113 protein-coding genes, 1 tRNA gene and 1 riboswitch (1 of these 115 only partly in view) are annotated in these 112317 nt (G+C 60.3%); of the genes, 61 read left to right on the top strand and 53 right to left on the bottom strand.

Annotated features, from left to right (window positions below; genetic code table 11):
• Nucleotides 1-256, bottom strand: partial view of an LPS export ABC transporter permease LptG gene (gene lptG, locus GVK95_RS18705; RefSeq protein ID WP_159952215.1) — the 5' end (the start) only. It extends 827 nt beyond the left edge of the window; only the first 256 of its 1083 coding nucleotides appear in the window; the start codon lies at nt 254-256; the stop codon falls past the left edge of the window.
• Entirely contained in the window at nt 253-1428 is a 1176-nt protein-coding gene (locus GVK95_RS18700) for an LptF/LptG family permease (protein WP_159952214.1), read from the bottom strand. The genes lptG and GVK95_RS18700 overlap by 4 nt, the downstream gene beginning before the upstream one ends.
• 286 nt (nt 1429-1714) lie before the next feature.
• Between GVK95_RS18700 and GVK95_RS18695 the strand changes: the two genes are divergently transcribed.
• Complete coding sequence (locus GVK95_RS18695) at nt 1715-3214, top strand: leucyl aminopeptidase (protein ID WP_159952213.1); 1500 nt, start codon at nt 1715-1717, stop codon at nt 3212-3214.
• Nucleotides 3215-3234: 20 nt separating this feature from the next.
• Entirely contained in the window at nt 3235-3684 is a 450-nt protein-coding gene (locus tag GVK95_RS18690) for a DNA polymerase III subunit chi (RefSeq protein ID WP_007608980.1), read from the top strand.
• A gap of 70 nt (nt 3685-3754) precedes the next feature.
• On the opposite strand, the gene GVK95_RS18685 is transcribed toward GVK95_RS18690, so the two are convergent.
• Together GVK95_RS18685 and GVK95_RS18680 are read right to left on the bottom strand one after the other, a co-directional pair.
• Nucleotides 3755-5644, bottom strand: coding sequence for an ABC-F family ATP-binding cassette domain-containing protein (locus GVK95_RS18685; RefSeq protein ID WP_159952212.1), 1890 nt, complete (start codon nt 5642-5644; stop codon nt 3755-3757).
• Nucleotides 5645-5699: 55 nt separating this feature from the next.
• Nucleotides 5700-6752, bottom strand: coding sequence for a diguanylate cyclase (locus GVK95_RS18680; protein WP_159952211.1), 1053 nt, complete (start codon nt 6750-6752; stop codon nt 5700-5702).
• A 281-nt stretch (nt 6753-7033) separates the two neighbouring features.
• On the opposite strand from GVK95_RS18680, the gene GVK95_RS18675 reads away from it, so the two are divergent.
• Both GVK95_RS18675 and GVK95_RS18670 read left to right on the top strand, forming a co-directional pair.
• Nucleotides 7034-7333, top strand: a complete 300-nt coding sequence (locus GVK95_RS18675) for a hypothetical protein (RefSeq protein ID WP_159952210.1) — start codon at nt 7034-7036, stop codon at nt 7331-7333.
• Nucleotides 7334-7335: 2 nt separating this feature from the next.
• Complete coding sequence (locus GVK95_RS18670; protein WP_159952209.1) at nt 7336-8925, top strand: methyl-accepting chemotaxis protein; 1590 nt, start codon at nt 7336-7338, stop codon at nt 8923-8925.
• A 69-nt stretch (nt 8926-8994) separates the two neighbouring features.
• Here GVK95_RS18670 and GVK95_RS18665 read toward each other — a convergent pair whose 3' ends face one another.
• The gene (locus GVK95_RS18665; RefSeq protein WP_159952208.1) at nt 8995-9501 is read right to left on the bottom strand and encodes a DinB family protein; all 507 of its coding nucleotides are present in this window, start codon (nt 9499-9501) and stop codon (nt 8995-8997) included.
• A 144-nt stretch (nt 9502-9645) separates the two neighbouring features.
• Between GVK95_RS18665 and GVK95_RS18660 the strand changes: the two genes are divergently transcribed.
• Together GVK95_RS18660 and ndk are read left to right on the top strand one after the other, a co-directional pair.
• Entirely contained in the window at nt 9646-10329 is a 684-nt protein-coding gene (locus tag GVK95_RS18660) for a glutathione S-transferase family protein (protein ID WP_159952207.1), read from the top strand.
• A 141-nt stretch (nt 10330-10470) separates the two neighbouring features.
• A complete protein-coding gene (ndk, locus tag GVK95_RS18655; RefSeq protein WP_159952206.1) occupies nt 10471-10893 on the top strand; it encodes a nucleoside-diphosphate kinase in 423 nt (140 codons plus the stop codon).
• 94 nt (nt 10894-10987) lie between these two features.
• Here the strand turns inward: ndk and GVK95_RS18650 are convergent, their stop codons facing one another.
• Nucleotides 10988-11524 (bottom strand): hypothetical protein, encoded by a 537-nt coding sequence (locus tag GVK95_RS18650; RefSeq protein WP_159952205.1) that lies wholly within the window; start codon nt 11522-11524, stop codon nt 10988-10990.
• Nucleotides 11521-12069 (bottom strand): CGNR zinc finger domain-containing protein, encoded by a 549-nt coding sequence (locus GVK95_RS18645; RefSeq protein WP_159952204.1) that lies wholly within the window; start codon nt 12067-12069, stop codon nt 11521-11523. The genes GVK95_RS18650 and GVK95_RS18645 overlap by 4 nt, the downstream gene beginning before the upstream one ends.
• 59 nt (nt 12070-12128) lie before the next feature.
• On the opposite strand from GVK95_RS18645, the gene GVK95_RS18640 reads away from it, so the two are divergent.
• Entirely contained in the window at nt 12129-13025 is an 897-nt protein-coding gene (locus GVK95_RS18640; RefSeq protein WP_159952291.1) for a branched-chain amino acid ABC transporter permease, read from the top strand.
• On the opposite strand, the gene GVK95_RS18635 is transcribed toward GVK95_RS18640, so the two are convergent.
• The 5 genes from GVK95_RS18635 to GVK95_RS18615 all read right to left on the bottom strand — a co-directional run bounded on the left by GVK95_RS18635 (nt 13015) and on the right by GVK95_RS18615 (nt 17267).
• A complete protein-coding gene (locus GVK95_RS18635; protein WP_159952203.1) occupies nt 13015-13518 on the bottom strand; it encodes a molybdenum cofactor biosynthesis protein MoaE in 504 nt (167 codons plus the stop codon). The genes GVK95_RS18640 and GVK95_RS18635 overlap by 11 nt on opposite strands.
• A gap of 1 nt (nt 13519) precedes the next feature.
• Nucleotides 13520-13774 (bottom strand): molybdopterin converting factor subunit 1, encoded by a 255-nt coding sequence (moaD, locus tag GVK95_RS18630; RefSeq protein WP_159952202.1) that lies wholly within the window; start codon nt 13772-13774, stop codon nt 13520-13522.
• A gap of 1 nt (nt 13775) precedes the next feature.
• Complete coding sequence (gene pgsA, locus GVK95_RS18625) at nt 13776-14357, bottom strand: CDP-diacylglycerol--glycerol-3-phosphate 3-phosphatidyltransferase (protein WP_159952201.1); 582 nt, start codon at nt 14355-14357, stop codon at nt 13776-13778.
• Between the two features lie 118 nt (nt 14358-14475).
• On the bottom strand, nt 14476-16503 hold the full coding sequence (gene uvrC, locus GVK95_RS18620; RefSeq protein ID WP_159952200.1) for an excinuclease ABC subunit UvrC: 2028 nt from the start codon (nt 16501-16503) through the stop codon (nt 14476-14478).
• Nucleotides 16500-17267, bottom strand: a complete 768-nt coding sequence (locus GVK95_RS18615; protein ID WP_159952199.1) for an SDR family oxidoreductase — start codon at nt 17265-17267, stop codon at nt 16500-16502. Before GVK95_RS18615 ends, uvrC begins: the two co-directional genes overlap by 4 nt.
• A gap of 382 nt (nt 17268-17649) precedes the next feature.
• On the opposite strand from GVK95_RS18615, the gene GVK95_RS18610 reads away from it, so the two are divergent.
• A complete protein-coding gene (locus GVK95_RS18610; protein WP_244618818.1) occupies nt 17650-18282 on the top strand; it encodes an outer membrane protein in 633 nt (210 codons plus the stop codon).
• A 99-nt stretch (nt 18283-18381) separates the two neighbouring features.
• Here GVK95_RS18610 and GVK95_RS18605 read toward each other — a convergent pair whose 3' ends face one another.
• Genes GVK95_RS18605 through GVK95_RS18595 form a run of 3 tightly spaced genes read right to left on the bottom strand, consistent with a single transcriptional unit; the run spans nt 18382 to nt 20654 of the window.
• Nucleotides 18382-18978 (bottom strand): glutathione S-transferase N-terminal domain-containing protein, encoded by a 597-nt coding sequence (locus GVK95_RS18605; RefSeq protein ID WP_159952197.1) that lies wholly within the window; start codon nt 18976-18978, stop codon nt 18382-18384.
• A gap of 27 nt (nt 18979-19005) precedes the next feature.
• Nucleotides 19006-19764, bottom strand: a complete 759-nt coding sequence (locus GVK95_RS18600) for a ribonuclease T2 (protein WP_159952196.1) — start codon at nt 19762-19764, stop codon at nt 19006-19008.
• Between the two features lie 26 nt (nt 19765-19790).
• Nucleotides 19791-20654: a 23S rRNA (adenine(2030)-N(6))-methyltransferase RlmJ gene (locus GVK95_RS18595; RefSeq protein WP_159952195.1), complete on the bottom strand. Its 864-nt coding sequence runs from the start codon at nt 20652-20654 to the stop codon at nt 19791-19793.
• A gap of 75 nt (nt 20655-20729) precedes the next feature.
• Here GVK95_RS18595 and GVK95_RS18590 point away from each other — a divergent pair, with 75 nt between their 5' ends.
• Together GVK95_RS18590 and GVK95_RS18585 are read left to right on the top strand one after the other, a co-directional pair.
• Nucleotides 20730-22844, top strand: a complete 2115-nt coding sequence (locus tag GVK95_RS18590) for a molybdopterin oxidoreductase family protein (RefSeq protein WP_244618816.1) — start codon at nt 20730-20732, stop codon at nt 22842-22844.
• Nucleotides 22845-22890: 46 nt separating this feature from the next.
• The gene (locus GVK95_RS18585; RefSeq protein ID WP_159952193.1) at nt 22891-23490 is read left to right on the top strand and encodes an NUDIX domain-containing protein; all 600 of its coding nucleotides are present in this window, start codon (nt 22891-22893) and stop codon (nt 23488-23490) included.
• A gap of 16 nt (nt 23491-23506) precedes the next feature.
• On the opposite strand, the gene GVK95_RS18580 is transcribed toward GVK95_RS18585, so the two are convergent.
• Nucleotides 23507-24469, bottom strand: a complete 963-nt coding sequence (locus tag GVK95_RS18580) for an omptin family outer membrane protease (RefSeq protein ID WP_159952192.1) — start codon at nt 24467-24469, stop codon at nt 23507-23509.
• Between the two features lie 161 nt (nt 24470-24630).
• Here GVK95_RS18580 and blh point away from each other — a divergent pair, with 161 nt between their 5' ends.
• Genes blh through GVK95_RS18555 form a run of 5 tightly spaced genes read left to right on the top strand, consistent with a single transcriptional unit; the run spans nt 24631 to nt 27890 of the window.
• Nucleotides 24631-25926: a bifunctional sulfur transferase/dioxygenase Blh gene (gene blh / locus GVK95_RS18575; RefSeq protein ID WP_159952191.1), complete on the top strand. Its 1296-nt coding sequence runs from the start codon at nt 24631-24633 to the stop codon at nt 25924-25926.
• 29 nt (nt 25927-25955) lie between these two features.
• The gene (gene bigR, locus GVK95_RS18570; RefSeq protein ID WP_159952190.1) at nt 25956-26264 is read left to right on the top strand and encodes a sulfite-sensing transcriptional repressor BigR; all 309 of its coding nucleotides are present in this window, start codon (nt 25956-25958) and stop codon (nt 26262-26264) included.
• Between the two features lie 8 nt (nt 26265-26272).
• Entirely contained in the window at nt 26273-26680 is a 408-nt protein-coding gene (locus GVK95_RS18565; protein ID WP_159952290.1) for a YeeE/YedE family protein, read from the top strand.
• On the top strand, nt 26677-27111 hold the full coding sequence (locus GVK95_RS18560) for a YeeE/YedE family protein (RefSeq protein WP_159952189.1): 435 nt from the start codon (nt 26677-26679) through the stop codon (nt 27109-27111). Before GVK95_RS18565 ends, GVK95_RS18560 begins: the two co-directional genes overlap by 4 nt.
• The gene (locus GVK95_RS18555) at nt 27108-27890 is read left to right on the top strand and encodes a sulfite exporter TauE/SafE family protein (protein WP_159952188.1); all 783 of its coding nucleotides are present in this window, start codon (nt 27108-27110) and stop codon (nt 27888-27890) included. The genes GVK95_RS18560 and GVK95_RS18555 overlap by 4 nt, the downstream gene beginning before the upstream one ends.
• Before the next feature lie 3 nt (nt 27891-27893).
• On the opposite strand, the gene purN is transcribed toward GVK95_RS18555, so the two are convergent.
• Both purN and purM read right to left on the bottom strand, forming a co-directional pair.
• The gene (gene purN, locus GVK95_RS18550; RefSeq protein WP_159952187.1) at nt 27894-28550 is read right to left on the bottom strand and encodes a phosphoribosylglycinamide formyltransferase; all 657 of its coding nucleotides are present in this window, start codon (nt 28548-28550) and stop codon (nt 27894-27896) included.
• Nucleotides 28547-29620, bottom strand: coding sequence for a phosphoribosylformylglycinamidine cyclo-ligase (gene purM / locus GVK95_RS18545; protein WP_159952186.1), 1074 nt, complete (start codon nt 29618-29620; stop codon nt 28547-28549). Before purM ends, purN begins: the two co-directional genes overlap by 4 nt.
• Before the next feature lie 235 nt (nt 29621-29855).
• On the opposite strand from purM, the gene GVK95_RS18540 reads away from it, so the two are divergent.
• From GVK95_RS18540 to GVK95_RS18520, 5 genes are all read left to right on the top strand, one after another.
• The gene (locus GVK95_RS18540; protein WP_159952185.1) at nt 29856-31001 is read left to right on the top strand and encodes an AI-2E family transporter; all 1146 of its coding nucleotides are present in this window, start codon (nt 29856-29858) and stop codon (nt 30999-31001) included.
• Nucleotides 31002-31715, top strand: coding sequence for a DnaA regulatory inactivator HdaA (gene hdaA / locus GVK95_RS18535; RefSeq protein WP_159952184.1), 714 nt, complete (start codon nt 31002-31004; stop codon nt 31713-31715).
• 64 nt (nt 31716-31779) lie between these two features.
• A complete protein-coding gene (locus GVK95_RS18530; RefSeq protein ID WP_159952183.1) occupies nt 31780-33972 on the top strand; it encodes an RNA degradosome polyphosphate kinase in 2193 nt (730 codons plus the stop codon).
• A gap of 12 nt (nt 33973-33984) precedes the next feature.
• On the top strand, nt 33985-35505 hold the full coding sequence (gene ppx / locus GVK95_RS18525; protein WP_159952182.1) for an exopolyphosphatase: 1521 nt from the start codon (nt 33985-33987) through the stop codon (nt 35503-35505).
• A gap of 132 nt (nt 35506-35637) precedes the next feature.
• Nucleotides 35638-36111 (top strand): VOC family protein, encoded by a 474-nt coding sequence (locus GVK95_RS18520; RefSeq protein WP_159952289.1) that lies wholly within the window; start codon nt 35638-35640, stop codon nt 36109-36111.
• Between the two features lie 103 nt (nt 36112-36214).
• Here GVK95_RS18520 and GVK95_RS18515 read toward each other — a convergent pair whose 3' ends face one another.
• Together GVK95_RS18515 and GVK95_RS18510 are read right to left on the bottom strand one after the other, a co-directional pair.
• On the bottom strand, nt 36215-37573 hold the full coding sequence (locus GVK95_RS18515) for an esterase-like activity of phytase family protein (protein ID WP_159952181.1): 1359 nt from the start codon (nt 37571-37573) through the stop codon (nt 36215-36217).
• Nucleotides 37574-37654: 81 nt separating this feature from the next.
• A complete protein-coding gene (locus GVK95_RS18510) occupies nt 37655-38557 on the bottom strand; it encodes an AraC family transcriptional regulator (RefSeq protein WP_244618815.1) in 903 nt (300 codons plus the stop codon).
• On the opposite strand from GVK95_RS18510, the gene GVK95_RS18505 reads away from it, so the two are divergent.
• Nucleotides 38556-38963, top strand: a complete 408-nt coding sequence (locus tag GVK95_RS18505) for a DUF2000 family protein (protein WP_159952180.1) — start codon at nt 38556-38558, stop codon at nt 38961-38963. The genes GVK95_RS18510 and GVK95_RS18505 overlap by 2 nt on opposite strands.
• Before the next feature lie 4 nt (nt 38964-38967).
• Here GVK95_RS18505 and GVK95_RS18500 read toward each other — a convergent pair whose 3' ends face one another.
• The 8 genes from GVK95_RS18500 to GVK95_RS18465 all read right to left on the bottom strand — a co-directional run bounded on the left by GVK95_RS18500 (nt 38968) and on the right by GVK95_RS18465 (nt 48029).
• Nucleotides 38968-40656: an aconitase X gene (locus GVK95_RS18500; protein ID WP_159952179.1), complete on the bottom strand. Its 1689-nt coding sequence runs from the start codon at nt 40654-40656 to the stop codon at nt 38968-38970.
• Complete coding sequence (locus GVK95_RS18495; protein ID WP_159952178.1) at nt 40653-41666, bottom strand: DUF2891 domain-containing protein; 1014 nt, start codon at nt 41664-41666, stop codon at nt 40653-40655. Before GVK95_RS18495 ends, GVK95_RS18500 begins: the two co-directional genes overlap by 4 nt.
• A gap of 3 nt (nt 41667-41669) precedes the next feature.
• On the bottom strand, nt 41670-42641 hold the full coding sequence (locus GVK95_RS18490) for a small ribosomal subunit Rsm22 family protein (protein ID WP_159952177.1): 972 nt from the start codon (nt 42639-42641) through the stop codon (nt 41670-41672).
• Between the two features lie 7 nt (nt 42642-42648).
• On the bottom strand, nt 42649-43131 hold the full coding sequence (locus GVK95_RS18485) for a GNAT family N-acetyltransferase (protein WP_159952176.1): 483 nt from the start codon (nt 43129-43131) through the stop codon (nt 42649-42651).
• Nucleotides 43132-43134: 3 nt separating this feature from the next.
• Nucleotides 43135-44280 carry a ribonuclease D gene (rnd, locus tag GVK95_RS18480; protein ID WP_159952175.1) on the bottom strand — a complete coding sequence of 382 codons (1146 nt, stop codon included), beginning with the start codon at nt 44278-44280 and terminating at the stop codon, nt 43135-43137.
• 117 nt (nt 44281-44397) lie between these two features.
• The gene (locus GVK95_RS18475) at nt 44398-45297 is read right to left on the bottom strand and encodes an MBL fold metallo-hydrolase (protein ID WP_159952174.1); all 900 of its coding nucleotides are present in this window, start codon (nt 45295-45297) and stop codon (nt 44398-44400) included.
• Between the two features lie 4 nt (nt 45298-45301).
• Nucleotides 45302-46708 carry a multicopper oxidase family protein gene (locus GVK95_RS18470; protein WP_159952173.1) on the bottom strand — a complete coding sequence of 469 codons (1407 nt, stop codon included), beginning with the start codon at nt 46706-46708 and terminating at the stop codon, nt 45302-45304.
• Nucleotides 46709-46793: 85 nt separating this feature from the next.
• Nucleotides 46794-48029 (bottom strand): MFS transporter, encoded by a 1236-nt coding sequence (locus GVK95_RS18465; RefSeq protein WP_159952172.1) that lies wholly within the window; start codon nt 48027-48029, stop codon nt 46794-46796.
• A 297-nt stretch (nt 48030-48326) separates the two neighbouring features.
• Here GVK95_RS18465 and aspS point away from each other — a divergent pair, with 297 nt between their 5' ends.
• Nucleotides 48327-50117 carry an aspartate--tRNA ligase gene (gene aspS / locus GVK95_RS18460; RefSeq protein ID WP_159952171.1) on the top strand — a complete coding sequence of 597 codons (1791 nt, stop codon included), beginning with the start codon at nt 48327-48329 and terminating at the stop codon, nt 50115-50117.
• Nucleotides 50118-50250: 133 nt separating this feature from the next.
• Here aspS and GVK95_RS18455 read toward each other — a convergent pair whose 3' ends face one another.
• The gene (locus GVK95_RS18455) at nt 50251-51444 is read right to left on the bottom strand and encodes a hypothetical protein (RefSeq protein WP_200844321.1); all 1194 of its coding nucleotides are present in this window, start codon (nt 51442-51444) and stop codon (nt 50251-50253) included.
• Between the two features lie 208 nt (nt 51445-51652).
• Here GVK95_RS18455 and parC point away from each other — a divergent pair, with 208 nt between their 5' ends.
• Nucleotides 51653-53929 (top strand): DNA topoisomerase IV subunit A, encoded by a 2277-nt coding sequence (parC, locus tag GVK95_RS18450; protein ID WP_159952169.1) that lies wholly within the window; start codon nt 51653-51655, stop codon nt 53927-53929.
• A gap of 87 nt (nt 53930-54016) precedes the next feature.
• Here the strand turns inward: parC and GVK95_RS18445 are convergent, their stop codons facing one another.
• A complete protein-coding gene (locus GVK95_RS18445; protein WP_244618814.1) occupies nt 54017-55999 on the bottom strand; it encodes an EAL domain-containing protein in 1983 nt (660 codons plus the stop codon).
• A 328-nt stretch (nt 56000-56327) separates the two neighbouring features.
• Here GVK95_RS18445 and GVK95_RS18440 point away from each other — a divergent pair, with 328 nt between their 5' ends.
• On the top strand, nt 56328-57371 hold the full coding sequence (locus GVK95_RS18440; RefSeq protein ID WP_159952167.1) for a class I SAM-dependent methyltransferase: 1044 nt from the start codon (nt 56328-56330) through the stop codon (nt 57369-57371).
• A gap of 86 nt (nt 57372-57457) precedes the next feature.
• Here GVK95_RS18440 and GVK95_RS18435 read toward each other — a convergent pair whose 3' ends face one another.
• The 3 genes from GVK95_RS18435 to hemB all read right to left on the bottom strand — a co-directional run bounded on the left by GVK95_RS18435 (nt 57458) and on the right by hemB (nt 59889).
• The gene (locus GVK95_RS18435; RefSeq protein WP_159952166.1) at nt 57458-58219 is read right to left on the bottom strand and encodes an arginyltransferase; all 762 of its coding nucleotides are present in this window, start codon (nt 58217-58219) and stop codon (nt 57458-57460) included.
• 124 nt (nt 58220-58343) lie between these two features.
• A complete protein-coding gene (locus tag GVK95_RS18430; RefSeq protein WP_159952165.1) occupies nt 58344-58802 on the bottom strand; it encodes an RDD family protein in 459 nt (152 codons plus the stop codon).
• A gap of 70 nt (nt 58803-58872) precedes the next feature.
• Nucleotides 58873-59889, bottom strand: a complete 1017-nt coding sequence (gene hemB, locus GVK95_RS18425; protein ID WP_159952164.1) for a porphobilinogen synthase — start codon at nt 59887-59889, stop codon at nt 58873-58875.
• A gap of 227 nt (nt 59890-60116) precedes the next feature.
• On the opposite strand from hemB, the gene GVK95_RS18420 reads away from it, so the two are divergent.
• The 6 genes from GVK95_RS18420 to ribD all read left to right on the top strand — a co-directional run bounded on the left by GVK95_RS18420 (nt 60117) and on the right by ribD (nt 65881).
• Nucleotides 60117-60554 carry a DUF6163 family protein gene (locus GVK95_RS18420; protein WP_037075665.1) on the top strand — a complete coding sequence of 146 codons (438 nt, stop codon included), beginning with the start codon at nt 60117-60119 and terminating at the stop codon, nt 60552-60554.
• 132 nt (nt 60555-60686) lie between these two features.
• Complete coding sequence (locus GVK95_RS18415) at nt 60687-61196, top strand: MarR family winged helix-turn-helix transcriptional regulator (protein ID WP_159952163.1); 510 nt, start codon at nt 60687-60689, stop codon at nt 61194-61196.
• A 299-nt stretch (nt 61197-61495) separates the two neighbouring features.
• Nucleotides 61496-62821, top strand: coding sequence for a L,D-transpeptidase family protein (locus GVK95_RS18410; RefSeq protein ID WP_159952162.1), 1326 nt, complete (start codon nt 61496-61498; stop codon nt 62819-62821).
• 191 nt (nt 62822-63012) lie between these two features.
• A complete protein-coding gene (gene glyA, locus GVK95_RS18405; RefSeq protein ID WP_159952161.1) occupies nt 63013-64302 on the top strand; it encodes a serine hydroxymethyltransferase in 1290 nt (429 codons plus the stop codon).
• A 12-nt stretch (nt 64303-64314) separates the two neighbouring features.
• Nucleotides 64315-64791 carry a transcriptional regulator NrdR gene (gene nrdR / locus GVK95_RS18400; RefSeq protein ID WP_007608880.1) on the top strand — a complete coding sequence of 159 codons (477 nt, stop codon included), beginning with the start codon at nt 64315-64317 and terminating at the stop codon, nt 64789-64791.
• 4 nt (nt 64792-64795) lie between these two features.
• Nucleotides 64796-65881, top strand: coding sequence for a bifunctional diaminohydroxyphosphoribosylaminopyrimidine deaminase/5-amino-6-(5-phosphoribosylamino)uracil reductase RibD (gene ribD, locus GVK95_RS18395; protein ID WP_159952160.1), 1086 nt, complete (start codon nt 64796-64798; stop codon nt 65879-65881).
• 245 nt (nt 65882-66126) lie between these two features.
• Here the strand turns inward: ribD and GVK95_RS18390 are convergent, their stop codons facing one another.
• The gene (locus GVK95_RS18390; RefSeq protein WP_159952159.1) at nt 66127-66489 is read right to left on the bottom strand and encodes a hypothetical protein; all 363 of its coding nucleotides are present in this window, start codon (nt 66487-66489) and stop codon (nt 66127-66129) included.
• Between the two features lie 327 nt (nt 66490-66816).
• Here GVK95_RS18390 and ribH point away from each other — a divergent pair, with 327 nt between their 5' ends.
• The 4 genes from ribH (at nt 66817) to GVK95_RS18370 (ending at nt 71290) form a co-directional block, all read left to right on the top strand.
• Nucleotides 66817-67275: a 6,7-dimethyl-8-ribityllumazine synthase gene (ribH, locus tag GVK95_RS18385; protein WP_159952158.1), complete on the top strand. Its 459-nt coding sequence runs from the start codon at nt 66817-66819 to the stop codon at nt 67273-67275.
• Nucleotides 67276-67278: 3 nt separating this feature from the next.
• On the top strand, nt 67279-67758 hold the full coding sequence (gene nusB, locus GVK95_RS18380) for a transcription antitermination factor NusB (protein ID WP_007608870.1): 480 nt from the start codon (nt 67279-67281) through the stop codon (nt 67756-67758).
• Nucleotides 67759-67771: 13 nt separating this feature from the next.
• A complete protein-coding gene (locus tag GVK95_RS18375; RefSeq protein WP_159952157.1) occupies nt 67772-68998 on the top strand; it encodes an MFS transporter in 1227 nt (408 codons plus the stop codon).
• 153 nt (nt 68999-69151) lie between these two features.
• Nucleotides 69152-71290 (top strand): sodium-translocating pyrophosphatase, encoded by a 2139-nt coding sequence (locus GVK95_RS18370; RefSeq protein ID WP_159952156.1) that lies wholly within the window; start codon nt 69152-69154, stop codon nt 71288-71290.
• Nucleotides 71291-71366: 76 nt separating this feature from the next.
• Here GVK95_RS18370 and GVK95_RS18365 read toward each other — a convergent pair whose 3' ends face one another.
• Nucleotides 71367-71873, bottom strand: coding sequence for an outer membrane protein assembly factor BamE (locus GVK95_RS18365; protein WP_007600013.1), 507 nt, complete (start codon nt 71871-71873; stop codon nt 71367-71369).
• A gap of 260 nt (nt 71874-72133) precedes the next feature.
• Between GVK95_RS18365 and GVK95_RS18360 the strand changes: the two genes are divergently transcribed.
• The 9 genes from GVK95_RS18360 (at nt 72134) to GVK95_RS18320 (ending at nt 78358) form a co-directional block, all read left to right on the top strand.
• Nucleotides 72134-72691: a ubiquinol-cytochrome C chaperone family protein gene (locus tag GVK95_RS18360; protein WP_159952287.1), complete on the top strand. Its 558-nt coding sequence runs from the start codon at nt 72134-72136 to the stop codon at nt 72689-72691.
• 1 nt (nt 72692) lies between these two features.
• Nucleotides 72693-73253, top strand: coding sequence for a DUF177 domain-containing protein (locus GVK95_RS18355; RefSeq protein WP_007600011.1), 561 nt, complete (start codon nt 72693-72695; stop codon nt 73251-73253).
• Nucleotides 73254-73353: 100 nt separating this feature from the next.
• Nucleotides 73354-74400: a phosphate acyltransferase PlsX gene (gene plsX / locus GVK95_RS18350; protein WP_159952155.1), complete on the top strand. Its 1047-nt coding sequence runs from the start codon at nt 73354-73356 to the stop codon at nt 74398-74400.
• A gap of 19 nt (nt 74401-74419) precedes the next feature.
• Nucleotides 74420-75391 carry a beta-ketoacyl-ACP synthase III gene (locus GVK95_RS18345; RefSeq protein WP_159952154.1) on the top strand — a complete coding sequence of 324 codons (972 nt, stop codon included), beginning with the start codon at nt 74420-74422 and terminating at the stop codon, nt 75389-75391.
• 104 nt (nt 75392-75495) lie between these two features.
• A complete protein-coding gene (locus tag GVK95_RS18340) occupies nt 75496-75834 on the top strand; it encodes an integration host factor subunit alpha (protein WP_007600004.1) in 339 nt (112 codons plus the stop codon).
• Nucleotides 75835-75958: 124 nt separating this feature from the next.
• Nucleotides 75959-76495 (top strand): MerR family transcriptional regulator, encoded by a 537-nt coding sequence (locus tag GVK95_RS18335; protein WP_159952286.1) that lies wholly within the window; start codon nt 75959-75961, stop codon nt 76493-76495.
• Nucleotides 76496-76592: 97 nt separating this feature from the next.
• Nucleotides 76593-76988: a hypothetical protein gene (locus GVK95_RS18330; protein ID WP_159952153.1), complete on the top strand. Its 396-nt coding sequence runs from the start codon at nt 76593-76595 to the stop codon at nt 76986-76988.
• 114 nt (nt 76989-77102) lie between these two features.
• Nucleotides 77103-77179, top strand: a tRNA-Pro gene (locus GVK95_RS18325).
• A gap of 153 nt (nt 77180-77332) precedes the next feature.
• Nucleotides 77333-78358 carry a PHB depolymerase family esterase gene (locus GVK95_RS18320; protein ID WP_159952152.1) on the top strand — a complete coding sequence of 342 codons (1026 nt, stop codon included), beginning with the start codon at nt 77333-77335 and terminating at the stop codon, nt 78356-78358.
• Between the two features lie 15 nt (nt 78359-78373).
• Here GVK95_RS18320 and GVK95_RS25065 read toward each other — a convergent pair whose 3' ends face one another.
• The 6 genes from GVK95_RS25065 to GVK95_RS18295 all read right to left on the bottom strand — a co-directional run bounded on the left by GVK95_RS25065 (nt 78374) and on the right by GVK95_RS18295 (nt 83601).
• Nucleotides 78374-78523, bottom strand: coding sequence for a hypothetical protein (locus GVK95_RS25065; protein WP_007598321.1), 150 nt, complete (start codon nt 78521-78523; stop codon nt 78374-78376).
• 71 nt (nt 78524-78594) lie between these two features.
• Nucleotides 78595-78891: a hypothetical protein gene (locus GVK95_RS18315; protein ID WP_159952151.1), complete on the bottom strand. Its 297-nt coding sequence runs from the start codon at nt 78889-78891 to the stop codon at nt 78595-78597.
• A gap of 69 nt (nt 78892-78960) precedes the next feature.
• On the bottom strand, nt 78961-80205 hold the full coding sequence (locus GVK95_RS18310; RefSeq protein WP_159952150.1) for an O-antigen ligase family protein: 1245 nt from the start codon (nt 80203-80205) through the stop codon (nt 78961-78963).
• Complete coding sequence (locus GVK95_RS18305; protein ID WP_159952149.1) at nt 80202-81761, bottom strand: undecaprenyl-phosphate glucose phosphotransferase; 1560 nt, start codon at nt 81759-81761, stop codon at nt 80202-80204. Before GVK95_RS18305 ends, GVK95_RS18310 begins: the two co-directional genes overlap by 4 nt.
• A gap of 118 nt (nt 81762-81879) precedes the next feature.
• Nucleotides 81880-83022, bottom strand: a complete 1143-nt coding sequence (locus GVK95_RS18300; RefSeq protein WP_159952148.1) for a glycosyltransferase family 4 protein — start codon at nt 83020-83022, stop codon at nt 81880-81882.
• A gap of 3 nt (nt 83023-83025) precedes the next feature.
• A complete protein-coding gene (locus tag GVK95_RS18295; protein ID WP_159952147.1) occupies nt 83026-83601 on the bottom strand; it encodes a polysaccharide biosynthesis/export family protein in 576 nt (191 codons plus the stop codon).
• A 187-nt stretch (nt 83602-83788) separates the two neighbouring features.
• Here GVK95_RS18295 and GVK95_RS18290 point away from each other — a divergent pair, with 187 nt between their 5' ends.
• The gene (locus GVK95_RS18290) at nt 83789-86011 is read left to right on the top strand and encodes an exopolysaccharide transport family protein (protein ID WP_159952146.1); all 2223 of its coding nucleotides are present in this window, start codon (nt 83789-83791) and stop codon (nt 86009-86011) included.
• Between the two features lie 12 nt (nt 86012-86023).
• Here GVK95_RS18290 and GVK95_RS18285 read toward each other — a convergent pair whose 3' ends face one another.
• Complete coding sequence (locus tag GVK95_RS18285) at nt 86024-87220, bottom strand: GNAT family N-acetyltransferase (protein WP_244618813.1); 1197 nt, start codon at nt 87218-87220, stop codon at nt 86024-86026.
• 188 nt (nt 87221-87408) lie between these two features.
• The gene (locus GVK95_RS18280; RefSeq protein ID WP_159952145.1) at nt 87409-87618 is read right to left on the bottom strand and encodes a DUF2842 domain-containing protein; all 210 of its coding nucleotides are present in this window, start codon (nt 87616-87618) and stop codon (nt 87409-87411) included.
• Nucleotides 87619-87766: 148 nt separating this feature from the next.
• On the opposite strand from GVK95_RS18280, the gene GVK95_RS18275 reads away from it, so the two are divergent.
• Nucleotides 87767-88870 (top strand): COX15/CtaA family protein, encoded by a 1104-nt coding sequence (locus GVK95_RS18275; protein WP_159952144.1) that lies wholly within the window; start codon nt 87767-87769, stop codon nt 88868-88870.
• Between the two features lie 142 nt (nt 88871-89012).
• Here GVK95_RS18275 and argC read toward each other — a convergent pair whose 3' ends face one another.
• From argC to rplM, 4 genes are all read right to left on the bottom strand, one after another.
• On the bottom strand, nt 89013-89945 hold the full coding sequence (gene argC / locus GVK95_RS18270; protein WP_159952143.1) for an N-acetyl-gamma-glutamyl-phosphate reductase: 933 nt from the start codon (nt 89943-89945) through the stop codon (nt 89013-89015).
• 71 nt (nt 89946-90016) lie between these two features.
• Nucleotides 90017-90970, bottom strand: coding sequence for an agmatinase (gene speB, locus GVK95_RS18265; protein WP_159952142.1), 954 nt, complete (start codon nt 90968-90970; stop codon nt 90017-90019).
• A 160-nt stretch (nt 90971-91130) separates the two neighbouring features.
• Nucleotides 91131-91595, bottom strand: coding sequence for a 30S ribosomal protein S9 (gene rpsI, locus GVK95_RS18260; protein WP_112242644.1), 465 nt, complete (start codon nt 91593-91595; stop codon nt 91131-91133).
• A 2-nt stretch (nt 91596-91597) separates the two neighbouring features.
• The gene (rplM, locus tag GVK95_RS18255; RefSeq protein ID WP_113140971.1) at nt 91598-92062 is read right to left on the bottom strand and encodes a 50S ribosomal protein L13; all 465 of its coding nucleotides are present in this window, start codon (nt 92060-92062) and stop codon (nt 91598-91600) included.
• A gap of 83 nt (nt 92063-92145) precedes the next feature.
• Between rplM and GVK95_RS18250 the strand changes: the two genes are divergently transcribed.
• The 3 genes from GVK95_RS18250 to GVK95_RS18240 all read left to right on the top strand — a co-directional run bounded on the left by GVK95_RS18250 (nt 92146) and on the right by GVK95_RS18240 (nt 93618).
• A complete protein-coding gene (locus tag GVK95_RS18250) occupies nt 92146-92475 on the top strand; it encodes a hypothetical protein (protein ID WP_159952141.1) in 330 nt (109 codons plus the stop codon).
• A gap of 117 nt (nt 92476-92592) precedes the next feature.
• Complete coding sequence (locus tag GVK95_RS18245) at nt 92593-93024, top strand: VOC family protein (RefSeq protein WP_159952140.1); 432 nt, start codon at nt 92593-92595, stop codon at nt 93022-93024.
• A gap of 117 nt (nt 93025-93141) precedes the next feature.
• Nucleotides 93142-93618, top strand: coding sequence for a CoA-binding protein (locus GVK95_RS18240; protein ID WP_159952139.1), 477 nt, complete (start codon nt 93142-93144; stop codon nt 93616-93618).
• A gap of 20 nt (nt 93619-93638) precedes the next feature.
• Here GVK95_RS18240 and GVK95_RS18235 read toward each other — a convergent pair whose 3' ends face one another.
• A complete protein-coding gene (locus GVK95_RS18235) occupies nt 93639-93974 on the bottom strand; it encodes a hypothetical protein (protein WP_159952138.1) in 336 nt (111 codons plus the stop codon).
• 147 nt (nt 93975-94121) lie between these two features.
• Here GVK95_RS18235 and GVK95_RS18230 point away from each other — a divergent pair, with 147 nt between their 5' ends.
• Nucleotides 94122-94553, top strand: a complete 432-nt coding sequence (locus GVK95_RS18230) for a CoA-binding protein (protein WP_159952137.1) — start codon at nt 94122-94124, stop codon at nt 94551-94553.
• Nucleotides 94554-94557: 4 nt separating this feature from the next.
• On the opposite strand, the gene GVK95_RS18225 is transcribed toward GVK95_RS18230, so the two are convergent.
• Nucleotides 94558-94989 (bottom strand): DUF6455 family protein, encoded by a 432-nt coding sequence (locus tag GVK95_RS18225; protein WP_159952136.1) that lies wholly within the window; start codon nt 94987-94989, stop codon nt 94558-94560.
• 167 nt (nt 94990-95156) lie between these two features.
• On the opposite strand from GVK95_RS18225, the gene GVK95_RS18220 reads away from it, so the two are divergent.
• From GVK95_RS18220 to GVK95_RS18210, 3 genes are all read left to right on the top strand, one after another.
• Nucleotides 95157-96443, top strand: coding sequence for an O-acetylhomoserine aminocarboxypropyltransferase (locus GVK95_RS18220; RefSeq protein ID WP_159952135.1), 1287 nt, complete (start codon nt 95157-95159; stop codon nt 96441-96443).
• 63 nt (nt 96444-96506) lie between these two features.
• A complete protein-coding gene (locus tag GVK95_RS18215) occupies nt 96507-96851 on the top strand; it encodes a cupin domain-containing protein (RefSeq protein ID WP_159952134.1) in 345 nt (114 codons plus the stop codon).
• A 91-nt stretch (nt 96852-96942) separates the two neighbouring features.
• On the top strand, nt 96943-97179 hold the full coding sequence (locus GVK95_RS18210) for a hypothetical protein (protein WP_244618812.1): 237 nt from the start codon (nt 96943-96945) through the stop codon (nt 97177-97179).
• 21 nt (nt 97180-97200) lie between these two features.
• On the opposite strand, the gene GVK95_RS18205 is transcribed toward GVK95_RS18210, so the two are convergent.
• On the bottom strand, nt 97201-97662 hold the full coding sequence (locus GVK95_RS18205; RefSeq protein ID WP_159952133.1) for a MarR family winged helix-turn-helix transcriptional regulator: 462 nt from the start codon (nt 97660-97662) through the stop codon (nt 97201-97203).
• A gap of 182 nt (nt 97663-97844) precedes the next feature.
• Between GVK95_RS18205 and GVK95_RS18200 the strand changes: the two genes are divergently transcribed.
• The 3 genes from GVK95_RS18200 (at nt 97845) to GVK95_RS18190 (ending at nt 100474) form a co-directional block, all read left to right on the top strand.
• Entirely contained in the window at nt 97845-98654 is an 810-nt protein-coding gene (locus tag GVK95_RS18200; RefSeq protein ID WP_159952132.1) for an SDR family oxidoreductase, read from the top strand.
• Nucleotides 98655-98710: 56 nt separating this feature from the next.
• Nucleotides 98711-99109 (top strand): MarR family transcriptional regulator, encoded by a 399-nt coding sequence (locus tag GVK95_RS18195; protein WP_159952131.1) that lies wholly within the window; start codon nt 98711-98713, stop codon nt 99107-99109.
• A 66-nt stretch (nt 99110-99175) separates the two neighbouring features.
• Complete coding sequence (locus GVK95_RS18190) at nt 99176-100474, top strand: MFS transporter (RefSeq protein WP_159952130.1); 1299 nt, start codon at nt 99176-99178, stop codon at nt 100472-100474.
• Nucleotides 100475-100551: 77 nt separating this feature from the next.
• Here the strand turns inward: GVK95_RS18190 and GVK95_RS18185 are convergent, their stop codons facing one another.
• Nucleotides 100552-101211, bottom strand: coding sequence for a glutathione S-transferase family protein (locus GVK95_RS18185; RefSeq protein ID WP_159952129.1), 660 nt, complete (start codon nt 101209-101211; stop codon nt 100552-100554).
• A 123-nt stretch (nt 101212-101334) separates the two neighbouring features.
• Here GVK95_RS18185 and GVK95_RS18180 point away from each other — a divergent pair, with 123 nt between their 5' ends.
• Nucleotides 101335-102324, top strand: coding sequence for a YafY family protein (locus GVK95_RS18180; protein WP_159952128.1), 990 nt, complete (start codon nt 101335-101337; stop codon nt 102322-102324).
• Between the two features lie 6 nt (nt 102325-102330).
• On the opposite strand, the gene GVK95_RS18175 is transcribed toward GVK95_RS18180, so the two are convergent.
• Entirely contained in the window at nt 102331-103575 is a 1245-nt protein-coding gene (locus GVK95_RS18175) for a cytochrome P450 (RefSeq protein WP_159952127.1), read from the bottom strand.
• Nucleotides 103576-103629: 54 nt separating this feature from the next.
• Nucleotides 103630-104874, bottom strand: a complete 1245-nt coding sequence (locus GVK95_RS18170) for a GGDEF domain-containing protein (protein ID WP_159952126.1) — start codon at nt 104872-104874, stop codon at nt 103630-103632.
• Between the two features lie 361 nt (nt 104875-105235).
• Here GVK95_RS18170 and clpP point away from each other — a divergent pair, with 361 nt between their 5' ends.
• From clpP to GVK95_RS18145, 5 genes are all read left to right on the top strand, one after another.
• A complete protein-coding gene (clpP, locus tag GVK95_RS18165) occupies nt 105236-105871 on the top strand; it encodes an ATP-dependent Clp endopeptidase proteolytic subunit ClpP (protein ID WP_159952125.1) in 636 nt (211 codons plus the stop codon).
• A gap of 290 nt (nt 105872-106161) precedes the next feature.
• On the top strand, nt 106162-107439 hold the full coding sequence (gene clpX / locus GVK95_RS18160; RefSeq protein WP_113140982.1) for an ATP-dependent Clp protease ATP-binding subunit ClpX: 1278 nt from the start codon (nt 106162-106164) through the stop codon (nt 107437-107439).
• Nucleotides 107440-107878: 439 nt separating this feature from the next.
• Nucleotides 107879-110296, top strand: coding sequence for an endopeptidase La (gene lon, locus GVK95_RS18155; protein ID WP_159952124.1), 2418 nt, complete (start codon nt 107879-107881; stop codon nt 110294-110296).
• A 205-nt stretch (nt 110297-110501) separates the two neighbouring features.
• Entirely contained in the window at nt 110502-110777 is a 276-nt protein-coding gene (gene hupB, locus GVK95_RS18150; protein ID WP_007606160.1) for a DNA-binding protein HupB, read from the top strand.
• Between the two features lie 138 nt (nt 110778-110915).
• A riboswitch (FMN riboswitch) is annotated at nt 110916-111076 on the top strand.
• 131 nt (nt 111077-111207) lie between these two features.
• Nucleotides 111208-112107 (top strand): DMT family transporter, encoded by a 900-nt coding sequence (locus tag GVK95_RS18145; protein WP_159952123.1) that lies wholly within the window; start codon nt 111208-111210, stop codon nt 112105-112107.
• The last annotated feature ends 210 nt before the right edge of the window (nt 112108-112317 follow it).

The following is a 112317-nucleotide window of genomic DNA, read 5'->3' as shown; positions in this document are numbered from 1 at the left end:
ACTTGCGATTCAAAGCAATCAGGGTCGTCATGCCGACAAACAGACCAATGAACGGAACGGTCTGCTGGATGATCAGCGGCAGCCGCAATGCGGTCAACAGCAGCGTGCCGGTCACGGAAGCGCCGGGCAGAGAGCCGAAGCGCCCCGACGATTCGGTAAAGTCGATCAGAAATACGAGCGACATGACGCCGACAAAGAACCAGAAGGCCGTCATCATGTAGCGGCGGAAGAAGTAGCGGCCGAGTGTCCGGATCATGCCGCACCTCCGGCGCTGGAGCCTTCATCCTGCGGCGTCAGTTTGCGCAGCCGCGCCTGAAGGCGTGTCAGCGCATTGGCAATCGGCCTGGGCAGGCTCAGGCGTTTGCCGCTGTAGAGCGCCCAGGCCGACAGGAGAATTGCCGACAGCGGCACCATGTAGATCAATGGGGTGGTGGCGCTCGCCTGTTCGGCCAGGGAAACCGTATAGTTGGACAGCCAGAAGAGGCCAAGCGTCAGAAGCAGCGAGGCGGCCATCGGATGCAGTCGTGCCTCACGATGCGACCGGGCGTCGCCACAAATGACGAGCGAGATCAACGCAAACGCCAGGGGAAACAGCCAGACACTCATGCGTCGATGAAGCTCGGCATGGTATTTCCCGGGGCGTTCTTTGTACTGCGGATCATTGGGGTCGGGATTGAGGAGGAAGGCGAGGGTCCGGTCGCCGGAATTCAAGCGCGCCTGTCCCCGATTGCTCGAAAGCTCGGAGAGGTCGAACGAGTAGGAATCGAAGCGGATGACAGTGACGTTGCCTTCCACGGTCTTGCGCTGAACCTCGCCGTCGCGCATCAGCAACGCCTGGCCGTTTTCTTCCACCGCCCCCTCGCGCGCATAGTAGATGAAGGCGGATGCCGGGTCGCGGGAATCGGCGACCAGAAGCCCCTTCAGGATACGCCCCTGACGCTCGGAGATCTGGATATAGAGCCCTTCATCCAGCCGGCGGAAGGATTTCTCCTCGATCACGGTGGACAGCAGGTCGGCATAGGCGGCTGCGATCATCTCGCGCACATTGACGCGCATTTTCGGCTCGACGAAATTGATCATCGCGAAGGAAAATACGCTGAGAACGACCGCCATGGTAATGATCGGCCGCAGGATGGTTCCACGCGCCGCACCTGCCGCATCGATGACCGCAAGTTCTGAATCATTGTTCATCGCCGTCAGCGTCTGCGTGATACCGATCACCAGCGCAAACGGCAGGACGGCGGACACGATCGTCGGCAGGATCAGCGTCGCAAGCGTCATGAACGATCCGACGGATTGACCGCTGTCTGTCACCAGATTGATGCGCGCCAGGACCTGAGTCGTCCAAATGATCGCCAGCACCGGCAGCAAGGCGGTGAGGAACATCTGCACGACACGTCGCAGGATATAGAGTTCAAGAAGCTTCATGCGGTTTCCTGAAGACGAACCGGGAGGCCCGTCTGCGATTTAGGAGCTTGTCTCTACGACGCTTGCGGCCATTTGGCGACCGCGAACAGGATTTTTTCCCCCTTCATGTTCCGTTTTTTTTAAACAGCGTGATTTCCACGACGCAGTGCCTGTGGAATGCGCCGTTCCCGACGCAAGATCAGACGGGGATACAGCCACTTACGGTTAGGCCTGCCCTTGCCTTCGCGGCCGAAAAGGCGATGATCGGGGCACATCTATCAGCCCTATCCAGGCCAGGGGAATTACCATGTCTGCAAAGCTCACAATCACCTTCACCAAGTCTCAGGCCGTCAGCGATGGCGCTGCAATCTTGCTCAAGACTGTGGAGGCCGACATGCCGGCCGGTGTCGCGGACGCAGATCCCGCCAGCGTGTATGCGCGCGCCGCCAAGGTCGGAAAATTTACCGGAAAGTCCATGGCGACACTCGATATTGTCACGCCGCACGGTTCCGAAGCCGACCGGCTGGTCGTGATCGGTCTCGGCAAAGCCGAAGCGCTGACCGCACATGACTGGCTTCGCGCCGGCGGTGTCGCGACAGCGGCGCTGAAGGGCGCAGAAAAAGTCACGGTCTATCTTGATGTGCCAGGTCTTGCGGTCTCGCCGAAGGCCGCTGCCGATTTCGCCCTGGGCATGCTGCTGCGCGCCTACAAATTCGACAACTACAAGACCACCAAGAAGGCTGATGACGACGACGGCAAGACCAATGAGAAGACCATCAACGTCACTATCGTCACGACTGATGCCGCTGCCGCGAAGAAGGCGTTCGCCGAGGCCGAAGCCGTCGCCGAGGGCGTCGTTCTGGCCCGTGACCTGGTCAATGAGCCTGCGAATATTCTCGGCCCGCTGGAGTTTGCCGCAAAGGCAAAAGAACTCGAAAAGCTCGGCGTCGAGATCGAGATCCTGACCGAAAAGGAAATGAAGAAGCTCGGCATGGGCGCGCTGCTCGGCGTTGCCCAAGGCTCCGTCCGTCCGCCGCGCCTTGTCATCATGAAGTGGAACGGCGGCAAGGCCAAGGACAAGCCGATCGCGTTTATCGGCAAGGGCGTCGTCTTCGATACCGGCGGCATCTCGATCAAGCCCGCCGGTGGCATGGAAGACATGAAGGGCGACATGGGCGGTGCAGCGGCCGTGACCGGCCTGATGCACACGCTCGCCGCGCGTAAGGCGAAAGCCAATGTCATCGGCATCATCGGGCTTGTCGAAAACATGCCCGACGGCAATGCGCAGCGTCCGGGCGACATCGTCACCTCGATGTCGGGCCAGACGATCGAGGTCATCAACACCGATGCCGAAGGCCGTCTCGTTCTCGGCGATGCACTCTGGTATTGCAACGAGCGCTTCGCTCCGGAATTCATGATCAACCTGGCGACGCTCACCGGCGCTATCCTTGTGGCGCTCGGCAATCTCCATGCCGGCCTGTTCTGCAATGACGACGAACTTGCGGAAAACCTCCTGTCGGCCGGTCTCGCGACCAAGGAGCGCCTGTGGCGCATGCCGCTCGGCAAGGACTATGACAAGTTGATCGATTCGAAGTTCGCCGACATGAAGAACACCGGCGGCCGTCATGCAGGTTCGATCACCGCCGCTCAGTTCCTCAAGCGCTTCGTCAAGGATACGCCATGGGCGCATCTCGACATTGCCGGCACGGCCATGGGCTCGCCTTCGGACGAGATCAACCAGTCCTGGGGCTCCGGTTTCGGCGTGCGCCTGCTCGACGAGCTGGTTCGCGCCAGCTACGAAGCCTGATATCGCAAGGGGCGGGGCTTTTGGCAGAAATACTCTTTTATCACCTGACTGAATCAAAGCTGGAGGATGCTCTTCCGCCGCTGCTGGAGAAAAGCATCGAGCGCGGCTGGAGGGTCACGGTCCAGACCAGCGATGAGGATCTGCGTGATGCGCTCGATCAGCATTTGTGGGTCTACCGGGAAGACAGCTTCCTGCCGCATGGCACCGATGACGGAGAAGCACCGGACAGCCAGCCGATCCTGCTGACCGTGCTTCCCGACAATATCAACAACGCGACCGTGCGCTTCATGATCGACGGTGCCGAGCCGCCGCCGGTCCTCGACTATGACCGTGTCGTGTTTGTCTTCGACGGTTATGACCAGCCGCAGCTGGAGGCGGCGCGTGGCCAGTGGAAGCGCCTCAAGGGCGAGGGGCACGCACTGACCTATTGGCAGCAGACGACGGAAGGCCGCTGGGAAAAGAAGGCCTGAGGCCATTCGTCTTCATCGCAGTTCCGGGCCTTGATCCCAAGCGTGGAGAGAGACATTGGCGAGCCGGCAATCAGCCGGCCATGCCGTCCTCGTATTCGGCGGACAGTTCCAGCCATTGTTCTTCGGCAGCCGACAGCTTGGCCGCGGCCTCGCCACGCTGCTTGGCCTTTTCGGCGGCCTTGGCGGGTGCCTTTTCGTAGAGCACGGGATCCGCAAGCTCTGCATCAAGCGCCTGAATCAACGTCTCCAGTTTCTTCGTTATAGACTCGATTTCATTGATCTTTTTCTTCAAAGGCGCGAGGCTGGCGCGCCTGTCAGCGGCGGCCTTGCGCTGCTCTGCCTTGTTGACCTGCTCGGCTCCGGCGTCCGCCTTTTCCTTCTCGGCAGACTTCTTGCCGGACGAGACGATCAGGCTGCGATACTCTTCCATGTCGCCGTCGAAACTGGTGACGGTCCCGTTGTTGACCAGCCACAGCCGGTCGACCGTCGCCTCGATCAGGTGGCGATCGTGGCTGATCAGGATGACCGCGCCCTCGTAGTCGTTCAGCGCTTCGATCAGCGCCTTGCGGCTGTCGATGTCGAGATGGTTGGTCGGCTCGTCGAGGATCAAGAGGTTGGGCGCATGGAACGCCGCAAGCCCCATCAGCAGCCGCGCCTTTTCTCCACCGGACAGGTCCTTGGCGGGAGTCGCCATCTTTTCCGTTAGCAGGCCCATCTGCGCAACGCGGGCGCGAACCTTGGCTTCCGGTTCGGTCGGCATAAGCCGCCGGACATGCTCAACCGGGGTCTGGTCCGGGATCAGGTCGTCCAGCTGGTGTTGGGCGAAGAAGCCGATCTTCAGCGACGGGGCGAGCTTCAGTTCGCCGGCCTGGGCCTGAAGTCGTCCGGAGATGAACTTGGCGAAGGTCGACTTGCCGTTGCCGTTCGAGCCGAGCAGCGCGATGCGGTCGTCATTGTCGATGCGCAGGTTGATGTTCTTCAGGATCGGCTTGCCCGGCTCATAGCCGACCACGCCGCCTGCAATGGCGATGATCGGCGAGGCCGGTTGCTTTTCCGGCGCCGGGAAGTTGATCGGCTGGACGTGATCCTCGATCACGGCGGCGACCGTGCCCATGCGTTCCAGTGCCTTGACGCGGCTCTGCGCCTGCTTGGCCTTTGTCGCCTTGGCCTTGAACCGGTCGATGAAGCTCTGCAGGTGCTTGCGCGCCGCATCGTTTTTCACCTTGGCCTTGGTCTGCAATTCGTCGTTTTCGGCCTTCTGCCGCTCGAACTGATCATAGCCGCCGCGATAGAAAGTCAGCTTCTTCTGATCGAGATGCACGATGGAATTGACCGCCGTGTTCAACAGGTCGCGGTCATGGCTGATGATGATGACGGTGTGCGGATAGCGTCGCACATAATCTTCCAGCCACATCGAACCTTCGAGGTCGAGATAGTTGGTCGGCTCGTCGAGCAGCAGTAGGTCCGGTTCGGAAAACAGCACGCCTGCAAGCGCGACGCGCATCCGCCAGCCGCCGGAAAAGGACGAAGCCGGGCGCTGCTGCGCCTCATGATCGAAGCCGAGGCCCGACAGGATCGTGGCGGCACGGGCTTCCGCCGAATGCGCGCCGATATCGGCAAGCCGCGTCTGGATTTCGGCGATCCGGTGCGCATCCGTCGCATGTTCGGCTTCCGCCAGTAGGGCGGCCCGTTCCTTGTCGGCGGACAAGACGATCGAGATCAGCGATTCTTCCGTGCCCGGCGCTTCCTGCGCCACCTGGCCGATGCGGGCATTTCGCGGGATCGAGATATTGCCGGTCTCGGCCGACAGGTCGCCGGTAATGATTTTGAACAGCGTCGATTTTCCAGCGCCGTTCTTGCCGACAAGTCCGGCCTTGGTGCCCGCAGGCAAGGATACGGTGGCATGGTCGATGAGCAGGCGCCCGGCGATGCGGGCAGAGATGTCGTTGATCGTGATCATGGCCGCGTTTTGGCCGATGTTTCGGCCAAAGGCAAGCGGGCCTAACGATCTGCGGTCAGGCGACCTGTCGACCGGACGGACGGTGGCCGATGATCGGCTGGCGTGGATTGGTGCGGGCCATCTGCACGGCCGTCTCCGCCAGCGCCAGCAATTGCAGCCCGTCCTGTGTGTCTGTGCTCAGGGCATGGCCGATTGCCAGTGCGAGCCCGCCAGCGTCATTGTTGTTTTCAGTGGCGAAAACCAGGTTGTTTTCGGCCGCGCTATGGAGCCGCTCGGCAATGACATGGGTGTCATCCGCGCTGACATCGGTGAACAGGAAGGCAAAGGTGCCGATCTCGATGCGGGCGACATAGTCATGTTTCTTGATCGTCTTGCGGAAGATCGTTGCGAGCTTTTTGATCAGCTTGGTGGCGGCCTCTACGCCATATTGGTGCTGGATGTCGGCAAGATCGGGAACCTCGATCAGGATCAGGGCTGCGCCGTTGCCGTCCGCAGCATAGACACCGTCAAGCTGCTGCAGGAAGGCAATCCTGTTCGGCAGGCCGGTCAGACGGTCGCGCAGAGCCAGTCCCTTGGCCGCGCGTGCCACCCGGTCGGCCTGCGTCAGCACGTCGATGCCCGCTGCGATGTCATTGGCCAGCAGCGTTTCCGCCTGCACCATCTGGCTTGCGACCGATGACAACAGGTCGAGCTCGTTCAACAATTGCTCGATGCCCTGGTTCAGGTCTTCCTGGATCGCTTGTGCGACCGTCTCCACAGATCGGGCGAAACTGCGCTTCTGCGTCAGGCCAAGCGTGATCTGGTCCTTGATCCGCGAAAGAGTTGTCAGCGCTTCGGCGTGAAGACGTTCAGCCTGCACGCCACAATGGCCGGCTAGTCGATGCTTGAGGCCAAGCTGGTCGAGGTTAAGTTGGCTTGGCTGCGCGCCAAGCGCCGCTAGCTCGCGTGCAAGTTCAGGGTTTAGACCGCTGAAGGCTTCGTGGACGAGTTCGAAATTTCTGGGCAATCCGGCAATGCCATGGCGAGCCATGAAGGACGCGATCTTCGCCAATGGATCACCCGCCGTTCCACTGGAATGCGCATGCCCCTGCTGGTTTACCCCTTCCATGATCCGCCAATCCCTCATCAAAAGACCCGTTTGCATATTAGAGGCCTACCGGATTCCCCTTTGTGAAAAGGTTAAGCGCGGCCAGAACACGGAAAACGCGGTTAACTCATTCTTTTTGCTGCTTGCGGTTGCGCCGACCTGATTAAATATCAGTCATTCGTGTTATCTTTAAATAAAAATTAGCCAACTGCCGACTAAGTTGGTGCTCATCGAAAACTCAACATCCGATGCCCTGGCCGCGCGTTGCCGAAGCACAGTGCCGGAAAGGAAAACGGTCAGACGTGCTTTCGGCCAGACTAGCGATCATCGGCTACTTCTCCTTTGCCTCACTGCTTCTGATCGGCGTCATCGCGCGCCCGACGGGATCCTTCGTCGTGGTTGTGACCAACCCGGCGCTTCAGGCAGCAGGCAATATGGCGGTGGTCGCGGGAGCGGGCGGTCAGTTCGTCTGGTCGGGTCGATATTCCTGGATATCGGTGGTGCAATCGGACGCACCGGATTTCGCATCGCGCTTGTTCAAGGCGGGCGCAATTCTGGTTCTCAATCATGATCTGGCAGTGGGCTGCCTTGAGGGACAATAGAAATGAAAGAGTTGCAGAAACTTCGTCAAATCGCATCGGTCGGCATCTTCGCCCTGCTTTGGGTGAATTTTACCCTGATCGCACTTCGCAATCTCTTTCGCGCGGAAGGCCCCGACTGGGTCACGGTGATCGCCACGCTGCTGGTTCTGGCACCCGCGACGCTCGCCTGGCTGCAGGACCGCACCGGTCCATCGACCCGCATCCTCACATCGATCGCCCATGCGGCAACCGTCGCCATGCTGGTCTACGACTTCTCAGGTTCGCCGCTGCAGGTCGATATCCACATGTACTTCTTCGCAAGCCTTGCCATCTGTGCCGCCTGGATCGATTGGCGGGCAATCGTCGGCTATGCCGCGCTGGTGGCGGTGCACCACGTCTTGCTGTTCCTCGCCATGCCCCTGGCGGTCTTCCCCGGTGAATCTGATTTCTCGCGTGTCATTCTGCATGCGGTGGTGCTGGTGCTGCAAAGCGGAGTCCTGATCGCCCTGACCTCCGCCGTCGTTCGCGCCTTCGTCGCATCCGACAAGGCCGTCGAGGCCGCAACAGCGGCACAAAATCAGGCGACCAGCATGGCGGATCACGCCCGCCGCTCCGATGCCGCAGCCGAAGCCGGGCGTGTTGAGCGCGAGGCCGACAAGGCACGCGAAGCCGAGGCCGTGCAACTGGTCGTGTCGGAACTGGCGACCGCTCTGACGCGCCTGTCCGGCGGTGATCTGTCCTGCCGCATCGACACAGCTTTCCCCGGCAAGCTGGATGAGTTGCGCACCTCCTTCAACGGTTCTGTCGAAAACCTAGAATCGGTTGTCGGCCAAGTCGGCCAGGTCGCGCAGGTGATCCGCAACGGAACCAGCCAGATCGGCCAGGCGAACCACGATCTCTCGTCCCGCAGCGAGCGGCAGGCCGCGTCGATCGAGGAAACCGCAAGCGCGCTCTCCGGCGTATCGACGACAGTCAAACAGACGGCGCAGGTCGCCGAAGCGGTCGGTCGCATGGTCGAGCAGGCGCGCAACGGCGCCGAGCGTTCCGGTTCGATTGTCACCGACGCGGTGTCCGCCATGAGCCAGATCGAGCAATCATCGCAGTCGATCTCCAACATCATCGGCGTCATCGACGAGATCGCTTTCCAGACCAACCTTCTGGCGCTGAATGCGGGGGTCGAGGCGGCCCGCGCCGGTGAAGCCGGCAAGGGTTTTGCCGTCGTCGCCCAGGAAGTGCGCGAACTGGCCCAGCGTTCGGCGACGGCCGCAAAGGAGATAAAGACCCTGATCAACGCCTCCGGCGACCAGGTCCGCACGGGCGTTGCTCTGGTCGATCAGGCCGGTCATGCGCTGAGCAATATCTCCAAGGAGGTCAATGCGATCAGCACCGAGATCGTCAAGATCGTCTCGGCGGCCCGCGACCAGGCTGTTGGTCTGGGCGAAATCGATGCGGCCATCGGCCATATCGATCGCAACACCCAGCAAAACGCCGCGATGGTCGAGGAATCCTCTGCCGCAATCCAGCAACTGGTTCACGAAACGGAAACGCTGGAAGGTCTGATGGCGCGCTTCTCGATTGCCGCCACGCGCCCGCAGATCCGCCGCGCCGCCTGATTCTATCCATCCAACTGCAAGACGAAGAGAAGCCGCAGGGTCCGACCAGACCCTGCGGCTTTTCTATGGTCAGAGGAAAGAAAGCCCAGCGCTGCGGACGAAATAGATCATATCCAGGCTGAGGGACGGCTTTCCGAGCACTGTCAGGCACATGTGCGCCTGTCCGCGATGGTGGGTCTGGTGATTGAAGAAATGCGCAACCGCGGGTCCCAGTTTGTGTGAGACGGGTTCCGGCTTGCTGATCGGGCTGTATTGAAATGTCGCCGCAAGCGCCTCGGGCGTGAGGCCTTCCACAAAGGCTGTGATGCGCGCGTCTTCCGCGCGTCGCGCTGCCCAAAGATTGCCAAACGTCTCTGCAGCGCGTGCGTCGAGCGTGGCCGGGTGCGGGCCTTGCCCGGTGAAGCGGTGCAGCCAGACCCGATCCGCTGTCACCACATGGTTGAGGGTGCCGAAGAGGGAGCCGAAGAAGGCGCCCGTGTCCCGGTGCCGTTCTTCCTCGGTCAAACCTGCTGCGGCCTCGTAGAGCAACATATTGGCCCAGGCATTGTAGGCGGCGAACATCCGGTAGTGATCCATCTTGTGCCTCGTCGAATTTTGATGTTTTGCGTCATGGTAGCTGAAGTTTATCTCTGTCGGTGTGATCGGACCGATGAAATTTGCTGATTTGATTTTGTCGCCTTGTTGGGCTTGTCTACGGGCGATTTCAATTTGGAGTACACCATGGCGCGCACCCTCTATTCTCTCTGTGGCACGGATGCCGACCGGCCTTTTTCGCCGCATTGCTGGAAGATTGTCATGGCCCTGCGCCACAAGGGGCTCGATTTCGAGGAGAGGCCGCTGCCGTTCACGGCTATTCCGACAATCGAAGGCGGAGTGTCCAAAACCGTGCCCGTCTTGCGCGACGGCCAGGAGCTGATCTCCGACAGTTTCCGGATCGCGCTATACCTGGAAGAGGCCTATCCGGATCAGCCCAGCCTGTTTGGTGGCGAGGGCGGCAAGGCTCTGACGCGTCTTGTGGAAGGCTATTCGCAGCGTCTGGTGCATCCCGTCGTCACCCGCATAGCTCTTTTCGATATTTATTCCATCCTGGCGCCCGAAGATCAGGCCTATTTCCGCGAAAGCCGCGAAAGGCTGCTCGGCAAGACGCTCGAGGAGATCAGGGCCAGCCGTGACGAGGCGATCGCGCTTCTGCCGGAGCGCCTGATGCCGATGCGCCATATGCTCGGATTCCAGCCCTTCATCGGCGGTGAGACGCCGCTGTTTGCCGACTACATCCTGTTCGGTGCATTGCAATGGCTGCGTCTGACCAGCGGATCGCTGCATCTGCCGGCAGATGACCTGGTGGCGCAATGGTTCGAGCGCTGCCTCGACCTCTACGAAGGTGCCGCCCGCGCGATTGCTTGAAGAGCCGGCGCCGCAATGGCCTTCGCCGGAGAGCCTGCGAATATGACGGCGCTGTGAAATTCGCAGATCCCCCTTGTTTTCGTGATTCGGGGCGGTTAGATACCGCCCACTTTCCCGATGACACAAACAAGGATGAGACTGATGGCGATTGAACGCACCTTCTCGATGATCAAGCCGGACGCAACCAAGCGCAACCTCACGGGCGCCATCACCAAGATGATCGAAGAGGCCGGTCTCCGCGTCATCGCTTCGAAGCGCGTCTGGATGAGCACCCGCGAAGCTGAAGGCTTCTACGCAGTTCACAAGGAACGTCCGTTCTTCGGCGAACTGGTTGAAGGCATGACCTCTGGCCCGACCATTGTTCAGGTTCTCGAAGGCGAGAACGCCATCCTGAAGAACCGCGAAATCATGGGCGCAACCAACCCGGCGAACGCTGACGAAGGCACGATCCGCAAGACCCACGCTCTCTCCATCGGCGAGAACTCGGTTCACGGTTCGGACGCTCCGGAAACCGCTGCCGAAGAAATCAAGTACTGGTTCTCCGACACCGAGATCGTCGGCTGAATCAAACACTGAGGCTCACGCCTTAGCGACTTGATTGCATTGATCAAACCGGAGCGGAAACGCTCCGGTTTTTTGTTGATTCAATGTCTGAGCTTCAGCCTTTTGCAGCCGGTTCCGGACAGCCCGTTTCCGGCGCATAGTCGGTCGATCCGTCAGCATGGAAGACCTCCGGATTGGGCGTGTAAAGCGGCCCGACGACCAGAGGTTTTGCCGGTAGAACACTCTGGTCGAGCGTCGAGGTGATGCTGGTTTCGATCTGCTGGATCAACTGGTTCTGCTTGTCGAGGATGCGGATCGTCACCGCATAGGGCCTGTCCTTGACGACGCAATGCACCGGCGGGCTGTCGAGCGAAATCTTGTCCCAGAAGGGGAAGATCTTTGTCCGGGTGACGATCGGTGCACCCCCGGCCGGATTTTCAAAGCTCGCTTCGGCAAGGCTGACATCCGGTAGTGGTGCATTGCGGGCGAGTGTCACCAGGTAACTGGCCTGCGCGACGCGGTAGTTGAAGACGAATATGCGGCCGGTCAGGGTCAACGGTTCGGCCTCGTTCTCCCGCTGGCAGCCCGCAAGCAGGGCAAGCCCACCCAACAGCAAAACCAGCCCCATCATTGTCGTTCGAGACGCCGTCATGGCGCTCCATCCTTCCTGCGGTGATAGTGGCGGCTGGCCTTGGCGCGGTTGCCGCAGACGGCCATGTCGCACCAGTAGCGGCTCCTGTTCTTGCTGCGATCGAGGAAAAGCCAGCCGCAATTGCCGCAGATCTTCATCCGTTCCGCCGCAGGCTCGCCCAGAAGTCTGAGGGCCGATCGGGCAGTCGCGCATTCGAGGCTGTTCTCTGACGGTGCAAGCCGCAGTGCCTTGGCGATCAACGCGAGCAGGTCGGCCAAAGCCTTCCGCTCGTCATTGCCTTGCGTGCGGGCGCGGAAATAGCAATCAATGGCCTCGCGCAAGTGCAGGAAGGTTTGCACGTTCGCGGCATCGACCGGCTGCAAACGGCCGAACAAGCTCCGTTCCGCCGACAGTTCCGAGGCTGCAGCTGCAAATTCGTCCCGTTGAACGACGACAGCAAACCGGTCGCGGCGGCGTTCGGGTTCGTGCCGCAGTATGACGCTATTGGCGACATCCAGCGCCAGTGCGCCTCCGGCAAAACGATGAGCGGTCCAGGAGAAATCCATTCCATTATTATAACTGGTAAAGTCCTTATTGATAGTTATAAATGACGAGAGGGAGCGTCATGGGCTATCTGCTGCAGCAAGTGTTGAATGCCGTGCCGGTGGCCGCGCTCTATGCCTGCCTGGCCTTCGGCTATTCGCTCGCTTTCGGCATGACCCGGCGTGCCGACATTACCTTCGGTGCGCTCTTTGCCTTTGCCGGGCAGGTCGGGCTTCTGTTCGTCGAATTCGGCTGGAACCGCTTCAATCTCGTCTTGTCGGCTGCCTTAAGTCTCGGCGCAGTCGCAGGCCTTGCCTATGCGGTCTTCGCCGGCTGGACGATTGCCCGTCACGTCATGCGGCCACTGCACGATCACGCGCAGAACGCTGTCATGGTTGCCGCTTTGGCGGTTGTCATCGTCCTGTCGGAAACCGCGCGGCTGGCCGCAGATACGCGCAGCCTCTGGCTGCCGCCGATCGGCAGCCAGCGGATGATCCTTGCCGAGATCGAGGGGTTTTCGGTCAGCCTGACCGTCATGCAGCTGGTTCATGTGGGTGTGCTGTTGCTGGTGATTGCCGTAGGCCATGCGCTGCTCACCCGGTCGCGCGTCGGCCGGCAGTGGCAGGCGGTCAGCGAGGACCCGTTGGCAGCGCGGCTTTGTGGCGTCGATGCCGGAGCGGTCTTTGTCCTATCACTGGTGGCCGCAAGCCTGATCGCTGCGATCGCCGGCCTCTCGACGACCGCGCTTTATGGCACGATGGATTTCGGCGCCGGCATGATGTTCGGCCTGAAAGTCGTGCTGATCGCTGCGGCCGGCGGCCACTCGGTGCCCTGGCGCTCGGCACTGGGTGCAGCGGTCGTCGGTGTCGCCGAAACGCTCTGGGGCGGTTATGGCCCGATGATCTGGCGAGATGCGGTGGTGATCGCGGCTCTGGTGGCGGTCCTGGTCGTCAGTCGCCGCGAGCGGGTTATTCCGTGACGCCCGAACCGCCCAGAACATTCGTCCAGCGGTCGCGGGCGGTGTCGTCGGCATCCCTTGCTGCAACCCAGTCGCCGGCCGTCCCGTCCTTGCCGTGTTCCTTCTTCCAGAAGGGCGCAGATGTTTTCAGAAAATCCATGACGAAATTGGCACCATCGAAGGCTGCTTGGCGATGCGTTGCAGTGGCAATCACCAGCACGATCTGTTCGCCGGGTTCGATGCGTCCATGCCGATGAATGGCGGTCAGGCCGAGCAGGGAAAAGCGCTCGATCGCCAGCGTGCCGATCCGGGTCATTTCCGCTTCAGCCATGCCGGGATAGTGTTCGAGCTCCAGCGCCTGCAAGCTGCCCGCTTCATCACGGCAGAGGCCGACAAACGAAACCAGGGCGCCGATATCGTGCCGGCCTTGCGCAAGCTTGCGGCTTTCCGCAGCGGGATCGAAATCCTCAAGCTGAACGCGGATGACCGGCCCGATTGGCTCACCGGATGCCATCTCAGCCACCCGTCATCGGCGGAAACAGCCCGATTTCGCGCGCACCGGCAATGGTCTCGTCATGCTCGACATGTTCCTGATTGATCGCGACGCGGATCGCATTCGGGAATTGCAGGGCAGATTCGTAGCCTTCGCCAAGCGTTGCCAGATGCGCAATCAGATCACCGGCCGTGACCACCGATGCGGGAAGGTCCAGTTCTTCCTCACCCTTGCCGATCCGTTCGCGCACCCAGGCAAAATAGACGAGCTTGACCATGTCAATCGACCATGTGCTTGGCGCCGGCGCGGAAATAATCGTAGCCGGTATAGATTGTCAGGATTGCCGCGATCCACAGAAGCGTGATGCCGAGTTCCGTGGTGTAGGGCAGGACCTTGTCGCCGGCAGGGCCTGCCAGCAGGAAGGCGAGCGCCACCATCTGGGCGGCCGTCTTCCATTTCGCGATTCGCGTCACCGGAACGCTGACTTTCAGGGCTGCCAGATATTCACGCAGACCCGAGACCAGGATCTCGCGGCAAAGGATGGTGATCGCGGCCCAAAGCGACCATCCGGCAATCGTGCCATCGGCTGCCATCAGCAGCAGGATCGAGGCGATCAGCAACTTGTCGGCAATCGGGTCGAGCATGCGGCCGATATTCGATGTCTGGTTCCAGATGCGGGCGAGATAGCCGTCAAGGTAATCGGTGAACGATGCGACGACGAAGAGCCCGAGGCTCGTCCAGCGAGCAAAGTCGGAGCTTTCCAGCCGTCCCTCGATGAAAAAGCAGACGACGATCAGCGGCACGGCCAGAATGCGGGCGTAGGTGAGGAGATTGGGGATATTGTATGCGCGCGATGCCATGATGCCCTGACTTTTGAAAAAGATGCGACGCCTAGATGACGGGTTTCGCTTTCGCCCGTCAACTCAAGAATTCTGATTCCATTTTACCATTTTCTGCGGCCAAATTGCGCTGTGTCCGTCACTCGACGGCGCTTTCGTGAAAATGATTGTAGATGAGGCGCGCAACGGCCTCGGAGATGCCGTCGACCGCCATGAGGTCACCTATCGCCGCGCGCGAGACGGCCTTGGCCGTGCCGAAATGCTGCAGCAGGGCGCGCTTGCGCGTCGGGCCGATGCCGGAAATCTCGTCCAGCGGGTTCTTGACCATTTCCTTCTTGCGTCGCGCCCGATGCGTGCCGATGGCAAACCGGTGCGCCTCGTCGCGCATGCGCTGGACGAAATAGAGCACGGGGTCGCGCGGCGGCAGGGTGAAGTCCGGCTTGCCGGCGACGAAGAAACGCTCGCGGCCCGCGTCACGGTCAACGCCCTTGGCGACGCCGATCGCGATCACGCTATCGGTAATGCCGAGATCCTCGAGGATCTTGCGCACCGCGCTCATTTGGCCTTGGCCGCCGTCGATCAGGATGACGTCTGGCCATGCCGGGAATGGCGCTTCGGCGCTGTCGTCGGGAGCGACAGTGCGGTCAGGCTTTCCCTCTTCCTTCAGCAGGCGGGAAAAGCGTCGTGTCATCACTTCGCGCATCATGCCGAAGTCGTCTCCGGGCGTGATGTCGGTCGATTTGATATTGAACTTGCGGTACTGGCCCTTGACGAACCCCTCCGGTCCGGCAACGACCATGCCGCCGACGGCATTGGTGCCCATGATATGCGAGTTGTCGTAGATCTCGATCCGGCGCGGCACGTAGGGCAGCGCAAAGGTCTCGGACAGGCCCTGCAGCAGGCGTGACTGCGAGGCCGTCTCGGCCAGCTTGCGGCCATGCGCCTCGCGCGCATTGGCGACTACGTGATCGACCAGATCCCTTTTCTCGCCGCGTTGTGGAACCAGCACATTGACCTTGTGTCCGGCCTTTTCCGACAGGGCGAGAGCCAGCAGATCCTGTTCGTCAATCCCCTCCGACAGCAAGACCTGCCGAGGACAGGGCTTGTCGTCGTAGAACTGTGCCAGAAAGGCACTCAGCACTTCCGCGCTGGTCAATTGCGGATCGGCCTTGGGGAAATAGGCGCGGTTGCCCCAGTTCTGCCCTGTGCGGAAAAAGAACACCTGGATACAGGTCAGGCCACCCTCGTGATGAATGGCGAAGATATCGGCTTCCTCGACGCCGGCCGGATTGATGCCCTGGTGGCTTTGCACATGCGACAGGCCGGCCAGGCGGTCGCGAAACACGGCGGCCCGCTCGAAATCGAGCTCTTCCGCCGCCTCGTTCATCGAGCGTGCCATGGCTTCCTTGACGTTCTGGCTCTTCCCCGACAGGAAATCCTTGGCCTCGGAGACCAGTTCCGCATAACCCGCGTCATCGATCTCCCGGGTGCACGGGCCGGAACAGCGCTTGATTTGATAGAGAAGACAGGGCCGTGTTCGGCTTTCGAACACGCTATCGGTACAGGTGCGCAACAGAAAGGCACGCTGCAGCGAATTGATCGTCCGGCTGACGGCTGTCGCCGAGGCAAACGGGCCGAAATAGTCACCCTTGCGGGCGCGGGCGCCGCGATGCTTGAAGATCGCCGGTGCCCGGCTGTCGCCGGTGATCAGGATATAGGGGAAACTCTTGTCGTCGCGCAGAAGCACATTGTAGCGCGGCCGAAGCCGCTTGATCAGATTGGCTTCCAGCAGCAGCGCCTCGACCTCGGTCCGGGTCGTGACGAATTCCATATGGGTGGTTTCACGCACCATGCGCGTCAGGCGGTTGGAATGCAGCCGGCCCTGTGCGTAGTTGCTGACCCGTTTCTTCAGGCTGCGCGCCTTACCGACGTAGAGAACGTCACCCGCGCCGTTCATCATCCGATAGACGCCGGGGCTATTGGGCAATTGCTTGACGAATTCCGCGATCAGATCGGCGCCGGTCAGGTCGGTCGCGTTGAGGTCGCCTTCGTTCCAGTCGATGCTGAGCGGCAGGCGCGGCGAATCACTCTCGACGATGGCGTCATCGTCGTCGTCTTCGGTTCCGTCATAGAGAACACCGCCATCAGGCAGCTTTCCTCCGGTCATTCAACAATCTCCACGCCCGTCGATCCCGGCCAGATCAGATGCTGTCCGCCATCAAGGGCAATCATTTGGCCGGTGATCGAAGGCGTGTCAAAAAGAAAGCGGATGGTGCGACCGAATTCCTCAAGTGAGGGGCCGCGCCTCAGGGGCAGGCTGTCGATCTGCGCCTCGAAATCTTCCTGACGCTGCCGGTCCGAAATCAAAGTCGGCCCCGGGCCGATCGCGTTGACGCGGATACGCGGGGCAAAAGCCTGCGCCATGGTTTGCGTTGCGGTCCATAGAGTTGATTTCGACAGTGTATAGGAAAAGAAGGTCGGTTTCAGCGCCAGCACACGCTGGTCGATGATGTTGACGATCAGGCCAGGCAGCGGCGCGGGCAGGGCATTGGCAAAAGAGGCAGACAGGATGGCTGGCGCCCGGACATGCAGGTCGAAATGCCGCGCGAATCGTTCGGCGTTGAATTCATCGGCATTATCCTCCTCGAACACCGAGGCATTGTTGACCAGCAGCCCGATCGGGCCGATTTCGGCCTCTGCGCGGGAAATCAGCGATGCGGCCTCTGAAATGTTTGCAAGGTCCGCCTGCAGCGCCGTGACCTTGTGTCCGTCGGCCCGCATCGCGGCGGCCAGCGCCGCGCAGTCGTCGATTGATGTTTTCGCATGCAGCGCGATGGCAAAACCATGGCGTGCGAGGTCCTCGGCAATCGCGCGGCCAAGTCTTTTGGCTGATCCGGTCACGAGGGCGGCTTTGGGTATGCTCGTCTGCATGGGTTTTAACCTTGGTAATCAATGTGCTGCGCTGCATATATGGCGGCGATTGAAAAATTGAACAGGGGACGAGAAATTGTTCTCTGCGATTTGAGTCGAGTTATACTTTAGGGTGCGAAAATATAAATTTGGATAAACTTCATTTTCTTGCGTAAAGAATTTGTTAGGGTTAATGAATACCCTGTTGTTTTCAAGCAACATCCAAATTTCGTCATGCCGTTGCCACAAACAATTCACATTTCGGCTCTTTCAATTCCTCAATTGGCGTCCATTTGTTCAGTCGGAACGGGCAGGGAATACCCAAGATATCGTTCAGGCCGCCGTTGGTTATTCGTAAGCGCGGTCGAGAACCGAAAGGAGACTATTTATGCGTACCTTCAAGATGATGCTCATCGCGTCTGCAACCACTCTCGTCGCTTTCCAGGCTGTTCAGGCCGCTGACGCGATCGACCAGATCCCGGAAGCACCGGCTGCGACGGAAAGCTACTCTGCTCCTGCAGGCAGCTGGTCTGGCGCTTACATCGGTGGCGCCGCTACCTACGACTTCGGCAAGTTCACCGGTTCGACCGAAGGTCGCGACGCCAAGGGCCTCGGCGGCTCGGTTTACGGCGGCTACAACATGCAGAACGGCCAGATCGTATACGGTGCTGAAGCCGACCTCGGCTACAACGGCGAAGATGGCAGCGCAGGCGCTGGCCTGACCGGCACCCAGGGCGTCAACGGCTCGCTCCGTGGTCGCGTTGGTTACGACATGAACCCCTTCCTGCTCTATGGTACGGCCGGTCTGGCTGTTGCCAACCATGAACTGGAAGACGGCGCTTCCAACGACGAACGCATTGCAGCCGGTTACACGGTTGGTGCCGGTGTTGAAGCGATGGTTACCAACAACATCACCGCGCGCGTCGAATACCGCTACTCGGACTACCAGAAGCGCGATTTCGAACTCAGCTCGGGCACAGTGTCCAAGGGCTTCGACGACCACTCCGTCAAGGTTGGTATGGGCGTCAAGTTCTGATCCATTCGATCAGCAATTATCGAAAAAGCCGGGGTTCTGCCCCGGCTTTTTTGTTGTCTTGTGCCAGGCTCAGGCTCAGGCTCAGGCTCAGGCTCAGGCTCAGGCTTTGGGGCGCAGGGCCGGGTAGGCCTCGAACTGCTTGGCGAACTTGGCCGGCCATTCGGTTAGCGCCGTGCGGCCGCCTTCCCATTCGCCCGGGAAGCGCAGCATCAGGTAGCCGAGTAGGGAGGCCAGTGCAAAATGGCCGCCGTGCAGCTTCTTGCCGATCTTCGGCAGATGTGCGTCCAGATAATCCAGGCCGCGATTGACCTTTTCCCACTGCCGATCCATCGCCGCCTGGCTGACCAGTTCCGGCGGACGGAAACGCTTCTCGTAGACGATCGCCAGTAGGCTATCGCTGATGCCGTCGGCCAGCGCCTCAAGCACTTCCGCTTCGGTACGCTTCGTGTCTTTCTTGGGGTAGAGAGCCTTGCCGCTGATCCGGTGCAGATAATGCATGATGGCGCGGCTGTCGAAGACGGCTTCACCGTCATCGGCAATCAGCGCCGGAATCTTGCCAAGCGGATTGGCGTCCAACAGCTCGGACGGGTTCTCCGCCGTGTTGACCCGCACCTCTTCCAAGGTAATGCCAAGGTGGCGCGCTGCCATTCTGACTTTCGACGAATAGGGCGAGGCGGGAGCGAAAAGCAGCTTCATCGACGTTTTCCAGTATGTATCGTTATCTTACGGGGCGGGAGGTATCGTCAGCTCGGACCGGCGGCAAGCATTGGCATCGACCTCGGGGCAGGCGCGAAAATCGAGCGCCTTGCTGAAGCAGATCCGGACCTCATCGAGTCTCTGATTATCACAGGTCACGGCGACTGCCGAGCGCGACAGTCCCGGATTGCTCTTGATCAAGGCATCTTCAAGCGCCTGCGGCGATGTCCGGGGTTGCGGGCCTGGCCGACGAAGCGCTTCGGGAATGCGCACCGTTTCGAATGCCTGCCTCACAACCGAAAAGTAGTCTGCCATGGCAAGGCCTGAGCATGTGCCGTGCTTGCGCCATTGGTGGCCGATCAGTCCCATGCCTGGCATGATGTCCATCATCCGGCGTCCGATGCCCACGGGCACCTGCTGCGGCTGGTCGGTCGGGCAGCTTTCCGGATAGCCGCGTTCATATTGCGGCCAAAGCCCGTGAACGATCAGGCCGAAACGCTTGCCTGGCCCGCATTGGTCGCGGTTGCGGGCGGAGCCGTTGGCTTGGCAGAAGGTCGGCGACCAAGACAGCGACAGGACATAGAAGTCGAAGCCGTCGCCTTGCGGCACTTGGACCTTGGCTCGGGCCTGCGGGTCAATCGGCTTTGCTGGCGCCACTGCCGGCTTCTGGCTCTTTGCGACCGTGTCCGCGGTGTCGCCGGTCTGTCTCTCCGCCGGCATCAGGCCATAGATCGCCGCACCGATGACCAAGGCGCCGAGCGCGAGAAATCCGGCATAGGAGCGCATTGTGTCAGTGCCTTTCGGTCGCTGTCTCAGTCTTCGCCGCGCAGCCAGAAGCAGCGGTGCGAGGCGTAGCGATCCTGTGCCATCAGGCGCTTCAACTCCGGAAGGGCCGCATGCAACTCGTCCTTCAGCGTGAAGGGCGGGTTGACGATGATCAGCCCAGTGCCGGAAAGGCCGGTCTGGTCGCGGTCGCTCTTGATCGACAGTTCCGCGCAGAGCATTTTCGGGATCTCCAGCGCCTTCAAGGCGTCGTGGAAGGCGATGATCGGTGCGCCCTTCTTGATCGGATACCAGAGGCAATAGACGCCGCTGGCGAACCGGCGATGTGCCTTGGCCAGCCCCTCGACCAGTCGCTCGTATTCGCCTTCGATCTCAAACGGCGGGTCGATCAGCACGATGCCGCGCTTTTCCTTCGGCGGCAGATGCGCACCCAGCGTCAGCCAGCCGTCGAGTTCGGTCACGCGAACCTGAAAGTCACCCTCGAACAACCGTGAAAGCGCACGCGAATCGTCCGGATGCAGTTCCATCGCCGAAAGCCGGTCCTGTGGGCGGAAGAGATCGCGTGATAGCTTTGGTGAGCCGGGATAAAACGTCAGTGGTCCATTCGGCTCCCGGTCGGGATTGAGCGCTTTCACCACGTCGAGATAGGGTTGCATGATTTCGGCGACCTTGGCCGGCAGCTCTGCATCGATGACCTTGCCGATACCTTCCAGCCATTCGCCGGTCTTCTGCGCTTCTTCCGAGGAAAGGTCGTAGAGTCCGATCCCGGCATGGGTGTCCAGCACCCGGAAAGCCTTGTCCTTCTGTTGCAGATAGACGATCAGCCGCGATAGCACGAGATGCTTCAAGACATCGGCGAAATTGCCCGCGTGATAGATGTGGCGATAATTCATGAACGGTTCCGATGGCTTTGATGATTTGTTCGAATGGGGCTTTTGAGCTCTCACGCCATGCCCTATAAAAATGGCATGAATATCCAGAGCCCCATCCGCAATCGTTCCGTTGGTCATACGGCCTGTCCGCATGACTGTCCATCCACCTGTGCGCTCGATGTCGAACTGACACCGGAGGGCAGGATCGGCCGCGTTCGCGGCGCTTCGGACAACACCTATACCGCTGGCGTCATCTGCGCCAAGGTCGCGCGGTATGCCGAGCGTCTCTATCATCCCGACCGTTTGATGAAACCGGTTCGCCGCGCTGGCGCAAAAGGTGCGGGGCAGTGGCAGGATGTCAGCTGGGAGGCGGCCCTCGACGAGATTGCTGATGCCTTCGTCAAGGCCGAGCAGAAACACGGCAGCGAGGCCGTCTGGCCGTATTTTTACGCCGGCACGATGGGGCTGGTGCAGCGCGATTCGATCGAACGCCTGCGTCATGCAAAGCGTTACTCCGGCTTCTTCGGCAGCATCTGCACCAACCTGGCCTGGACCGGTTATGTGATGGGAACCGGAACGCTGCGCGGACCTGATCCCCGCGAGATGGCGGTGTCGGATTGCGTGGTGATCTGGGGCACCAATGCGGTCGCCACCCAGGTCAATGTGATGACCCATGCGATCAAGGCCCGCAAGGATCGCGGTGCGAAGATCGTCGTGATCGACGTCTATGACAACCCGACGATGAAGCAGGCCGACATGGCCCTGATCGTCAGGCCCGGTACCGACGCAGCACTTGCCTGCGCCGCCATGCACATCGCTTTCCGCGATGGTTATGCCGACCGCGCCTATATGGCAAAATTTGCCGACGATCCGGCCGGCCTCGAGGCGCACCTGAAGGACAAGACGCCGGAATGGGCGTCAAACATTACCGGCCTTTCCGTTGAGGAGATCGAGGCCTTCGCCCGCCATGTCGGAGAGACCCGCAAGACCTTCTTCCGCCTCGGCTACGGCTTCACCCGCAGCCGCAACGGTGCTGTCTCGATGCATGCCGCACTGTCGCTGGCAACAGTTCTGGGCTCGTGGCAGCATGAAGGCGGCGGCGCCTTCCATTCCAACAGCGATATCTTCAAGCTGAACAAGGCGGATCTGATGGGCACGGCCATGGTCGACCCCGATATCCGCATGCTCGACCAGTCCCAGATCGGCCGGGTGCTGACCGGCGACGCCGAGGCTCTGCGCCATCGCGGGCCGGTTACCGCCATGATCATCCAGAACACCAACCCGATCAATGTCGCGCCCGAACAGCGGCTTGTGAAAGAGGGCTTCCTGCGCAACGACCTCTTCGTCGCCGTGCACGAGCAGTTCATGACGGAGACGGCGGAGCTTGCCGACATCGTGCTGCCCGCCACCATGTTCGTCGAGCATGACGACATCTATCGCGGCGGCGGCCAGAGCCATATCCTGCTCGGGCCGAAGCTCGTCGATGCACCGGACACCGTGCGCACCAATCTTTTCGTCATAGAAGAACTGGCGAAGCGGCTCGGGGTGGCTGATCGTCCAGGCTTCGGCCTGACCGAGCGCGAGCATATCGAGCATATGCTGAAAGTCAGCGGCAAGCCGGACTTTGATACGCTGGCCGAGGAAAAATGGCTCGATTGCCAGCCGGCCTTCGAGGATGCGCATTACCTTAAGGGTTTTGCCCACCCGGATGGCAAGTTCCGCTTCAGGCCCGACTGGGAAGGCACGCCGGCGCCCAACAAGCCGCCGGCCGTTCTCGGTTCGTTTGGACCGGTCAAGGCGCTGCCGGTTTTCCCTGACCAGGTCGATCTGATCGAGCTTGCCGATGCAGAGCATCCCTTCCGGCTGGCGACATCACCGGCGCGCAACTTCCTCAACTCCACCTTTGCCGAAACCAAGACCTCGCGCGACAAGGAAGGGCGCCCGGAAGTCATGGTCAACCCTGCCGATGCCACGAGCCTTCGCATCACCGATGGCGACGTCGTTCGGATCGGCAATGGTCGCGGCGAACTGCGCATCCATGCCAAGGTCACCGATGCCGTGAAGCCCGGCGTTCTGGTGGCTGAAGGCCTGTGGCCGAACAAGTCCCATCTCGACGGCGAGGGAATCAACGTCCTGACCGGTGCCGACGCCGCCGCTCCGCATGGCGGTGCGGCCTTCCACGACAACAAGGTCTGGCTCCGAGCCGTTTAGGCATCCGGGCGACAGCGCCGCGAATTGACAGGCAAGACATTTCATCATGAGCATTTTTGACAAGAGCAGTATTTCCATCGTCGAGGACAAGACGCTGTGGAAGGGCTGGAGCCACCTGCGCCGCGTCACGTTCGATTTCTTTCGCGAAGGCCGCAAGCCGCATCGTCTGGAATGGGAAGTCTTCGATCGCAGCGAAGCCGCAGGCATCCTGTTGCACAATGTCGAAGCCGACACCGTGACGCTGGTGCGGCAGTTGCGGATTCCAGCCCATCTGATGGGCGATCATCCTTTTCTGCTTGAGGTACCCGCCGGTTTCATCGACGAGGGCGAGACGGCGGAAGAAGCGGCTATTCGCGAGGCCTATGAGGAGACCGGCTACAAGGTAGCGTCGGTCCGAAAGGCATTTGCGCCCTACATGTCGCCGGGATCGGTGACAGAGAAGCTGCACAGCTTCTATGCCACGGTCGTCGATACGGATCGCGTCGCAGACGGTGGTGGCCTTGTCGAGGAGAAGGAAGACCTCGAAGTGGTCGAATTGCCTTTCGACGAGGCGCTGGCGATGATCGCCCGCGGCGAGATTGTCGATGCAAAAACCATCATGCTGCTGCAATGGGTGGCCCTGCAATCAGCGACGGGCTACAGCTGAGGCAATGCGTCCGTTTTCAGAACTTGCCCTTGAGGCCCATCGATACCGATAGGATCTGATAGTCGGCGCCAGCGGTGTCGGCATAGATTGCCTGCAGGCTGGTCGGCGTGTGGACCACGCGCGTGTCGCCTTTTCCTTCGAACATCTTGTCGAAGCTGCCAGACAGATAGATCGACGTCATCGGCAGGAAACGATAGTCGAGCGAGGCGGTTGCCCCGACCATCGGCGCTATTTTGACTTCGTCAAAGAAGCGCAGATCGCGCATCCAGTGGTCATCGACGCCATCAAAGCCAAAGGCGACGCCGCCGCGCATGCTGCCGGAGACGCTGAACGCACCAACCGTCTGCTCGGCGCTCGCACTCAGATAGGCAACCGGTATCTTCTGGCGATAGCTGATGCCTTTTTCATCGGGGTCGAACGTGCCGACCGTATCGTAGAGCGAGCTGGCGCTGGAACTGTAGATATAGCTGCCGCCATAGGATTTCCATTTGACGTCGGTATAGCCGGCGCCACCGCCAAGGGCGATGCGGGTTGAGCCGTTGTCTACCAGCGCGTGATCCGCCTCGATCGTTACATTGACATAGTGGCCGAGCTTTGTGTCCGGATGCAGCGACTGATGGGTCCAGTCGTCGTTCGAATAGTCCAGCCAGTCGCGGTCTTCCATCTCGCCATTGCCGCTGAAGCCGACATCAATGCGCCCCTTCATGCGCCAATTGTAGCCAAGCTCGATCTCCGTACCGAGCGTGCCGACCTTGACGCCCTTGCTTTCCCAGTCAAGTTGGCTGAGCTTGTGGTCGCCATCATAGACGTATTCGCCGGCTTTGATGTTGGCGATACCAAGACCGGCCTGAAACGATACCGCGCCGTCAGACGACGTATAGAGCCGGTCCTGCGCAACGGCGGCCACCGGCATTGCCAGCAGCAGCACCGGCAAAAGCGTGGTCGTCAAAGTTGGCCGGAAGCGGGTCGCATACATCATCACGTAGTCCTGAACGAAGAAGACAGTTTCAGGTTGTACGATCTTGGTTAATCTTTGCTTTATGCGTGCCTGGTGTTGAGAAAAATCAAAAGCCGATGGACTTGAAGGCGTAGTCGATAAACAATATGCCGTTTCATATATTGATCATTGAGGATATTGTCATGTTCGCCACCCGTATCAATGACCGACTTTCCATTGCCGCCCAGCCTTCGGTTGCAGACATCGAGCGCTTGGGGGAGGCGGGTTTTTCAGCGCTCGTCAATTTGCGCCCTGAAGGCGAGGAAGGTGCCATCGGCACGCGCGCCGAAAAGGACGCAGCCGCAGAAGCCGGACTGTCCTACATGTTCCTGCCGCTGACTTTGGCCGGGCTGACCGATGCCGATGTTGATGCGTTTCGCGCGGCGGTAACGGCGCCGGGCAAAGGACCGGTTCTGGCGCATTGCCGTACCGGCCATCGTGCGCTGGCGCTTTATGCGATCATCGAAGTCTTGGACGGTCGCATGACGCATGACCAGGTGCTTGCACTCGGCGACCGCCATGGCATGGACCTGACCGCCGTCATCGCCTTTCTCGATCGCCGTGCCGCCCGCCGCCCTCAGGTCAAGGGTTTCTTTGATCCGCGCACCTGGAGCGTTCAGTATGTCGTCTCCGATCCCGAGACCGGCAAATGCGCTATCATCGACCCCGTGCTCGACTATGACGAGAAGTCGGGACAGACCTCGACCGATAATGCCGACCGAATTCTGGCCTATGTCGAAAGCCAGGGGCTGGCGGTCGAGTGGATCCTTGATACCCATCCGCATGCCGACCATCTATCCGCCGCGCACTACCTGAAATCGAAGACCGGTGCGCAGACTGCGATCGGCGACCATGTCGTGGAGGTGCAGGCGCTGTGGAAGGACATCTACAACTGGCCGGAATTGCGCACCGATGGTTCCTATTGGGATCGCCTGTTCAAGCCGGGTGACAGTTTCAAGCTCGGCTCGATCGACGCGAAGGTGATGTTTTCGCCGGGGCATACACTTGCGTCCATCACCTATGTCATCGGCGATGCAGCCTTCGTGCACGACACGATCTTCATGCCCGACAGCGGCACGGCCCGCACCGATTTCCCCGGCGGCAGCGCCCATGCGCTCTGGAATTCGATCCAGGCGATCCTTGCGCTGCCGGACGAGACCCGTGTGTTTACCGGCCATGATTACCAGCCGGGCGGCCGTCATCCGCGCTGGGAAAGCACGGTTGGCGAGCAGAAGCTCACCAATATGCACCTCGCCAGGATCAGCGAGCAGGCATTCATCGATCTTAGGCAGGCGCGCGACCGGACCCTGACCATGCCGAAACTGATCCTGCATGCACTGCAGGTCAATGTGCGCGGTGGTCGCCTGCCGGAGCCGGAGAGCAATGGCCGGCGTTATCTGAAGATCCCGATCGATGCATTGGCGGGTGCCAAGTGGTGAACGTGCTGGAGTTCAGGAACCGCACGGCGATGAGCCCCGACCTCATGGAGATGCGAGCAACGGAAGTGGCCGGCCACCTGAAGACGCTTGCGCATCCCGTCCGCCTGATGCTGGTCTGCACGCTGGTGCAGGGCGAATATTCGGTCGGAGAGCTGGAGGAGAGGCTTGATGTCCATCAGCCGACGCTGTCCCAGCAGCTAACAGTTCTGCGCGATGCGGGAATTGTCGAGACCCGCCGGGAGGGCAAGCAGATCTTCTACCGTCTGGTGGAGGCAAAGACTGCCAAGCTCATAATGGCCCTTTTCACCATCTTCTGCGCCGAGGATATGCCGACATGACGCCGCAAGTGACGCAATATCTGCAATCCTTGATCGGCGGCGCGCTGATTGGGCTTTCCGCTATCCTGTTGCTCGCCCTGAATGGCCGCATTGCCGGTATCAGTGGCATTGTCGGACGGCTGGCGCAGGGATACAGCCGCCTGATCAACGCGGCCTTCGTCGTCGGCCTGATGGCGGGCCTTCTTGTTTATGTTGCTCTTTTCAAGGCGTGGCCGACGGTGACCATCACCGCGTCCCTGCCACTGATCGGCGTGGCCGGCCTTCTGGTCGGCTTCGGCTCGCGCATGGGGTCGGGCTGCACCAGTGGCCATGGGGTCATTGGCCTTGCCAGGCTTTCGCTCCGTTCCCTGGCAGCCGTCATGACCTTCCTGGCCACGGGCATCATTACGGTCACCCTGATGCGAGGCAGCCTATGAAACCGGCCTATGCCCAAGCTCTGGCCTCCCTCGTCAGCGGTACGCTGTTCGGCTTCGGCCTGTCGCTGTCGGGCATGCTGGATCCCTCCCGCGTTCAGGGCTTCCTCGATGTCTTCGGCGCCTGGGACCCCAGTCTGATGTTTGTCCTTGGCGGCGCCGTGGTCGTCGCCATGACGGGCATGCTGCTGGTCAAGACGATGGCGCGTCCACTTCTGGCGGGATGCTTTCATATCCCGGGGAAAACGAAAGTGGATCTGCCGCTGCTCCTCGGCTCGGCGATCTTCGGCGTCGGCTGGGGGCTTGGCGGTCTGTGCCCGGGGCCGGCAATTGCCGCCCTGCCGATGGGCTATGGCGCGATCGTCCTGTTTGTCGCCGCCATGCTGGCCGGCATGGTCATTCATGATCGCTTTGTTGCCGGCAAAATCTCATGACCGGGACACTTCTGCCAGCGATCGGCTCCGGTAGTCTCGTCGGTTTCTCGCTTGGGCTTCTGGGCGGCGGCGGTTCGATCCTGGCCACGCCGCTGCTGCTCTATGTGGTCGGTGTTTCCCAGCCACATATCGCAATCGGAACCGGAGCGCTGGCGGTCTCCGTCAACGCCTTGCTCAATTTTGCCAGTCATGCTGCGAAGGGCCATGTTCGCTGGCGTTGCGGTCTGGTCTTTGCCGTTCTGGGCGTGATCGGTGCGCTGGGCGGGTCTTCGCTCGGCAAGGCGATGGACGGGACAAAACTGCTGCTTCTCTTCGGCCTGGTCATGCTGGTCGTGGCGGCATTGATGGCCCGGCCAAAACCTGTGGTACCCGCTACGCCACGCCCGATGGACCTCAAAATGTGTCTGGCAACGGCGGCGATCGCGCTCACTACCGGGGCCGCATCCGGCTTTTTCGGCATCGGCGGCGGCTTCCTCATCGTGCCCGGCCTGATGCTGGCAACCGGCATGCCGATGATCAATGCTGTCGGCACGTCGCTTCTTGCGGTCAGCGCCTTCGGATTGGCGACTGCCGTCAACTACGCGCTGTCGGGACTGGTGGACTGGACGCTTGCGGCCGAGTTCATTTTCGGCGGTCTTCTGGGTGGCCTGCTCGGCACATTCGTCTCAGGCAGGCTTGCCGCCCACAAGAACACGCTCAATCGCATCTTCGCAGCGGTGGTGTTCGTCGTGGGCGCCTATATGATCTACCGCAGTCTCGGAACGTTATGGACTGACTGAACGTCAGGCACTGATCAGTTTTGCAGCCGGATCGCCGAGATAGGTCTGCCGTTCGACTTTTCCATCTGCCAGCATGCGGATCTTGCCCTCGGCAACCAGTCGAAGGGCCAGGGGATAGCTCGTATGTTCGATGGTGAGAACGCGCGCGGCAAGATCATCGGCCGTATCGCCGGGCAGGATCGGCACGACGGACTGGGCGATGACCGGACCTTCATCCATGCCTTCGGTGACGAAATGCACGGTGCATCCTGCGACCATCACGCCGGCGTCCAGTGCACGCTGATGCGTGTGAAGGCCGGGAAACAGCGGCAGGAGGGAAGGGTGGATGTTGAGGATCCGACCCTCGTAACGCTGGATGAATTCACCAGACAGCAGGCGCATATAGCCGGCCAGGCAGACGAAATCCGGCAAGGCTGCGTCGAGGGCCGCCAGAATGGCTGCCTCATGCTCGGCCTTGCTCGCATAGTCCTTGCGCTCGAATACATGCGTGGCGATGCCAAGGGCCTGCGCTTTGGCGATGCCCCCCGCTGCCGGCTTGTCCGAGAACACCGCAACGATCTCGGCCGGAAATTCGGCCGCCTCGCAGGCCTTTGCCAGCGCCAGCATGTTCGATCCGCTGCCGGAGATGAAGACAGCGATGCGCTTGCGGGCTGCGCTCATAGGGCGAGCGTGCCCTTGTAGATCGTGCCATGCGCGCCGTCTTCGCGTGCGACCATGCGGCCGAGACGGGCAACGGTTTCGCCTTCTGCCTGAAGCGCAGACGTCACGGTGTCGGCGTTCTCAGCCGAAACGACGACGATCATGCCGATGCCGCAGTTGAATGTGCGCAGCATTTCGTTCTGCGCAACGCCGCCGGTCTTGGCGAGCCAGGAGAACACGGCCGGCACCTGGATCGACGAGAGGTCGATCTCGGCAGCCAGATGCTTCGGCAGAACCCGCGGAATGTTTTCTGGGAAGCCCCCGCCGGTGATATGAGCCAGTGCCTTCAGCGCCTTGGTTTCCTTGATCGCCTTCAGGAGCGGCTTCACATAGATGCGGGTCGGCGCAAGCAGGGCAGCGCCCAGTGTCTTTTCGGCCGCAAACGGGGCAGGGGCATCCCAGCCAAGCCCGGACAACTCGACGATCTTGCGCACCAGCGAAAAGCCGTTCGAATGCACACCGGATGAGGACAGGCCGAGGATCACGTCACCTTCGGCGATATCGCCCGCCGGCAGAAGTTCACCGCGTTCGGCAGCGCCGACGGCAAAGCCTGCAAGGTCGTAGTCGCCATGCGAATACATGCCCGGCATTTCAGCGGTCTCGCCACCGATCAGCGCACAGCCTGCCTCGCGGCAGCCGGCCGCGATACCCATAACGATCGCAGCGCCCTGATCCGGGTCGAGCTTGCCGGTGGCATAGTAGTCGAGGAACAGCAGCGGTTCGGCGCCCTGCACGACGAGGTCGTTGACGCACATGGCAACCAGGTCGATGCCGACCGTGTCATGGATATTGGCGTCGATGGCGATCTTCAGCTTGGTGCCGACGCCGTCATTGGCGGCCACCAGGATCGGATCGGTGAAGCCGGCGGCCTTCAGGTCGAACAGGCCGCCGAAGCCGCCGATCTCGCCGTCAGCGCCCGGACGGCGCGTCGAGCGCACGGCCGGCTTGATCTTCTCGACCATCAGATTTCCGGCGTCGATATCCACGCCTGCATCGCTGTAGGTCAAACCGTTCTTTCCAGCCTGGCTCATCCGTGCCTCCGATCCTGAGAGAATTTGGCTGGGCCATTGCATGAAGAGGCCGGATATGCAAGTCGCGACGAGAGTTAGGCCCCGATTTCCTGCCAATTCTGGTGCAAGCGGGCAAGATCTGCCCCTCGGGAGGTCACATTCGTGACCGAGGGTTTCGGCCCGATCTATCTGCTGCTAGAGAAAGAACGGTTGCGTCGCACAAATGGCGCTCGACGGATGAAAATGGGAACCAGACATGCCGAAGTATATTAGCGGGATTGGCCTGAGGCGTCAGGTGATGTTCTGGCTCGTCGCTCTTGCCGTCTTCGTTCTGTTCCTCATGATGTTCAGCTCGATCCTGCTGCCCTTCATCGCCGGCATGGCGCTTGCCTATTTCCTTGATCCGGTGGCCGACCGGCTCGAGCGTCTGGGGCTGAGCCGCCTGATGGCGACGGTGGTCATCCTCGTCACCTTCGTCATCGTCTTTGCCCTGTCGCTGATGATCATCATCCCGATCCTGGCCAGCCAGCTGAATGACTTCATCGAGCGCGTGCCTGCCTACATGACCCAGTTGCAAACCTTCATCGCCACGTCGAATGCCTCCTGGCTGCCGGAATGGCTGAATGGCCAGATGGACACGATCAAGAGCAATTTCTCTCGCTATATCAGCGAGGGCGTCGGCTTTCTTGGTACATTGGTCGAGCAGATCTGGAATTCCGGCAAGGCACTGCTCGACATTGTTTCGCTTCTGGTCGTCACGCCCGTTGTCGCCTTCTATCTTTTGCTAGACTGGGATCGCATGATCGCCAAGGTCGACGGCTGGGTACCGCGCGGCCAACTCGCGACAGTGCGTAAACTGGCGACCGAACTCGACAACACCATTGCCGGCTTTGTCCGTGGTCAGGGTTCGCTCTGCCTGATCCTTGGTCTCTTCTATGCCGTTGCGCTGTCCTTGGCGGGGCTGAATTTCGGCCTGTTGATCGGCTTCTTCACCGGCCTGATCAGCTTCATTCCCTATGTCGGTTCAACGGTCGGCCTGCTGCTGGCGATCGGCGTGGCACTTGTCCAGTTCTGGCCCGATTACCTCTGGATCGGCTTCATTGCCGGCATCTTCTTCTTCGGCCAGTTTCTCGAGGGCAATATCCTGCAGCCGAAACTGGTTGGCAAAAGTGTCGGTCTACATCCCGTCTGGTTGATGTTTGCCCTGTTTGCCTTCGGCTCCCTGTTCGGCTTTGTCGGTGTGCTCGTCGCGGTTCCGGCAGCGGCGGCCGTCGGCGTGCTTGTCCGGTTCGCGTTGTCGCGGTATCTTGAGAGTGATCTCTACTACGGCGCGGTGATTGAAATCGCCGGAGAGCCGAAGCCTCCGGTGATCGAGATTCCGGCGCAGACGACTGAGACGTAAATGGCTGACGTCAGGAAGCCCCCCGAGCGGCGTGGTATCGCGGAACAATTGCCGCTTGTCTTCGACCATGGATCGGCGACCGGTCGCGACGACCTGCTTGTGTCCGAGCGCCTGGCTGCCGCCGTCGCCTTGATCGACAGCTGGCCCGCATGGCCGGCACCCGTCGTGGTGCTCACCGGTCCGGCCGGCTCGGGCAAGTCGCACCTCGCCGAGATTTTTCGTCAGCAGAGCGGAGCCGTCGATATCGATCCGCAGCCTGGGCGCGATGCGCCCGCTTTGGCCGCACGCGGCCCGGTGGTTCTCGAGGATGCCGACCGCCAGGGTTTCGACGAGGTCGAGCTTTTCCATGTCATCAACAGCGTCAAGCAGCATGGCACCACGCTGCTGATCACCTCGCGCAGCTTTCCGCCTTCGTGGAATGTCTCGCTCGCCGACCTGCGATCGCGCCTCAAGGCGGCAACCGTGGTCGAGATCGGGACGCCGGACGAGGATCTGCTGGGACAGGTCATCATGAAGCTGTTTGCCGACCGGCAGCTTTACATCGATGACAAGATCGTCGGCTATATCGTTCAGCGGATGGAGCGGTCTTTTTCGGCGGCACAGGAGATTGTCGATCGACTGGACAAGCTGGCGCTTGCCCGCCGTGTGCGCATCACGCGCAGCCTGGCAGCCGAGGTGCTGGAAGCGATCGATACCACGACCGACGAAGGGTAGATGTCACAGATCTGTCGTTAAACTGTTATATTCGGCTGGGAAAGAATAACGAAGGGACGGGACTATGGACTCTGCGGTGAATGAGGTGGACGGCCGTATCGAAGCGGAGGCGCTCGCGCCGGACGACTTGATGACCAGCCCGCTGCGTTTCATCAACCGTGAATTCTCCTGGCTGCAGTTCAATCGTCGCGTTCTCGAAGAGACCCTCAATACCGCGCATCCGCTGCTGGAACGCGTCCGTTTCCTGTCGATCTCCGCCGCCAATCTCGACGAGTTCTTCATGGTGCGTGTCGCCGGCCTCGAAGGCCAGGTGCGACAGAACATCACCATCAGGAGTCCGGACGGCAAGACGCCGGCCGAACAGCTGAATGACATCCTGAAGGAAATCGACAACCTGCAGATGGAGCAGCAGGCATCGCTTGCCGTGCTTCAGCAGTATCTGGCGCAGGAAGAAATTCTGGTGGTTCGCCCGGCGGCCCTGTCGGACGAAGACCGCAACTGGCTGGCCAACACGTTTGAGGATTCGATCTTCCCGGTCCTGACGCCGCTGTCGATCGATCCGGCCCATCCGTTCCCCTTCATCCCCAATCTCGGCTTCTCCATGGGGCTTCAACTGACCAGCAGCCGTACCGGCGAGCCGATGACGGCTCTGCTGCGCCTGCCGCCCACGCTCGATCGCTTCATCCGCCTGCAGGATCAGGGCCAGACGATCCGCTACATCACGCTGGAGGACGTCGTTGGCCTGTTCATCAACCGGCTCTATCCCGGCTACGAGGTCAAGGGTTTCGGCACATTTCGCATCATCCGTGACAGCGACATCGAAATCGAGGAAGAGGCAGAAGATCTGGTCCGTTTTTTCGAGACCGCCCTGAAGCGTCGCCGGCGCGGTTCGGTCATTCGAATTGAGGTCGACAGCGAGATGCCTGTCGCGCTGCGCCAGTTCGTCGTCCATGAACTGAACGTGCCGGACAATCGCGTCGCCGTTCTGCCCGGTCTCCTGGCCCTCAACACCATTACCGAAATCTGCAAGGCGCCGCGCGAGGATCTGCGTTTCGAACCCTACAATGCCCGTTTCCCGGAGCGCGTGCGCGAGCATGCCGGCGATTGCCTGGCAGCAATCCGTGAAAAGGACATGATTGTTCATCACCCTTATGAGAGCTTCGACGTCGTCGTGCAGTTCCTGCTGCAGGCGGCCCGTGATCCGGACGTGCTGGCGATCAAGCAGACACTCTACCGCACATCCAATGACAGCCCGATCGTCCGTGCCCTGATCGATGCGGCCGATGCCGGAAAGTCGGTCACCGCCCTGGTCGAGCTCAAGGCCCGTTTCGACGAAGAGGCCAATATCCGCTGGGCCCGCGACCTGGAGCGCGCCGGCGTGCAGGTCGTCTTCGGTTTCATCGAGCTGAAGACCCATGCCAAGATGTCGATGGTCGTGCGCCGCGAGGACGGCAAGCTGCGCACCTATTGCCATCTCGGCACCGGCAACTACCACCCGGTCACGGCGAAGATCTATACCGACCTGTCCTTCTTCACCTGCAATCCGAAGATCGCCCATGACATGGCGAACATCTTCAATTTCATCACCGGTTACGGCGAGCCGGAAGAAAGCATGAAGCTGGCGGTCTCGCCCTACACGCTTCGTCCGCGCATCCTCCGCCATATCGAGGAAGAGACGCAGAATGCCCGCAACGGCCTGCCGGCCGGCATCTGGATGAAGATGAATTCGCTCGTCGATCCCGAAATCATCGATGCGCTCTATCGGGCAAGCAGAGCGGGCGTCGAGGTCGACCTGGTCATTCGCGGCATATGCTGCCTGCGGCCACAGGTTCAGGGCCTTTCGGAAAATATCCGGGTGAAATCCATCGTCGGCCGCTTCCTCGAACACAGCCGCATCTTCTGCTTTGGCCATGGCCATCGCCTGCCGTCGGAAAAGGCGCTTGTCTATATCGGCTCGGCCGACATGATGCCGCGCAATCTCGACCGCCGTGTTGAAACGCTTGTGCCGCTGATCAACCCGACCGTGCATGAGCAGGTCTTGTCCCAGATCATGCTGGGCAATCTGATTGACAATCAGCAGAGCTACGAGATATTGGCCGATGGCACGTCTCGTCGCATTGAGGTGCGGCAAGGTGAGGAACCTTTCAACGCGCAACAGTATTTCATGACCAACCCAAGCCTGTCGGGTCGGGGTGAAGCGTTGAAATCGAGTGCACCGAAACTGATCGCCGGTCTGATTTCCGGCAGGAAACGATAAAACTGGAACTTCATGACAAGATCTGAAGCACGGGGGCGTCTACCCGGTATCGCCCCTGTTTCCGTTGTCGACATCGGATCCAACTCGATCCGTCTCGTGGTCTACGAGGGACTGGCGCGCGCGCCCACGGTTCTTTTCAATGAGAAGGTCCTGTGCGGGCTGGGCAAAGGTCTGGCCACTACCGGTCGCATGGATCAGGAAGGTGTCGAGCGCGCCCTGTTGGCGCTGCGGCGCTTCAATGCACTGTCCAAGCAGGCGCAGGCGAGCCGGATGTATGTCCTGGCAACGGCCGCCGCCCGCGATGCGTCCAACGGCGCTGATTTCATTGCGCGCGCCGAAGCCATCCTCGGCCATGAGATCCAGGTTCTGAGCGGCGAGGAAGAGGCGCTCTATTCGGCGCTCGGCATCATCAGCGGCTTTCACTACGCCGACGGCATTGCCGGCGATCTGGGCGGCGGCTCGCTCGAATTGATCGATATCCGTGGCCGCGAATTCGGCAAGGGTATTACGCTTCCGCTCGGCGGCCTGCGCCTTTCCGAGACGGTGGGCGGATCGCTGCCGAAGGCAAGGGTTCATGCCAAGAAACTGGTGGCAGGCGCTGATCTCCTGCAAAATGGCGAGGGGCGCACCTTTTACGCCGTCGGCGGCACATGGCGCAACATTGCCAAGCTGCATATGGAAATCCGCAAATATCCGCTGCACATGATGCAGGGTTACGAACTGCCCTATGACGAGATTGCCTTCTTCCTCGACGAAATCATCAGCGGTGCCAATAGCCGTGATCCGGCCTGGACGACGATTTCGAAGAACCGCCGCACGCTTATCCCTTTCGGCGCGGTCGCCTTGCGCGAGGTGATCGAGGTGATGAAGCCGAAAAGCGTCTGCTTCTCGGCGCAGGGCGTGCGCGAGGGATATCTCTATTCGCTCTTGCCGGACGACGAAAAGGCGCTCGACCCTCTGGTCGAAGCAGCCGACGAACTGGCGATCCTGCGTGCCCGTTCCCCGGAGCATGCACGGGAACTGGCCGACTGGACCGGGCAGATGATGCCGCATTTCGACGTCAACGAGACGGAAGAGGATGCGCGTTATCGTCAGGCCGCCTGCCTGCTCGCCGATATCAGCTGGCGTGCCCATCCGGACTATCGCGGTCTGCAGGCGCTCAACGTCATCGCGCATTCGTCCTTCGTCGGCATCACCCATCCGGGCCGTGCCTTCATCGCCTTGACCAACTACTACCGTTTCGAAGGTCTGTATGACGACGGCCGCACTGGTCCGTTGGCGGCAATCGCCACCGAACGCCTGCTGGAACGCGCCAAGCTGCTCGGCGGCATGCTGCGCGTCGTCTATCTCTTCTCGGCTTCCATGCCGGGCGTCGTGCACGATCTGCGCTTCCAGCGGTCTACGCGGCCGGATGTCGATCTCGAATTCGTCGTTCCGCACGCCTATTTCGACTTTGCCGGCGAGCGTCTCGATGGCCGTCTGCAGCAGCTTGCCAAGCTGACCGGCAAGCGACTGAGCTTCAGGTTCGAATAGCGGGTCTGCGCCAGAAGCCGAAGGTTGCAGGCTCACTCCGGCACATCGGACGCCGGTGTCCCGGTTGCGCCTGCCGGTATTCGTGCCATGATCATCTCCGTGCATTCACTGGGGAGGTAGATGATGGCACGGATTGCAAAGAACAAGATTTGCCTTTGGTACGAGACGGATGCCGAGGCCGCAGCCCATTTCTACGCCAGCATTTTTCCAGACAGCGCCGTCAATGCTGTCTTTCTCGCACCCGGCGATTACCCGTCCGGAAAGGCCGGCGACGTGCTGACCGTCGAGTTTACCGTTTTCGATATCCCTTGCATGGGCCTGAACGGCGGTCCGGCTTTTCCCCAAAGCGAGGCGTTTTCGTTCCAGATCGCGACGGACGATCAGGAAGAGACCGACCGTTACTGGAACGCCATTATCGGCAATGGCGGCCAGGAAAGCGCCTGTGGCTGGTGCAAGGACAAATGGGGCATTTCCTGGCAGATCACGCCAAAGGTATTGCTTGAGGCCCTTGCAATCGGTGGCTCCGAGGCCAAACGGGCGTTTGACGCCATGATGGAGATGACAAAGATCGACGTCGCTGTGATCGAGGCAGCACGGCGCGGCTAAGAGGGCCGGGCGGTTGACCATGGGATCGCGGTAGCATCAGTCGATGGATCGAGGAACCGGACATCGGCCGGTCCCTCGGCTTCGGGTAGCCCCTTGTCAGGGTCTATTTGGCGGAGAGGAACTCACCGACTTCGAGCAGCACGAACTCGTTGTCGTCTGCCTTGTCCAGCGCACGACCGGCCGAAAACGGCAGGTTGTTGTCGTTGCCGACGATGATATGGGTCGGATCGACGACATCGACGTCTTCAATGGTCACGAACGGCATGTCGTAGAAGCCGTCGCCACCGCCCTGCAGTTTCTTGTTGTCCGGATCCTCGATCTTCATCAGGTCGATATAGCCGATCTTGCGGGCAGCCTTGCCGACGTTCTCGTCCGACATCTCGATCTTGTAGATGCGCTTGTGCTTGGCAGGCACGGCGAAGCAATCGGCGACAGGTGCCTTCGGGTCGGCGCAGGCCTTGTCGGCTGTGCCGGCGCCATTGTCGCGCTCGATCACGAGGGCCATTGTATCGTCGATCATGTTGAAGTCGCCGATCGCCTCGCCACCGTCCGACAGCGGATAGAGCCAGCTACGGCCGGTCCAGGACTTGGAGGCAACATCGAGTTCGATGATGCGCAGCGCCGTCAGTCCGTCGACCTTTTCGACCGAGCCGTCTTCGAGATAGAGCGGACCTTCGAGCAGGCCGTAAAGCTTCGATCCGTCCTTCGACATGGCAAGGCCTTCATAGCCGCCCGAGCGCTTCAAATTGAAGGCCGGCATCTTCGCGGTAGGATTGGCCGGAACGACCAGCGTTACGTTGTCCGGCGACTTTACGTCGATTTCGCCGGCCTTGGTGGCGATGACATCGGTCAGTTTGCCATCCTTGGTGAACTTCAGGATATAGGGGCCGAATTCCTCCCCCACCCAGAAGCCGTCAGCGACCGGCTGAATCGACTCGACATCGAAATCGGCGCCGGTCAGGTATCGGGTGTCGGAACCTTCCATGACGATCGGGAAGGGCGCCTTCTTGTCCGGATCCGACAGGAACACGGTCTCGATCGGTTCGACCTTGCCGGCGTCCCAGGCAAACTTGATATGATGCAGCATCAGCATGGAATCGCTGGAATTGATCTTTGATCCGAAACCGTTGTCGGACAGGCTCCAGAACGTGCCGTCCTCCATTGTCTTGATGCCGGAAAAGCCCTGCATGGCCTGGCCGTCGAACGGCATCTTCAGGCCGGTTTCGCGAACGCCGTCCTTGCCCGGAATAGTGCCGAGCCCATCTGCGCGCTTGCGGTCGGCGGTGGTGAACTTGGCCGAGGTCTTCAGGTGCGCCGGCGCATCCGCCGGTGCCGCGATGATTGTATTGGCCGGCAGGATGGCATGCGAAACGAGCTTGGCGGAATAAGCTTTTTCCTCGGCCAGGGCCGGGGCGGAAAACAGAAGGCAAAGGGATACGGAAGTCAGAAGTGCCTTTTTCATGGCGTCACCTTTTTTGGGAAGGATGGAACGCCGCATGCTTAGGCAGGCTTGATGTCGCACGGATTGCCGTTCGATGAAGTTTCAGTGACTGAGGACAAGTCCGCCATGACTGGCCAGCGTCAGCCATCGGCCGGGCGGCATGCCGTAGGATGACTTGAAATGCCGGGTGAGATGGCTCTGGTCGGCAAAGCCGACCTCGATGGCCGCCTCGGCAATGGAGACATCCTCCAGCATCAGGCGCTTTGCCTGCTCCAGCCGGCGCATGACCTGGTAGCGGTGCGGGCTAGTGCCGGTGACCAGACGGAACTGGCGGGCGAGGGAATAGCGGTTGAGGTCGGTGATCGCTTCAAGGTCTTCCGAACGCACGGTCGCCGCGGCGTTTTCCCGAAGATAGAGGCAAGCCTGCTGCACCGCCCGTTCCGCCCTGGGCGACAGCCTGATTGTCTCCTGCGCATGGCGGTCGAGGCCATCGGCAATCCGCGACAGCAGGTCGGCATAGGCAAGATCGCCGATCGGGTTTTCAAGATCTGCGAGCGCTTCTGTCAATGCCTGAGCGAGCCTCGAATCGGAAAGCACCGGATTGGCGACGAAGGGCAGCGCCGTCGGCCCGCTCTCGCGTGCCTCGCGCAGATATTCCGGCGGGATGTACATCATCCGGTAGCGCAGCCCTGCCTCGGTGCCGGCCCCACCGTCATGCAACTCGTCGGGATGGAGCACGATGACATTACCCGGCATGCTGAAGCGGGATGCGCCGCGATAGGCAAATGTCTGGACGCCGCTGAGCGTCAGCCCGAGTGCGTAGGTATCGTGCCGATGCGGCGAAAACCGGTTGCCGTGGAACATCGCCTCGATGCGCTCGATCCCGCGGGTCTCGGCACCGGTCCGGATGAGGTCAACCGAACTGCACGAACGTTCAAGACCATCGGGGGCGGGGCTTGCTAGCTGCGCCTCATTATCCAACCAGCCCGCTTCGGAGTGCTTCATGTTCGACACCAAAATCGTCATTGTCCTCAGAGAGGATTTGCTCACCTGGCAGAAACTCAATGTTACCGCCTTTCTGGTCAGCGGCATAGTTGGCGCCAACAGCAACCTGCTCGGCGAGCCCTATCGCGATGCCGCAGGCCATGTCTACAACCCGCTCTGCATCCAGCCCATGGTCGTCCTGTCGGGCGATCAGGAGACCGTGCGAGTTATTCATCGCCGCGCGCTGGAGCGCGATGTGTCGTGTTCGCTCTATGTCGAGGAGATGTTCTCGACCGGTCATGACGCCGACAACCGTAGGGTCTTTGCCGAATATACCCCGCAGGATGCCAAAGTGGTCGGCATCGCGCTTCGCACCGACAAGAAACTGGCCGACAAAATCACCAAGGGCGCAAAAATGCACAGCTGATCATTCAATGCGCAGCGATCCATTCCGGCGTCAGCCCGACATCCAGACCCGAAACGGCGGCCTCGACACAGTCTGCCAGACTGCCGAAACGCATGGCCCGGCCGGTGAGCCCGGGTCCGTAGTGGGCATATTTGCCCGAATTGGTCATGATCGTCTTCGCGTGTTGCGGGATCAGCGGTTCGATGATCATGCACCAGCAGGTGTCGGTGACGAATTGCACGCCGAAGCGCTCAAGGTCGGCTACATGGCCGGCCTTTCGCGCTTGCTCCAGTGTCCAGCGGCCGCAGGTGACGATGGTCGCGACATCCGGATGGCAGGTTTTTCCGGCGCAGAGTTTCGCCAGCCGGGCGATTTCCGTTACCGAAAAGTGCGGGTTGCCAAGCGAGATCAGTTCCACTGGCCCGGCAGCGGTGGCATTCAATTCGCCCCAGGCCTGCAGGAGGTCGGCCTGACTGACGACAACGTGACGAAGGGAGAGGCCCATGAAGTCATCGGCATCACGCGCTTCCGGCGTCACGCCGGCGATATGAAACATCGGTGCGCCGGACGTCGTCGCAAAGGCGGCGCCGAAGGCTTTCAGGTGATCACTGTCCGGTGCGGGATCTGCGATGCCATCGATGATGGGAATGTCATCGGCGGCCAGCATACCGGTCAGGTAACCGACCAGCGGATAGAAGCTGTCGTCCACCTCACTGAGCGATGGAAGAACGATGCGAAGTGTCGGCTGTCGTTGGGAATCGATGTGGCAACCGGCTTTTGGTGCCCGCCCGGTCAGCGCGATGCAGATATCCAGATAGTCCGGATATTTCATCGTGCGCGCGCCAAGCACGCTGTTGGCATAGACAACGGCATTGGATTCGGCCCAGACGATCTGTTCATCGCGCTTCGGCGCGGTATCGAGCAGATAGGGTGCACAGGTGAAGCTCGGCTGAGCCCCCATATCGACATAGGCATCCGCCAGTCGGCTGGCGGCGTCTGCGAACGCGGGATCTACCCCCTGGCTGCGCCAGCGTCGTTGATCGACGGAGATGGCGTTCAGCGTGGTTGGAACGACCACCTTGCCGCCGAGATCGCGCAGGCGTTCGGCGAAGGCAAGGCCGCCCGGGCCGGTATAGATACAGCCGTCGATATGGGCCTGGGTGATGTCGAGAAGTTCGGCCGCACCCTCGATCGCCGCCATGCGCAACACGATGCGCATCGCCACCTGTGCGGCTGCGCCGAAGCGACCGTCAAGCAGCGCCTGGTCTTTCTCCGACAGTGTGATGGCCGGAACTGTTTCCGGGGATGCGGGCAGCGTGCCACCGACGCGAACTGGACCCGTTTTCGGCAGTTTCTGAAAGCCGTCCGGCCCGAGACAATGAACCGGGATCGAGACCCCGAAGACCTCCTGCGCAACAATCACCCCAAGCGTTATGATCGCTTCGGGTCGTTCCAGCAGGATCGCCGCCGGACCTTGGCCATTGAGGATCAGTTCAAGAACGACACCGCTGCCGGAGCAGGAGCCACGGCTTCCCGGAATGGCGAGCACGCGTCCGGCCAGCCTCTCGCCGCTGAGTGGATGATGCCGGTCGATCACTTCGCCTGTGTCGGATGAGACGCCGCCCCAGAAGCTCAGCGGCACGTCGCTGAAGAGAATCTCGCCTTCGGCCTGACCCGCAACAATGACCTGTCCTGCAATCAAGGGAAGGTTCATGCTGGTGTCTCCGTCAATGCCAGCATGACGTAGCTCGCCAGCCAGTGTTCGCCCATGTAGTCGCCCGCGACATGGCCAAGACCGGCGTCAAGATGTGCTTCGGCGGCGCGCATCAGAATGTCACGCCGCCGATCGTCTGCCGGCAGGGCGGCGCTGAGCGAGCGCCAGCACCAGGCACGGCTGATATTCAGCCCGTCGAGATGGGCGATTTTACCGTCCGAGCGATCGGAAATCCTTGCCGGTGAGAACAACACTGCCGGTTCGCTCTCGCAAAGATCAGGCAGGAAGCCGTCGAACCAGCCGGCAAAATCCCCGGCGGGCATCAGCCGGCGCATGCATTCCGCCTCAATCAGTGTCGAAGACAGGAAGTCGTCGCCGGAGGGTTCGCCCCAGGCGGTGCATTGCCGGTCCGTGCCGTACCAGCGCAGCGCAGTGTTCTGCAGCAGGTCTAACAGACGCGTATCGCCAACTGTCTCGGCATAGTCTGCCGCCAGCCGTAGCGCAAAAGCCGTGTTGAAATGTGTGCCCACGCGCACGGGATAAGTCGCGATCGGCAGGAAGTCGTTGAAACGCTGGACGATACGCTTGGTCAGCGGGGACAGCGCGGCACTCCACCGGGCATTCTCATGCCCATGCAATTCGGTGGCCAGCTTCAACAGCCAGCCCCAGCCATAGGGGCGCTGGTAACCACGCGCAGACGGCCGGTCGAAATAGGCGCATTCACCGGCGACCTTGTCATCGGTGAGCATCGTGTCGAACAGCCGACGGATCGCCTCGGCATGCACCATGCCGGGACAGAGCCGCAACAGCCGCGCCAGCGTCCAGTAGCCGTGCACGCAGGAATGCCAGTCATAGCTGCCGTAGAAGATCGGATGCAGTTGCGATGGCACCTGCGCGTCCTGAGGCCCATCCAGCCCGTGCGAGATCTGGTTCGGATATTCGCGGCCGACATGGCCAAGCGCGATTTCGGCAAGACGTTCGGCAAACGTGATATCCAGAGTGATCGGCACGGTTCAACTCTCCAGGTCGATGCGGTCACCCCAATCGGCGCGGCGGACTTGCTTGAACGCGTCTCCATCGCGCTTGCTGAGTGTGACCTCGCCCGCCGACCCGTCGGTACGACAGAGTTTCACACGGCCAACGCCGCCGGAGACACGCGGCGGTGACAGCACGCGCGCGCCGGCCAGTGTGACGGGCGAGCGTGAGGCGGCGATGAAGATGAACTTCTCGTCCTCCCACGGCACTTCCGCCCCCTTGGCCAGCCGGTGCACCCGCGACCGGGCAACGCGCCGCGAGAAATGACACCAGTCCGGCACCGCGATCGGACAGTCTTGTTCATGCGAGCACGGCGCGACCAGATGGGCGCCCGCAGCCTTCAACGTTTCGCGCACAGCAAGAATGCGCTGCCAACCGGCCGTCGTGCCGGGCTCGATGATGACAAGTATGCCGGTGGTCAGCGCCCAGAGCTTTGTCGTGACGGCAGAGATGGTTGCGGGTGGCAGTTCGTCCAGAACATAGGCAAGTGTCACCAGATCGGCTGGCGCCAGTGTCGGTATCTTTCCCGTGACGTCGCCGGCATGCCAGCGGGCTGCGACGGTGCCGTGCCTGGCCAGCGCATCGCCGACGTTGCGGATCGCCGCACTGGCCTCGACCATGTCTGCAGACTGCATCTGCGGCCACGCATCTTGCGCCGCCCAGTAGGCGGTTCCAGGACCGGAACCGAGATCGATCTGGGTCCTCGGCTCGAAGTCAGGCACCACCTCCTCTACCATCGACAGGGCAGCGCGCACGGCGGCATAGGTCGCCGGCATGCGGGTCGCCAGATAGGCTTTGGCGGCAAGCGCGTCATCGATGTGAAAACGGCCGTCGCGCACTTCGCGGCGATAACGATCCGACAGCAGCGCGCTGGCCTTGGCCAGCCGCTCAAGCGGCTCCCCGGCCAGCATCTGGTCGACGGCGGCGCGAAGCGGGGAGGGAAGTTCCATCGGGAAATCAGCCTTGTGTAACCGCCCATTCCGGGCGCAGAAGCGATGCGTTGATCAAGTCGAAACGCGTGCCATCGGGACGTAGTCCCGCTTCGCGCTCAATGCCCTCGATCTGGAAGCCATGTCGAGCATAGAGACGCGCCGCAGGTTCGTTGCCAGGCACATAATGCAGCCACAGCCTGTGGGTTCGAGTCTGCTCGAAAATTGCATTGATCACCGAAGGTAGCAACCGGGATCCGATGCCCCGAAACTGCTCGGCCACGATGAAGCGTCGCATGCACAGATTGCCGTCCCGATTGCCCAGTCCCTGCAGGATGGCAAAGCCTTTGTCCTCAGCAACCAGATAGAGCCAGTTGGGATCGCCGATTTGCGCGCGATGCTCCTGCTCCTCGAAGCGACCTACCGTGCGTTCATAGCCCGGCAGGCGCTCGGTCGCCATGATGAAGGCGATGTCTTCGACCGTCGCGCGGCGCACCGTGAGCGCCGGCACCGCTCAGAATTCCACGGCTTCGACGCGCTTGTCGACGAAGCGGAGGCCGACGCCACCGGAAATCAGCTTCAATGCCAGGTCGCCGAACAGTTCGCGGCGCCAGCCCTGAAGCGCTGCCACCGGCGCATTTTCGCCTTCGGCTGCGATCCGTTCCAGGTCTTCGCTATTGGCAATCACCTTGGACGCAACGCCGTGTTTCTCCGACGTCAGGCGCAGCAGCACCTTCAGCAGTTCGACGGCGGACTGTGCACCTTCCGGCGCGTGGGTATGGCGCTGGACGTGTGGCATTTCGGACTTCGGCAGTGCGAGGGCAGCATTGACCTGTTCGACGATGACGGCACCAGCGGTCGAGCGCTCCCAGCCCTTCGGGATCGTCCGCAAGCGGCCGAGCGCTTCCGTATCCTTCGGCTGCTGCTGGGCGATTTCGTAGATCGCATCGTCCTTCAGCACGCGCGACCGCGGCACGTTGCGCGCCCGTGCCTCGCGTTCGCGCCAGGCGGTGACGTATTGCATCACGGCCAGTTCCTGCGGCTTGCGCAGGCGCATCTTCAGGCGCAGCCACGCCTGGTCGGGATGCAGGTCATAGGTGTCGCGGGATTCGAGGATGGCCATTTCCTCGGTCAGCCATTCTGCCCGGCCCTCGCGCTCCAGATCGGCCTTCAGCTTGATATAGCAGTCGCGCAGATGCGTGACGTCGGCCAGCGCATAGTCGAGCTGCTTTTCCGACAGCGGCCTGCGGCTCCAGTCGGTGAAGCGCGAGCTCTTGTCGATATGGACGTTCTTTACCTTCTGCACGAGCTGGTCATAGGAGACCGAATCGCCGAAGCCGCAGACCATCGCCGCGACCTGCGTGTCGAAGATCGGGTGCGGGATGAGATTGCCGAGGTGGAAGATGATTTCGATGTCCTGCCGGGCGGCATGGAACACCTTGACGACGGCGGGATTGGCCATCAGCTCGAAGAACGGCGCCAGATCGAGGCCCTTGGCCATCGGATCGACAATGGCTTCGAAATCCGGGCTCGCCATCTGGATCAGGCAGAGCTCAGGCCAGAAGGTCGTTTCGCGGAGGAATTCCGTGTCGATCGTGATGAAATCGGATTTGGCGAGTTGGCGGCAAGCCTCCTCAAGCGCGGCAGTGGTATCGATCATTTCGTCTCGGTCATGGAAAAATGCGGATCAACCTTAGTTTCCCTTCTGGCCGGCGATGTCAATATGAACGGGCGTCAAACGCGCACGCCACCCTGCTTTGCAGCCACTAATTCGCCACTATCCGTCCGTGGGCGCACAGTGCAGCACGGCGATGTTCTGCCGGTGGACCTCCTCATAGGGGGCGAAATAGGAGATGGCGCCGGTTGAAATCTCCGGCTCCGCAAAGACTGCAAGGCTTTCGTCGCCAAGGTGCGGATCGTCGCGGCGGGCCAGCAGCCGCTCGAGATAGGCTCTGTTGGCCGCGATCAGCGTGGGCGGATAGCCGCCGGCTGCAATGATCTCTTCGGCGCCGTGATTGGGCAGGATGCGCCGGATCGGCAATTCGGCCATTCGCTTCAGGTCGAGGATGTGCCGGTCGAGGTGCTCCGGCTCGGAAATGTAGGTGACCGTGTCTTCCAGCGTGTCGCCGGCAATCAGCACGCCGAGCGACGGAATGAACAGAGCGGTGCCGTCGGCACTGTGGATGTCGAATTGCAGCAGTTCAACGGTCCAGCTTCCGATGGTCAGCGTCAGTTCCCCGTCGAAGCTTTCTGTTGGCATGACGACCGGCTTGATCGGCGGGTTCTTGTTTTCCAGCACTTCGCGCTTGGCCTTCAGCGTCTCGACCGTCAGGCTGTTGGCCAGGATCGGACAGTCGGCAAAACCTCCGTTGCCGGCGACATGGTCGGTGTGCCAGTGGCTCATCACCACCCGGATCGACGTGACGCCCAGGCCTTCGAGATGGCGGCGAATGGCGCGCGCATGATCGAGCGAGATATGGGTGTCGTAGACCAGGGCCTCATGGCCCGAGACCAGCGCGAAGCTGGCGACGCCAAGACTGTAGGCGCCGTCATCGAGCCAGTTAGGCTCCGGAGAATGCAGCCGCTTTCCGGCGATGCGCCCGTCGTAATAGGCAAACAGCCCCGGATAGGGCTGGTGGATGCGCATCGTCGCCGACATGTCAGCCGTAATGTCCATGACCTTAAACCACCCTGATATAGCCGGTCATCCCGGTCTTTTGATGTTCGATGATATGGCAATGGAAGACCCAGTCGCCAAGATTGTCGGCGACCAAAGCCAGTTGCGCCTTCTCGTCCGGCAACATCAGATTAGTGTCGGAGACCAGCGGTTGCTGAATGATACGCTTGTTGGAGGCGATGACCTTGAAATTCATCCCGTGCAGATGGATCGGATGGGCATGCGGCGTGACGTTCTCGACATTGAAGATATAGCTCTTGCCGAGCTTCAGCTCCGCGATCGGGTCCATCGGATCAGCGCTGTCGCCGGGCCATGGCTTCTTGTTGATCGCCCAGAAGGAATAGCCCAGTGTTCCGCAGATGCTGTCCTTGGCGGCATTCTCGGCCGTGGCGCTGAGTAGAAGCGGGATTTCGGTGGCGCTGGCCATGTCGATCTCGACACCGGCATTGGCCGAAAGCGGGCCAAGGTCGCCCAGGTTGCGTTTCAGCGACGTGCCGACCGACCGCAGGCTTGCCACCACCTTTGGCGAGGACGGCCGGATATCCGTCAATGTGGCAACGCCACCTTCACTGTCGGGCATGCAAACCGCCAGATCGAGCCGCTGTCCGGGTGAAATCACCACCATGTCGAGCGACATGCGTTCCGGTACCGGATGGCCGTCGATGGCGATGATTTGCGCCTCGGCGCCGTCAAGCTTGAGATTGAAGATGCGCGTCACGTCCGAGGCGACAATGCGCAGGCGCACCAGCCCGCCGGATGGCGCGTCATACGTGGGTGCAAGCTGCCAATTGGCAGTGCGCACCGTGCCGAATGTGCCGGTCTTGGCCGCATCGCGCGGCTTGAACTGGTCGATGAACTGGCTGTCGCCGCCGAGCCGCCAGTCACGCAGGTTAAGCGCCACTTCGCCGTCGAACACCGGATCGTTCCGGTCCTCGACGATCAGCATGCCGGCCAGCCCACGGCCCATCTGCGTCAGCGTGTTGCAATGCGGATGGTACCAGAACGTGCCGGCATCCGGCGGGGTGAAGGCATAGTCGAACCGGTCGCCCGGATAGACATAAGGCTGGCTGAGGAAGGGAACGCCGTCCTGGTCGTTCGGCAGGCGGATGCCATGCCAATGTACAGTGGATGGCTCGTCGAGCGTGTTGATCAGGGTGGCTGCGAATTTTTCGCCGCGCTGGACGCGCAGGACCGGGGGCACGGCATCAGCGGTCTTGCCGTCGCTGTAGCTCATCACCTTGCGGGTCAATGCCTTGCCATCCAGCATGGCATCGATGCCGCGGGCTTCGAGCAGGATCGGATCCGGGGCTGCAAGTGCATCGTGGACGCGTGGCAGGAACGCCATGCCGGCACCATAGGCGCCGGCAACGGCCGCGGATTTCAGCAGGGTGCGGCGCGAGAGACGAAACACGATGGCCTCCGAGTGGTTTCCGCTGTTCTAAAGTTGAGCAGCGTTTTCAGCAATAGAGCGAATGCGACCATGCTGTCGCAGGTCGTCAGTCGTCTCTTTCGGAAGGTGGCGCGGCAAGCTTGGTGAAATAGGTCGAGGTGCGCAGCAGATTGCGAAACCGCATGCGCCGTTGTTCCGTCGGCACACCTTCGCGGGCGGTAATGCGGAAGAAAGTATAGCCCATGAAGAAGGCCAGCACGACGATCATGTAGGTAAACAGCGCATGCGGCCCGAAGGCATCGATCAGGAAGGATGCAAACAGCGGTCCGATGACGGCGCCGACGGACCAGAAGAACAATGTGCCGGCCGACACCAGCGCATGCTGTCCCGGTGCCGCATGATCATTGGCATGGGCGGAACACAGCGAATAGAGCGGCATGGCGAATGCGCCGAAAGCAAAAATGCCGACGAAATTCAAAAGCTCGCTCTCGCCGGCGAAAAAGGCGAGGAAGATGCAGGCCGCAAGCGCGCCAAACGTGGCAATCAGCATCACGACACGGCGGTCGAGCTTGTCGGAATAATGCCCCAGCGGATATTGCAAAACGATACCGGCAAAGATGCCGATGCTCATGAAGGTGGCAATGCCGGTGACCGACATGCCGATGCCGTCGGCATAGATCGGTCCCAGCGAACGGAAGCTGGAATTGGTCAGGCCGACGATGATGCAGCCGACGGTGGCAAGCGGCGAGACCGACCACAGCACCTTGATATCGAATTTCACGTCCTGCGGCGGGGCAGGGCTGGTGCGGTCGGCAAACGAGATCGGCACCAGCGACAGGGTCAGTGCCATAGAGATGATGGCGAAAAGATCGAAGCCGCCGAGACCGAAGACAGGGATCAGGTATTGCGCCGCCGTGACCGAGCCGAGGTCGACAAAACGATAGATCGACAGCGTGCGTGCCCTTGTCGAATTTGTCACGCGCGCGTTCAGCCAGCTTTCGACGGCGGCAAACAGACCGGCAAAGCAGACGCCCTGGATCAGGCGCATGGCAAACCAGGAGACCGGATCGATGACCATCACCATCATGATCGAAGCGGCGGAGGCGATGGCAGCAAGGGCGGAGAAGGTGCGGATATGGCCGATCGCCCGCATGATCTTGGTGACATAGATGCAGCCGATGACGAAGCCGATGAAATAACCGGTGCCGATCATGCCGATCACCGAGGGTGAAAATCCCTCTTCCAGTGCTCGAAGCGATATGAAGGTACCCTGCAGGCCGTTGCCCCCAATCAGAATGCCAGCCGTAAGAAGAAGGGGGATGAGCGGACGGATGTTATGCATGGACTGGTTTTTTCTGCGCGAGCGATAGGGGAATCAGACGGTCTATCCTGGATCATTTGGCTGACAATATGTCGCCTGTGCCTCTGACAACAGCAAAAGCATTGAATGGGCGCATCAACGAAACCGATGGGAAGACGCCGGGCCTGTTCTATGGTCTGGCGTCAAAGGGCACCACCACATTTCGCCTTCAGCCTTGACAAATCAGGCGCACCATGCGCTTTTCCGCCCGATTTTCTATCGGCCCTGTGCTGCTCCGTGAAGCGCCTTTCCGGCCGTCATACATCGGGAAACCTGACCATGCATCGTTACCGCAGCCACACCTGTGCCGCACTCCGCAAGTCCGACGTCGGCTCGACCGTTCGTCTCTCCGGCTGGGTCCATCGCGTCCGTGACCATGGCGGCGTCCTGTTCATCGACTTGCGCGACCATTACGGCATCACCCAGGTCGTCGCCGACCCGGACAGCCCGGCTTTCAAGATGGCTGAAACCGTGCGCGGCGAATGGGTCATCCGCATCGATGGCCTCGTCAAGGCCCGTTCGGAAGACACCACCAACAAGACGATGGCGACCGGCGAGATCGAACTCTACGCGCAGGAAATCGAAGTCCTCGGTGCGGCCAAGGAACTGCCGCTGCCGGTCTTCGGTGAGCCGGATTATCCGGAAGACGTGCGCCTGAAGTACCGCTTCCTCGACCTGCGCCGCGAGACGCTGCACAAGAACATCGTCAAGCGTACCCAGATCGTATCCGCCATGCGGAGCGGCATGGCCGGTGCCGGGTTTGCCGAATACACCACGCCGATCCTGACCGCGTCTTCGCCGGAAGGGGCGCGCGACTTCCTCGTACCCTCGCGCATCCACGAAGGCCAGTTCTTCGCGCTGCCGCAGGCGCCGCAGCAGTACAAGCAGTTGCTGATGGTGGCCGGTTTCGACCGCTATTTCCAGATCGCTCCGTGCTTCCGCGATGAAGACCCGCGTGCCGATCGCCTGCCGGGCGAATTCTACCAGCTCGACGTCGAAATGAGCTTCGTCACCCAGGAAGATGTCTGGGAGACGATGGAGCCGATGATGACATCGGTCTTCGAGCAGTTTGCCGAAGGCAAGCCGGTGACCCAGAAATGGCCACGCATTCCTTATGACGTCGCGATCCGCAAATATGGTTCCGACAAGCCGGACCTGCGCAACCCGATCGTCATGGAAGGCGTCACTGACCACTTCCGCGATTCCGGCTTCAAGGTCTTCGCGGGCATGATCGCGTCGAACCCGAAGGTCGAGATCTGGGCGATTCCGGCCAAGACCGGTGGATCTCGCGCATTCTGCGACCGCATGAACGCCTGGGCTCAGGGTACCGGCCAGCCGGGCCTCGGTTACATCTTCTGGAAGGAAGAAGACGGCAAGATCGTCGGCTCCGGCCCGCTCGCCAAGAACATTGGCGAAGAGCGCACGGAAGCCGTTCGTCAGCAGCTCGGCCTTGAAGCGGGCGATGCCTGCTTCTTCGTCGCAGGCGAGCCGTCGAAGTTCTACAAGTTTGCCGGCGAAGCCCGCACCCGCGCCGGCGAGGAACTGAACCTAGTCGACCGCGACCGCTTCGAAATGTGCTGGATCGTCGACTTCCCGTTCTACGAATGGAGCGAGGAAGAAAAGAAGATCGACTTCGCCCACAACCCGTTCTCGATGCCGCAGGGCGGCATGGAAGCGCTGGAGAGCCAGGATCCGCTGACGCTCAAGGCCTATCAGTATGACGCCGTCTGCAACGGCTTCGAAATCGCCTCTGGTTCGATCCGTAACCAGTCGCCGGAACTGATGGTCAAGGCCTTCGAAAAGGTCGGCCTCAGCCAGCAGGACGTGGAAGATCGCTTCGGCGGCCTCTACCGCGCCTTCCAGTACGGTGCACCGCCGCATGGCGGTTGTGCCTTCGGCGTCGACCGCGTGATCATGCTGCTTGTTGGCGCGAAGAACCTGCGCGAGATCTCGATCTTCCCGATGAATCAGCAGGCCCAGGATCTGCTGATGGGCGCCCCGTCGCCGGCAACGCCGACCCAGCTGCGCGAATTGGCGCTGCGCGTCGTGCCGCAGCCGAAGAAGGACTGATCGCTGCAATAGAGCGATGGAATTGATGAGGCCTCGGATTTTGATCCGGGGCCTTTTTCTTGGCGGGTGCTTGAAAGAAAAAGCCCGGATGTGGCATCCGGGCTTTCATCAGTGACGTTGGCGTTGAACGACGTCAGTCGTTCGCCGTTACCTTGACGCCGATCAGCGCCGGAATGCTCTCCGGCGCGCCCATGGCGGCGCCGATGATCATCGGGAAGGCGACAGGATTGGCCGGCTGCGCAAGAATGGTCAGCGCCTTCGGGTCGTCGATATAGGCGTTGACGGCGGTGGAGACTTCATTCTGCAGGGCGCCGAGCTTGGCCTGCGCCAGCAGGATCGGCAGCATGCCCTTGATCATCTGGCCCATCTGCGCGCCATCGGTGCCCTGGGTCTTGCCGGCATAGTCGAGGCCGCGCTTGGTGATGCCGGCATCTTCGAAGCGGACCTTGGCGTTGATCAGCGACAGTTGCTGCACCAGGCCGAGCATCGCAAGGCCTGCTGCCTGCTGCGCCTGCTCGTTTTTCGGATCGGTCTGCATGGTGCGCGCCTGTTCCTGCATCTGCTTGACCAGATCAAGCGTGTAGCCGGACATGCCGAAGGAAAGGCTTAGTTTGCCGATATTGGCGAAATCGATCGAGTAGTCTTCGATATCGATCGTACCGCTGTCGATTTCCCAGCTGCCGGACATGCTGAGATTGCCGTCCAGCGTCTGCAATCCGAGTGCATCGATGGTTTCCTTGCTCTTCGGATCTTCGACGACGGTCAGGTCGGCCTTGATCGCGGTGGCGGAACCTTCGAACGAAATCGTTTTTTCGTCTTCCGACAGGCTCATGGTGCCGGTCGCCTCATCCATCGAGAAGACCTGCTTGCCATCGACGGTAACGTTGACCGGACCGCTATGCGCTTCCTCGTAGAACATCATCGAGTCGATGCCGGTGGCATTGACGTCGCCCGGAATGAAGACGCCGGCGAGATAGAGATCTGCAACCGAAAACGTCGACTTCTCTTCCGTCATGTCGATTTCCGGGAATTCGACGCGGTCGATATAATAGGCGCCGCCATCCTCCTCGCTGACACCCTCGAGCGTCAGTTCTTCCAGCTTCAGCGGGCTGTCGGTCGAGCCGTTGACGGTGAATTTCACCCCCTTCAGGACAACGTCTTCACCGCTCACTTCAACCGAATCAGCGGAAATGACCGTACCGCCGGTCGCGAATGCGGCGTTGAGCTTCTTCAGCAGATCCTGGCCGTCAAGGGCAAAGGCCTGGCTGGAAAGGGCGCTCAGGGCGGCTCCGGCAAGCAGGATCCGGGTGGAGCGATAGATGGTCATCGAGTGTTCCTCTGTAAGAATGGCCGGTGTTTCGACACTCGGCATGAACTCCGTGTCATTTATATGAGGGATTGTAAAAAGTTCCATTGCTTTTCCGCCGGCAGAGTTAAGCGGACGTTGTGTCGTGACCGGGATCACACAGCGTTAATCCACAGCCAGAATCCCCGGATTCCTTGCCGTTGCGCCATATCTCGGTTAGTCAGGGAGCATGGGGACAAATCTAATTCCGCCCGGCGACGGGGGCGATCACATCCAGCCAGTGGACCTGAAGGCAGCGCTTGAAGAGCGTTACCTTGCCTATGCGCTTTCGACCATCATGCACCGGGCGCTGCCCGACGTACGCGATGGCCTTAAACCGGTTCATCGCCGCATCATTCACGCGATGAGCGAGATGGGCATTCGCCCCAACTCCGCCTTCAAGAAATGCGCCCGTATCGTCGGCGACGTCATCGGTAAGTTCCACCCGCATGGTGACCAGTCGGTCTATGATGCGCTGGTCCGCCTCGCGCAGGATTTTTCCCAGCGCTATCCGATCGTCGACGGTCAGGGCAATTTCGGCAATATCGACGGGGATAGCGCGGCCGCCTATCGTTACACCGAAGCGCGCATGACCGATGTCGCAGCCTTGCTGCTCGAAGGCATCGATCAGGACGCCGTCGATTTCCGCCCGACCTACAACGAGGAAGACGACGAACCCGTCGTCATGCCGGGCGCGTTTCCCAACCTGCTCGCCAATGGCTCGTCCGGCATCGCGGTCGGCATGGCGACGTCGATCCCGCCGCACAACGCACATGAACTCTGCGACGCAGCACTTTATCTGATCAAGAACCCCGGCGCGCCCGTCGAGGAACTTCTGGCCGATCCGGCCAATCCCCAGAAGGGCGGCATCGAAGGTCCCGACTTCCCCACCGGCGGCATCATCGTCGAAAGCCGCGAAAGCATGCTGGAGACCTATCGCACCGGTCGCGGCGGTTTCCGTGTCCGTGCCAAGTGGGAGATCGAGGATCTCGGCCGCGGCGGTTATCAGATCATCATCACCCAGATCCCGTTCCAGGTGCAGAAATCGCGCCTGATCGAGAAGATCGCCGAACTGCTGATCGCACGTCGCCTGCCGCTGCTCGAAGACATTCGCGACGAGTCGGCCGAGGACGTGCGCGTCGTTCTGGTGCCGAAGAGCCGCACCGTCGATCCGACCATCCTGATGGAATCGCTGTTCAAGCTCACTGAGCTTGAGAGCCGCATTCCGCTCAACATGAACGTTCTGTCCATGGGCAAGGTGCCCAGGGTCATGGCGTTGAATGAAGTGCTGACCGAATGGCTGGCGCACCGCAAGGACGTGCTGGTTCGCCGTTCGAGCTTCCGTCTCGCGGCAATCGACCGGCGCCTGGAAATTCTAGGCGGCTTGCTGATTGCCTATCTCAACCTCGACGAGGTGATCCGCATCATCCGCGAGGAAGATGAGCCGAAGCCGGTCATGGTCGCCAAGTGGGACCTGACAGACATCCAGGTCGAAGCCATCCTCAACATGCGCCTGCGCAACTTGCGCAAGCTCGAGGAATTCGAGATCCGCAAGGAGCATGAAGCGCTGTCGGCCGAGAAAGCTGAAATTGAAGCGCTGCTCGCCTCGGACGAAAAGCTCTGGCAGACGGTTGCCTGGGAGATCGGCGAGGTCAAGAAGAAGTATGCCAAGGCAACCGAACTCGGTCGCCGCCGCACGCTGTTTGCCAATGCGCCGACAGCCGATATCGAAGCCATTCAGCAGGCCATGATCGAGAAGGAGCCGATCACGGTTGTTATCTCCGAGAAGGGCTGGATCCGCGCATTGAAGGGCCACATCTCCGATACGTCTTCGCTGACCTTCAAGGAAGGCGATGGCCTGCGCGTCGCGTTCCCCGCCCAGACCACGGATAAGATCCTGCTGGTGACTACCGGCGGCAAGGTTTACACGCTGGGCGGCGACAAACTGCCGGGCGGACGTGGACACGGTGAGCCGCTGCGCATCATCGTCGACATGGAAAACGATCAGGACGTGCTGACGGCCTTCGTCCACGATCCGAGCCGCAAGCTGATCCTCGCCTCGACCGCCGGCAATGGTTTCATTGTCCCGGAAGGCGAGGTGGTCGCCAATACCCGCAAGGGCAAGCAGGTCATGAATGTCGGCATGCCCGACGAGACCAAGCTGGTTGTCACCGTCACGGGTGATCACATCGCCGTCGTCGGCGAAAACCGCAAGATGGTGGTGTTCCCGCTCGCCCAGATCCCGGAGATGACCCGTGGCAAGGGCGTGCGCCTGCAGCGCTACAAAGATGGCGGCATTTCAGACGTGAAGTGTTTTGCCATTGCTGACGGCCTGACCTGGGAAGATTCTGCCGGCCGCACCTTCACCAAGACCAAGGACGAACTCGTCGAATGGCTGGCCGATCGTGCCACCGCGGGCCGTACCGTACCGAAGGGTTTCCCGCGCAGCGGCAAGTTCGCCGGCTGAGCAGTGAGGACGGAGCTACAAAATAAGCCGGTCGTGTCGCGACCGGCTTATTTGTTTTCGGGCTTTTATTGGCGGCAGCCGAGCCATTCAGCGCCCGACTGCTGCCGGCAACTTTGCCAAGTCCCTGAACTCCGTCACCGGCGCCGGTCTTCCGAGATAGAATCCTTGCCCGTGCTCGATACCGAGTTCGTGCATCAAGGCCACATGCTCAGGCGTTTCAAGCCCCTCGATGAGGATCTTGTGGCCGCGGTGGCGGATCAGACGGATGATGTCTTCCAGCATGGAGCGACCATGCGGCTGATCTGTATCCTGCAGGAACGAACGGTCGATCTTGACCGTGTCGAAGGGAAACAGCCGTAACCACGAGAGGCCGGCAAAGCCGGTGCCGAAGTCGTCCAGCCATATCCGGATGCCCATGGATTCCAGGTCCTTGATACAGCGGATGACATCCGACTGGCCTTCCATGTCGATGCCTTCGGTGATCTCGAAGGCAAGCCGTTCACCTTTGACCCCGGTTTCCTCGAGGATCGTCGAGACGGCGAGTGCAAAGCCGCGTGACTTGAGCTGGATGGCCGAGACATTGACGCTGGAAAGCGGAACATGACCGGGCGCCAGCATTTCCGTGCAGACCCTGCGGATCGCCCAGAGGCCGAGCTCCAGAATGGAGCCGGTACGCTCGGCGATTGGGATGAATTGGCCCGGTGAAATCGGTGTTCCGTCGATCATCTGCAGGCGCATCAGCGCTTCTACGGCCTCGAGTTTCCCGGTCTGCAGGTTCTGGATCGGCTGATAGACAAGCCTGACAAGATCCTTCTTGACCGCCATCCGCAACAGGGAGGCAATATTCTCATTGTCGTCGCTGCTGAGCGGATCGTCGGGGTTGAACATACGGATACAGTTGCGGCCATTCGCCTTGGCGGAATAGAGCGCCCGATCCGCCTCGTCGATGATGCGCTCCAGCTTCGGTCCTGAATTCGGTCTTGTATAGGAGGCGCCAACGCTGACCGTGACAACGGCCTGTCCGTCACGACGCTGGTCATGCACGAGGTTCAGTCTTTCGACCGTGCTGCGGATGATTTCCGCCAGCGAGGAGACCTGGTCCCGCTTGGCGATCTGCGCCAGAACAATGAACTCTTCGCCGCCGTAGCGGCCGAGCGAGGCGTTGAACGGCGTCAGTGCTTCCTGAAGCGCATTGGCAACCAGAATCAAACAACGGTCACCTGCCTGATGACCGTAAAAATCATTGTATTTCTTGAAGAAGTCGACATCGACCAGGATTGCGGCAAATCCGGTGCCTTCGTTGTGCCAGGCATTCCACAGGTCACGAAGCCTCTTGTCGATCGCCCGGCGGTTATCGATGCCGGTCAGATAGTCCGTGTTCGACAGTCGCTCCAGCGACTTGCCGCGCTGCTCGGACTCGTGATGCTGGTGCTGTGCTTCCAGAGCGTTCAGGAAGACATTGTAGCGCTCGCCATTCAGCTTCCAGTTCACATACGACGTGAAGATGAAACAGGAAATGTAGAACGTGCCGAAAGCGACAAGATAGGGCATGTCGGTCGGGAAGAGCATCAGGATGCTGGTGAAGAAGATCACCAGGACGAAGGCGGACGTTACCGCCGACAAAAGCACGAAGAAATTGAAGAACAGGTTGGCGCCCATCATGAAGATGGTGCCGAAGATCATGTAGTAGCGGATGCTTTCCGTTGCCGTTGTCGCCACCGCCGGCAGGAGCCAGAAGAGATAGCCGGTGACCAGCGCTGCCGCGCAGGTGATATCCAGCCACCGGGCGCCAGCGCGAAACCAGACCAGCGTTTCCAGAACGGTCAGAACCGATGCCCCGACCATGAATCGCGCCACGATCGTATCGCGTGCAACGTCGGGAATCAGGATGATGTCAGTAATCGCAAACAGCAGATAGACAATGACGGCGACCCACAGGCCTTGGCGCGCCGCTCTGGCACGCTTTGGCTCGATATGGCGCCGGTACAGGTTATACAGCTCCGCCGTCGGAGCGTCCTGCGGCCGCTGAGGCCAACTGGCCTCAATTGCGTTGAGCAAGGTCGTCTGCATAGAGCAATCCATCGATTAGCGCTCCGTGACATACAGAGCCGATGTTGGTCGCACGAACCCCGGTAGGAATAGACAATAAGCACCTGCTTTTCTGTATCACGGGCCGTCCATCCAGTCATTCGTCCATAGCGCAACTTCGAGAAGAGGCCAACTGGCTTCGAGTTGCATCCCAAAAAGGTTCAGCGCGATCTTTTCGGTCACCGCATGCGAATGCCAAGAGCATTAACCAAACTACTTAAAAGTTACCAAAGTGAGTAGCAGCTCTCATCAATTGCAACTATGGTAACTAAATTCTTAACGGTAACTCTTGTGTTTGGTGGGTCGGCGTATGAGACAGATCGAAATTTCATTGGACGGCGAAAGCCTTATTACTCCTGAATCTATTGCAGCGCACATGGTGGCGCCCGGTACCCGCTGGAAGGCGGACGAATTGCAGAACGCCAAGGTCGAGCTTGGCTTGATGCTGAATATTGCAATGCAGCAGTTCGAACGCGGCGCCGAGCCGCAGCAGATCATCCACCGCATCGCCGGTTCTCTTCACGATGCCCGCATGCGTTATGAACCGAGCGTCTGGCAGCAATTGATCCCGATTGCGCAGCAACACCCGGTTGCAAGCTATTTTCTCCAGGATCCCTTTACCCGCTGGTCTTTTACCAAGCCGCGCGGTTATTCGGGCGATGCCCAGCTTCTCGACTTTATCTACGGCCACCCGAGTGTTGCCAACGAGATCGCCAACGCGACACCGCTTGGCAAGGCACTCTACGATTACACCAAGGATGCGTCATCCTCCGTCGCTGTGCGTGAGCGCCGCGACCTGCTGACCCAGCATGTTGATGAAATTGCTACATCTCGTGGTCCGGGAGCGGAAGTTCTGACGATTGCCGCCGGTCACCTGCGCGAAGCCAATCGCTCCAGTGCCCTGAAGGAGGGACGTCTTAAGCGCTGGGTTGCTCTGGACCAGGACCCGATGAGCGTCGGTGCAATTGCGCGCGATTTCTCCGGCACCTGCATCGAAGCGATCGATGGCTCCGTACGCGGCCTTCTGGCCGGTCGCCACCAGCTCGGTACATTCGACTTCATCTATGCGGCCGGTCTCTACGATTATCTCAACGACAAGGTGTCGATGAAGCTGACGCAGCGTTGCCTCAGCATGCTGAAGCCGAACGGTGTCTTCCTGTTTGCCAATTTCGCCACCGATATCGGCGTCGATGGCTATATGGAGAGCTTCATGAACTGGGCTTTGCTGCTGCGCAGCGAAGAAGACATGTGGCGCATCATCAACGGCAGCGTCGGTGATCAGAAATTCGAAGGCAGCGTTCGTTTCGGCCAGAACCGGAACGTTGTTTACGGCATCATTCGCAAGCTGTCCTGAAACGAAACAACATGGCCCCGGATGTGGAAATCGCATCCGGGGCCTTACTGTATGATATTGGCACAACCGTCTGATAGACTTGACGGCTATTCTTCCGCTTCGGGATTAAAACGTGTCCAGCCTTGATTGAGCAGATGCTCCTGCGGCTGGAAACGGGTCTTGTAGCCCATCTTGTGTGAGCCCTGGACCCAATAGCCGAGATAGACATGCGGCAGCCCGAGCGTCCTGGCGCGGGAGATATGATCCAGCACCATCATCGTGCCCAGAGAGCGCTTGTCCATCGTGGGGTTGAAGAAGGAATAGACCATCGACAGCCCGTCGCTCATCAGGTCGGTGAGCGCAACCGCGATCAGTTCGCCTTTGGGATGCGCCGATAGTCCATCACCGGGACTGCGCAGACGATATTCTATCACCCGCGTCTGCACATGGCTGTCTTCGATCATGATCGCATAGTCGAGTGCCGACATGTCCGACATGCCGCCTTGCGGGTGCCGGTCGTCAAGATAGGTGCGAAACAGGGAAAACTGCTCGGTCGAAGGCTGGGCAGGAAAGATGGTCGCTATCACGTCGAGATTGCTGGCCTCGACCCGGCGGAATGCGCGACTGGGTTTGAATTCATTGACGAGGATGCGGACGGAGACGCAGGCGCGGCAGCTTTCGCAGGCTGGCCGGTACGCGATGTTCTGCGACCGGCGGAACCCGCCTTGCGTCAGGAGGTCGTTCATTTCCGTGGCCCGCTGGCCGACCAGATGCGTGAACACCTTCCGTTCCATTTCCCCCGCCAGATAGGGACACGGCGCCGGAGCCGTGAGATAAAACTGCGGGGATGGAGAGGTTTGGGTATTCATCTGCCGCTGACGAGAATCCTCTTGCATGTCGTTATTGGCTAGGATGGCGCAAGATTGTAAAAGGTCAACACTCCGGTGTGGTTTGCCGGAGTGTATTCTTGGTCCAGGGCAGAAATGGCTGCCTTCAGGCGGTGCGCATAGTTGCCGTACCCAGCAGCAAGTCATGGACCAGCCGCGATCGCTCGATAAACAGGCCGGCCAGAAGAATGAGCGGGGTCAGGATCGAGTTGAGGATCCAGAACAGCGCCAGATGGGCAATTGCCGTGACGAAGTCGAGCTTGCGGCCGTCGAGACGGACCATGGCGATGCCCATGGCGCGCATGCCGGGCGTTGCTTGCGCTGCACCGGCTAGCGACATCCCGAAATAGAGCCCGGCAACGATGAAGAACAGGATCGGATAGAGAAGCCAGCCGAGGCCAAGCGTCAGAATGCCGAGAAAGAATACGACGACGGCCGCCGGTATCCACAACAGCGCGACCAGCATGTAGTCGATGACAAAAGCGAAGACACGGCGTGACAGCACGCCGCTATAGGCGCGCCAGTCGTCGGGTGCGGCATAGATCGGATTGCTGTCGAGGCTCATGGTTGGCTCCTTTGATGTTGCCCATCAGATATGGTGAGGAACACGGGAAATACAACAATGTATTGGCGGGTCAGCCCTTCTTGGCCAGATGCCGTGCAACGTCCACCGCGAAATAGGTCAGTATGCCATCGCATCCGGCACGCTTGAACGACAGCAGCGTTTCCAGCATCGCCCGTTCGCCATCGATCCAGCCATTGGCTGCCGCAGCCTTGATCTGGCTGTATTCACCAGAGACCTGGTAGGCGAAGACCGGAAGGCCAAAGGCTTCCTTCATGCGCCAACAGATATCGAGATAGGGCAGGCCGGGTTTGACCATCAGCATGTCGGCACCTTCCTCGACATCGAGCGCCGCATCGCGCAGCGCCTCGGTGCCGTTGGCCGGGTCAATATAGTACGTCTTCTTGTCGCCCTTCAGCAGGCCACTTGTCGAGATCGCCTCGCGGTAGGGGCCATAATAGCAGGAAGCGAATTTCGTCGCATAGGACATGATGCCGACATCCTGGTGGCCGGCGGCGTCCAGACCACGGCGGATCGCGCCGATACGGCCGTCCATCATGTCCGATGGCGCGATGATGTCGGACCCGGCATCGGCCTGCAGAATGGCAGCCCTGACGAGTTGGTCCACGGTTTCATCATTGACGATCACGCCATCACGCAGGATGCCGTCATGGCCGTGACTGGTGAACGGATCAAGCGCGACATCGGTAATCACGCCAATGTTGGGCACGGCCTTCTTGATCGCCGCCGTCACCTGGTTGAGCAGGTTGTTGGCCTCGAGGATCTGCGAGCCGGTCTGATCGCGCAGTTCCATGCCGACATTCGGAAACGTTGCAAGCGCCGGTATGCCCAGATCGGCGGCTTCCTTGGCGGCTTCGACGGCCTTGTCGACGCTCATCCGGTTGACGCCCGGCATGGCCGCGATCGGCTCGACGATGCCGGTTCCAGGCACCACGAAGATCGGCCAGATCAGATCGTCGACGGTCAGTCGGTTTTCCAGCACAAGGCGGCGTGTCCAGTCCGCCTTGCGGTTGCGCCGCATGCGCCGGTGGCCGGTCACGTCATCGACCAGATGTGTCTTGTCCTGCATGGGAGGTGTCCTCGTCTTATCGTCTGCCGCTGATATCATGTCGGCGCGCACAGCAAAACCGTTGTAGACTGTCTCTGGTTCAGTTTGAGCCGGGCGAATTGTCCCACGTCGCCCGACGGCTCTTTTCGCGGTGCGACTGTGCCAGGAAGGAACAGCGGATGGAAAGGTCTGGGGAGGGCAGGGCAATCCAGTTGGCGGCTGAAGGTTCACAGGCCTATTCTGCCGCGATGGAATCTGATTCGCCGAATTCGCCCAAGCGCAGCCTGACGGAGACCATCTTCGTGATCTTCCTGCGTGTCGTTGCCATCGCGTGTCTCTGGTTCGGGCTGCAATACTGGTCGATGCTTGTCGGTTACAGCCATGCCGGACTGGGCCGCTTTGACCTGCTCAGCCTGCCATGGCGCGTGGCCGCAGCCGGGCTTGCCGTTGTCTTCCCGGTGGCAGCCCTCGGCCTGTGGCTTGGCGGGGCCTGGGGACCGGTCATCTGGGCTCTGGCGGCCGGCGGGCAGATCCTGATGTTCGGCTTGTGGACGCAGATCTTCGGCCACAATCCCCTGGCCATTGTCCTGCACAGCGTGGTCGCGCTGGTCTACCTGGCGTTCCGCCTGGCGTTGTGGCTCGAAAGCAGACACAAGCAGGAGAGTGTAACGGTTGATTTACTCTGATTGCATCAGCGGCTTTGGTAAGCCTCTGTTAAGCCTGCGTTTTAAATAGAATTTTATGCGCATTGGATATGGTCCTCACTAAGGCGGGAGAAAAAACCAACACCGCCAAACAAAACAGTGAGGCAGACCGACATGAACACCAAGCTCAAGCCACAGCCGGCCACTCTCGATCCGCAGGAAGAAGCAATCCGCTCGCTCTACCTGGAGTCTTTGCATCTGGTGGAACGTCTCCACCGCCGCCTTCTCGATGTTATCAAGGATGAGTTCGACCGCAAGGGTCGCAGCGACATCAACGCTGTCCAGGCTCTTCTCCTCTTCAACATCGGCAATTCCGAACTGACCGCCGGTGAACTGCGCTCGCGCGGTTACTACCTCGGCTCGAACGTCTCCTACAACGTCAAGAAGCTCGTCGACCTCGGCTTCATCAATCATCAGCGCTCGCGTGTCGACCGTCGCTCGGTCCGCATCAGCCTGACTGACGCCGGCCAGGAAATCGCCGAGACCGTCGCCAAGCTTTATGAGCGTCACATGGGCTCGATCCAGAAGGTCGGCGGCATCGGCGCGGATGAATTCAGCGAAATGAACAAGCTGCTGCAGCGCCTTGATCGCTTCTGGAACGACAGCATCGCCTATCGCCTCTAACGCACGGCCGCGCACCTCCAGCGCAAGCGATCCACCGCCAAACACGGATGCTTCCCGCGAAGCATCCGTTTTGCCGTTTGTCCGCCACGTGGCTTCGGCCATGAACACAGTGTTGTGACAGCCCGCGCACCTGACACGAATTGGCCATATTGATATGGGACCGCCAGAGTGGAAAATCGGGGCGGCTTAAAGCCCCCGCTCGACGCTGTGGATCGTCTCGATCTGCGAAAAAAGCGTCTGTTTGTTAACCATGGCGCGGTATGCGTTTCCATGTGGGTCAGAACGAAACGGTAGGAAATATGTCCAAAAAGTCTGGAATTGTTGATCTTTCGCGTCGATCGCTTCTGCGGGGCGCGGGAGCTGTCAGTGTCGCGGCGATCGCGGGGCAGGCTTTGGCCCAGACGGCTATTGATGAACTGATCAATGCACCGCGTCGCGGCAACTGGGATGACCAGTTCGATGCCCAGGCCTCGCGCACGGTCACGGCGGTTGCCTCCAACACGCCGATGATCAGCGGCAACAGTGCCACGAACATGCAGCAGGCGATCACCCAGTACCAGGCGATCGTGTCTAACGGCGGTTGGCCGGCCGTCAATCCGCAGGTCAAGTTGCGTCTCGGCGTCACCGATCCGTCGGTTCAGGCCTTGCGCCAGCGCTTGATGATTTCGGGGGACCTGCCGCAGGAAGCCGGCATGTCGAACTCCTTCGACAGCTATGTCGATGGTGCCGTCAAGCGGTTCCAGGCCCGTCACGGCCTGCCGGAAGATGGCGTTCTCGGCGAGTTTACCGTGAAGGCACTGAACGTCAGCGCAGATGTTCGTCTCAACCAGCTGAACACCAACCTCATCCGCCTGCAGTCCATGTCTGGCGATCTTGGTCCGCGTTACCTGATGGTCAATATTCCGGCTGCCTATGTCGAGGCAGTAGAAAATGACAGCGTGGCGCTGCGCAACACCGCAGTCGTCGGCCGTATCGACCGTCCGACCCACACGATCAACTCGAAGATCTATGAAGTCATTCTGAACCCTTACTGGACTGCGCCGCGTTCGATCGTCGAAAAGGACATCGTCCCGCTGATGCAGAAGGATCCGACCTATCTCACGCGCAACAACATTCGGCTGATCGATGGGCAGGGCACGGAAGTGTCGCCGGAAAGCGTCGACTGGTTCGCGCCCAAGGCACCGAACCTGATGTTCCGCCAGGACCCCGGCAAGATCAACGCCATGTCCTCGACGAAGATCAACTTCCACAACCCGAACAATGAATACATGCACGACACGCCCCAGCAGGGCCTGTTCAACAAGCTGATGCGCTTCGAATCGTCGGGCTGCATGCGTGTTCAGAACGTGCGCGATCTGGTTACCTGGCTGTTGCGCGATACGCCCGGCTGGTCGCGTCAGGAGATCGAACGGGTCATCACGACCCGCCAGAACAATCCGATCAAGCTCGCCCAGGAAGTGCCCGTCTATATCGTCTACATCACCGCTTGGTCGGCCAAGGACCAGGTCGTGCAGTTCCGCGACGATATCTACCAGAAGGATGGCGACGCGCAGCTGGCCCTGCAGGCCAATATCGGCGTCGAACAGGTATCCGGATCGATCGAAGACGATCTCCTGCCGCAATAAGCCGGATTCGGTGGCAGAAATCATGGCCGCGTCCTTCCCGGACGCGGCTTTTTTTATTCGCTGCGACCAGCTTTCGTCACCGATCTCGAAGGTCGCGTCATTTGATGCGCAAATGTCGCTGATCGTATTGCCCTCGGCCCTGCGGAACGTTAATACCCCACAGCATCAAACTCTTTGAGGAGCCTGCGATCATGTCGAATACCGATGCCTTCTTCTCTCGCCCCCTGGCCGAAACAGATCCGGACATTTTTGGTGCGATCGAGAAAGAACTTGGTCGCCAACGTCACGAGATCGAGCTGATTGCATCCGAGAACATTGTCTCGCGTGCCGTGCTGGAAGCACAGGGCTCGATCATGACCAACAAATATGCCGAAGGCTATCCGGGCAAGCGCTACTACGGTGGCTGCCAGTTCGTCGATATCGCCGAGGAACTCGCCATCGAGCGCGCCAAGAAGCTGTTCGGCGTCAACTTCGCCAACGTCCAGCCGAACTCCGGTTCGCAGATGAACCAGGCCGTGTTCCTGGCGCTCTTGCAGCCGGGCGACACATTCATGGGCCTCGACCTCAATTCGGGCGGCCACCTGACGCACGGTTCGCCGGTCAACATGTCCGGCAAGTGGTTCAATGTCGTGTCCTACGGCGTGCGCGAAGGCGACAACCTGCTCGACATGGATGCGGTGGCCGAGAGTGCCCGCAAGCACAAGCCGAAGCTGATCATCGCCGGCGGCACCGCATATTCCCGCATCTGGGACTGGAAGCGTTTCCGCGAGATCGCCGACGAAGTCGGTGCTTATCTCATGGTCGACATGGCGCATATCGCGGGCCTCGTCGCCGGCAACCAGCATCCGTCGCCGTTCCCGCATTGCCACGTTGCCACCACCACGACCCACAAGTCGCTGCGTGGCCCGCGCGGCGGCATGATCCTCACCAATGACGAGAATCTGGCCAAGAAGTTCAACTCGGCCGTCTTCCCTGGTCTCCAGGGCGGCCCGCTGATGCATGTCATCGCCGCCAAGGCCGTTGCCTTCGGTGAAGCGCTGCAGCCGGAATTCCAGGACTATGCTGCCCAGATCGTCAAGAACGCCAAGGCGCTGTCCGAGACGCTGGTGGCCGGCGGTCTCGACATCGTTTCCGGCGGCACCGACAACCATCTGATGCTGGTCGATCTGCGCAAGAAGAACGCCACCGGCAAGCGCGCCGAGACGGCGCTCGGCCGCGCCTTTGTCACCTGCAACAAGAACGGCATCCCCTTCGATCCGGAAAAGCCTTTCGTCACCTCCGGCGTTCGCCTCGGTACGCCGGCCGGCACGACGCGCGGCTTCAAGGAAGCCGAGTTCCGTGAAATCGGCAACCTGATCGTCGAGGTTCTCGATGGCCTGAAGGTCGCCAATTCCGACGAGGGCAATGCTGCCGTCGAAGCAAGCGTCCGCGAAAAGGTTGTGGCCCTGACAGGCCGCTTCCCGATGTACCCCTATATGTAAGGCCGAAAGCTGATGCGTTGCCCTTTCTGCGGCTCGGATGAAACACAGGTCAAGGACTCGCGCCCGGCGGAGGACAACACGTCCATCCGTCGGCGTCGCATTTGTCCCGATTGCGGCGGTCGTTTCACCACGTTCGAGCGGGTGCAACTGCGTGAGTTGATGGTTGCCAAGAAGACCGGGCGCAAGGCGCCCTTTGATCGCGACAAGCTGGTGCGGTCTTTCGAGATCGCGCTGCGCAAGCGTCCTGTGGACCGCGACCGGATCGAACGCGCCGTATCCGGTATCGTTCGCAGACTGGAAAGCTCGGGTGAGACCGAAATCTCTTCCGAAGCCATCGGCCTGCAGGTGCTCGAGGCTCTGAAAAGCCTCGATGACGTTGGCTTTGTCCGTTACGCTTCCGTCTACCGCGATTTCTCCCATGCCGAAGACTTCGAGAATGTGATCGCCGAGATCAACGCGAAGATCTCGCGCGACAACGGGGTGGACTGATCCCTTGTCCGTCACGGCAAAGGATGAGGCATTCATGCGCGAGGCGATCAGCCTCTCGCTGACCCATCTTGGCCAGACCGCATCCAACCCCTCCGTCGGCTGCGTGATCGTCAGCAATGACGAGATTGTCGGCCGTGGCGTCACCGCGCCGGGCGGCAGACCGCACGCCGAACCCCAGGCAATTGCCGACGCAGGCGAAAAGGCGAGCGGGGCGACCGCCTATGTCACCCTTGAGCCCTGTTCCCACCATGGCGTGACTCCGCCGTGCGCGGGCGTGCTGATCGCAGCCGGAATATCGCGTGTGGTTGTTGCCGTGGCCGATCCTGATCCGCGGGTATCCGGGCGGGGCCTGCAGATATTGGCTGATGCCGGTATCGAGGTGACCACGGGCATTCTCCAGCGCGAGGCACGCGAGGCCATGTCCGGTTACCTCACACGCCAGACAAAGGGACGGCCGCAAGTGACTCTCAAGCTTGCTGTTTCGGCCGATGGCATGTTGGGCAAGGTCGGTGCTGGTCAGGTGGCGATCACAGGCCCCGAAGCCCGTGCCGAGGTTCATCTGCTGCGCTCAAAAAGCGATGCTATCCTGGTGGGTATCGGGACAGCCAATGCCGACGATCCCGAACTGACAGTCAGACTGCCGGGACTTGAGCATACGTCGCCGCTGCGGATCGTGCTCGATCGCAATCTCGAACTGTCGCCTTCTTCAAGGCTTGCGCAGACGGCGCACGAGGTGCCTGTACTTCTGGCCGCGAGCGTCGGAGCGGTCGGAAATCGTCAGGCCCTTGAGGCTCTGGGTGTGGAGATTGTCGAGGTCGATGGTATCGAAGACTTGTTGCTTCGGCTCGCAGACAGGGGTGTGTCTTCGCTGATGGTTGAGGGAGGTGCGCGCGTCGCCGCAAATTTCCTCAGCCAGGGACTGGTCGATTACATCCATCTGTATCGCGGTTCAGCAACTCTCGGAGAGGGAATTCCCTCGCCAATTACCGGGGATCGACCTCCGGCAGGATTTTCCTTGCAGCGATCGGAGACTTTCGGCTCCGATCAGCTGTTGGTGTTCGAACGCCTTCCGGCGTCGGCTTGGCTCTGACGCCTTAGCGCCAGAACAGCATGATCAGAATGATGATCGGGATCGGCACCCCAACAAGCCAGAGAAGAATACTGCGTCCCATGGTGACCTCCTGTTTCCTGTAACGATATCCGCCGGACTATTTTCCGCTTCGGTAACCTGTCAACACGCAATTGGTCGCTTTTGTTCCGCTGATGACAAAACGACCCCCGCGCCGTGAGCGCGAGGGTGTAGGGAAACGGGCAAGGGAATTGCGGGGGCAGTCGTTAGCGCAGATAGAAGGTCACTGTGCCGTCGCTGGCGCGTTCGGCGCCGACGATATTGGTCAATTCGACCTTTTCCGACTGGAGTTTCCGGGACAGCGGCTTGTTGGCGATCACCGAAGCCTGGATCATTCTGGCTTCCTGCGAGCCTGGGGCGACAGTCTCGAATTTTTGCAGAACGGGATCTCCCTTGTCCAATTCATCGAGACGAATGATGTCGAAATGATTGGCGGTCAGTCCGGTGATCGTCTGTTCGACTTGTGGCGGAGTGGTGGTTCCGATGGCCGGCATGGCGGCGTAGCTGTCGCCACCAAAGGCGAGCGCCGAGATGGCCGATGCGCTGAGTGCGGATGCAAAGCGATTCATTGTCCTCATCCTTTCAAGGAAAGCTGCGATGGCGGGGAATTCCGTCGCTCGCTTGCAAGACTGAAGCTGGGATCGGATTGCGGCGAAATCCAGCCGCTAAGGCACTGAATTCCATTAAAGATTTGTCATGAATTTCGACACGGTTTTGCCCGTATTAGCGCGTGCCGAAACGTGCGGTTGCAGCGTTGGCCCTGATCTCATCGATAAGGGTGCGGATGGCGGAGGGACGTGCTGGCCGAAAAACACTTGCCTTCCGTGAAACAGCGTGGTTTGACCGCGTTTCTGTTTGGCCGTGGGCCACAATCACATTCAAGATCGGATCAGGTTATGGGAAAGAAGAAGGCTTCGCCGCATTTGCTGATCGTCGAGGCGCGTTTCTACGACGATATGTCTGATGCACTGCTGGATGGTGCACGCACAGCGCTCGATGAAGCCGGCGCCACCTACGACATCATCACGGTGCCGGGTGCACTCGAAATTCCGCCAGCAATCGCCATGGCGCTGGATGCGTCGGACGACGAAGGCACCGTCTATGACGGCTTTGTCGCGCTCGGCATGGTCATTCGCGGCGAAACGTATCACTTCGACATCGTTTCCAACGAATCCTCGCGTGCGCTGATGGACCTCGCCGTCTCGGAATCTCTTCCGATCGGCAACGGCATCATGACGGTCGAGAACGAGGAACAGGCCTGGGCGCGCGTCAAGCGCTCGGAAAAGGACAAGGGTGGCTTTGCCGCCCGCGCAGCGTTGACCATGATCGCGCTGAAGAACAAACTGGGTAGCTGATCGATGACGACCGAAGACAAACAGCCGGCCAAGACGGCAAACCAGCGTGGCGCAGCCCGGCTTGCAGCCGTGCAGGCACTTTACCAGATGGATATCGGCGGCACGGGTGTGCTTGAAGTCGTCGCGGAATACGAGACACACCGCCTCGGGCAGGAAGTGGATGGCGACACCTATCTCAAGGCCGACGCATCCTGGTTCCGTTCCATTGTTGCAGGCGTGGTGCGCGACCAGACCAAGATCGATCCGATGATCCGCGCAGCCCTGCAGGATGACTGGATGTTGTCGCGTATCGACAGCACGGTACGCGCGATCCTGCGCGCCGGCACGTTCGAATTGATCGAGCGCAAGGACGTACCGATCGCTGTTATCGTAACGGAATATGTCGAGATCGCGCAGGCTTTCTTCTCGGACGACGAGCCGAAACTGGTCAATGCTGTGCTCGATCGCATTGCAAAGCAGGTCCGCGCACCGGCGCAAAAATAAGGCAGGACAGGGCATGGACGGGACGTCGAACGCGGGGCTGGATGGTCAACTTGCGACGGCCAAGCGAAACGTCTCCCTCCTGGCTGTCGCCCAGGCCATCCTGGGCGCGGCACCGCCGCTGGCCTTTTCGGTCGGCGGCCTTGCCGGATTCCAGATGCTCGGTGCCGACAAGTCTCTGTCCACCGCACCTCTGACCGGCTTCAACGTCGGCATTGCGTTGGGTGCCATCGGTGTTGCAGCCGCATCGCGTCTGCTCGGCCGGCGTGAAAGCTTCATGATCGGTGCGCTGATGGGCGCAACCGGCAGCGCGCTGGCGGCCTTCGCTCTGATCCAATCGAACTTCTGGCTTTTTGTTGTCGCCCTGGCATTGATGGGACTGTCTGCCGGTTTCACCCAGAAGATCCGTTTTGCCGCGGCGGATGCCTCGCCGAGCTTCTACAAGGGCAAGGCTATTTCCTGGATATTGGCCGCCGGCATCGTCTCGGCCATTGTCGGTCCGCAGATCGCCATATGGCTGAAGGATAGCCTCGCGCCGGTAACGTTTGCCGGTGCCTTCCTCGGTCTCGTGCCGCTCCTGCTGGCAGCGATTGGCGTTCTCTTCTTCCTCAAGCTGCCAAGCCTCTCGGCGAAAAGCTCCTCGGCTCATGAGCCGACGCGCCCGCTGCACGAAATCGTCATGACCCAGCGTTTCATGACCGGCATGGTCTGCGGTATTGGCTCCTACGCCCTGATGACCTTCATGATGACCGGCGCGCCGCTCGCCATGGTCATTGGTTGTGGCTTTTCATCCGATCTCGCCACGCTCGGTATCCAGTGGCATGTCATTGCCATGTTCGCGCCGAGCTTCTTCACCGGCATGCTGATTTCCCGCTTTGGGCCCGAAAAGATCGTCGCCGTCGGCCTCTTGATCCTGATGTCCTGCGCAGTCGTTGCCCATTGGGGCATCGAGCTGTGGAATTTCTGGGGTGCCCTGGTGCTGCTCGGCATCGGCTGGAACTTCGGCTTCATCGGCGCCACCGCCATCGTGGCCTCGAGCTACCGTCCGGCCGAAGCCGACAAGGTCCAGGGTTTCCACGACATCATCCTGTTCTCGACCGTGGCGCTGTCCTCCTTCTCGTCCGGCAAGGTTTTCACCGCGTTTGGCTGGTCCGTAATGAACCTGGTCATCTGGCCGGTGACAATTCTCTGCCTTGTTCTGGTCCTGCTGCAGATGCGGGCCGCGTCCCGCAAGCCTGCCTGAGCCTTTCCATCACGCACAATATGTGCACTTGACGCAAAGGAAAGTGCAACGCAATCTCGCCTCGCGTCGACGAAGTCCCGGAGGAGGGGCCTTGAGTCTGCGTGACACCGCCCGCGAAGAGTGAGGCGCGGGCAATACGGGAGGGTATTGCGAATGACGGTTCTTTTAGGCGTAATTTTATGCGGGTTTTTGTCGGTGGTCTACGCTGTCTGGGCGACGCGCTCAGTGCTGGCGGCTGACCAGGGCAATGCCCGAATGCAGGAAATCGCAGGCTATATTCGCGAAGGTGCGCAGGCCTATCTCGCTCGCCAATACCTGACCATCGCGATCGTCGGTGCCGTGGTTTTTGTCGCCACATGGTTCCTTTTGTCCGGCACGGCCGCCATCGGCTTCCTGGTCGGTGCCGTCCTGTCGGGTGCTGCCGGCTTTATCGGCATGCATGTCTCTGTCCGCGCCAATGTGCGAACGGCGCAGGCGTCGTCGCATAGCCTGGCTGCCGGTCTCGACATTGCTTTCAAGTCCGGTGCCATCACCGGCATGCTGGTCGCCGGTCTCGCACTACTCGGTGTCTCGATCTATTTCTACATTCTGACGGCGATGCTCGGCCATGAAAGCGGCTCACGCGAGGTTATCGACTCGCTTGTCGCGCTTGGCTTTGGGGCATCGTTGATCTCCATCTTCGCCCGTCTCGGCGGCGGTATCTTCACCAAGGGGGCCGATGTCGGCGGAGACCTCGTCGGCAAGGTCGAGGCCGGTATTCCCGAAGACGATCCGCGCAATCCGGCAACCATTGCCGACAATGTCGGCGACAATGTCGGCGACTGCGCCGGCATGGCAGCCGACCTGTTCGAGACCTATGCCGTCTCGGTCGTGGCAACCATGGTTCTGGCCGCGATCTTCTTCGCCGGTTCGGCAGCGCTTGAGATCACCATGATCTATCCGCTCGCTATTTGCGGCGCCTGCATCATCACCTCTATCGTCGGCACATTCTTCGTCAAGCTCGGCACCAATGGTTCGATCATGGGTGCGCTTTACAAGGGCCTGATCGTCACCGGCCTGCTGTCGATCGGCGGCCTGGCGCTCGCCACGTCTCTGACGATCGGTTGGGGTTCGATCGGCACCGTTGCCGGCATGGACGTCACCGGCCTCAACCTGTTCTTCTGCGGCATCCTCGGGCTGGTCGTCACGGCGCTGATCGTGGTGATCACCGAATATTATACCGGCACCAACAAGCGCCCGGTCAATTCGATCGCCCAAGCATCGGTCACCGGCCATGGCACCAACGTCATCCAGGGCCTTGCCGTGTCGCTGGAATCGACGGCCCTGCCGGCGATCGTCATCGTCGGCGGCATCATTGCCACCTACCAGCTCGCCGGCCTGTTCGGCACGGCAATCGCGGTCACCACCATGATTGGTCTTGCCGGCATGATCGTCGCGCTCGACGCCTTTGGACCGGTCACCGACAATGCCGGCGGCATTGCCGAAATGGCTGGCCTGCCACCGGAAGTCCGCAAGTCGACCGATGCGCTCGATGCCGTGGGCAATACCACCAAGGCCGTGACCAAGGGTTATGCGATCGGCTCGGCCGGTCTCGGCGCCCTGGTGCTCTTTGCCGCCTATTCGAACGACCTGCAGTATTTTGCCGCCAACAGCGCCCAGTATCCCTACTTTGCCGATATGGGCGCGATTTCGTTCGATCTGTCGAACCCTTACGTCGTCGCCGGCCTGATCTTCGGCGGCCTCATTCCCTATCTCTTCGGTGGCATCGCCATGACGGCCGTCGGTCGTGCGGCCGGTTCGATCGTCGAGGAAGTCCGCCGTCAGTTTCGCGAAAAGCCGGGCATCATGCAGGGCACCGAGAAGCCGGACTATGGCCGCGCCGTCGATATCCTGACGCGCGCCGCCATCCGCGAGATGATCATCCCGTCGCTGCTGCCGGTGCTGGCGCCTCTGGTCGTCTATTTCGGTGTGTTGCTGATTTCCGGCTCCAAGGCTTCGGCTTTTGCCGCCCTCGGCGCCTCGCTGCTCGGCGTCATCGTCAATGGCCTGTTCGTGGCAATCTCCATGACGTCAGGCGGCGGAGCCTGGGACAATGCCAAGAAGAGCTTCGAGGATGGTTTCATCGACAAGGATGGCGTGAAGCATCTCAAGGGCTCAGATGCCCACAAGGCATCCGTCACCGGTGACACCGTCGGCGATCCCTACAAGGATACGGCAGGTCCTGCCGTCAACCCGGCCATCAAGATCACCAATATCGTGGCCCTGTTGCTGCTGGCTGTGCTGGCAGGCTGATCGACGCCGCAGACAAAAAGAAAACCGCGGAATGCTCTTCCGCGGTTTTCTGTATTCCGAGATATGCGGGGTAGGCTTACATGCCGTCCATGCCGCCGCCGCCAAGCACGTTCTTGATGCTGTTGGCCGCGCTGCCGCCGCCCGAAAGCAGCTGCTGGATGAAGGTGAGGTCCTTGCCGCCGGTCGGCGTGGTGCGCGAGATCGAATCGAAGACCTTGCCATCCTGCAGCGTGTAGTTGGCGAGCTGCGTGACAATGCCATCCTTGTCGAAATAGATCGCCAGGATCTGTTGCTCGACCAGCTTCTGCTTCATGAAGGCAACCGAGCGGGTCCGCTTCTGCGAGATATAGTAGAAGACCTCGCCCTCGAAGGTCGCCGTGGTCGATGGCGTACCGAGCGACAGCAGAACCTGTTCGCGGCTTGAGCCGACAGGAACGAGGTCGAGTGCTGCCTGATCAACCACATAGCCGTTGTGGAAGACTTCGGAGGTTTGGCAACCGGAAAGGCCGCTGATGGCGAGCGCCACGGCGAGGGCCGTAGAGCTCAGAACCTTGCTGTCCGATCTGAAAATCCGAATTTCCACGCACGTCTCCCATGACTGTCGATGACACCCTTGAGTGCCGCATCGCTTCTGCGCATAGCATTGTGGCCTTTCCGGGGAAAAGGCGCGGCCAACACCATGGTATTCCGCACTTTTCAGCGCCAGTCTGCCGCAGGATGCGGCAACCGGGCTCTAGAACGGCATTGCAATTCACGTCTGCTTCGGTAAACCAGCTTTCGCAATCATGCAACACGACCACGCGCGGGCCGACCCGTTCGGCAGGCTCTTTTTGGTGGAATTGGATGGTATTCGGCTTCTTCCGGAAGAAAAGAAACAACAGGGCAATTGTCGAGCGCCAATACGCTGCGCTGACATCGGCTGCGCGTGCGCCGGCCTTCTATCTCGACATGCAGGTTCCAGACACGGTCATGGGCCGGTTCGAGATGCTGTCGATCATGTTGATTCTGTATTTCCGCCGCACGGCAAAGTCCGATCGCAGTGGGCAGGAGATCGCGCAGGAGATCATCGATGCCTTTTTCGAGGACGTCGATCACTCCATTCGCGAGCTGGGTGTCGGCGACCAGGGTGTGCCGAAACGAATGAAGAAACTGGCCAGCATGTATTATGGCCGGCTTGAGTCCTACGCCGCAGCCCTCGACGGCAATGACAGCGCAGCACTCGAGGCAGCCCTTCGTCGCAACCTGCATCCGGAGGCCGGCGATGCTGCCCCATCCATGCAGTCCCTGGCGGATTGGATGTTTACCGCAGAGCGCGCACTGTCCGGCATTGAAGAGGCGTCGATTGAAACGGGACAGACCCGTATCGCCGTTCCCGCCGCGTCGACCGAAGGATTGAATTGATATGAGTACGAACAAGCCCGGTGATGCTGTGGCCTTCAGCTATCTGGTCAAGGTCGGCCATGTGTCGGCAAACCCCGTGCGGGTTCGCCTTTCCGCCGATGAGCGTGAACGGCGCGCCCTGGCCGATGTCTGGAATATCGAAGGCGTCAACAGCCTGACCGCCGAACTCCAGATTGCCCGGTGGAAGAGGGACGGCGTGCGCATCAAGGGCCAGGTCTCGGGCGAAATCGTCCAGGCTTGCATCGTGACGCTGGAGCCGGTGGTCTCGACGATCGAGCAGGAAATCGACCAGATCTTCGTGCCGGAAGGCTCCAAGCTTGCCCGCATCGTCGCAGATGGCGTCGGCGAGATGGTGCTTGATCCGGATGGCCCGGACCTGCCGGAAACCTTTGTCGGCGATACGATTGACGCTGGTGAACTGGTCGCCGAATTTGCCGCGCTCGGCATTGATCCCTATCCGAAAAAACCGGGCGCCGAGTTTGCTGCGCATATCGAGAGCGCCGACGAAGAAGACCGTAAGCCTTCGCCTTTCGCCGTGTTGAAAGACTGGAAAAAGGACTGATCAGGCCCCATCTGCTCCCATGGGTGGGTTGTGCATGGACACAAAAGCGGTATTTTGGCCGAAATTTCGCTAGGCAGCGAAGAAGAAGGGTCGGGTTTCAGTGATCAGAATTTCTCTCGACGTCATGGGCGGCGACTTCGGTCCCGAAGTCGTCATACCCGGTGCTGCCAAGGCGCTTGATCGTCACCCGGACGTTACCTTCATCCTTTATGGGCAGCAGGAGCGGTGCTTGCCGATTCTGGCGCGGTATCCGAAGCTTCAGGCGAAATCGGTCTTCCACCACTGTGAAGTCTCTGTCGGCATGGACGAAAAGCCGAGCCAGGCGCTGCGTCGCGGCCGCTATATCTCCAGCATGTGGCGCTCGATCGAGGCGGTAAAGACCGGGCAGGCCGATGTGGTCGTTTCGGCCGGCAATACCGGTGCCCTGATGGCCATGGCCAAGTTCTGCCTGCGCACGATGGCGACCATCGAACGTCCGGCCATCGCGGCAATCTGGCCCACGCTCTCCGGCGAAAGCATCGTTCTGGATGTCGGTGCGACGATTGGTGCGGATGCCCAGCAATTGCTTGATTTCGCCCTTATGGGAGGCGCCATGGCACGCGCATTGTTCGAAATCGAGCGTCCCCTTGTCGGTCTGCTGAATGTCGGCGTCGAGGAGATCAAGGGACAGGAAGAAGTGAAGGAGGCCGGTCGCCTGATCCGCGAGGCGGGGCTCGACACGATTGATTATTTCGGCTTCGTCGAAGGCGATGATCTTGGCAAGGGCACGGTCGATGTCGTGGTAACTGAGGGTTTTACCGGCAATATCGCCTTGAAGACCGCCGAGGGCACCGCGCGACAGATCGCCGAATATCTTCGCGCGGCCATGTCGAGGACACTGGTGGCCAAGCTCGGCTATCTGCTGGCCAAGGGCGCCTTTGACCGCCTGCGCGACAAGATGGACCCGCGCAAGGTCAATGGCGGCGTGTTCCTCGGTCTGAACGGCATCGTCATCAAGAGCCATGGCGGCACCGACGCGGAAGGCTTTGCAGCAGCCATCGACGTCGGCTATGACATGGCCCGGAACGGTCTGACGCAAAAGATCGAAAACGATTTGAAAAAATATCATGCCCGGCACCCGTCTCCAGCGGGCCCCGAAGCCGCATGAACACTAGGTAGGAAACATAATGATTCGTTCTGTTGTTCGCGGTTTCGGAGCGTCGCTCCCGAAGCGGGTGATGACCAATGGCGAGCTTGAAGATTTGGTCGAGACGTCTGACGAATGGATCGTGCAGCGCACGGGCATTCGCCAGCGTTACATCGCCGGTGAGGGTGAGACCACTGCATCGCTGGGTGCCGCTGCCGCACAGGCGGCACTTGATCGCGCTGGCCTGACCTCGGCCGATATCGACCTCATCATCTGTGCCACCTCCACGCCGGACAACACGTTCCCGGCAACGGCGGTGAACATCCAGAACCGTCTGGGCATGCACCACGGCTTCGCCTTCGACGTGCAGGCGGTCTGTTCGGGTTTCATCTACGCGCTGTCGACCGCCGACCTCTACATCCGCGGTGGCATGGCCAAGCGTGTCCTCGTGATCGGCGCGGAAACATTCTCCCGCATCCTCGACTGGCATGACCGCACCACCTGCGTTCTCTTCGGCGACGGCGCTGGCGCCATTGTGCTGGAAGCGGCGGAAGGGGTGGGGTCGACTGCGGACCGCGGTGTGCTGACCGCCAATCTGCGCTCGGATGGCGTCCATCGTGAAAAGCTCTATGTCGATGGCGGTCCGTCGACAACCGGTACCGTCGGCCATCTGCGCATGGAGGGCCGCGAGGTCTTCAAGCATGCCGTTGGCATGATCACCGATGTGATCGAGGCAGCGTTTCATGCCACCGGCACGACCGCCGACGATATCGACTGGCTGGTTCCCCACCAGGCCAACAAGCGCATCATCGACGCTTCTGCGAAGAAATTGGGCATCCCGTCCGAGAAGGTCGTGATCACGGTTGATCTTCACGGCAACACCTCGGCGGCCTCGATACCACTCGCACTGGCAACGGCGGCCGGTGACGGACGCATCAAGCAGGGCGACCTCGTGATGCTCGAAGCGATGGGCGGCGGCTTCACCTGGGGCGCCGTCATGCTGCGCTGGTAGGCCAATGCCAAAAAATGCGCATCAACAAGCGCTTGACCGTCGCCGTTAAGGACAATAGTCTTTACGGAATTCAACAAGATCATTGATTTAGGCGGGCGAGAACTATGGCCGGGAAGACAGTGACGCGTGCGGATTTGGCTGAATCGGTCTTCCGGAAAGTAGGACTGTCACGCACCGAATCGGCTGAGCTTGTCGAAACGGTGATCGACGAAATCTGCAATGCGATCGTGCGCGGCGAAATGGTCAAGCTTTCGTCCTTTGCCACCTTTCAGGTGCGCAGCAAGAACGAGCGTATCGGTCGCAATCCGAAGACCGGCGAGGAGGTTCCGATCTCCCCACGCCGCGTTATGACCTTCAAGGCGTCGAACGTCCTGAAACAGCGTATCCTGCGTGCCCATATTTCCCGCAAGGCCAAGCAGAAGCCGGCTAATCCGGCCGCCTGAACAAAAAGCGGCGCTGTATTTTGCCCGCAATCACGCAACGGTTGAGGCCGTTGCGACAAAATATTGAAATGCGCAGCGATGTGCGCGGCGAAGAGCCCGGCGCATGAGGAGCGGTGAAATGCAATTGGACAAGAGCCCTGATGCTTTCCGCACCATCAGCGAAGTGGCTGATGATCTCGATCTGCCGCAGCATGTATTGCGTTTCTGGGAAACCCGCTTTCCCCAGATCAAGCCGCTGAAGCGCGGTGGTGGCCGGCGATACTACCGTCCCGATGATGTCGAGTTGCTGAAGGGCATCCGCAACCTGCTCTACGATCAGGGGTATACGATCAAGGGCGTGCAGAAGCTTCTAAAGACCAATGGCAACAAGTTTGTCATGGCTGTCGCGACCGGTGACGTCGCAACTATGGAAGCACTGGTTGCCGCAAGTGCTGCCAAGGGCGATGACCCCAAGCTTGGCGGTGGTCTGGACGAGGATCAACTCGTCGGCCGTCCGAAGATCCGCGCAAGCGGTCGCTTCTTCGGCTTTGGCAGCGGCAGCGACGATGCGTCGGAAATCAGCGTCGGCAAGGGCGCGATCGGCAAGGAAGACCGCGCACTGCTGCAGGAGGCGCTGTTCGACCTGCTCGAATGCAAGCGGCTGCTCGATCAGGTAAGATAAAGGCGCCGTGATCAGGTGAGCGGCCGTTCGCTGGCGCGCGATGGAACATCCCCGTCCTTTCCTCGTTTACGATCTTTATCGTCACATGCGAGGAACCATGAAATTCACCCTTTTCGCTGCAACTCTCCTTGCCTCTTCGGGTCTCGTTGCTCCGGTCTTTGCCCAGTCCCCCGGGCCGGCACCGAAGACGGTTGAAGAGGCCTGCATATTTGTTGCGAAGAGCATGCTCATGGTGAAGGACCTGAAAATCGGCGTGGTCCAGTCCTTCCCCGAACTGAGCCCGCCGGGTGCCAGGCTCACATATTCGACCAACCTGGATGCGAAAGACACCGAGGTTGACGAGGAGATCGAATGCCAGTTCGATCCGGACTCCCAACCGCTCAAGGTGACGCGATTCTGCATGGACAGCACATGTTACGCGATCGACAGCGAGGATCAGGAGGATCGCCGCCGTCTGCTCGAGGTCCAGGCCCTGATGGCCAGACTGAAGTGAAGAGCGGGCTAAGCAGAATTGAGGAGCGGGAATATGATTTTTTCTGCTCTTTCAGAGTTTCCCCTTGCACCGCTCCGACTGACTGTCTAAAGGAAACTTGCCTTTATGGCGGGTCGGGGCGTAGCGCAGCCCGGTAGCGCACTTGACTGGGGGTCAAGGGGTCGTCGGTTCAAATCCGGCCGCCCCGACCATTTAATCCTTGATATCCCAGTAGTTTTCCAATTCATCCACAGACAGAAGTACGGGCTCTGCCCGTCAGGTTAAACTTTTCTCATCTCCGATCCTATGTTTGCTGCAATGCAGCATTATATGCGATATAGAGACTGACAGAGAGTGAGAGCCTGATGCGCTTCAAGATCCCTATGCCGCTATCATCGATTCTGCGGGAGCAGCGCAAGTGGGGCAAGAAACTCACTGCCGCGATGCGTACGCTGCCGACGGTTGATGTGCCCAAGCCTGCGCGTGTGAAGCCTGCGCGTGCGCGGGCAAGCCGTTCGGGGCTGTTGGAGGTTCATTCCTTCGGCCACAATCCGGGCCGGCTGCGCATGCTGGAATTCGTACCCTCCGCCAAAACAGAGCGCGGTGCGCTTGTGGTCGTGTTGCACGGTTGCCTGCAGACCGCTCAAGGGTTCGACCACGCCAGCGGCTGGAGCCGGATGGCGCGAGAAAAGGGCTTTGTCCTGCTTTATCCGGAGCAAACCAAGCAGAACAACCAGAACCTCTGTTTCAACTGGTTCCGTCCAAGCGCCGTTGCCAGGGATCGCGGCGAGTTGATGTCGATCCGCCAGATGATCGAGCATTCAGCCGATCGTCACGGTATCGCGCCGGATCGCATTTTTATCCAGGGTCTGTCGGCAGGCGGTGCAATGACCGCCGCCTTGCTGTCCACCTATCCGGATCTGTTCGCAGCAGGCCAGATCGTCGGCGGTCTGCCTTATGGCGCTGCCCGCGACGCGATGACGGCTCTGTCGGTGATGAAATCGGGTGCCAACCGCAGTGCGGCCGACTGGGGTGATCTGATCCGGCAGGTTCGCCCGGACACACAGGCGCAGCCGGCGGTATCGATATGGCACGGCAGTGCCGACCATGTGGTTGCCCCGGTCAATGCACGCGCGAGCCTTGCCCAGTGGCTTGATCTGTATGGTCTGGAGGAACAGGACGGGGTCGAAGTGGTGACGGCCACCGGCAAGTCGCTCGTCTGGAAGGATCGACAGGGCAGGGTGCTGGTCGAGTTCCGCATGATTGACGGGCTTGACCATGGGCTGCCGATTACCCGACGGGCCGGCACGACCGAGCGCCAGCCTTACATGCTTGAGGGCGCCATCAGCGCCCCCGTGCAGTTCTATCGAAGCTTCATCAAGCCGGTGTAGAACACCGCATATCGATCAGTTCTCTTCCACCGAAACGCCATTTTCCCCGATGCGAAGTTCCACGCCCTGTGGCTTGCTTTCCTCGCGGTAGACGTAGGCACCAAGGCCGACCACGGCCACGACGAGTGCACCGATGATGAGGTAGAGACCGTTGCTTCGATTCATGAATTTCTCCTGTCTGTGTCGTTCAGGCAGGTAAGCGATGGAACAATGTTTTGTTCCATGAAACGGCAAAATTAATCGTCGTTGGTGGCGTTGAGGTTTTCCGGGCGGATGCCATCGACCTCGTGCGGACGGCGGGAAAGGCGGATGCCTTCGCCCCCTTCACCACCTTGCCCGGCGTCGAGGAATGCAATGCCCATCTCTTCCAGCGCTTCCCGGAGCTGTGCATAGGCATCCGGGCCGGCATCATAGGCGCGCTCGGTTTCGATCTGCAGGATCTGGAGCGCCGAAACGCCACTGGCTGCCGACAGCTTGTCTATCGTCAGGTCGATAAGGGCGCGGGCGGCGCGGATTTGAGCAGCTGAGATCATGACAGAGAATATGGCGCAGATGGCGCAGGAATCAAATCTTCTCTGAGATTATTGATCACCGCAACGCGATCAGGCTGCGTCTTGCCGGATCTGCCGCTGATGGCGCCATTCCAGCGCGCCACATCCCCAGACGATGCCGAGAACGAGATAGAAATGCCGCCAGTGATCGGTGTCGATGACATTGCCGATCAGCATGTGTCCAACCAGTACGATCCAGGACATCATCAGATACGGCTGCCACGGCCGGTCGCGCAGCAGGTATCGGAAGCCCATCCAGAAGGTCAACAGGATCATCGTCACATAGGACACGAAGCCGAGCCAGCCATAGGTCATCAGCGACTTCAGCCATATATTGTGTTCGTCTTCCGGGAAGATCTTGCTGAACATCATCGGACCGATACCGAATGGCCGCTCCATCGCCATTTCGAAGCCGAGCCGGTGGCGGGCGAAGCGGCCGAGATGCCCCCCATCATAGTCCTGAACCAGTTGGGTACGGGCAAGGAAGAGGTCGCGAACCTTTTCGAACTGCAGGGCAATGACCAGCGCAAGCACGATCATCGCGACGGCTGCAAGCGACAGCATCAGGATCTTCAGGCGGAACGCATTGGTGCGTTCCTTGAGGAGCATGATGAAGACAAGCGCCAGCGCCGAAAACAGGAACAGGCCCCAGGCCGCGCGGGAAAATGAGAGGAAGACGGCAAAGGCGATGATCAATATGCCGATAATGCGCAAGGGGGCATCAACCAGACGCCCGGTCAGCAGGCCATACATCAGGTAAAGCGTCGGCGCGACCAGAAACGGCCCGAACACGTTCGGATCCTGGAAGGCGCCCATGGCTCGGTCGTAGCGGGTAAAGATCTCGGCGCCCGGAAAGGCATGGAAATAGCCAAGGATGCCGAGCATGCCGGTGATCACGGCCGCAGCCACCCAGGCCTGGAAGATCAGTTTCAGCCGCTGATGGCGATCTTCGATGATCGCGGCATAGAAGACGGCGGTAATGGCCAGGAAGATCGATACGGCGACATAGAGAACCTGGTCTGTCACGATATCGCGCAGCACGGTCAGCGACAGCATGCCGCCGACATTGAACGTCAGCAGCAGGGCGAGCAGCGGAGCCACGGCGCGCGAGATCTTCAGCCCGAGCAGGAACCACAGCGCCACCTGCACGACCATTAGCATTTCATAGGGGGCCGGTTCGGAGATGACGAAGCCGGACAGGAAGACACCGAAGGCAATCAGCCATGACGCGACGATCTGGACGGCCGCTGCCTGCGGCCTGAAGGGGACCGGCTGGTGGGCGGCAATCGAGGTCAATAGGCGTTTTCCGTATTGAGCAGACGGATCGGGGTCAGGAACAGGATCTTCAGATCGAAAAGCAGCGACCAGTTTTCAATATAGTAGAGGTCATAGGCCGTGCGGAACTTGATCTTGTCGTCGGTATCGATCTCGCCGCGCCATCCGTTGATCTGCGCCCAGCCGGTCACGCCCGGTTTGACGCGGTGACGGGCGAAATAGCCCTCGACGACGTCGCCATAGAGCTTGTCGCGCGTCTGGCCGAGAATGGCATGCGGGCGAGGGCCGACGAGGGACAGGTCACCGCGCAGAACGTTGAAGATCTGCGGCAATTCGTCGATCGACGTCTTGCGGATGACCCGGCCGACGGAGGTGACGCGCGGATCGTTCTTGGTCACCGCATTGCGTGCCGTCGGGTCGCTCATCTCGGTATACATCGACCGGAACTTGAGGACGTTGATGATCTCGTTGTTGAAACCGTGGCGCTTCTGGACAAAGAAGACCGGGCCCTTCGAGTTCAACTTCACGGCAATTGCCGCGCCGATGAACACCGGCCAGAGCAGCGCGAGAGCGAGAAGGCTGAAAAAGATGTCGAATGCCCGTTTCGCCACAGAATCCCAGTCGCGGATCGGCTTGTCGAGAATGTCGAGCAGCGGCACCGCGCCGACATGCGAATAGGCACGCGGGCGAAAGCGCAGATTGTTCGAATGGGCCGCCAGGCGAATATCGACGGGCAATACCCAGAGCATTTTCAGCAGTTGCATGATGCGCGCTTCAGCGCTGAGCGGCAGCGAAATGATCAGCATGTCGATATGGGCGAGCCGGGCGAACTCGACCAGTTCGGCCACCGTTCCCAGCTTCGGATATCCGGCGATCACATCCGGCGAGCGTTGCGCGTTTCGGTCGTCAAAAATGCCGCAAATGCGAATGTCGTTTTCCGGCTGCTGTTCCAGCGCCCGGATCAGGTCCTTGGCCGGCTTGCCGCCGCCGATGATCACGGCACGGCGCTCCATGACGCCGTTGCGCGTCCAGCGACGGATGGCAAAGCCGATCAGGTTGCGTTCAATGAACAGATAGGCCGCACCAAGCAGGAAACATGCCGCCAGCACCATCCGGTAATGGGCGTCGTTGGCGAAGAACAGCAGGTTGACCAATGCGGTCATGGCGACCGCCGCCATCCAGCTGGCCAGCACCCGGCCCATGAACCGCATCGGTGTCCGCAGTATGGAAACATCGTAGCAGTCGGCTGCCTGCATCAGCACCAGAGCCAGCGCCGTACTGACAAAACCGTTGATGGCCGAACTCATGAGGTGGTCGTAGGGCGCCAGCGCGAAGAAAAAGTTGGCCGCAAGCGCGATGGCGAACAGGCTGAAAAATTCGAGAAACCGCAGTTGGCCGATTATGATCGTCGGAGAATAGTTGACGTCACTGTACTGACCGGCGATCTGCCGTGCCAAGGCACTGATTTCCACCGGCTCCGTTGGCCCGCTGGACGTGTCAGGATCTGTGGCCGCCTGGCTCGCCTTCTGGCGCATGGCACCGAGGTCGAATGCGTCTGGCTTATCAACCTTGTTCATTGCTCGCTCTCGCATGTGTGTGCGCGAAGGCTAGCAGCAAGGTCCTAAGAAACGCTTGAGCTTCTAGGGCGAGAACCGAAGATTCTGTGTCGATTTGGCACAGAGGGAACGGCTGCAGTTAAGAGACGATCAAGTGTCTGTGGTAGAGACCCTCGAGTTCCTGCGCCATCACCGATGCGGAAAACCGCGACTGGAACTGGTCTCGTCTTGGCATGGTGTCGCGGCCCCACCCGGGTGTGAGCAGTGCCTTTGCCATGGTGCTGGCCAATGCCGCAGCATTGCCGGGCTCGACCAGCGCCTCGCTGGCTTGTCCCAGAACCTCCGGTATGCCGCCGACGCGTGATGCGATCACGGTTTTTTCGGCGGCCAGGGCCTCCAGCACAATATAGGGCATCGCCTCTGCCCTCGACGGCACGACGATGATTTCTGATTTCGCAAAGGCCTGTTTGACCGGCATGGCGGGCAGCATGGAGACACGGCCCGAAAGCCCGTTCTGCTCCAGCATGCGCTCGTATTTTGCCTTGTCGGGACCGTCTCCGACGACCAGTCCTTTCAGCGGACGACCGACCAGTTTTTCCGCCTGGGCGAAGGCGTCGATGAAGACGTCTGGACCCTTCAGGTCGCGCAGCATGCCGACATAGAGCAAATCCACCCCGTCGGTACCGGTCGGGATCGGCTCGAAATCGCCATCACTGATGCCATTGTAGATGCGCGCGGAATCACAACGGGGTTTGCCGATCTTCGCCTCGTAAGCATTGCGCTCGTAGTCGCAGACGAAGGAAATCGCCTCCGTCATGTGTTCAAGCACCCGCTCGATGGCAAACACGGCCTTGCCGGAGATCTTCGCGCCTGAAAAATGCAGGCTGCCCCCATGGGGCGAATAGAAGCGGGAAACGCGATACTTTTTCACCCGCAGGGCTGAGCCGATGATCCGCGCGAGCACACCGCCTTTGGCGCCGTGTCCATGCAGGATATCCGGCTGCAATTCCTCGATTTTCTTGTAACTTTTGATCAACGCAGAGAGATCGCCGGGACTGATGGACCGGCGAATGGGTATTCGCGTCAGGCCAAGCGAAAGATAGGGGGAGATCTGCTCGAACAGCTTGTCTTCGTGTTCGCTACCGGTGGAACTGTCGCAGACGATGCCAACCTGATGACCCGCACGGCTATGGTATTCGGCAAGATCGCGGACATGGCGGAAAATTCCCCCGATCGGCGACCTGAAACAATGAATGATGCGAAGTGACCCTGTCTGCTGCATAAATCAGAACAGCCGCTCGCGAACATAGACTGTGTCGCCAGCGAGTATGGGATCGGTGATCGGCACGCGGCCGGTCAGGATCTGGCCGTTGATCTTGCGCGTGACATCGACATCCTGCTGGTTCGCACGGCTGGAAAAGCCGCCGGAAACAGCAATGGCATTGAGGATGGTCATGCCCGGCACATAGGCATATTGCCCCGCCTGTCCGACTTCGCCCATGACGAAGATCGAGCGGTACCGGTCGATCTCGATCGTGACGTCTGGATCACGCAGGTAACCCTGTTTGAGTTTCTGCGCCACCGCACCTTCGAGTTGTGTCAGTGAAGAGCCGCGCGCCGGCACCTGGCCGACCAGCGGGAAGGCGATGTAACCGGCCTGATCGACTGTATAGGTGTTGCTGAGGCTGGGCTGCTCGAAAACGGTGACGCGCAAACGGTCGCCACTGTCCAGTCGGTAAGGTTGAATTGTTGCCTCATGAAAGACCTTCGGTGCAGGGCGATAGCCCGCGCAACCTGCCAGTCCTGCCGACAGAACTGCTGCCGCGAGCAACAATATCCCGTTTGTACCAGCCCTTGCCATGCGCCTACGCGCTCCCGATCTTTCAGAATTCGATGCCTCGTTATCAATCGGTTAGGGTTAACACCGGGTAAAGAAATTTGCCGTTTGCTTGCTCTGTCTCGGCCGGCGTGCATGGCGGATGCACATATTAACGGTTGAGTTACCATGTTCCTTTACTTTCGCGCTGAATTTGTACCGGGAGTTGGGCATGTCGAGTTTGGGCAACGGTCATCAGGACGTGGATATCGATCTCGCGCAGCTTTTCCGTGCCGTCTGGTCACGGAAGGGCAGGATCCTTGCCGCGACGGCGCTCACCGGCGCGCTTGCCTTCGTCGGCGCAAGCCTGATGGATCCGACTTACGAGGCCGATGCACGCATTCTGATCGAGCCGCGGCAGCCGACTTTCCTGTCACCAGGTTCCGCCTCGACCACCAGCGAACCACTGTCGGATGAACTCAATATCGTCAGCCAGGTCCAGCTTCTGCAGTCGGTCGATCTGATGAAGCAGGTTGCCCGCGATCTGAAACTCTATGAACGCGAAGAGTTCGATCCCGATACCAGACCATCCGCGATTTCTGACTTTCTCGTGCTGTTCGGGCTGAAGAAGAACCCGCTTGAACTCCCGCCGGAACAAAGAGTGCTGAGGGCGTTCAAGGAAAAGCTGCAGGTCTACCAGGTTGAAAAATCGCGCGTGATCGGCATCGAATTCACCTCGAAGGATCCAGCACTGGCCGCCGCTGTGCCCAACGCGATCATCGATGTCTACCGCCAGCTGCAAAGTGGCGCCAAACTCGACAGCAATTCCGACGCCGCCCGCTGGTTGGAGACCGAGATCGCCAATCTGCGCGAGAAGGTGCGTGATGCCGAGCAGAAGGTCGCCGAATACCGTTCCTCCGCCGGGCTGATGCCGCTGGGCGCCGACTCGTCATCCTTCAGTTCCAAGCAGCTCTCGGATATTTCGTCCGAACTGGCGCGCGTCCGTGGCGAACGTGCCGATGCGGAAGCCAAGGCGCAGAACGTCCTGGCGGCCCTGAAAAGCGGCAGGCCGACCGATACCCTGGATACCGTCGCCGGATCGGAATCGGTCCAGAGGCTGAAGACGACGGAATCACAGATCCGCGGCCAGATCGCCGACCTGTCGACCACGTTGCTGGATGGTCATCCGCAGATGAAGGCGTTGCGCGCGCAGCTTTCCGGCATCCGCGAGCAGATTGCCGCCGAATCGTCCAAGATCGCGGCAAGCCTCGAAAATGACGCAGCGGTTGCGCGTGAGCGTGAAACCCAGTTGATCGCCCAGTTGAACACGGTCAAGGCCGACAGTGCCCGCGCCGGCGAGGACGAAGTGGGCCTGATGGCCCTTGAGCGGGAGGCAACGGCCCAGCGTCAGTTGCTCGAAACCTATCTCGCCCGCTATCGCGAAGCCTCCACCCGTCTCGGTAAGGACGCGAGCCCGGCCGATGCGCGTGTCGTCTCGGGCGCCATCGAGCCTTCCGAGCAGAATTTTCCCAAGGTTATCCCGATCACCATCGTCGCATCTATGGCGACGCTCATCCTGAGTGCGGTTCTGGTGATGATGCTGGAACTCTTCAGCGGTCGCGCCTTGCGCCCGAGCGGCAGCTTGGCAGACAACCGCGAGCGTGACGATAACAGCGAGCCGCAGCTGGTCGACCGGCAGTCTGTTCTGTCGCCGATCCCGGCTGAAACGGCCGCAAGCCAGATCGAAGCGCAAGCCGACGATGATCTGGCCTATCAGATGGAGCAAACCCTTGATTTCCAGCCGGAAAGCCCGGATCGAGATGAACCGGAATACGTGGAAGAACCAGGCGCCCCTGATGACGAAGACGAGTTTTCCGTCTCCGCCGTTGCGACCTATCTCATGGAAGAACAGACCCGGATCGCTTTTGCCATATCGCCATCCGGCGACGACGGCTCCGCGGGTACGGTCCTCCTGGCGCGCGAACTTTCCAGCCGTGGCGTCCGGGTGGTGCTGGTCGACATGACAGGGTCTGCCTGCCCGACGCTGCTGATGGCGTCCGATGCCGATCTGCCGGGCGTTACCGATCTCCTGTGTGGTGACGCAGCCTTTGCCGACACGATCCATCCGGATCGACTGTCCGGTGCCGACATCATCCCGCAGGGAAATTCCGACATTCGCCAGGCCATGCGTGGTGCGGATCGCCTGTCGATGATCGTCGATGCGCTCGCAGATGCCTATGACATGGTCGTGGTCGAATGTGGTCCGGCCAATGCCGACGGCGTTGCACGCCTGAGCCGCAGCGGCACGCATGAAATCATTCTGTCGGCCCCGGAGCCCAATCCGGAAGAGCTGGCCGAAATCATGGCAGCCTTCGAAAGCGCCGGCTATTCGGATCTTGTGTTGATGGCGGCAAGCTTGCCCGGGCCCGATGATCGTGACCGCAACGCGGCTTGATCAGGCGTATGTTCAATCGTCGGCATCCGCGGATTTGCCCGGGGCTGTCGTCGCCTGCGCGCGCAGACGTTGGAGCAGGCCATAGAGATGCGCATTTCCCTTGATCGCCGCCTTGGTTCGCGTCACGCCGCGCTGTGCCAACGCGGCGAGGCGGCCGGTTGATGTCAGTGGCATCAGGATGTCGTGATGCACGGTCTCCTGGGTACACCAGCTTCGCTTGTAATCCTGGTCTCCCACGCCGAAATCAAACAGTGCAGCACCATTGCGACAACTGCGCTCGATCACCAGCCAGAACAGCAATTCACCGGGGCTTGCCTCCGGAACCAGCGTGTCGTCGATGGAGCCGAACTGGCAGATGACATGATCGCCCTTGCGCGAAAGACCGGCAATGGCGGCAATCTTGCCATCGTGTTCACCCTTCAGCCGAATGGCATGCAATTCGAGCGGAACATCCGAGCCACCGCGGTCGAGTTCGAGAAGCAGATGAAAGAAGGCTTGGGTCTCAGGCGCCTGAAACACATTCGGCAGGCCAAAGGCCTTGAACCGGGCAGCCTTCTGGACGAAGAACAGCTCAAGCAGTTCCGCCTTGTCGCGTGCTGATCGTGCCTGGACATGTTCAAAGCCGCCCGCACTCTCCATTTTACGGATCTGCACGCGATATTTCTTGCGCCGCCGCTTGGCATTGAGCGGTGCGATGGTCTGCTCCATGTCCGCGCCCAGCGGCAGCTGGAAAGCATGGTTCTGGTTTTCGACTGTCGCGAGATCGGCAAGAGGATGGCGTTCGCCGCGCCATTCAAGCGGTATGTTGCCGAGGCTGATCAGATCCGCCCGGTCGGACAGCGCTGCGCGCAGAGCGCCCGCGATTTCAGCTGCGATCTCGGCTGACGGCAAGGCGGCAGCTTTCGCGCGGAAATCGGCAGAGAAAATGCCGCTGTTGAAATTGGTGAAGCGCGTGGCGATGAATTGGGCGCAGCGGACCATGTGCAGTCGCTGGATCTCCAGGGGCAGCAGAAACGCCAGCACGCCATCGATGCGACCCTCGACGATGGCGAGAGGATGGCCATGGGTTTTCACCCACGCCGAACACCAGTCATAGCCCTGATGCAGGGAATTGCGCGGATCCGCTTCGAGGAGCCGCCAGTCGCGCTCGACGGTGGACATCGAATTGTGCACGCTGAGCGTCAGACGCAGAGGGGCTGCGTTGGCCACACCGGCCTCCGCTACTGCCGCAGTCCCTGCCGTTGTCTCTGGCCGCAATGCATGCACGCGCTGTCTCCCGTCCCGACCGATACTGGGGAACAGGCTAGTCGCCGATTGGCAATATTCGGTTATCGAGATGGGATTGCGGTGAGCTTGCCGGTGAACGCGGTGAACATCGGGTTAATGCGGCACCCGGCTTACTTCTGGATCGGCCCGGCCATCCACCGGATGATCAGCATGGCCGGCAGGATCCACAACACGCCCGAAAGAGTGAAATAGAGCACGTGTATCCACCACGGCGACGTCGCAAGCATTGCCGTCGCGATCGTCGTTGCAAGCAGCGCATAGACAAGCACCAGGATGATGATCAGAACAGTGCCGATGAATTTGCGCAGTCTGATGGGCATGTCGTATCCTTTTTGCTTCCGTCTGAAACGTCGGTCTGGGCGCGTACTGACGCGACCGCTTGCCGCAAACGGCCGGGGTTGTTTTGCACGCCCAACTGATGCAAATCAACAGTCCAAGCGAGGCAAATCTCGAAAAGAGGATTGACGAATGACAGTTGCGATGAGCGGAGCCGAGGTGGATATCCGCCGGCAAATCAAACGGGTGGAAGCCAATCGGCTGGCGATCCGGATCTGGCTCGGCGTCGTCATTGCAACGCTCTTCTGTCTCGTGCTGGTCGGCGGCGCGACGCGGCTGACCGATTCAGGCCTGTCGATCACCGAGTGGAAGCCGATCCACGGCGCCATCCCTCCGCTTTCCATCACCGAATGGGAGGAGGAATTCCAGCTTTATCAGCGCATTCCGGAATACCAGCAGATCAACCAGGGCATGACGCTGGACGAGTTCAAGACCATTTTCTGGTGGGAATGGGGACATCGTCTTCTGGCGCGCCTGATCGGCTTGGTATTTGCCTTGCCGCTGCTGTTCTTCTGGCTGACCGGTCGCATCGAACGGCAGTTGCGTCTGCCTCTGGTCGGTCTTTTGGCTCTCGGCGGCTTCCAGGGCTTCATCGGCTGGTGGATGGTGTCGTCGGGCCTGAGCGAACGTGTCGATGTCAGCCAGTACCGCCTCGCCACGCACTTGATCATCGCCTGTCTGATTTTCTCCGGCTGTGTCTGGATCATGCGCAGCCTCACCCCGCATAGCAAGGACAGGGCGCCGACCATCGGCTCGCGCCGGTTTGCCGGCATCCTCGTTGCCCTGACGATTTTCCAGATCTATCTCGGCGCCCTGGTCGCCGGTCTGGATGCAGGCTTTTCCTACAACACCTGGCCCCTGATGGACGGGGCGGTGATACCCGGTGACCTGTTCGTCCAGCAGCCATGGTGGATCAACCTGTTCGAAAACCCGAAGACCGTTCAGTTCGTCCACCGGCTCGGCGCGTATCTGCTGTTTGCCGCCGCCTTGCTGCACATGCTGCGGTCGCTCAAGGCCAATGCCGACACCACCCACGCCCGCCGCAGCGTTGTACTGTTTGCCCTCGTGGCCATTCAGGCCGTAATCGGCATCGTCACCCTGGTCACCCAGGTCCCCCTGCATGCCGGCCTCAGCCACCAAGGCGGCGCATTGGTGGTGCTAGCCTTCGCGATCGCCCATTGGCGCGGCTTCTACGGCGAGCTGGTCAAGCCTCTGGTTCTGGAATTCAGGGATTGATGGCCAGCGGCGGCGATGGATCGAACAACGCCTGCCAGAGTAGAAAAAAGCGTCCACCGGACTTTCGATCGGGTGGACGTCATTCAATCGGCGTGTACTTTTAAACGGAAGACGCAGAAACCATTCCCTGCGCTGAACCGTCTCAGGTGGACAGCATCAGGTCCATGTTCTGCACGGCAGCGCCCGAGGCGCCCTTGCCGAGATTGTCGAGCACGGCCACGAGGTTGACATGCGCGCCGCCCGGAGTGCCGAAGACATAGAGCTTCATCGTGTCCTGGCCGACCAGTTCTTCCGCATCGACGCGGGCAAGCTTTGCACTGTCGGAAAGCGGCACGACCGACACGATCTCCTGACCGGCATAGTGCGATACCAGCGCGGTATGGATTCTCTCGACCGAGGTGCCTGCAGTGAGGTCGTCGATGAACAGCGGCACCTGGACGATCATGCCTTGCGCGAAGCGACCGACCGATGGGGCAAACAGCGGTGCACGGTCGAGTTGACCATGAATGGTCATCTCCGGCACATGCTTGTGCTTGAGCGGCAGGCCATAGAGGAAATTGTTGGCGGCCAGATGTTCGGGATGGTTCACATCTTCCATCTGGGCGATCATCTGCTTGCCGCCGCCGGTATAGCCTGACACGGCGTTGACCGAGACAGGATAGCCGTCCGGAAGGATGCCGGCGGCGCGAAGCGGCCGGATCAGGCCGATGGCGCCGGTCGGGTAGCAGCCCGGATTGGCGACGCAGCGTGCCGACTTGATCTTGTCGCCCTGCGCCTTGTCCATTTCCGCGAAACCATAGGCCCAGTCCGGCGCGACCCGGTAAGCCGTCGACGTGTCGATGATCCGCACCTTGTTGTTGCCAGACAGCATGGCGACTGCCTCCCTGGACGCATCGTCCGGCAGGCAGAGGATGGCGATGTCGGCGCCGTTCAGCAGGTCTTCGCGCATGGCGGCATTGCGCCGTTCCGCTTCGGGGATCGACAGCAGCGTCACATCGCGGCGGCCGGCCATGCGGGTGCGGATCTGCAGTCCCGTGGTTCCGTGTTCGCCGTCGATGAAGATTTTCGCGCTCATGTCTTTATCCATAAATTCAGAAGGTTACCAAGCCTGGCGGAATCACTTTATCCGCTGCATGATTCAGTTTCTTAACGGCTGGCAGCCAGTCGTTCCGCCCTGAGCCCCAGCATATACATCGCGACCGTCGCACCGGCAATGGCGGTGATATCGGCATGGTCGTAGGCTGGCGCCACTTCGACGATGTCGGAACCGCGAATGTCGAGGCTGCCGAGCTTGCGCAAGACCGCCAACATCTTGGCCGAGGAGGGGCCGCCCGCCACCGGCGTTCCGGTGCCCGGCGCATAGGCCGGATCGAGGCAGTCGATGTCGAAGGTCAGATAGGCCGGCCGATCGCCGACATGGGCAAGGATCTGGTCGGCAATCTGCTGGGCGCTGAGGTCCTCGACAGTATAGCCGTGCAGGATCCTGATACCGAAATCCTCCGGCGCTTCGGTGCGGATGCCGATCTGGATCGAATGGGCCGGATCGATGACGCCTTCGCGCACCGCGCGGCAGACAAATGAGCCGTGGTCGATACGCTTGCCGTCGTCGTCCCAGGTGTCCTGATGCGCATCGAAATGCACCAGCGCCAGCGGCCCATGTTTGGCTGCATGGGCCTTGAGCAGCGGCCAGGTGACGAAATGATCGCCGCCGAGACCGAGCAGATAGGCGCCGGAAGCGAGGATCTTGGTGGCTTCCTGCTCGATCAGGCCGGGCGTCTCCTGGTGATTGCCGTAGTCGAGCAGCACATCGCCATAGTCGATTACCGCCATCTGCTCGAACAGGTCGCGGGCAAACGGATATTGCGGATCATTGTCGAAGATCGCGGAAGCGCGCCGGATCGCCTGCGGGCCGAAGCGGGCGCCGGGACGGTTGGAAACGGCGGCGTCGAAGGGAATGCCGAGCACGACGGCATCGACATCCTCCAGCACCTTGGAATACTGGCGGCGCATGAAGGACAGGGCGCCGGCATAGGTCGGATCGGTAGCAGCTCCGCGCACGGCCTTGGAGGTAAAGGCGTTGTCTATCGATTTGCTCGCCATGCGAAAGTCTCTCCAACTGCGGTGTTTGGGCACAAACTAGAATGAGGCGCGTCGGGGCGCAATGTGAAGGAAGTCAACGGTGACGGCGTTGCGAGTTTCCCAACGAAAAAAGGCGGAGCCGAAGCCCCGCCTTGATTTTCCGTTTCCGGTGATCCAGCGATTAACGCTTGGAGAACTGGAACGAACGGCGGGCCTTGGCCTTACCGTACTTCTTACGCTCGACGACGCGGCTGTCGCGGGTCAGGAAGCCACCCTTCTTCAGGACCGGACGCAGGCCCGGTTCGAAGTAGGTGAGGGCCTTCGAGAGACCGTGACGAACTGCACCAGCCTGGCCGGACAGACCGCCGCCGGCGACGGTCGCGATGATGTCGAACTGGCCATCACGGGCAGCTGCGACGATCGGCTGCTGCAGAACCATCTGCAGGACCGGACGGGCGAAGTAGGTGCGGAATTCGCGGCCGTTGATCGTGATCTTGCCGGTGCCCGGCTTGACCCAGACGCGGGCGACGGCGTTCTTGCGCTTGCCGGTGGCGTAGGAGCGACCCAGCGAGTCGACCTTGCGGACGTGAGCCGGAGCTGCGTCCTGTGCCGGGGCAAGGTCCTTCAGGGAAGAAAGATCGGCCATTATCAGGCGCTCCTTGTGTTCTTGCTGTTCAGCGAAGCGACGTCGAGAGCGACGGGCTGCTGGGCTTCATGCGGATGGTTGGAGCCGGCGTAGACGCGCAGGTTCTTCATCTGGCGACGGCCGAGCGGGCCGCGCGGGATCATACGCTCGACAGCCTTCTCGAGAACGCGCTCCGGGAAGCGGCCTTCGATGATCTGGCGGGCAGTACGTTCCTTGATGCCACCCGGATAACCGGTGTGCCAGTAGTAGGTCTTGTCCGAATACTTCTTGCCGGTAAGAACAACCTTCTCGGCGTTGACCACGATGACATTGTCGCCATCATCAACGTGAGGTGTATAGGTGGCCTTGTGCTTGCCGCGCAGGTGCGTGGCGATAATGGTGGCGAGGCGACCAACAACGAGCCCTTCGGCGTCGATGATGATCCACTTCTTCTCCACCTCTGCAGGCTTCTGAACGAAGGTAGACATTGAGGTCTCTTTCAGCTTGATCCCTGGTCGTCCTGAGAGAGGACGATCGGGCGTTTCTTGTTGCTTGGGTCGCATTCCGAAAAATGCAAAAAGAAAGCGGTCCCGAGGGGCCGCGATCTGTGGCGGTGTATAATCTGCATCGAAAACGCGGTCAAGATGTTGCTCATGCTGGCTGCAGCATTCACGTCAACGAAATCAATGACTTAGGTGTGGGGTATTATTTTACCCCATCCGGCGACGTGTTTTTTCGAGTGTTTCGCCAGCCGAATGCCCCAAATCGCGATGCTGCGGCAAAAATCTTCGTCGCGCTGTGGCCGCATTTCGTCCATGGAGCGTTCGCCAGCAACCATCTTTGTGCATGCTTGAGACCGAAAAATGTTCATCGCGAGTGCAAATGCACAAAATCTGACTGAAATTGGAAAGATTGTATTACATACAAAGTCGCAACCTGTGATGACGCTAATATGTACATGAACATAATGAAAACATAAACCGAACGTATCGGCAGGCGACATTTTGCGGAGATGTGCATGTCGCTTGAACGTCGAATTTCCCTCATCACGCTCGGCGTTGCCGACGTCGCACGCAGCACGGAATTCTATCAACGGCTAGGTTGGTCGAGATCGTCGGCATCCAATGACGATGTCACGTTTATCCAGCTCAAAGGTATCGTGCTTGGGCTGTTTGCGCGCCAGTCGCTGGCCGAGGACGCCCGCGTCGAAAACGCCCCAGGCGGCTTTTCCGGAATAACGCTGGCCTACAACGTCGCCAGCGACATAGGCGTTGATGCGGTGGTGAAATTCGCAGTGTCTTGTGGAGCGACCGTGGTCAAGGCGCCCGAAAAGGTGTTCTGGGGTGGCTACTCGGCCTATGTTGCCGACCCGGATGGTCATCTGTGGGAGATCGCCCACAATCCTTTCTTTCCGTTCGACGAGCATGGTCATCTGGTTTTGCCGGAATAATCGTCGGCATTTTAATGATCGTGGCGAGGCCTGCTTAACGAACCTGGACTATAACAGTCTCGGGAGCATGGGGACGGTATATTGGCAGGCCCAGCAATGGGTCGGGAGGAGAGAGCCATGAACCACGACGCCTATGTGAATGCCTATCTGTCGGAAATCCTGACCTCGTCGCGAACGGTCGCGGTGGTTGGCGCCTCGACCAGCGACCACCGTCCGAGCCACTGGATCTGCGGCTTCCTGCTCGGCAAGGGATACCGTGTCTTTCCGGTCAATCCCACGCATGCCGGAGAAACCCTGCTAGGTCAGAGGATCTACGCAACGCTCGCCGATATTCCAGAGCCAATCGATCTTGTCGATGTGTTTCGTCACGCGCAACATCTCGATGCGGTCGTTGACCAGGTGCTCGCTCTCACGCCGCGACCCCACGCCATCTGGGGCCAGCTCGGGGTGCGCGATGATGCCGCGGCCACCAAGGCGGAAGCGGCAGGTGTCAAGATGGTCATGGACCGCTCGCTCGTCAGCGAATACCCCCTGGTTTACGAGCTGACCCATCAGCCGCACGGTCCGGGCGACCGTTCGGCCCATGCGGCGTGAACGCTGGCCATCCGGGCATATCAGAAGCGGATGCGCGGCTTGCCGAAGATGCCGTTGCCGGTCACCGGATCATAGGTCTGGCAATTGAGGACAGGGCAACGCGGATTGTCACGCGTCGGCACATAGGACCGTTCGGCATATTCGTGCGCGTCGCATTGCTCGTTGCGCGTCACGTAGCGGTCATAGAGTGTCATGCCCTTCACCCGGGTCGACGGATAACGCAGGATCGCAGCGCCTTCGTTGATCACCTTTTCTCGTGCGCCCTCGCAGGTCAGCGACAGGGAATTGTAACGCGAAATGGCCAATGCCGGCGACGCTGCGCCGAGCACCAGAAGCGCCACAGAAAATCGTTTCATGAACATGCCTATCACCTCGTCAAATCAAGATTTCCATGGCGCCGGTGCGGGTCGGGTCTCCGGTCCACAGGGCTTTCGCATCTTGTTGTTGCGTCCCTCATCCCCATGTAGTGCTGAATGGAAACGGAACCAGTTCAGGAATGCGCCATGACTGATCATGACCACTATAATGATGACGATATTGCCGAAATCTTGCAGGAAACCCGCACGATTGCTCTGGTCGGCGCGTCCCCAAAGGCAGATCGCCCGAGCTTCGGCGTCATGCAATATCTGCTGTCGCGGGGTTACACCGTCATCCCCGTCAATCCGGGGCAGGCCGGCAAGGAGATCCTGGGACAGAAAGTGTATGCCAGGCTTTCTGACATTCCTGACGAAATCGACATGATCGACGTATTCCGGGCGCCGGAATTCCTCGGCGAGGTGGTCGCGGAAGCGCTGGCGCTGAAGACGCGGCCGCAGGTGATCTGGGGGCAGCTTTCGGTGCGCGATGATGTTGCTGTTGAACCTGCCGAAGAGGCGGGTATCACGGTGGTCATGGACCGGTGCCCGGCCATTGAGATCCCGCGCCTCGGTCTTTGAAGGTTTAGCGTTCCGTCAGCAGATCGGGATCGGCCCGAAGCGCGTTCAGCGTTTCCGCATTGCCGCAATAGTCCATGAAGGATTGATCCGCCACGGCATGGACGAGGTCTCGCCGACACTGGTCCTTGGCGCCACAAGCCGCGCAGGTTGTCTGCATGTGGCGAAACAGCTTGCGCATGCGCAACTCGACTTCCGCTGGATCGATGTTGAGTGCCCGCATCATCTGCGGCATTTCATCGGCGCCATGCGGGCCAGCCTTGAGCAGCACCAGAAGCTGGTCTGGCGATATACCGCAATCCTCGGCCAGAGCCATGATGTCCTTCTCGTCCATGGCTGCAAGAATGTCGGCTTCGGCCGAGGCTTCGAAACTCTTGGCAAACCACGACAAAATCTGGGTCAGCGACTGGCAGATTGGCTCTGCGATGGCAAGTGTCATGGATATCTCCGTTGGCTGCAACGATGATCCCATCGGTCGCCATGGTCCGCCTTGACCTTGATCAAAGAGGAATTTTCTCCACCGGGCGTTGAGATTGGAATTTTGCTGGCTGACAAGCCATGGCGAGGCACTATGATCCGCGTCACCAATACAGGGAGGGTAAAACAATGTCCGACAACAATCCGGGATTTGCCACGCTTGCCGTTCACGCCGGCGCCCAGCCTGATCCGACGACAGGTGCGCGGATCACACCGATCTACCAGACCACGGCCTATGTCTTCAACGACTCGGATCATGCCGCAGCCCTCTTCGGTCTGAAGCAGTTCGGCAATATCTACACCCGGATCATGAACCCGACGCAGGCGGTACTCGAGGAACGCGTCGCCGCCCTTGAAGGCGGGACTGCGGCGCTTGCGGTAGCATCCGGCCACGCTGCCCAACTGCTGATCTTCCACAGCCTGATGCAGCCGGGTGAAAATTTTGTTGCGGCGCGCAAACTCTATGGCGGCTCGATCAACCAGTTTGGCCATGCCTTTCAGAATTTCGACTGGCGGGTGCGCTGGGCCGATCCGGCCGATCCTGAAAGCTTTGCCGCCCATATCGATGAAAAAACCAAGGCGATCTTCATCGAGAGCCTCGCCAATCCCGGCGGCACATTCGTTGATATCGCGGCAATTGCCGAAGTGGCGCATCGTCATGGCCTGCCGCTGATCGTCGACAACACCATGGCCAGCCCCTATCTGGTGCGCCCGCTGGAACATGGTGCCGATATCATCGTGCATTCAGCCACCAAGTTCCTCGGTGGTCACGGCAATTCCATGGGGGGCGTGATCGTCGACGGCGGTACATTCGACTGGTCGGCGACACCGGGCAAATATCCGATGCTGTCGACGCCACGTCCGGAATATTCAGGACTCGTCCTGCATCAGGCATTCGGTAATTTTGCCTTTGCCATTGCCTGCAGGGTCCTTGGCCTGCGTGACCTGGGACCGGCAATCGCGCCAATGAATTCGTTCCTTCTCCTGACCGGCATCGAGACGCTGCCGCTCAGGATGCAACGCCATTGCGACAATGCGCTGAAGGTTGCAACCTGGCTGAAAGGCCATGCCAAGATCGCCTGGGTCAACTATGCCGGCTTGCCCGACGATCCGAACAATGCCCTGCAGAAGCGCTATTCGCCAAAGGGCGCCGGCGCCGTCTTCACTTTCGGCATCAAGGGCGGACTGGAAGCCGGCAAGGCGCTGGTCAGCGGACTGCAGCTCTTCTCGCATCTGGCCAATATCGGCGACACCCGTTCGCTGATCATCCATCCCGCCTCCACCACCCATGCACAGCTGACAGAAGAGCAGCAGGTCGCTGCGGGTGCTGGACCTGACGTCGTGCGGCTCTCAATCGGTATCGAGGATGCAGAGGACATCATCGCCGATCTGGAACAGTCGCTGGCGAAGATCTAAAGACGACGACGGGCGGCATCATCCGGTGCCGCTCGAATTTTCTCGGCATTCCGGAGCCCCCGCATGAGCCATGTCCAGTCGTTTGACACCACCGCCATTACGCCGGAGGAGGGTGCGCCTGCAGCCGACAGGCTGATTTCCGGGGATCCACGCTTCACCACCTGGAATGTCGAGGAAGCCGCGGGCGGGCTCTATGCCGGTATCTGGCAATCCACCCCCGGCAAGTGGCGCATCGTCTATGACGAATGGGAGTATTTCCACATTCTCGAAGGCTATTCGATCGTCACGGAAGAGGGCGGTGCACCGATCCATCTGCGGGCAGGGGACCGCCTCATCCTCAGGCCAGGCTTCAAGGGAAGCTGGGAAGTGATTGAAACGACTCGCAAGGACTATGTCATTCGCCTGTGAAAGTGGCGCCGTCTGTGGAAATCGGCCCCGCCTTCTACCCAGCTGGTCCTAGGGTGGCTACGGGTCGTTGCTTCTGTAATGAGGTATTGTAATGAGAATTGTCAGGCTGGTCTTTCTCGTCGTTTTCGTCGGGCTCATGCTCGGCGGCTTCCAGTGGTATCGCTACATCACCAACACCGAGAGCCCCTATCAGGAGGTTGGTATCGAATTGAACAGCCGCATGCCGGAGCCGATCCGCAAGTGGGGATGTGACCGGTTGCATGAAACCTTCGCAAACACTTTGCCGCCATACGGTTGCCAGGCCGGCGATGGCACAAGCTGGATGTAACGACCGGCTATTGGTGATTGGCTATTTGTTTTCGTCGCGTGTCGCGGCCGTCAGATCCATCGAGGCGATGGTGTTGAGGGCCGCGCGCAACTGGGCTGAATTATCCGCGCCATAGGCTGCGTCGAGCCGGCCTTGTGCTTCCTGCCACAGCGCGCGCGCGTCCGCCTGCCGCTCAGCCCCCAGCGCCGTCAGCCGGGCGCGCTTGACCCGTCGGTCCTTGTCGTCGGCGACAAGTTCAACGAGGCCGTCGCGCACCAGCGGCTTTAGCGTGTGGCCAAGTGCAGACAGATCCATGATCAGTGCGTCCGCGAGGCTTTTCAGGCTCGGCTCACCACTGTGCACGATCTGCGTCATCAATGAAAACTGCGTGCCTTTCAGGCCGGACGGACCGATGAAGTCGTCATAGAACTGGCCAAGCCGGCGCGCCGTGCGCCGTACCGCGCTGTTATTGCAGTAGTTCCAGATACCGTCGTCGTTTTCCATATCTGCTTTCCTGTCTGCTTTCACACCAGTCTTCCGCAGTCTTCGCCATGGTCGGTGGCATCGGTTGACGGTGTAGTTTGTCGTGCCGGCAAATGAAAGTTTTTGTCCGCCCCTTGCATCGGCAAAATCTCTTCCGCATATATAGTGGCATATACCAGTAAATTCAAACTCAGGAGAAAGCCATGACCACTGCCGTCGCATCATCCCTCGGAACTGCGCTTGTAACCGGTGCCTCGTCCGGCATCGGCGCCACTTACGCCCGCAAGCTTGCCGCACGCGGCTACGATCTCGTGCTCGTCGCCCGTGATGCGACACGCCTGACGGCGCTGGCCGGAGAACTCGGCTCCGCTTTCGGCATTTCCGCCGATGTCCTGCCTGCCGACCTGACGCTTGCCGCCGATGTGCGCAAGGTCGAAGACAGAATACGCGCCGACCAGGCAATCACTTTGCTCGCCAACAATGCCGGCATCGGCCCGAACGGCACGCTGCTCGGGGGCGATATCGACTATCTCGACCGGATGATCGCCATCAATGTCACAGCCGCTAACCGACTGGCCGTGGCCGCAGCCCAGGCCTTCAAGGCACGGGGCAGGGGCGCCATCATCAACATCGCCTCGGTTGTCGCGTTGGCGCCGGAGATCTTCAACGGCACCTATGGCGCATCCAAGGCTTTCGTTCTGGCGCTCACCCAGGCGCTGGCTCACGAACTGGCAGACAGCGGCGTCAAGGTTCAGGCGGTGCTGCCGGGCCTGACCCGCACCGAGATCTTCGATCGCGTCGGCAGCAGCTTCGATCATATCGATCCGGAACGGGTCATGGATGTCGATGACATGGTCTCTGCAGCCCTTGCCGGCTTCGATCAGGGGGAACTGGTCACCATTCCTTCGCTGCAGGATGCCGACCTTCTGTCGTCCTTCAATACCGCTCGTGGCGCCCTCGGTCCGCATCTGTCGCGCCGTCTGCCAGCTGCCCGGTACCTGAGTGCGGCTTAAGACACGGCGAAGCAAGCTGGCTTGCATCCGACATTGTGCGGGTATATACCCGCACAATGTCGACGTCGTGCTACTGCATCACCCTGAGAAAAGCCTCCCGGCGCCTGACCTCCATCTATGATGAGGCAATGGCTCCGCTTGGCGTGAACATCAGCCAGTTCAGCCAGCTTCGCAATATCAAACGGGCGCAACCGGTCTCGCTCACCGATCTGGCGAAACGCCTCGAACTCGACCGCTCCACCGTCGGCCGCAACACCAAGCTTCTCGAGCGCATGGGCCTCGTCAGCAGCGAGCCGGGCGAGGACCTGCGGGAGAACGCACTGGTCCTGACGGAGCAGGGCGAGAAATTGGTGGAAGATGGCGCGCCGCTCTGGGACGAGGTCCAAGAACGGCTCGAACAGAAGCTCGGCACCTCCGACATCGGCAAATTGGTGGTAGCACTCAATTCGCTCTGACTTTTTATTCATATGCGGGTAGCTACCCGCATATCATGGCAACTTCCCAACGTCGAAAGAAGGCCGATGTTTTCAGCCAGGCTTGCGCAATATCTCTCTGCCCGCGGCATCCATTACGCATGGGTCGTCGCGGCAGTCACCTTCATCACCATGCTGGCGACCGCCGGCGCCATGGGCTCAGCCGGTGTGCTGATCGCACCGCTCAGCCGCGAATTCGGCTGGACGACTGAGGAAATCTCCACGGCCATGGCGATCCGTCTGGTGCTCTTCGGCCTGCTCGGCCCCTTTGCCGCAGCCCTGATGAACCATTTCGGCATGCGCAGCGTCATCGGCGCGGCGCTGATGCTGATCGGCGGAGGTATTCTCGTCTCCTTCCAGATGACGGAGCTCTGGCAGCTGATCGCGCTCTGGGGCGTGGTGATCGGCATTGGCACCGGCATCACCGCCATGGTGCTCGGCGCAACGGTCGCAACCCGCTGGTTTGCCACCCGGCGCGGTCTGGTGATCGGCCTGATGACGGTCAGCAACGCCACCGGCCAGCTGATTTTCCTGCCGCTGCTTGCCAGCCTGACAGAAGCCTATGGCTGGCGCCTTGCGCTGTCCTTCAATGTCGCCACGCTGTTGCTGGCCATGTGTGCGATCCTGGCCCTGATGCGCAACTATCCCGCCGATCTCGGCCTGGCGCCCTATGGCGGTCACGAGATCCAGCCACCGCCGGTGCGCTCGGCCAAGCTGTCGTCCATGCTGCTGTCGCCACTGGTGGCACTGCGCGACGTCTCCGGCAATGCGACCTTCTGGATCCTGTTCTTCACCTTCTTCGTCTGTGGTCTCAGCACCAATGGCCTGATCCAGACCCACTGGATTTCGATCTGCGGTGATTTCGGCATCGCAGCGGTCAGTGCTGCCGGCATGCTGGCGCTGATCGGCATCTTTGATTTCGCCGGCACATTGGCGGCCGGCTGGCTGTCCGACCGTTATGACAACAGGTGGCTGCTGTTTTGGTTCTACGGCCTGCGCGGCCTGTCGCTGGTCTTCCTTTCCGCGTCGGGCTTCGATTATCTCACCCTGTCGGTGTTTGCGATTTTCTACGGTCTCGACTGGGTTGCCACCGTGCCGCCGACCGTGAAACTGTCGGTCGAGAATTTCGGTCGCGAAAAGGCCAATATCGTTTTCGGCTGGATCTTCACCGGGCATCAGCTTGGTGCGGCAACGGCGACATTTGGCGCCGGCTATATCCGCACCGACTACGAATCCTTCCTGCCGGCCGTCTATATTGCCGGCTTCATGTGCCTGTTTGCAGCCATTGCGGTTCTGGGCGTCGGTCGTGTCGGCCGCGAGACTGCTGCAGCACAGGCGGCCACCTGACCTGAAAGCTGAAAGGGCTCCGGACTGTGTGCCCGGAGCCCTCACACGGGTTTAGTATCAACGCGATGCCGTCGATTTCAGGCGGCGTTGCCGAGCCTGTCGGCAATTGCCTGATGGTCTGCAGCCAGCGCGGCATCGTCTGCCGTGACCTTGAGATAGGCCGGACGGCTGGTCATGCGCTCGATATAGGCCCGGAACACAGGGCGTTCCGGCACCAGCCCGAACATCGTCGTCCAGTTCAGTGCCGTGCCCCAGAGCAGGTCAGCCGCAGTCAGGCGTTCGCCAAGCAGATAGGGGCCGGGTGTCAGTGCGGCTTCCAGTGTCGCCAGCATATCGTCGTAATTGCTGTAGGGCGTCTCGTTTGCCGATGTTGGTACCCGCTGCAGATGGCGGTCGATTACCGCCGGCTCAAAGCAATTGCCGTAAAACACCATCCAGCGCAGATAGGCCGCCCGGTCGGTATCGCCGATTGCCGGCGTCAGTCCGGCTTCGGGAAACAGATCGGCGAGATAGAGATAGACGGCAGCCTGTTCGGTGACGAAGGCATCGCCATGGCGGATCGCCGGCACCTTGCCGAGCGGATTGATCGCCAGATAGCCGGGCAGGCGCTGCTCGCCGATCTTCATGTTGAGAACATGCAGATGGTATGGCGCGCCCAGTTCCTCCAGCAGGATGCGGGCGCCGGTGGCGCGTGTCTGGGGTGAATAGAACAGGGTGATGGCGTCGTTCGTGGTCATGATCGTCTCCTTGCTTGCATCTTGGCTCGGATGAGCGGCGATGACACAAGAATGCGGCCCCATACCTGTCAGTCTCTGTCAGGTTGGATTAGGATAATTGCGAAAACGGAGATTTTTTCAAACATGCGCGCCAGCCGGCTGATCAATATCCTGACAACCCTGCAGGCACGCGGGCTGGTGACGGCTGAAACGCTGGCTGCGGAAAACGAGGTCTCGGTCCGCACGATCTACCGCGATGTCGACGCGCTCTCCATGGCCGGCATCCCGGTCTATAGCGAACGCGGTTCGGATGGCGGATATCGCCTGCTCGACGGCTACCGGGTTCGGTTGAACGGCCTTTCATCAGCCGAAGCCGAGGCCATGTTTCTCTCAGGGTTGCCCGGAGCCGCTGCCGATCTCGGTCTTGGCACGCTGATGACCGGTGCGCAGAAGAAGCTGACGGCAGCGCTGCCGGAGGATCTTCGCCGGAGCGCGATGCGCATGCAGTCGAAATTCTACCTCGACGCGCCGAGCTGGCTTGGTGAAAACGAGCAACCTCTCCACCTGCAGGCGATCGCCGACGCGGTGTGGAACTCCAAGCGCATACACATGCGCTATCGCAGCTGGACGGCTGAAAAGAACAGGGAGGCAGAACCGCTCGGCATCGTTTTCAAGGGTGGTGCCTGGTACATGGCAGCCAGGGTCGAGCAAAGCGTACGCACCTATCGTATCGCCCGTATTCTTGACCTTCTGGTCACCGACGAGCATTTCGAATGGCCCGGTGATTTTGATCTGGCCAGCTATTGGATCGAAAACACCAGGCGGCTGGAAGAGGAACTGTATCCCGACATGGCCGTGGTGCGGATCTCGCCATTCGGCTTGACGATGCTGCAGCACAACAGCCCGTCGCATGTGCGCAACTGCATGGATGTGTCGCCGCAGGCAGATGACCGTGGTTGGCACATTGTCCGTCTGCCTGTGCCATCGCAGCACATGGCGGTGTCGGATTTTCTCCGGCTTGCCGGCGAGGTGGAGGTGCTGGAGCCGGTCGAGCTGCGCGACGCAATGCGCGCAGCCGTTTCGACGCTTGCCGACTGCTACGGACGGATCGATAGCTCCGGAAATCCAGGCTGACCCGTTTTACCAGCGCAGATCGAGCCGTTCCAGGCCGTGGAAATGGTAGACATCCTTGACCACCGGCTGTGCTGCGATCTTCAGGCCGGGCAGGCGCTTGAACAGCAGCGGCAGCGCGATGTTCAGCTCCAGCCGCGCCAGCGGTGCGCCGATGCAGAAATGGATGCCGGCGCCAAACGACAGATTGGCACCTTCCTCCCGCGCAGGCTTGAACACCAGCGGATCGGTGAATTTGGCCGGGTCGAGATTGGCGGCGGCCAGGATCAGGCTGACCTTGTCGCCACGCTTCAAGGAGATGCCGTCGATCTCGCAGGGCTCGATGCAATAGCGCTGGAAGATATGCACCGGTGCGCAGATGCGCAGCGTCTCTTCGACTGTGCGTTCGGTGGCTTTGGCATCGTGGAACAGATCCGCCGGATCGAGGCCGCTTTCGAGAATCATCCGCACGGAATTGCCGATCTGGTGCACGGTCGCTTCATGCCCGGCATTCAGCAGCACGATCGCCGTCGAGATCAGCTCGTCCTCGGTCAGATACTGGCCCTTATGTTCGGTATGGATCATGTGGCTGAGCAGGTCGTCCTGCGGCGTGGCGCGCCGCTCGGCAATCATCTGGCGCACATATTCGGCAAACTCTTTCGCCGAGCGGTCGGCCGCGTCCTCGTCGGCGCGTGTCCGCTTGAACATGTACATGCCGACATAGTCGTGGCTCCACTTGAGCAGCTGCGGCCCCATTTCTTCCGGGATGCCGATCATGCGGGCAATCATCGTCACCGGAATGATGTCCGCAAACGAGGCGAGCAGTTCCGTCTCGGCCTTCGCCTCGAAGCGGTCGATCAACTGATTGGTCAGGATTTCAATTTCCGGCGTCATCTTCTCGATGCTGCGCGAGACGAAGGCACGGTTGACCAGCGTGCGCAGCCGCGTGTGTTCAGGCGGCTCCAGTTCGAGCAGGGAATGCAGTTCGGCGCGGTCGAAATGGGTGGTATGGGCATCCGGCTCCGCCATGCCGAGCTCTTCGCGGCTGGCGACATGCAGGATCTGTCGGCCGAAGCGACGATCGCGCAGCAGGGCATTCACATGATCGTAGCCGGTGAAGAACCACGCCTTCTGCTCTTCCCAGTAAAACGTCGGACAGGTCGCGTGCAGAGCTGCATATGTGCCGTTCGGATCGCTGTAGAACGCTGGATCGCGAGCATCGAGGGATACACGACGGGTGGCGGGATTTATCGAGAGGAAAGGACGGTCGGTCATCGGGCCTGCTTAACTGAACTGAGAGTTGGGGCAAGGAACGCAGATGCGTTTGAACTAGGAATTATCCGAGCCAGCGACGGAAGCAAGGCGTTTGAGGATCGCCACCTGATGGTCGGCCTGATCGTCAAGTGGATCCGTGCGGTGCGGGGGAAGGGTCACCACACGCTTGCCGTTGGTCACCGCTGTCCGGTTGCGACCCTGGGCTTTTGCCCTGTAGAGCGCCTTGTCGGCGTTTTTCATCAACTGGTCCAGGGTGGCTTCGGCCACTGTCGATACGGCGATGCCGACACTGACCGTGACGGATGTCGCAACGGCGCCGGCAGGGATTTTCCGCTCGGCCATGGCAAGACGCGCGGTCTCGGCAACGAGCGCCGCATCCCGCGCCTCGGCGACGCCGAGCATGGCGGCGAACTCTTCGCCACCTGTCCGTGCGAAAGCTGCTCCTTGAGGAAGGAGAGATGTGCACAGGCGTGCAAATTCGCACAGCACCAGGTCGCCGGTCTGATGGCCGTATCGGTCGTTGATCTGCTTGAAATGGTCGAGATCGAACAGCAGTAGGGCAACAGCCGGCTTGTCGCTGGTCCCCGTCATCTGTTCGAACGCATCGTTCAATCCCCGTCGATTGAGGGCGCCGGTGAGGGGATCAGTACACGCCAGCTCCCGCAGCCTTGCCTCTGATTGATCCATCAGCATCTTGGCCAGAATGACGATAGCCGTCACGAACCCGACGATTGCGACCAGGCCGACATGGGCTTTGATCGTCAGGTCCGGGAAACTGCTTGGCATCAGCCTGATGGCCAGGCCGGCAAACACGATCCCGCCGATGGCTTGCAGGATCCACACCAAAGCGAGCATCTGGCGGTACCGGATTGTGCTGAAGGCCGATTTACCCACCGTGAATGCCATGATGGCGAAGCCGATGCTGGAGGCGATGTCGTAGACAGCGAAGCGGTAGGCAAACTCGGCGCGAATGAAGGGCAGAAGGTTGGCGGCTGTCCACAGTAGCGGCGGGAGCAGATACAGGCGCGGCGGTCGCCGTCCGTCGAAGGTCGCCAAGCCGACGACCCAGAAGCTGAACGAGGAGAGCGAAATGAAATTCGCCATGTGAATCGAGATGAAGTCGGGAATTTCGTTGCGGGCTGCAATGAGACCGAGGCCAAGCGCATGACCGGCAAAGCCCAGGCCGAACCACAGATAATGCCTCTGGTTTGGTGCGTGCAGCCAGATCGCTATCAGGAGAATCGAAAACGTTCCGGCCTGGGTGACCCAAAGCAGAAACGCCGTCTTCACATCGAGCACGGCGAACAATCCTAAAATTAGTCCGAGCAGTATCGCCGCTAAAATGATCCACATGGGTTAAGCAGTCACTACGAAAAGCTGCTGACTTGCCGTCGTCGAACTTTTTTGCGCTAGACCGAGAATTACCGAAGATTCACCATGTTAGGCCTTTCTTGTGAAGCGCCGATTATGCTGTGTCTTGCCGTTGGCCAAAGCCAGAGAAACCCGCTAGTCGGAGGACAGTGGTCTGCATGGCGCCATTAAGGATATCCCTCTCTCGCGTCTTGAATGTCGGGGTGCGGACACTCTATGTAGGGGTTGACAGATTTTATGTGATTCCCTTCGCCGACCGGTGTCGGGGAGAAGCTGATAAAGGACCGACATGAGAAATCCCGTTGATACCGCCCTGGCTCTGGTGCCGATGGTCGTGGAGCAGACCAATCGCGGCGAGCGTTCCTACGATATCTTCTCCCGACTGCTGAAGGAGCGGATCATCTTTTTGACCGGTCCGGTCGAGGACAATATGGCGTCGCTCGTTTGCGCGCAGCTGCTTTTCCTTGAGGCCGAAAATCCGAAGAAGGAAATCGCCATCTACATCAACTCGCCGGGTGGTGTCGTCACCGCCGGCATGGCGATCTACGACACGATGCAGTTCATCCGTCCGGCCGTATCGACGCTGTGCGTCGGCCAGGCCGCGTCGATGGGTTCGCTGCTGCTGGCAGCCGGCGAAAAGGGCATGCGCTTTGCAACCCCGAACGCCCGCGTCATGGTGCATCAGCCGTCCGGCGGCTTCCAGGGCCAGGCTTCCGACATCGAGCGTCATGCTCGTGACATCATTAAGATGAAGCGTCGCCTGAACGAAGTTTACGTGAAGCACACGGGTCGCACGCTCGAAGAAGTGGAAAACACGTTGGATCGTGACCATTTCATGGAAGCGAGCGAAGCGCAGGAATGGGGTCTGATCGACCGCATCCTGACCTCGCGTGTTGAAATGGAAGGCGCGGCTCCGTCGGCCTGATGACACTCGGTTTATCCTTCGGCGCCATGGGTGCCGGAGGATGTGAACAGCCGAGGGGTTTAAAGTCGTCGCGAAAGCGCTATTAGTAGAATTAAGGCTATGTTGAATTTTTATGACATAGTCTGCCGCGTTAAGGGGTTTTCGTTGCCGCCGTTCCGGGTCTTCTTCGGATCGGCTAGTAGCTCCTGATCGGAAAGGGTTTCGGCCATCAAGGCGGTCGGAACCGGACGGTTTGAGTGATCGCCCTGCCGCAACAACGCGGTGGCGCGGCGTGCTGGAAGGATAAAGACATGAGCAAAGTCAGCGGAAGCAACGGCGGTGACTCCAAGAATACCCTTTATTGTTCCTTCTGCGGCAAGAGCCAGCACGAGGTCCGGAAACTGATTGCCGGACCGACGGTATTCATCTGCGATGAATGCGTCGAACTCTGCATGGATATCATCCGCGAAGAGAACAAGTCTTCGATGGTCAAGTCCCGCGAGGGCGTTCCCACGCCGCAGGACATCATCAAGATCCTCGACGAATATGTGATCGGCCAGAAGCAGGCCAAGAAGATCCTGTCGGTCGCGGTTCACAACCATTACAAGCGCCTGTCGCATGCCTCCAAGGGCGGCGATGTGGAACTGGCGAAGTCGAACATCCTGCTGGTCGGACCCACCGGCTGCGGCAAGACCTATCTTGCCCAGACGCTTGCCCGCATCATCGACGTGCCGTTCACCATGGCGGATGCCACGACGCTGACCGAAGCCGGTTACGTCGGTGAAGACGTCGAGAACATCATCCTGAAGCTGCTGCAGTCGGCCGACTACAATGTCGAGCGTGCCCAGCGCGGCATCGTCTATATCGACGAAGTCGACAAGATCAGCCGCAAGTCTGACAACCCGTCCATCACCCGCGACGTTTCGGGCGAGGGCGTTCAGCAGGCGCTGTTGAAGATCATGGAAGGCACGGTTGCTTCCGTTCCGCCGCAGGGTGGCCGCAAGCATCCGCAGCAGGAATTCCTGCAGGTCGACACGACAAACATCCTGTTCATCTGCGGCGGTGCATTCGCCGGTCTCGACAAGATCATCTCGGCCCGTGGCGAAAAGACCTCGATCGGCTTCGGCGCGACCGTGACCTCGCCGGAAGACCGTCGCGTCGGCGAAGTGCTGCGCGAACTGGAGCCGGAAGATCTGGTCAAGTTCGGCCTCATCCCGGAATTCATCGGTCGTCTGCCGGTCCTGGCGACGCTCGAAGACCTGGATGCCGACGCCCTGATCCAGATCCTGTCCGAGCCGAAGAACGCGCTGGTCAAGCAGTACCAGCGCCTGTTCGAGATGGAAGATGTCGAACTGACATTCCACGAGGACGCCCTTCGCGAGATCGCACTGAGGGCGATCACCCGCAAGACCGGTGCCCGCGGCCTGCGCTCGATCATGGAAAAGATCCTTCTGGATACCATGTTCGAACTGCCGGAACTGGAAGGCGTTCGCGAAGTCGTCATCTCCGACGATGTGGTCAAGGGGTCGTCCCGTCCGCTGTATATCTACGCGGATCGTCAGGAAGAAAAAGCCAACGCTTCGGCGTGAGCTTTCGCCACTGACAAGTGACATTGACAAGAATGAGATTGCCCGCCGTCCTGGCGGGCTTTTTCGTTGTTTTAGGCCCATCCGGATATCTATTCGGTGTGACCCACTGTCGATATTGCTGGCTATCGGTGGGGACGGCGCTGAGGTGGCACGGTTGCGACCCTGTCGTTGGTCTCCTGCCGGTTCTGCCTTGCCTTTTTCGACGCAATCCACAGCGCATTCAGACACGTACGCATGGTTCGGACCAGCCTAAGGGACTAGTGTAAAAGTTCGTCGTACTCTGTCATGCTGTCGTCACAGATTCGCGACCGCCATGGTGGTCAGGCTTGAATTACGCATACCGCCACTCCACTTGTTGGGGGAGCAAGAAATATGCCCGTCGCCTCCGGGGGCGGACATCTAGTCCCGGGTCAAACCGGGACCTCGGAAAGGAAGTGAAATGTCGAAAACGTCTGCTGCACACGAGAGCAATACCTATCCGGTACTGCCCCTGCGCGACATCGTGGTCTTCCCGCATATGATCGTTCCGTTGTTCGTCGGTCGTGAAAAGTCCATCCGTGCTCTTGAAGAGGTGATGGGATCCGACAAGCAGATCATGCTGGCCACACAGATCAATGCCAGTGATGACGATCCGGCGCCCTCGGCGATCTACGAGGTCGGCACGGTCGCCAACGTCCTGCAACTGCTGAAGCTGCCCGACGGTACCGTAAAGGTGCTGATCGAGGGCCGTGCCCGTGCCAAGATCGAGACCTATACCGGTCGCGAAGATTATTACGAGGCAACCGCCCACATTCTGGCAGAACCGGAAGAGGATGCAGTTGAGATCGAGGCGCTATCGCGCTCGGTGGTCTCCGAGTTCGAAAACTACGTCAAGCTGAACAAAAAGATTTCGCCGGAAGTCGTCGGTGCCGCCAGCCAGATCGAGGATTACTCGAAGCTTGCTGATACCGTTGCCTCGCATCTGTCCATCAAGATCACCGAAAAGCAGGAAATGCTGGAAACGGTGAGCGTCAAGGCGCGCCTTGAAAAGGCACTTGGCTTCATGGAAGGCGAGATTTCCGTTCTTCAGGTCGAGAAGCGCATCCGCTCGCGCGTCAAGCGCCAGATGGAAAAGACCCAGCGCGAATATTACCTGAACGAACAGATGAAGGCGATCCAGAAGGAACTCGGCGACGGCGAGGACGGCCGCGACGAGATGGCCGAGCTGGAAGAACGCATTGCCAAGACCAAGCTGTCCAAGGAAGCCAAGGAAAAGGCCGATGCGGAGCTGAAGAAGCTGCGCCACATGAGCCCGATGTCGGCGGAAGCGACAGTTGTTCGCAACTACCTCGACTGGCTGCTCGGCCTGCCATGGAACAAGAAGTCCAAGGTCAAGGTTGATCTCAATCTGGCTGAGAAGATCCTCGACGAGGACCATTTCGGTCTCGACAAGGTCAAGGAACGCATCGTCGAGTATCTGGCCGTCCAGGCCCGTGCGACCAAGCTCAAGGGCCCGATCCTGTGCCTCGTCGGACCTCCGGGTGTCGGCAAGACATCGCTTGCCAAGTCGATCGCCAAGGCAACCGGCCGCGAATATGTGCGCATGGCGCTCGGCGGCGTGCGTGACGAGGCGGAAATCCGCGGTCACCGCCGGACCTATATCGGCTCGATGCCCGGCAAGATTGTCCAGTCGATGAAGAAGGCGAAGAAGTCGAACCCGCTCTTCCTGCTCGACGAGATCGACAAGTTGGGCCAGGACTATCGGGGCGATCCGTCTTCGGCGCTTCTTGAGGTACTGGATCCGGAACAGAACTCGACCTTCATGGATCACTACCTGGAAGTCGAATACGACCTGTCCAACGTGATGTTCGTCACGACCGCGAATACGCTGAATATTCCGGGCCCGCTGATGGACCGCATGGAGATCATCCGCATCGCCGGTTACACCGAGGATGAAAAGCTGGAAATCGCCAAGCGTCACCTTCTGCCGAAGGCGATCAAGGAACACGCCCTGCGTCCGGAAGAATTTTCCGTCGCAGACAGCGCGATCATGGCGATCATCCAGCAATACACCCGTGAAGCCGGTGTCCGTTCCTTCGAACGCGAGTTGATGAAGCTTGCCCGTAAGGCCGTCACCGAAATCATCAAGGGCAAGGTGACCTCGGTTGCCGTGACCGGTGCCAATATCAACGAATATCTCGGCGTTCCGCGTTATCGCCATGGCGAAGCCGAAGGTGAGGATCAGATCGGTGTCGTCACGGGTCTTGCCTGGACCGAAGTTGGCGGCGAGTTGTTGACGATCGAAGGCGTCATGATGCCGGGCAAGGGGCGCATGACCGTGACCGGTAACCTGAAGGAAGTGATGAAGGAATCGATTTCTGCAGCGGCGTCTTACGTCCGTTCGCGCGCCGTCGATTTCGGCATCGAGCCGCCGCGCTTCGACAAGTCGGATATCCACGTGCACGTGCCGGAAGGCGCAACGCCGAAGGATGGCCCGTCGGCAGGTGTTGCGATGGCGACTGCGATCGTTTCGATCATGACCGGTATTCCGGTCAACAAGGACGTGGCGATGACGGGTGAAATCACCCTGCGCGGTCGCGTGCTTCCGATCGGTGGCCTGAAGGAAAAGCTGCTGGCAGCCCTTCGCGGCGGCATCAAGAAAGTTCTGATCCCGGAAGAAAACGCCAAGGATCTGGCGGACATTCCGGACAACGTGAAGAACAATCTCGAGATCGTTCCGGTGTCGCGCATGGGCGAGGTTATTCGCCACGCTCTGATGCGTGTGCCGGACCCGATCGAGTGGGATGGCACCGTTGAAACGCCTGCAATCGGCACTGTCGAAGGTGTCGATGAAACCGGTGCGGCGATCGCTCACTGAGGCATTTCTGCCATGCTTGCGCCATAAAGGCGAAAAACATCAAAAAAGGCTGGCAGTTTTGCCAGCCTTTTTTGTGAAAAGTCTGCGGAACGGCTTGTTTTCCGGGGTGTTCAGGTGCTTTTGGGTTGCGCAGGGCAGAAGCATTCGTATTCTCCGCCCGACTTATCAATTGAGTCGTTTCATACCAATCAGAAAGGGTGGAAACATGAACAAGAACGAACTCGTATCCGCGGTAGCCGAGAAGGCTGGCTTGACTAAGGCCGATGCGGCCTCTGCCGTCGATGCCGTTTTTGAAACGGTCCAGGCTGAACTGAAGAGCGGTGGTGACATCCGTCTCGCCGGTTTCGGTGCGTTCACCGTAGCGCGTCGCGAAGCCTCCAAGGGCCGCAACCCGTCCACCGGCGCAGAAGTCGATATTCCGGCTCGCAACGTTCCGAAGTTCACGGCCGGCAAGGGCCTGAAGGACGCCGTCAACTCCTAAGGGAGAACGGCAGGCCACACCGTTTTTTGCGGTGGTGGTCCACAAGACTTAAGCCCGGCCCTCGTGCCGGGCTTTCTTTTTGGGCGCCTTGCGTTGCAGCAACGCATATCCTAACTCTTGTCTCGCCGGCTTGCCGGTATTCGTTCTCAGGGCGGGGTGCAATTCCCCACCGGCGGTAAGGAGATGTCTCCGAGCCCGCGAGCGCCTGTTTCTGTGACGGCAACGTCGAAAGGATCAGGGTCAGCAGATCCGGTGTGATTCCGGAGCCGACGGTATAGTCCGGATGAAAGAGAATGAGGTCATCGATCGCGATCTTGTCCGGCTTGCCGGATGAACGCGATTTGTCGTGCCGTCGCCCCGGCTCTTGGAGCGCCTGCCGTCGCCTCGTCTGTCCTGATTTGTGTTGGTCCTTTGGAAAAGGAAAACGGACATGAATCAGAGCTCCTTGTCGCTCTTCCGCTCACGCGCCTTCACCGGTGCCGCCTTCATGGTACTGGCGGGCATCGCCTTTGCCGTGCTCAATGTTGTCACCCAATGGCTTGCCATGACGCTCGGCTTTCCGGCCGCGTCCACTGCCTTCTGGCAATATGGTTTCGCCCTTGTCCTCTCTCTGCCACTGCTGTTTCGTCTCGGCCTGAAGGCCATGCGCACCGACTATCCGCTGCGCCACGCGTTACGCGTGCTGCTGGCCGCCTTCGGTGTCCAGGCCTGGGTCATGGGCCTTGCCACCGTGCCGATCTGGCAGGCGATCGCACTGGTGATGACGTCGCCCTTTTTCATCATCATCGGCGCGCGTCTCTTTCTGGGAGAAACGGTTGGCCGCGACCGTTGGCTCGCTACCTTTGTTGGCTTCCTCGGCGCGATGATCATTCTCCAGCCCTGGTCCGACAGCTTTTCGCTGTCCGCTCTGCTGCCCGTGCTCTCCGCCCTTCTCTGGGGCGGATCTTCATTGCTGATGAAGAACCTGACGCAGTTCGAAGCGCCGGAAACGATCACGGTCTGGCTCCTCGTCCTGTTGACGCCAATCAACGCCGGCCTCGCCATGGCCTCAGGCTTCGTCATCCCGGAAGGATTGGCTTTGTGGCTGCTGCTGGCGGCGGGTCTTTTGACCGCGATCGGCCAATATCTGTTGACGCTTGCCTATAATGCTGCGGATGCCGCCTATGTTCAGCCTTTCGACGACCTGAAGCTGCCGTTGAATGTCTTCGCCGGCTGGCTGGTCTTCGGTTATGCGCCAAGCGGCTATCTGTGGATCGGAGCTCTTCTGATTCTCTCCGCGTCGCTCTTCCTGATGTTGCGCGAAGCCGGTCGCGAGGCGCGATCGAACTAAACTCAGCGTTGGTGTCTGCTGCGATGGCTATTGTCATCTCCCTGTCATTCACATGACGCAAAAGCCTCCTGTTCCCATTTTCGGAAACAGGAGGGTTCCGACGCGGTTCCAGATTTGCCATTGTTTTCAAGCGCTTAGGTCTGGGGCACAGGGGCACGGAATACACCAGTGTCCCAATCAATAGCACCCTTGCCGATTGTCACATCGATT

Source organism: Rhizobium sp. 18065, from assembly GCF_902706095.1.
In the GTDB taxonomy this organism is placed as follows: domain Bacteria; phylum Pseudomonadota; class Alphaproteobacteria; order Rhizobiales; family Rhizobiaceae; genus Allorhizobium.
The sequence above is the reverse complement of the archived record's forward strand: the minus strand, read 5'-3'. Positions and strand labels throughout refer to the sequence as shown.

What these genes read in the sequence shown, in the direction of transcription:
- GVK95_RS18455 (WP_200844321.1), bottom strand. Translation starts at nt 51,444, where the DNA reads ATGACCATCTATCGCTCCACCCGGATCCTGCTTGCCGGAGCCGCCCTG.
- GVK95_RS18410 (WP_159952162.1), top strand. Translation starts at nt 61,496, where the DNA reads ATGTCCAAAAAGTCTGGAATTGTTGATCTTTCGCGTCGATCGCTTCTG.
- GVK95_RS18355 (WP_007600011.1), top strand. Translation starts at nt 72,693, where the DNA reads ATGAGTACGAACAAGCCCGGTGATGCTGTGGCCTTCAGCTATCTGGTC.
- moaD (WP_159952202.1), bottom strand. Translation starts at nt 13,774, where the DNA reads ATGGTCAAGCTCGTCTATTTTGCCTGGGTGCGCGAACGGATCGGCAAG.
- GVK95_RS18645 (WP_159952204.1), bottom strand. Translation starts at nt 12,069, where the DNA reads ATGGATTTCTCCTGGACCGCTCATCGTTTTGCCGGAGGCGCACTGGCG.
- speB (WP_159952142.1), bottom strand. Translation starts at nt 90,970, where the DNA reads ATGGCGAGCAAATCGATAGACAACGCCTTTACCTCCAAGGCCGTGCGC.
- GVK95_RS18275 (WP_159952144.1), top strand. Translation starts at nt 87,767, where the DNA reads ATGACAGTTGCGATGAGCGGAGCCGAGGTGGATATCCGCCGGCAAATC.
- GVK95_RS18320 (WP_159952152.1), top strand. Translation starts at nt 77,333, where the DNA reads ATGCGCTTCAAGATCCCTATGCCGCTATCATCGATTCTGCGGGAGCAG.
- GVK95_RS18295 (WP_159952147.1), bottom strand. Translation starts at nt 83,601, where the DNA reads ATGGCAAGGGCTGGTACAAACGGGATATTGTTGCTCGCGGCAGCAGTT.
- GVK95_RS18660 (WP_159952207.1), top strand. Translation starts at nt 9,646, where the DNA reads ATGGCGCGCACCCTCTATTCTCTCTGTGGCACGGATGCCGACCGGCCT.
- GVK95_RS18585 (WP_159952193.1), top strand. Translation starts at nt 22,891, where the DNA reads ATGAGCATTTTTGACAAGAGCAGTATTTCCATCGTCGAGGACAAGACG.
- rplM (WP_113140971.1), bottom strand. Translation starts at nt 92,062, where the DNA reads ATGTCTACCTTCGTTCAGAAGCCTGCAGAGGTGGAGAAGAAGTGGATC.
- GVK95_RS18340 (WP_007600004.1), top strand. Translation starts at nt 75,496, where the DNA reads ATGGCCGGGAAGACAGTGACGCGTGCGGATTTGGCTGAATCGGTCTTC.
- lon (WP_159952124.1), top strand. Translation starts at nt 107,879, where the DNA reads ATGTCGAAAACGTCTGCTGCACACGAGAGCAATACCTATCCGGTACTG.
- GVK95_RS18530 (WP_159952183.1), top strand. Translation starts at nt 31,780, where the DNA reads ATGGACTCTGCGGTGAATGAGGTGGACGGCCGTATCGAAGCGGAGGCG.
- GVK95_RS18445 (WP_244618814.1), bottom strand. Translation starts at nt 55,999, where the DNA reads ATGCAGACGACCTTGCTCAACGCAATTGAGGCCAGTTGGCCTCAGCGG.
- GVK95_RS18555 (WP_159952188.1), top strand. Translation starts at nt 27,108, where the DNA reads ATGACCGGGACACTTCTGCCAGCGATCGGCTCCGGTAGTCTCGTCGGT.
- GVK95_RS18315 (WP_159952151.1), bottom strand. Translation starts at nt 78,891, where the DNA reads ATGATCTCAGCTGCTCAAATCCGCGCCGCCCGCGCCCTTATCGACCTG.
- GVK95_RS18225 (WP_159952136.1), bottom strand. Translation starts at nt 94,989, where the DNA reads ATGACACTTGCCATCGCAGAGCCAATCTGCCAGTCGCTGACCCAGATT.
- GVK95_RS18240 (WP_159952139.1), top strand. Translation starts at nt 93,142, where the DNA reads ATGAACCACGACGCCTATGTGAATGCCTATCTGTCGGAAATCCTGACC.
- GVK95_RS18290 (WP_159952146.1), top strand. Translation starts at nt 83,789, where the DNA reads ATGTCGAGTTTGGGCAACGGTCATCAGGACGTGGATATCGATCTCGCG.
- clpX (WP_113140982.1), top strand. Translation starts at nt 106,162, where the DNA reads ATGAGCAAAGTCAGCGGAAGCAACGGCGGTGACTCCAAGAATACCCTT.
- GVK95_RS18605 (WP_159952197.1), bottom strand. Translation starts at nt 18,978, where the DNA reads ATGAAGCTGCTTTTCGCTCCCGCCTCGCCCTATTCGTCGAAAGTCAGA.
- GVK95_RS18695 (WP_159952213.1), top strand. Translation starts at nt 1,715, where the DNA reads ATGTCTGCAAAGCTCACAATCACCTTCACCAAGTCTCAGGCCGTCAGC.
- GVK95_RS18200 (WP_159952132.1), top strand. Translation starts at nt 97,845, where the DNA reads ATGACCACTGCCGTCGCATCATCCCTCGGAACTGCGCTTGTAACCGGT.
- nusB (WP_007608870.1), top strand. Translation starts at nt 67,279, where the DNA reads ATGACGACCGAAGACAAACAGCCGGCCAAGACGGCAAACCAGCGTGGC.
- GVK95_RS18635 (WP_159952203.1), bottom strand. Translation starts at nt 13,518, where the DNA reads ATGGCATCCGGTGAGCCAATCGGGCCGGTCATCCGCGTTCAGCTTGAG.
- GVK95_RS18515 (WP_159952181.1), bottom strand. Translation starts at nt 37,573, where the DNA reads ATGAAAAAGGCACTTCTGACTTCCGTATCCCTTTGCCTTCTGTTTTCC.
- GVK95_RS18490 (WP_159952177.1), bottom strand. Translation starts at nt 42,641, where the DNA reads ATGGAACTTCCCTCCCCGCTTCGCGCCGCCGTCGACCAGATGCTGGCC.
- uvrC (WP_159952200.1), bottom strand. Translation starts at nt 16,503, where the DNA reads ATGACCGGAGGAAAGCTGCCTGATGGCGGTGTTCTCTATGACGGAACC.
- GVK95_RS18540 (WP_159952185.1), top strand. Translation starts at nt 29,856, where the DNA reads ATGCCGAAGTATATTAGCGGGATTGGCCTGAGGCGTCAGGTGATGTTC.
- hupB (WP_007606160.1), top strand. Translation starts at nt 110,502, where the DNA reads ATGAACAAGAACGAACTCGTATCCGCGGTAGCCGAGAAGGCTGGCTTG.
- GVK95_RS18505 (WP_159952180.1), top strand. Translation starts at nt 38,556, where the DNA reads ATGTTCGACACCAAAATCGTCATTGTCCTCAGAGAGGATTTGCTCACC.
- pgsA (WP_159952201.1), bottom strand. Translation starts at nt 14,357, where the DNA reads ATGGCATCGCGCGCATACAATATCCCCAATCTCCTCACCTACGCCCGC.
- GVK95_RS18390 (WP_159952159.1), bottom strand. Translation starts at nt 66,489, where the DNA reads ATGAATCGCTTTGCATCCGCACTCAGCGCATCGGCCATCTCGGCGCTC.
- GVK95_RS18345 (WP_159952154.1), top strand. Translation starts at nt 74,420, where the DNA reads ATGATTCGTTCTGTTGTTCGCGGTTTCGGAGCGTCGCTCCCGAAGCGG.
- purM (WP_159952186.1), bottom strand. Translation starts at nt 29,620, where the DNA reads ATGAGCCAGGCTGGAAAGAACGGTTTGACCTACAGCGATGCAGGCGTG.
- GVK95_RS18415 (WP_159952163.1), top strand. Translation starts at nt 60,687, where the DNA reads ATGAACACCAAGCTCAAGCCACAGCCGGCCACTCTCGATCCGCAGGAA.
- GVK95_RS18510 (WP_244618815.1), bottom strand. Translation starts at nt 38,557, where the DNA reads ATGAAGCACTCCGAAGCGGGCTGGTTGGATAATGAGGCGCAGCTAGCA.
- rpsI (WP_112242644.1), bottom strand. Translation starts at nt 91,595, where the DNA reads ATGGCCGATCTTTCTTCCCTGAAGGACCTTGCCCCGGCACAGGACGCA.
- GVK95_RS18610 (WP_244618818.1), top strand. Translation starts at nt 17,650, where the DNA reads ATGATGCTCATCGCGTCTGCAACCACTCTCGTCGCTTTCCAGGCTGTT.
- clpP (WP_159952125.1), top strand. Translation starts at nt 105,236, where the DNA reads ATGAGAAATCCCGTTGATACCGCCCTGGCTCTGGTGCCGATGGTCGTG.
- ribH (WP_159952158.1), top strand. Translation starts at nt 66,817, where the DNA reads ATGGGAAAGAAGAAGGCTTCGCCGCATTTGCTGATCGTCGAGGCGCGT.
- GVK95_RS18180 (WP_159952128.1), top strand. Translation starts at nt 101,335, where the DNA reads ATGCGCGCCAGCCGGCTGATCAATATCCTGACAACCCTGCAGGCACGC.
- GVK95_RS18650 (WP_159952205.1), bottom strand. Translation starts at nt 11,524, where the DNA reads ATGACGGCGTCTCGAACGACAATGATGGGGCTGGTTTTGCTGTTGGGT.
- nrdR (WP_007608880.1), top strand. Translation starts at nt 64,315, where the DNA reads ATGCGTTGCCCTTTCTGCGGCTCGGATGAAACACAGGTCAAGGACTCG.
- GVK95_RS18475 (WP_159952174.1), bottom strand. Translation starts at nt 45,297, where the DNA reads ATGGACATTACGGCTGACATGTCGGCGACGATGCGCATCCACCAGCCC.
- GVK95_RS18595 (WP_159952195.1), bottom strand. Translation starts at nt 20,654, where the DNA reads ATGAATTATCGCCACATCTATCACGCGGGCAATTTCGCCGATGTCTTG.
- rnd (WP_159952175.1), bottom strand. Translation starts at nt 44,280, where the DNA reads ATGATCGATACCACTGCCGCGCTTGAGGAGGCTTGCCGCCAACTCGCC.
- GVK95_RS18185 (WP_159952129.1), bottom strand. Translation starts at nt 101,211, where the DNA reads ATGACCACGAACGACGCCATCACCCTGTTCTATTCACCCCAGACACGC.
- GVK95_RS18640 (WP_159952291.1), top strand. Translation starts at nt 12,129, where the DNA reads ATGGGCTATCTGCTGCAGCAAGTGTTGAATGCCGTGCCGGTGGCCGCG.
- argC (WP_159952143.1), bottom strand. Translation starts at nt 89,945, where the DNA reads ATGAGCGCGAAAATCTTCATCGACGGCGAACACGGAACCACGGGACTG.
- aspS (WP_159952171.1), top strand. Translation starts at nt 48,327, where the DNA reads ATGCATCGTTACCGCAGCCACACCTGTGCCGCACTCCGCAAGTCCGAC.
- GVK95_RS18250 (WP_159952141.1), top strand. Translation starts at nt 92,146, where the DNA reads ATGCAAAAAGAAAGCGGTCCCGAGGGGCCGCGATCTGTGGCGGTGTAT.
- GVK95_RS18220 (WP_159952135.1), top strand. Translation starts at nt 95,157, where the DNA reads ATGTCCGACAACAATCCGGGATTTGCCACGCTTGCCGTTCACGCCGGC.
- GVK95_RS18360 (WP_159952287.1), top strand. Translation starts at nt 72,134, where the DNA reads ATGGTATTCGGCTTCTTCCGGAAGAAAAGAAACAACAGGGCAATTGTC.
- blh (WP_159952191.1), top strand. Translation starts at nt 24,631, where the DNA reads ATGTTCGCCACCCGTATCAATGACCGACTTTCCATTGCCGCCCAGCCT.
- GVK95_RS18300 (WP_159952148.1), bottom strand. Translation starts at nt 83,022, where the DNA reads ATGCAGCAGACAGGGTCACTTCGCATCATTCATTGTTTCAGGTCGCCG.
- GVK95_RS18235 (WP_159952138.1), bottom strand. Translation starts at nt 93,974, where the DNA reads ATGAAACGATTTTCTGTGGCGCTTCTGGTGCTCGGCGCAGCGTCGCCG.
- GVK95_RS18215 (WP_159952134.1), top strand. Translation starts at nt 96,507, where the DNA reads ATGAGCCATGTCCAGTCGTTTGACACCACCGCCATTACGCCGGAGGAG.
- GVK95_RS18685 (WP_159952212.1), bottom strand. Translation starts at nt 5,644, where the DNA reads ATGATCACGATCAACGACATCTCTGCCCGCATCGCCGGGCGCCTGCTC.
- GVK95_RS18670 (WP_159952209.1), top strand. Translation starts at nt 7,336, where the DNA reads ATGAAAGAGTTGCAGAAACTTCGTCAAATCGCATCGGTCGGCATCTTC.
- GVK95_RS18430 (WP_159952165.1), bottom strand. Translation starts at nt 58,802, where the DNA reads ATGAGCCTCGACAGCAATCCGATCTATGCCGCACCCGACGACTGGCGC.
- ppx (WP_159952182.1), top strand. Translation starts at nt 33,985, where the DNA reads ATGACAAGATCTGAAGCACGGGGGCGTCTACCCGGTATCGCCCCTGTT.
- GVK95_RS18280 (WP_159952145.1), bottom strand. Translation starts at nt 87,618, where the DNA reads ATGCCCATCAGACTGCGCAAATTCATCGGCACTGTTCTGATCATCATC.
- GVK95_RS18615 (WP_159952199.1), bottom strand. Translation starts at nt 17,267, where the DNA reads ATGCAGACGAGCATACCCAAAGCCGCCCTCGTGACCGGATCAGCCAAA.
- glyA (WP_159952161.1), top strand. Translation starts at nt 63,013, where the DNA reads ATGTCGAATACCGATGCCTTCTTCTCTCGCCCCCTGGCCGAAACAGAT.
- parC (WP_159952169.1), top strand. Translation starts at nt 51,653, where the DNA reads ATGGGGACAAATCTAATTCCGCCCGGCGACGGGGGCGATCACATCCAG.
- GVK95_RS18175 (WP_159952127.1), bottom strand. Translation starts at nt 103,575, where the DNA reads ATGACCGACCGTCCTTTCCTCTCGATAAATCCCGCCACCCGTCGTGTA.
- purN (WP_159952187.1), bottom strand. Translation starts at nt 28,550, where the DNA reads ATGAGCGCAGCCCGCAAGCGCATCGCTGTCTTCATCTCCGGCAGCGGA.
- GVK95_RS18590 (WP_244618816.1), top strand. Translation starts at nt 20,730, where the DNA reads ATGAATATCCAGAGCCCCATCCGCAATCGTTCCGTTGGTCATACGGCC.
- GVK95_RS18230 (WP_159952137.1), top strand. Translation starts at nt 94,122, where the DNA reads ATGACTGATCATGACCACTATAATGATGACGATATTGCCGAAATCTTG.
- GVK95_RS18205 (WP_159952133.1), bottom strand. Translation starts at nt 97,662, where the DNA reads ATGGAAAACGACGACGGTATCTGGAACTACTGCAATAACAGCGCGGTA.
- GVK95_RS18560 (WP_159952189.1), top strand. Translation starts at nt 26,677, where the DNA reads ATGAAACCGGCCTATGCCCAAGCTCTGGCCTCCCTCGTCAGCGGTACG.
- hdaA (WP_159952184.1), top strand. Translation starts at nt 31,002, where the DNA reads ATGGCTGACGTCAGGAAGCCCCCCGAGCGGCGTGGTATCGCGGAACAA.
- GVK95_RS18190 (WP_159952130.1), top strand. Translation starts at nt 99,176, where the DNA reads ATGTTTTCAGCCAGGCTTGCGCAATATCTCTCTGCCCGCGGCATCCAT.
- GVK95_RS18305 (WP_159952149.1), bottom strand. Translation starts at nt 81,761, where the DNA reads ATGAACAAGGTTGATAAGCCAGACGCATTCGACCTCGGTGCCATGCGC.
- GVK95_RS18375 (WP_159952157.1), top strand. Translation starts at nt 67,772, where the DNA reads ATGGACGGGACGTCGAACGCGGGGCTGGATGGTCAACTTGCGACGGCC.
- GVK95_RS18370 (WP_159952156.1), top strand. Translation starts at nt 69,152, where the DNA reads ATGACGGTTCTTTTAGGCGTAATTTTATGCGGGTTTTTGTCGGTGGTC.
- GVK95_RS18435 (WP_159952166.1), bottom strand. Translation starts at nt 58,219, where the DNA reads ATGAATACCCAAACCTCTCCATCCCCGCAGTTTTATCTCACGGCTCCG.
- GVK95_RS18465 (WP_159952172.1), bottom strand. Translation starts at nt 48,029, where the DNA reads ATGCATAACATCCGTCCGCTCATCCCCCTTCTTCTTACGGCTGGCATT.
- GVK95_RS18330 (WP_159952153.1), top strand. Translation starts at nt 76,593, where the DNA reads ATGAAATTCACCCTTTTCGCTGCAACTCTCCTTGCCTCTTCGGGTCTC.
- GVK95_RS18680 (WP_159952211.1), bottom strand. Translation starts at nt 6,752, where the DNA reads ATGGAAGGGGTAAACCAGCAGGGGCATGCGCATTCCAGTGGAACGGCG.
- GVK95_RS18600 (WP_159952196.1), bottom strand. Translation starts at nt 19,764, where the DNA reads ATGCGCTCCTATGCCGGATTTCTCGCGCTCGGCGCCTTGGTCATCGGT.
- GVK95_RS18580 (WP_159952192.1), bottom strand. Translation starts at nt 24,469, where the DNA reads ATGATGTATGCGACCCGCTTCCGGCCAACTTTGACGACCACGCTTTTG.
- GVK95_RS18420 (WP_037075665.1), top strand. Translation starts at nt 60,117, where the DNA reads ATGGAATCTGATTCGCCGAATTCGCCCAAGCGCAGCCTGACGGAGACC.
- GVK95_RS18440 (WP_159952167.1), top strand. Translation starts at nt 56,328, where the DNA reads ATGAGACAGATCGAAATTTCATTGGACGGCGAAAGCCTTATTACTCCT.
- GVK95_RS18245 (WP_159952140.1), top strand. Translation starts at nt 92,593, where the DNA reads ATGTCGCTTGAACGTCGAATTTCCCTCATCACGCTCGGCGTTGCCGAC.
- GVK95_RS18500 (WP_159952179.1), bottom strand. Translation starts at nt 40,656, where the DNA reads ATGAACCTTCCCTTGATTGCAGGACAGGTCATTGTTGCGGGTCAGGCC.
- GVK95_RS18195 (WP_159952131.1), top strand. Translation starts at nt 98,711, where the DNA reads ATGTCGACGTCGTGCTACTGCATCACCCTGAGAAAAGCCTCCCGGCGC.
- GVK95_RS18665 (WP_159952208.1), bottom strand. Translation starts at nt 9,501, where the DNA reads ATGGATCACTACCGGATGTTCGCCGCCTACAATGCCTGGGCCAATATG.
- ndk (WP_159952206.1), top strand. Translation starts at nt 10,471, where the DNA reads ATGGCGATTGAACGCACCTTCTCGATGATCAAGCCGGACGCAACCAAG.
- GVK95_RS18700 (WP_159952214.1), bottom strand. Translation starts at nt 1,428, where the DNA reads ATGAAGCTTCTTGAACTCTATATCCTGCGACGTGTCGTGCAGATGTTC.
- GVK95_RS18145 (WP_159952123.1), top strand. Translation starts at nt 111,208, where the DNA reads ATGAATCAGAGCTCCTTGTCGCTCTTCCGCTCACGCGCCTTCACCGGT.
- GVK95_RS18210 (WP_244618812.1), top strand. Translation starts at nt 96,943, where the DNA reads ATGAGAATTGTCAGGCTGGTCTTTCTCGTCGTTTTCGTCGGGCTCATG.
- hemB (WP_159952164.1), bottom strand. Translation starts at nt 59,889, where the DNA reads ATGCAGGACAAGACACATCTGGTCGATGACGTGACCGGCCACCGGCGC.
- bigR (WP_159952190.1), top strand. Translation starts at nt 25,956, where the DNA reads ATGAGCCCCGACCTCATGGAGATGCGAGCAACGGAAGTGGCCGGCCAC.
- GVK95_RS25065 (WP_007598321.1), bottom strand. Translation starts at nt 78,523, where the DNA reads ATGAATCGAAGCAACGGTCTCTACCTCATCATCGGTGCACTCGTCGTG.